Source organism: Janthinobacterium sp. (genome assembly GCF_009923995.1).
In the GTDB taxonomy this organism is placed as follows: Bacteria; Pseudomonadota; Gammaproteobacteria; order Burkholderiales; family Burkholderiaceae_D; genus Janthinobacterium.
The window spans coordinates 57,260-169,652 of record NZ_RFSK01000004.1 but is presented as its reverse complement, the minus strand read 5'-3'; the positions used below and the strand labels follow the sequence as shown (position 1 = coordinate 169,652).

Here is a 112,393-nt window from a genome sequence, read left to right as displayed (position 1 = left end):
AAAGATTCAAAGGACGCGACTGTAACGCCGCCATATGACGCGGCGATGACAGCCGTGCAGGGCGCATGGATGCGTGCTCAGCGGCAGGCCGCGACGGCTGCCTCCAGCCAGACCGCATCCACGGCGCCCAGGCGCCTGGTGCAGGGCTGATGTTGAGAATTCACAATCACTATGTACGGCAAGGCATTGATTTGATTGCCGAATGTGCTGAGCAGGCCGGGTCCTGCCCGGACGTGCGGATAGGCGGCGGGGTGCTGCCGCAGGAATGCCCGTGCCGGCTGCGGCGCATCGATGGCGATGCCGACGACGGGCAGTGCGGGCTGGCGGGCGGCCAGGGCATTGAAGAGCGGCAGTTCGCGCACGCAGGGCAGGCAGTTGCTGGCCCAGAAGTTCAGCACGACGGCGCGGCCCTGGAATTGCGCCAGGCGCAGCCTGCCGCCGCCATCGAGGCGGGGCAGGTCGAATGCCAGCGGCGCGCCCCCCGCCTGGCAGGCGAGCAGGCTTGCCAGCAGGACCGGCCACGCCTTCATGGCGTCACCACGGCGGCGTCCGTCATGCGGTAGTACAGGCCCATGGGATCGCTGGCCAGCACCTTCAGCCTGCCCTGCACGATGAAGGGCGCGTAGCTGAACTTGACGGGCGTCCTGCTGCGGATTTCCACCACGCCTTCCGGCCCCGCCGGCAGGCAGTAGGGGCAGCTGGCCGACGTGACGGTAAGCAGGAAATGCCGGTGCTTCTGGCCTGGCTCGATGGGCATCATGAAGCCTTGCACTTGCACGTCCGTATTGTCGAGCGCGATGATCTGCGGCGTGTATTTCGGCACCATGCGGCCCTTTTTGGCCTGCACCGAGGTGGCCTGGCCCAGGAGTTTCCACGACACGACGCCCGGCAGGTCGGTCAAGGGAGCGAAGAACGACGGCGGTTCGTCGGCGGGCGCGGCGCAGGCAGTGCCGGCGAGCAGCAGCGCGGCGCCGCATGCCAGGATTTTCAACATGGTTTTCCTTTCAGGGACGGGCCAGGGTGGCGGCGATATCGGTGCGGTAGGCGCGCACGGCGGGCAGGGCGGCGGCCAGCAGGCCGACGGCCACGGCGGTCACGGCCAGCCACGCCTCGCCGGCGGCGATGCGCCACGGCTGCAGGTCCAGCGGCTGCAGCCATTCCAGCGCGGCGATGCCGGCATGGCCCAGCAGCCAGCCGATGGCCGCGCCCGCCAGCGACAGCAGCAAGCCCTGCGCCAGCAGCAGGCGCAGCAGCTTGGCGGGCGAGGCGCCCAGGGTGCGCAGGATGGCCATGTCCAGCGCGCGCTGCTGCAGCGCGCCGTAGAGCGCGACGAACAGCGACAGGGTCGCCACCAGCAGCACGCCGGCGGCGATGGCCCGCAGCACGTCGACACCCGCGCCCAGCAGCGTGAACAGGCGCGCCGCCTCGACGGCGGGCTGGGCCGCCTGCAAGCGGGGCTGGGCATTCACCCAGCGGGGCAGGCCGATGGCGGCCAGGGGCGATGCGTACTGCACCAGCACGGCCGTCAGCTCGCGCCCGGGCGCCGTCGCGGGCGCGGCGGGCGGCTCATCCGGGTCCGTCTCGTGCACCTGCCAGACGGAGGCGACGGGCGTGAGGATCAGCCGGTCCAGCACCGTGCCCGTCGGCTGGAGGATGCCCGTCACCGTGTAGGGCGCATGGTCGTGCAGCTCGCCGCCCGCCGCCAGCCCGTGCGCGCCGGCAAAGCGCGCCCCCACCGTGGCGCCCGTTTCGCGGGCGGCGCGGGCGCCGAACACGACTTGCATGGGCTGGGTGAACAGTTTCCCTTGCGCCAGCTGCGCGCCGTAGTGATCGAGCAGAGCCGTCGTGCTGCCGACGATGCGCAAGCCGTGGAAATTGTCGCCCAGGGCCAGGGGAATGGCGGACCGGACCTGCGGCTGCGCGGCCAGGGCCGCCAGGGCGCTGGCTGGAATGTTGCCGGTCGGAATATCGGCGTGGTACACGGACGACAGGATCAGCTGCAGCGGCGAGCCCTTGGCGCCCACCACCAGGTCGATGCCGCGGGCGTCGCGCCCCGCGCGTTCCTCCAGCTGGCTCGATACGGCGAGGATGAAGGTCATCATGGCGATGCCGGCGGCGACGAGCAGCAGGTTCAGGCACGACGCCAGCGGCGTGTGGCGCAGGGCGCGCCAGGCCAGGGTCAGCGCGTTCATGCCGGCACCGCCAGGGCGGGCAGGCGCAGCACGGCCGCGTCCGGCATGGCGGCCAGCAGGCGGGCGTCGTGGCTGGCGACGAGCAGCGAGGCGCCCGCCTGCGCGGCCTGGCTGGCCAGTACCTCGATGACGGCGGCGCAGGCCACGTCATCGAGGCTGGCCGTCGGCTCGTCGGCCAGGATCAGCTGCGGGCGCATGGCGACGGCGCGGGCGATGGCCACCCGCTGCCGCTGGCCGCCGCTCAGCTGGTGCGGATAGGCGTCCAGCCTGGCGCCCAGGCCCAGCTGCTCCAGCAGGCCGGCCGCACGGCCCGGGTCGGGGCGCCGGCCGCTGGCATAGGCGGGCAGCAGGACATTGTCCAGCGCGTTCAGGCTGGCCACGAGGGCCAGTTGCTGGGGCAGCAAGCCCACGGCGCGGCCGCGCCAGCTGTCGCGCTGGCGCGGGGTCAGGCCGGGCAGGGACGTGCCCGCCACTTCGAGGCGGCCGCCTTGCGGCGCCAGGATGCCTGCCAGCAAATGCAGCAGGGTGGATTTGCCGGAGCCGGATGGCCCCAGCAGCAGGGCGTGGCGCCCGGCGGGCACATCGAAGGCGGCGATGTCCAGCACGGGGCGGGCAGGGCCATAGGCATACGTCAGCGAAGCGAGGTGGAGCATGGGTGGTCTTTCTGGCAGCGGAGTCGGGTGGCATAAAAATGCCGCACAAATGCAAGTGAGCTGCATTATAATTTAAAACGCAATCGACTTGCATTTAAAAATACCGCGTCCCTTGCCCCATTTACCGACCCCATCCGAAGGAAGCCCCATGTCCCCCACGTCCGCTATCCCGCGCAAGCTCCCCGTCACCGTCCTGTCCGGCTTTCTCGGCGCCGGCAAGACCACCTTGCTCAACCACATACTGCGCAACCGCGAAGGCAAGCGCGTGGCCGTCATCGTCAACGACATGAGCGAAGTCAATATCGACGCGGCGCTGGTGAAGGACGGCGCCGCCGCGGCCGGCGCGGCCCTGTCGCGCACGGAAGAAAAACTCGTGGAAATGTCCAACGGCTGCATCTGCTGCACCCTGCGCGACGATCTGCTGCAGGAAGTGCGGCGCCTGGCCCTGGAAGACCGCTTCGACTACCTGCTGATCGAATCGACGGGCGTGGGCGAACCGATGCCCGTGGCCGCCACCTTCGACTTCGAGGATGAGCATGGCGACAGCCTGAACGACGTGGCGCGCATCGACTGCATGGTCACCGTCGTCGACTGCGCCAACCTGCTCAACGATTTCCATAGCGAGGACAGCCTGGAGCAGCGCGGCGAGATCGCGGGCGAGGGCGACGACCGCCAGCTGGCCAACCTGCTGACGGAACAGATCGAGTTTGCCAATGTCATCGTCCTCAACAAGGTGGACATGGTGGGCGCGGACGAGCGCCAGCGCGTGCTGGCCATTCTCAAGGCCTTGAATCCCGGCGCCCGCATCATCGAGACGAACCGGTCCGTCGTGCCGCTGGACGCCATCCTCGGCACCCAGCTGTTCGACCTGGAGCAGGCGGCCGGCATGCCGGGCTGGGCCCAGGAACTGGCGGGCGTGCACACGCCGGAAACGGAGGCCTACGGCATCGCCAGCTTCGTCTACCGGGCCAAGGCGCCGTTCCACGCACAGCGCCTGCACGATTACATCGCCCAGCCGATACCCGGCGTGGTGCGCAGCAAGGGATATTTCTGGCTGGCCAGCCGTCCCGAATGGGTGGCCAGCCTGTCCGGCGCAGGCAAGCTGATGAATATCGAACCCGTGGGCCTGTGGTGGGCGTCCGTGCCGCAGGAGCGCTGGCCGACGGATGCGGCGTCGCTGGCGGAAGTGAGGGCGGGCTGGAGCGAGCCATATGGCGACCGCTACCAGGAACTCGTCTTCATCGGCCAAAACATGGACCAGGCCGCCATCGAGGCGGACCTGAGGCAATGCCAGCTGAGCGACGCGGAAATGCGCCGGGGCATGGCTGCCTGGCGCAGCTTGCCGGACCCGTTTCCCCAGTGGCAGCGCATGGAAGAACTCGAAGATTAACCATCGATAGGAAGGCAATATGACAGAACTGATCCCCGTCACCATCATCACGGGTTTTCTCGGCAGCGGGAAGACCACCTTGCTCAAGCGCATATTGCAGGGCGACCACGGCTTGCGCATCGCCGTGATCGAGAATGAATTCGCCGCCGAAAGCATCGACCATGGCTTGCTGGTGCAGGACAGCGGCGAGCAGATCGTGGAAATGAACAATGGCTGCATCTGCTGCAGCGTGCGGGGCGACCTGATCCGCATCCTGGGCGAGCTGCACGCGAAACGCGCGGCAGGAACCATCGCTTTCGACCACGTGGTCATCGAAACGACGGGCCTGGCCGCGCCCGGCCCCGTGGCGCAGACCTTCTTTGCGGAGCCGTCCGTCAGCGAGTTCTACCTGCTCGACGCGATTTTGACGGTGGTCGATGCGCGCCACGCGCAGCAGCAATTGACCCTGCACAAGGAAGCGCAGGAGCAGGTGGGCTTCGCCGACCGCCTCCTGCTGTCGAAGACGGACCTCGTCAGCAAGGACGAACTGGCGGCGCTGCGCCAGCGCCTGGCCGCCATCAACGGCCGCGCCCGCATGCAGAAGCTCAGTTTCGGCAACGTGCCCCTGCGCGAGATCCTGAATATCCGCGGTTTCAACCTGAATGCCATCGTCGAGCTGGAGCCGGATTTCCTCGGCGAACTGGGGCACCGCCATGGCGACGGCGTGCAATCGTTCGTGTATCACCAGGCGCAAGCCCTCGATCTGCTGCAGGTGGAAAACTTCCTCGACGCCGTGGTGCAGCTGTTCGGCACCCAGCTGATGCGCTACAAGGGCATATTGCACGTGGCCGACCTGCCTTGCCGCGCCGTCTTCCAGGGCGTGCACATGCTGATGGGCTCGGAACTGGGCGTGCCGTGGCGCGAGCGGGAAACGCGCGCCAGCACCATGATCTTCATCGGACGGGACCTGCCGCAAGACATGCTGACGCGGGGGCTGGACCGCTGCGTGGCCGGGGCGGCCAGTCCCGCCAGCGTGCTGGCCGACGTGATGGCCGTGGCGGTGGCCGGGGTAGCGGCATGAGCGTGGAAGCGGGCTTGCCCGCCCTGGCGCTGATCTTTCTCCTGGGCATGCGGCACGGCCTGGAGCCGGACCACCTGGCCGCCGTCGATGGCCTGACCCTGCGCAGCCTGCCCGCGCACCCGCGCTGGGCGCCGTGGATGGGCGCGCTGTTCGCGCTGGGGCATGGCCTCAGCGTGCTGGCCATCGTCGCCGTCGCGGCCGTGGCGTCCCGGCAATTTACACCGTCGGAAGCCGTGTTCGGCTGGCTGGAATGGCTGCCCGTCGCCTTGCTGCTGCTGATCGCCGCGCTGAACGCGCGCAGCCTGCTCGCCGGCGGACAGCTGGCCAGCGTGCGCGGCCATTTGCTGCCGGGCTGGCTGGGCCGGGCGTCCGGCCCGCTGGGCGCCATCCTCGTCGGCATGCTGTTCGCCCTCGTCTTCGACACGGCCCTGCAGGCGGCCGCCTGGGGCTATGCGGCCGTGGCGCTGGGCGGCATGGGGCCGGCCCTGCTGACGACACTGGCGTTTGCCGCGGGCATGGGCGTGACGGACAGCTTCGACGGCTGGGTCACGGCAAAAGTCATGCGCACCGGCAAGACCGACATCGTGCGCGCCTTCCGCCGCCGCCTGGGCTGGCCCATCGTCGCCCTCTGCGTGGCCATGGCCGCCTGCGTGGCGGCCGGCAAGCTGGACGCGGCGTGGCGCTTGCCGGAAAGCTGGACGGCGGCCCTGGGCGCGGCCATGCTGCTGCTGATGGCGGCCCTGTACGGCTGGACCCTGTACGGCTTGCGCGGCACGCGTGCCTGAGGCCAGGGCGTGGGTATAATGGAAAAAAACTCCCGAGTCCCGCCATGCCCGCCACCGACATCGCCATCCGCCTGCTGACGCCAGCCGACGCCGCCGCCTTTTGCGCGCTGCGCCTGCGCGCCATCCTCGATTCGCCCAGCTCGTTTTCCTCCTCGCGCGAGGATGAGCTGGCCCGCACGCCGGACGAGCACGCCCAGCGCATCGCGGGCGGCCCGCAGCAGCGGGCCTTCGGCGCCTTCGACGGCGAACGCCTCGTGGGCTTTGCGGGCTTGCGCCGCGAAGCGCTGCGCCAGCTGTCGCACAAGGCCGTGCTGTGGGGCGTCTTCGTCGACGTGCCGCAGCGGGGCAGGGGCGTGGCGCGGCGGCTCGTCAATGCCTGCATCGACCAGGCCGAGCGCGACCCGGCCATCCTGCAAGTGCATTTGAGCGTGAACGCGGAAAACAATTCTGCGCGACAACTATATGAATCGCTGGGCTTTATCCGCTACGGCACGGAGCCGCGCTCCATGCGCGTGGGCGAGCTGTTCTATGACGAGCATCACCTGGCACTGCTGCTCAGGTGATGTCAGGGAGACTTACTTGCAGCGCGGGCACAGGCCCTTGATCAGGTAATCGACTTCGTCGCCGCTGAAGCCTTCCGGCAGGGCCACGGGCGTGGGCAGCTTGACTTCATTGAAGCAGGTGACGTTGGCGCACTTGGTGCACTGGAAATGCGCATGTTCGTGCGCCTGGTGGCCGGCGCCCGCGCTGAAGCGCCACACCTGGTCGGCACCGGCGATGCGGTGCACCAGTTCATTTTCCGTCAGCCATTCCAGCACCCGGTACAGGGTGACGGAATCGATATCGCTGTCCTGCGACAGCGCCTGCTGGATTTCATGGTGGGTCAGCGAGCGGCTTTGCGCCATCAAAAAGTCGAGCACCTTCACGCGCGTCTTGGTGACGCGGGCGTTGGTGTTGCGGATCAGCGATTCGGCGTGCGGTGTAGAAGAAGATGTCAACATAATATGGCCTGCTTACGGATGGACGGGCGGGCGGCGTGATCGCCGTGCCTTCGGCACCCTCATGGCCGTATCTTAGCATGCGTGCTCCGAAGCATGAACCCGCGTCATGGTTTGAACGTCCAGTAGCGGCCCGCCGGCGTGTCGACGGGGTCGAGAAAGCGCTGGTCGGCGCGCGCATTGTTGCGTATCAGATAAAACATGTCGGACAGGGCCGAGCGCTTTTCCGCAAAGTAGGAGTGCTTCATGAAGCTCGTGTCCACCCCGGTGGCGTCGATGGTTTCCACGCCGGCCACGATGAGCATGCCGGCGCCGCTGTCGCCCGCGCGCGGGTAGCCGTGCACGGCCTTCGAGGCGGCCAGGGCCAGGTCCTGCGACGAGGCGTACAGGGTGACGGGATTGCGCCCGCCGGCCAGTTTCGGCGCGATATCGTGCTTGAAGATGGCCGCGTCGATGTCGGGCGCGGACAGGATGACTTCCGTGATCTTTTGCGCCAGCAGCGGCTGCGCGGCCAGCAGGTCGGCCACGGCCCGCGTCAGGCCGCGGCTGCCCATGCTGTGGCCCACCAGGTACACTTGCGCCGCGTCCGTGCTGGCAAGAAAGTCGGCCAGGAAGGCCGTGATGTGCGGCGTGCTCCATTCGATGTTGTTTTCATCGATGGTGTAGCCGGCGATGTCGCCCTGCGACGGCCAGCTGTAGAAGACGGGCGCGCCATCGAAGCCCAGGTCGTAGGCCATCTGTCCCGTGCGCCGCGCCGCATCCTCGAAACTCACGTTGAAGCCGTGCACAAACACGAAGGCGCTCTTGCCGGCCGAGGCGCGCACCTGCGTCTTCAAGGCGGCAAAGAAATTCTCGCGGTCCTGCACGTCGGCGGCCAGCAGCACCACGTGCTTGGCCGGGTCTTCGCGAAATTCCAGGCGCCACAGCGACGGCGATTCCAGCTGGCCCATGCGGTGGTCGCGCGGAATGCTGATGTCGCAGCTGCCATAGCTGAGCGGTCCGTCGCCCCCGCCATTGCCGCTGCTCATGCCCGTGCTGCGCTGGCCGCTGAAGCGCCGGGCCGGCGGCTTGCCCACGTCGCGCTGGCGGTCCGTGGCGAAATACACTTTGACGACGGCGTAATTGGAGACGATGGCGTTCTTGTCGGCCGGGGCGGGCACGGCGACGGCGTCGGGTGCCGGGGGAACGGCCGCTGACGGCCGCTGCAGCGCATCGAACAAGCCTTGCGCGGCGAACAGGGTTTCCATGTCGTCCGGCACCTTCGCCGTGGCCAGGGCGGCGGACAGGGCCAGCTGCAGCGGCACGGAACCGGGGTCCGCTTCCAGGGCGTCGATGGCGGCCAGGACGGCGGCGGCGCCGTCGAACTTGGCGATGGCCGTCCTGATCTGCCGGTAGTGGGCCGCGACGGCCTCGGGCGCATGGCCGGGCGCGCCATGTTCGATGGCCGCGACGACGGCGGAAGTGATCAAGTCCATGCGCCACCTGCCTTTCCGTTCAGTATGGATAGCTTGTCAACCCATATTGCCATAAAAGCACGCGGAAAGCGACTTGTCCAGCACCGCGCGCAGGCAGCGCGGGGCAGATCAATGTTGCTTGCCGCCTTGGAACTGCTGCGCCAGCGATTGCAGCGGGGCGGCCGTCACGCCGCCGCGGCTCGCGTGCTCGGGGATGGCCACGCGCACGGGCTTGCTGTGCATATTCGTCGATGACAGCACGTTCGTGGTGGTCTCCGGCGCCGCGTTCCACACGGGATCGGCGATGCCTTCGAACACGTGTTTCAGCTGTTCGCCCCACGTGTCGCGGATCATGCGGAAATACTGGTTCTTTTCATCGATGGTGACGAAGCGCGTGACGGCCAGGCTGTCCGTCTCGTAGACGAGCAAGTCCAGCGGCAAGCCGACGGAAATGTTCGAGCGCAGGGTGGAATCCATGGAAATGAGCGCGCACTTGGCCGCCTCGTCCAGGCGCGTGTAGGGATTGATGACGCGGTCGATGATGGGCTTGCCGTATTTCGCCTCGCCGATCTGGAAATACGTGTTTTCATCGTGCGATTCGATGAAGTTTCCGGCCGCATACACCTGGAACAGCCGGCAGCGCTCCGCCTGGATCTGCCCGCCCAGGATGATGCTGACGTTGAAATCGATGCCGCACTCGGCCAGGGCCTTCGCTTCGCGCTGGTGCACGGTGCGCACGGCTTCGCCCACGATGCGGGCCGCGTCGTACATGCTGGTCACGTTCCAGATGCTGCGCCCGTCCCCATCCACGTGTTCGGACACGAGCTGGCGGATGGCTTGCGAGATCGACAAGTTTCCTGCTGTCATCAATACCAGCATGCGGTCGCCCGGGTTCTCGAACACGCTCATCTTGCGGAAGGTGCCCACCTGGTCCACGCCGGCGTTGGTGCGGGAGTCGGACAGGAAGACCAGGCCTTCGTTGAGGCGCACGCCTATGCAATAAGTCATCGTAGCAAATTCAGTCAAAGGGGAAGCATTCTACACCAGCCGGGCCTGCTCATCCTGCCGCAAGGCCCGGCCAGCCTCGTTCCTGGCGTGTTTACACGGGCACGATCTGCACGTCGACGCGTAAGGTTTCCGTGCCGCCGCCCTGGCGCACGCCGCGCACGGGCGCGGCTGAATCGTAGTCGCGCCCGATGGCCAGGCGGCAGTAGGCATCCGTCATCAGCCGCGCATGGGTCACGTCGATGCTGACCCAGCCCGCGAAATCCGTGTCTTCCGTCCAGGCATCGACCCAGGCGTGGCTGGCCGCGTGGCCCGTCGTGCCCGGATCGATGTAGCCGGACACGTAGCGGGCCGGGATGCCCCAGGCGTGGCAGCAGGCGAGGAACAGATGGGCGTGGTCCTGGCACACGCCGCGTCCCAGGGCCAGGGCGTCGCCCGCCGTGGTGGTGACCATGGTGGCGCCGCTCTCATAGGCCACCTTGCCGACGATGTGCTCGGCCAGGCGCAGCAAATGCCCCGTGCCCGCCGTCACCCGGCGGTCCGGCAGGCTGGCGGCCGTCAGGTCGAGGATGGCGGGGTTGGCCTGGGTCAGGGGCGTCGGCATGGTAAACAACAGCGGCGACAAGGTATCGACCAGGTTCAGCCGTCCCTTGTGCGGGTAGATGGTTTCCACCACGCCATGCGCCACCAGGCTCAGGGACTGGTGGCTGCCATTGATGGTCAGCATGTGCGACAGGTTGCCGTAGGCATCCGTGTAGGCGTGGCACTGGCCCGGCGTGGCGATGTGCCAGGACAGGGCGCGCTGCTGCGGCTCGCTGCGCGGCGTCAGGTGCAGCTGCTGGATGGTGTAGGCCAGCGGCGCACTGTAGGCGTAATGGGTAGCGTGGCGGATGGTGAGCTGCATCAGGCCGCCAGGGGAACGAGGAAGTCGCGGCTGACCCGGTTGCCCAGGTCATAGATGTTTTCCAAAAATTGCGTCAATGTATGGTGCAAGCCAGCCTTCATGATGTCGTCGATATGGCCGAATTTTAACCCGGCGTGCAGTTTGCCGGCGAAGCGTTCCGTATCGGCCGACACGTCGTTGCGGATATGTTTCAGATTTTCCACCACGTCATCCATGCAGGCGAGCAGGGAACGGGGCATGTCGCCGCGCAGCATCAGCAGTTCCGCCACCCGCGCCGGGGTGATGACGTCGCGGTAGACCTTGCGGTAGATCTCGAAGCCGGAAACGGAGCGCAGCAGGGCCGCCCAGTAGTAGAAATCGCGCTGGGCCACGTCTTTCGACGTGTCGCGCGCGCCGTGGAACTTCACGTCGAGGATGCGCGCCGTGTTGTCGGCCCGCTCCAGGAAGGTGCCCAGGCGGATGAAATGGATGGCTTCGTCCTTCAGCATGGTGCCCAGGGTCACGCCGCGCGACAGGTGCGAGCGGTATTTCACCCATTCGAAGAAGGCGCTGGGGTCCGTTTCCAGCAGATTGCTCTTCAGGCGCTTCTGCATGTCGAGCCAGGTGGCGTTCTGGATTTCCCACACTTCCGTCGTCAGGGTGCCCCGCACGGCGCGGGCGTTTTCGCGCGCGCCCGTCAGGCAGGCGAGGATGGAAGACGGGTTGTTCGGGTCGCGCACCATGAAGTCGAGCACGTCGCGCGTGTGGAAGCGGCCATATTTGTGGTCGTAGGCGCTTTGCAGCTCGGAAATGCCCAGGGTGGCGCGCCAGCCCTGTTCCGCATCCTGCTCGGACTGGGGCAGCATGGAGGTCTGCATGTTGACGTCGAGCATGCGCGCCGTGTTTTCCGCCCGCTCCGTGTAGCGGGCCATCCAGAACAAATGATCGGCGGTACGGCTCAGCATGTTTTTTCTCCTTCTTCCGATGAGGCGGGTTCCAGCACCCACGTGTCCTTGGTGCCGCCGCCCTGCGAGGAATTGACCACCAGCGAGCCTTCGCCCAGGGCCACGCGGGTCAGGCCGCCCGGCACCATGGAAATGGTCTTGCCGGACAGCACGAATGGGCGCAGATCGATGTGGCGCGGCGCGATGCCGGCTTCCACGTAGGTGGGGCAGGCGGACAGGGCGAGGGTGGGCTGGGCGATGTAGCCGCCCGGATTGGCCAGCAGGCGCTGGCGGAAGTCCTCGATCTGCGCCAGGCTGGACGCCGGCCCCACCAGCATGCCGTAGCCGCCCGCGCCGTGCACTTCCTTGACGACCAGTTTCGGCAGGTTTGCCAGCACGTAGGACAGGTCGGCCGGTTTGCGGCACTGGTAGGTGGGCACGTTGTTCAAGATCGGTTCCTGCGACAGGTAGAACCTGATCATGTCGGGAACAAATGGGTAGATGGACTTGTCGTCGGCCACGCCCGTGCCGATGGCGTTCGCCAGCGTGACCCTTCCGGCGCGATAGACGGACAGCAGGCCCGGCACGCCCAGGGACGAGTCGGAGCGGAAGGCCAGCGGGTCGAGGAAATCGTCGTCCACGCGGCGGTAGATGACGTCCACGCGCTTCGGTCCCCGCGTGGTGCGCATGTAGACAGAGTTGTCGTTGACGAACAGATCCTTGCCTTCCACCAGTTCCACGCCCATCTGCTGGGCCAAAAAGGCGTGTTCGAAGTAGGCCGAGTTGTACATGCCGGGCGTCATGACGACCACCGTGGGGTCGTCCACGCCCATGGGCGCGACGGAGCGCAGGTTGTCGAGCAGCATGTCCGGATAGTGGTCGACGGGGGCGATGCGGTTGCGCGCGAACAGTTCCGGGAACAGGCGCATCATCATCTTGCGGTCTTCCAGCATGTAGGACACGCCGGACGGCACACGTAAATTGTCTTCCAGTACATAGAATTCGCCCTGGCCGGCGCGCACGATGTCCACGCCCGCGATGTGGGCGTAAATGTCGGAAGCGACGGCGATGCCCTGCATTTCCGGGCGGTACTGGGCATTCTTGTAGATTTGCTCGGCGGGAATGATGCCCGCCTTGATGATGTTTTGTTCATGATAGATATCATGGATGAACATGTTCAAGGCTTGCACGCGCTGCACGAGACCCGTCTGCATCTGCGCCCACTCGGCGGCGGGGATGATGCGGGGGATGGTGTCGAAGGGAATCAGGCGTTCCGTGCCGGCATCGTCGCCATACACGGCAAAGGTGATGCCGACGCGGCGGAACGTCAGGTCAGCTTCGGCCCGCTTGCGGGCGATGGTCTCCGGGGATTGCTGCGCCAGCCAGCTGTCAAACTCACGATAGTGTTCACGTACCTTGCTGTCCGTCCCCACTTCATCCGCAGTCATTTCATTGAAAAAATTTGCCATGTTGTGATTTCCCTTGAGCCAAGTCTGACTATAGCTCAGCAGAAATCATGCCAGTGCCACGCACGGGAGAATGTGTAAAGATGACCACTTTTGTGGCGGAAAGGCCCCTGTTGCACCGACTTGGTGCATGGATTGTCAGTTATGGGGGCGGGGCCGCAAGCGACGGGCGGGGCGGGCCGGTTCCGGCGCAACAGGCACTCCGGATTTGCCTAAAAGGAAATTATTCGTCATCATGCAGCTGCTTACGTCCGCAAGCGGCCGGGATGCCGGAAGTAAAGGGAGATAGGGAATGACCAGAGGTCAGGAACGCTATGCGATGCCATGGGGGTCTTTGCTGCTGGCGCCATTTGCGAGCGTACCGGCCTTGGCTGTCACGGGATTGGGCAGTTCCGATGCGGGCATGGCGAGCGACCTGGGCAGCGGTCTCGTGTTCGGTTTTCTGCTGGGCGTGCCTGTTTCATTTATCGGCATCGCAGTCGTTGGCTTGCCACTGTATTTTTTGCTGCAGAGATTCGACTCGCTTCGATCATGGATTGCTTGTTCCATCGGCGCACTGGTGCCGTTCCTGGTACTGTTTGATGAAGCGCCGCTGAGAACCACCGTGGGAGGCACCATCACGGGACTCGCCGTAGGTGCGTTCGCGTATGCGCTGCGGCCAAGAGGCGTGCCCGCATCGGGCCAATGAGGTGTCAAGCGGACAGGGGCAGGTTGCCGTTCGCCTTTTCCACACAATAGGCCAACAGCAGCCTTCCCGGCGGCCAGCAAGCCCGAGCGGATTTCTTCATGGCGTCCGGCCGGCAAGCGTCCCGTGCAGGTGTTCGAGCGCTTGCGACCAGGCGCTCAGGGAGAAATTCTGCGGGTCGTCGTGGCCATTCGCGTAGCCCGTGTCGAGCACGGCGTGGAAGGCGGGGATCAGCCACGTGCCCTTGCGCACGCTGGCGGCCACATACAGCAGGGCCAGGCGGTCATATTGCGCTGGGGTAAAGCCCGGCTCGGGCGCCAGGCCGTCGTTGCCCTTGCCGCCGCCCGGCACGGAGTTGCGCGGCTGTACCAGTTCCACGTGCAGGAACAGGCCCGTCAGCGAGGGCTTGTCCTTTTCCAGCTTGCTGGCGTAGCCGGGCGTGCCGAAGTCGCGCACCTGCACGGAATCGCCCAGGCGATTGACGTAGACGTGGCCTTTCGGCCCGCCGCCCGGCGCGGGATGGCGCACCTTGAAGTCATTGAATTCCCAGCCGGCCTCGTTGATGTGGGCGGGAATGGGTTCTAGCAGGAAATTCGGGTAGCTCGTGTCGTGGATGACGAAATAGCGGGCCGCGGGCGCCGCCAGCCGGCCCGTGGCACGCGACAGGGGCGCGTCGACGGCGCCGCCCGCGTCCGCCTCGGCGATGCCCTGCTGCGCCAGCCAGGCGCGCACTGTGGCCGGGGCGATGTCCGTGCGCCGGCCCACGTGGCTGTCGAGAAAGCCGGGCAGGGGCGCGCTGGCGCCCAGGCGCGCATACAACTTGACGGGGCGCAGCAAACACGTGGCTTGCGCCCGCGCATCGCCCTTGAAACCGCTTTTCCAGGCGGCGTAGGGGCAGGCGGCTTGCTGCTGGGCAGCCGCCGGCGCGGCCAGGGCGAGAAGGAACAACAGGGCAGGCAGTCTCATGCGGGCATTGTCGCCCAGGCGGGCCCTGCGGCACAGGTGCGCACGCGAAAAAAAGGCTGCCCGGGAAAGGGCAGCCTGCAACAAGCTCCTGGAACGGCGCTCAGAACGGCACTTAGAACGCGATGCTGGCCGAGACGACGACCGTGCGCGGCGCGGCCAGCACGAGGCTGCCCGCATCGAAGGAAGACACGGCGGAAGCCCAGTAGCTGCGGTCGGCCACGTTGTCGATGCGCGCGCGCAAGGTCACGTCGTGCCCCGCCAGCTGCGTCAGGTAGCGCGCGCCGATGTCCAGGCGCGTCCACGAGGGCAGCTCCTTGGTGTTGGCCAGGTCCGCGTACTGCGTCGCCGTGTAGACGGCGCGGGCGTTCAGGCTCAGGCCGGGCGCGCCGGGCACGTCCCATTCGCCGCCCGCGCTGGCCTGCACCTTCGGCGCGCCGATGGCGTGCTTGCCGTTGTTGAGCGGCTTGTCCGTGTCGCGCTGTTCCGTGTCCAGCCACGTCAGGCCGCCCAGCAGGCGCACGCCCGCCACGGGCGCGCCGAAGACGGACAGTTCCAGGCCCTGGTTGCGCTGCTCGCCCGACAGGGTGGCGCGCGTGCCGACGATGGCTGGCAAGGGCTTGGCCGTGGAGAACAGGGCCGCGCTCATGCCCAGCCGGCCGCCGTCATACTTGATGCCGATTTCCTTTTGCCGGGACTTGTATGGCGCAAACACTTCGCCATGGTTGCTCACCAGCTGGTCCGTCGTGCCGTCGAAATAGGTGCCGCTGGCCACGGGGCCTTTCACCAGCGCCTCGATGTAGTTGGCGTACAGCGACACCTGCCTGCTGGCCTTGTAGACGATGCCGGCCACGGGCGTGGTGGCGCTCTTGTCGTAGGTGGGACCGGACTGCACGGCCGTGCCGTAGGCATAGCCCGTATCCTTGATCTGCTGGTGGCGCGCGCCCACCGTCAGCAGCACGCTGTCGTCGAGGAAGGCCATGGTGTCGGCCACGGCGAAGCTGCTGAGGATGGTGCGCTGCGTGAGGCGGGGATCGCTCATCACGCCGCCCGAGTTCGCCGCCAGGGTGAGCGGCATGGCCACGTCCACGGGACGGTAGATATTCGTCGGCAAGCCCGCATAGTCGCTGATGGCGTAGGCATTCTTCGCCTCATTCCAGTGGCCGGACCAGCTGGCCACCAGCGTATGCTGCACGGCGCCCGTCCAGGCCTTGCCGCGCAGGCCCAGTTCGCCCGTGCGGATTTCCTGTTTGCGCGCATTGTCGAAGCGGTACACGCTGGCGTCGCCATTGACGGAGGTCAAGGCCGGCTCGGCCAGGCTGTTCGATTCCTTCGTCGAGCGGCTGCCGAACGCGGCCCAGGCCACGACGTCCCTGGCCAGGTCGACTTCGGCGCGCGCCGTGCCGAAGACATCGTGTTCCTTCGAGTAGCTCCAGGGCTGGGCGAAATTCTGCGATGCGTCCGGCGCGTCGGGCAGGGTGGCCACGCGGCCGATGTTGACGGACGGGCGCGGCGCCGTCAGGTCGAAGTTCTGGTAGCCGGCGTCGGCCGACAGGCGGACGTTGCGGCCGCGATAGTCGAGGCCGACGGAGAACATGCCCACGTCGTGGTCTTCGCGCCGGATGCTCGTCTCGCCCTGGCGCTTGGCGGCATTCACGCGCACGCCGAACTCCCTGTTTTCGCCGAAGCGGCGCGCCACGTCGATGGCCGCATAGGCGTGGCCGCCCGATTCCACGCCCACCGTCAGCTCCGTCAGGGGCGCGTTGCCGGCCCGCTTGGGCATCAGGTTGATGGCGCCGCCGATGCCGCTGCCGCCCGGCGCCGCGCCGTTCAGGAAGGCGCTGGCGCCACGGAACACTTCCACGCGCTCGAGCAGTTCCGGCGAGACGTACTGGCGCGGCAGCACGCCGTACAGGCCGTTATACGCCACGTCGTCGGAATCGAGGGCGAAGCCGCGGATCACATACACTTCCTGGAAATTGCCGTAGCCGCGCGACATGCGCACGGCCGCGTCGCTTTGCAGCAGGTCGCCCACGCTGCGCGCCTGCTGGTCGGCAATAAATTGCTGCGTATAACTGGTGCTGCCGAATGGCGAGGCCATCATGTCCACGGCACCGAGGATGCCCATGCGTCCGCCGCGCGCCACCTGGCCGCCCGCATACGCTTTCGACAAGCCTTCCGCCGAGGCGTCGGCCGAGGCGCTCACGACCACGGTCGGCATGGTCTGCGCGTCGGCGTCGGCGTCGGCGGTGGTCTGGGCGTGGGCGGCGGCGCTGGCCAGCAGGAAGGCGGCCAGGGCGAACGGGGTGGGGACGAGCTGGAAGGTGCGCATGGTGTTGTTCGATAGTAATGAGAATGATTATCATTATATTCCTCCCGGCCGGAAAGCGCGGGCAATGGCGCGTCCGGCGGTAAAAAAATGACGCGCCGCGCAACAGGGCGGGCGGCAGGCACCGGATTTTGCAGAAAAAAGGCGCGCCAGGCGATACCTTGCGGATTGATTAACACGTTCGCGCCATGATCGTTACACTGTGGCATCGCGCACTGCGCCCACCGGATGTTGTTGCCCATGCCCGACCAAGACCAGCCCGCTTCCCCGCACCGCACCTGGCGCTTCAGCGCGAAAGGCGCGGCCGTCGCGCTGATCCTGGCCATGCACGTGCTGGGCCTGTATTTCCTGCTCTTGCCGGCGCGGCAGCTGAAGCAGTACACGGAAGTGGCCTTCATGACGCTGATGCCGCCCCGGCCGCTGCCGGCGACGCCGCCCATGCCCTTGCCGATGCCCATGCCGCGCGCGCGGGCCGTGGCGCCCGCCGCGCCTCGGGCTGCGCCAGCGCCGGCGCAGCCCGAGGCGGCTCCCGTCACCGCCGAAGCGATCACCGTGCCTGCCGCCGAACTGCCTGCCGTGTCCGGGGAAGACTTGCGCACGCGCGCGCGCCAGGCGGCGGGCGCCGCCGACAAGGCGCTGCGGGCCGAGCTGAAGAAAGACAAGCCGTGGCTGGCCGCGGCGGACCTGGCGAGCGACTCGGCATTCCAGAAGCAGCTGGGCTCGGCCTGGCGCGGCGGTCCCGTGCTGACGGTGGAAGACTATCTGACGGCCGATGGCCGGCCCGCCTCGCGCGTGCGCACGCCGGGCGGTTCGACCTGCTACGCCATGGGCGAGAACCCGGGCGCGGGCGCCGATCCGTTCAAGACGGGCGGCAAGCTGAAACGCGTGCCTTGCCCGGGCTAGTCGCCTGATCCCGCAGGCGGCGGCGCCTGGCGGGACAGGCGGCGGCACGGCGGCGCACGCAAAGACCGTGCCCGGAGCAGGGTTTTCATGGCGATTCCGGGGCGGCCTTCCCCGGCGGGGCGTCAAATATGCTAAGTTGCGTCTGCAACCATGCCTACCCCACCCTGGACGCCCATGCCACCCGATATCCTCATTCTCGCCCCCAGCCCCTCGGCTGCCGTCAACGCGCAGCTGGAAGCACAGTACGCCTGCCATCACGCCTGGCAAGTGGCGCCGGACGCGCGCCATGCCTGGCTGGCCGCGCGGGCGCCGGCCATCCGCGCCGTCGTCACGACGGGCGCGCTGGGCCTGAACGCCGCGGACATGGCCTTGCTGCCCGCCCTGGAAATCATCGCCGTCAACGGCGTCGGCCTCGATGGCGTGGCGCTCGACGAGGCACGGGCGCGCGGCATCGCCGTCACCACCACGCCGAACGTGCTGACGGACGACGTGGCCGACATCGCCCTGGGCCTGCTGCTGGCCAGCGCCCGCCACATCGCCGCGCTCGACCGTTACGTGCGGGACGGCGGCTGGGAACGCCGCGAAGCCATCGCCCCCGCGTCCAGCCTGCGCGGCAAGACGGCCGGCATCTTCGGCTTCGGCCAGATCGGGCAAGCCATCGCGCTGCGCCTGGCCGTCTTTGGCGTCCACGTGCGCTACTTTCAGCCGCGCGCCATTGCCGGCACCGACGTGCCGCGCGCCGAATCCCTGCTGGCCCTGGCGCAGGAAAGCGACTATTTGATCGTCTGCGCACCGGGCACGCCCGCCACGCGCAAGATCATCGACCGCACCGTGCTCGATGCGCTGGGGCCGCAAGGCACCCTGATCAATATCGCCCGCGGCGCCCTCGTCGACGAGGAGGCCCTGATCGCCGCCTTGCAGGACGGCCACCTGGGCGCTGCCGGCCTCGACGTGTTTGCGGACGAGCCCCGCGTGCCCGCCGCCCTGCGCGCCTTGCCCAACGTGGTGCTGACGCCGCACGTGGGCAGCCTGACCGTGGAAACGCGCCATGCGATGGGCCAGCTGGTGGTCGACAACCTGGCGGCGCATTTCGCCGGCCTGCCGCTGCCCACGCCCGTCTGAGACTTGCCACGTCCGCCCATCGCGCCGGGCGCCGGGGAAATGCGTTAGCATCAACTGCATGGCATTTTGATACGATATTCCGGCGAAAGGGATGGCGATGCATACCTTACTGGTGATGGGCGCGGGCTTCGCGCTGCTGGCACTGTGTTTGCTTGTAGGACGGGGCAGGGGCGCGATGGCGCAGGCGGCCCTGGCGTTCATTCCCCTGTGGCTGCTGGGCGCCGGCATCAACCTGGCCGTGGGCGTGCTCGCGGCCGGCTACACCGTGGCCGAGGAACTACCGATTTTTGCAGTAATTTTTGCCGTGCCAGCCTTGCTGGCCGGTTTTTTGTGGTGGCGTTTACAACGCGCCTGAGCCGTCCGCCGAAGGCAGCATCGCCAGTACGGCCAGGATTGAATTGATGAAAGAGTAGCTATGGAATTGACAAAATCGCTGTTGCGCAAGCGCGGCGGGCAGGACAGCGGCAAGGTGGGCATGATCGAGCTGTTCTTCGACCTCGTGTTCGTGTTTGCCGTGACGCAGCTGTCGCACGGCTTGCTGGGCCACCTGAGCGCCATGGGCTGGCTGCAGACGGGCCTGCTGCTGATGGCCGTCTGGTGGGTGTGGATCTTCACCTCATGGATCACCAACTGGCTGGACCCGGAGCGCATCCCCGTGCGCGTCAGCCTGTTCGTGCTGATGCTGGGCGGGCTGCTCATGTCGGCCTCGATCCCCGAAGCGTTCGGCACGCGGGGCCTGGCCTTCGCGCTTGCCTACGTGGCCATGCAGGTGGGGCGCCCCCTGTTCGCCTGGTGGGCCGTGCGCGGCGATACCCTGTCGCGCCGGCGCAACTTCCAGCGCATCAGCCTGTGGGCCGTGCTTTCGGGCATCTTCTGGATCGCCGGCGGCCTGGCCGACCCTGGCCAGCGCCTGTTCTGGTGGGCCGCGGCCCTGGCGATCGACCTGGCCGGCCCGTGGCTGCGCTTCGGCGTGCCGGGCCTGGGCCAGTCGTCGACGGCCGACTGGGACGTGGACGGCGGCCACATGGCCGAACGCTGCGCCCTGTTCGTCATCATCGCCCTGGGCGAATCGCTGCTCGTGACGGGCGCCACGTTCGCCGGCCTCGAATGGACGGCCGGCAACTGGCTGGGTTTCCTGTCGGCCCTCGTCGGCAGCATCGCCATGTGGTGGATCTATTTTGACACGGGCGCCGAGGCGGGCCACCACCGCATCGCCCACGCGAAGGACCCGGGCAGCATCGCGCGCAAGGCCTACACCTACATCCACGTGCTGATCGTGGGCGGCGTGATCGTGTCCGCCGTGGCCGACGAACTGGCCCTCGTGCATCCGGACGAAGCCAGTTTCGCCGGCATCAGCGCCTTGCTGGGCGGTCCGATCCTGTACCTGCTGGGCAATGCCCTGTTCAAATGGGTCAGCAGCGACCGCGCCGCGCCGCCCCTGTCGCACCTGCTGGGCATCTTGATCATCCTGGCGCTGATCCCCATGGCTTACGGACGCCTGTATGCGCCCCTGACCCTGGCCTGCATCACCAGCTGCGTGCTGGTCCTCGTGGCCGTGTGGGAACACATGGCGCTGCGCCGGCCCGCGCCGGAACTGGACCCTTAATCTTCAGGCAGGGCCGCCGCGCGCAATTGCCCGATGAAGGCGCGCGCGGCGGGCGCCTGTTCGTGGCGGCGGAAGGCCGCCGCGATTTCCGATCTGATCTGCGGCCCCGCCAGTTCGCGGAAGACCACGCCAGGCAGTTGCACGCTGGCCATCACGGAGTGGGGCACGATGGCGCAGCCCACGCCCAGCGACACTTCCGTCAGCACGGCCACCAGGCTGCCGGGGCGCGACGCCACCTGCGCCGCAAAGCCGCCGCGCCGGCTCACTTCCAATGTTCCCCATTCCTGTTCCGGCACGATGAAGGCTTGCTGCGCCAGCGCGGCCGGCTGCGCCGCGCCAGGCCGGGCGACATCTAGTTGCGCCAGCGGGCTGTTGGCCTGCACGGCCAGCACGAAGCGGTCGCGCAGCAGCACCACGCTGTCGATGCCGTCCGGGTAGTGCAGGGGCGGGCGCACGAAGGCCAGGTCGACCCGGCCCTGGTCCAGCAGTGCCGGCAGGGCCTCCATGGCGTATTCGCGCGCGCTGATGCGGATGCCGGGGTGGCTGGCGCGGAAGCGGGCAAACTGGCCCTGCAGCACGCCAGAATAGGCGGCCGAGGCCACGTAGCCGATCTCCAGCCGTCCCAGCTCGCCCCGTCCCGCCCGCCGCGCCGCTTCCTGTGCCTGCGCCAGCTGTTCCAGCGCACGCGCCGCTTCCGGCACGAACAGCTCGCCGGCCGCCGTCAGGGCCACGGCGCGCTTGCTGCGCTGGAACAGGCGCGTGCCCAGCAGCTGTTCCGTTTCCTGCACCTGCTTGGTGAGGGCGGGCGGCGAGATGCCCAGTTCCGCGGCGGCCCGCGCAAAGTGCAGGCTGTGCGCGACGGCCAGCACGCAGCGGAAATGCCGCAGTTCCAGGGATTTTTCAGTATTCACCATGAGTGAATTATAAGGCGATCATCTTATAACAGGAAGTAACATCAACCTGCTTACAATCGGCGCATGAAGAAGAACAACTGGACCCTCTACACCTGCTCGGGCGTGTGCGCCCTGATCATGCTCGACACCAACGTGGTGGCCGTCTCGCTGCCTTCGATCGCCCGCAGCCTGAACGCCAGCTTCGTCGACGTGGAATGGGTGGTCAGCGCCTACATGCTGGCGTTCGCCTCGTTCCTGTTGCCGGCTGGCAGCATCGCCGACCGCCTGGGACGCCGCAAGGTGATGCTGTGCGGCCTGGCCGTGTTCGCGCTGGCCTCCCTGCTGTGCGGCCTGGCGTGGACGCCGTTCGTGCTCAACGTGGCGCGCGCCGTCAAGGGCCTGGGCGCGGCGCTGCTGCTGACGTCCGCCCTGGCCGTCATCGGCCACACCTTCCATGCGGAACAGGAGCGGGCGCGGGCCTGGTCCGTGTGGGGCGCGGCCATGGGCGTGGCCATGACGGTGGCGCCGCTGCTGGGCGGTCTCGTCACGAGCGCCATCAACTGGCGCTGGATTTTCTATCTGAACCTGCCCGTCGTCGCCATCTTGATGCTGCTGGTGCGCAAGCACGTGGACGAGTCGCAGGATGCCTCCAACGCCAGTTTCGACCCGGCGGGCGCGCTGCTGTTTTCCGCCGGCCTGTTCTGCATCATCTGGGGCCTGATCGACGCCAGCGTGGCGGGCTGGTCCAGCCGCGCCACCTTGCTGCGCTTTCTGGCCGGCGCCGCGCTGCTGGCCGTGTTCATCGCCGTGGAACGGCGCCAGCGGGCGCCGATGGTCGATCTGTCCCTGTTTAGCCGCCGCGTTTTCGTGGGCGCCGTGCTGGGCATGTTCGGCTACGCCATCGCGGCGCAGGTGATGATGACGTTTTTACCCCTGTACCTGCAGAACGCATTCGGCTTTTCCGCCGTGCTGGCCGGCTGCGCCATGCTGCCCTTTGCCGTCGCCATGGTGGTGCTGTCGCGTCTGGCGCCGCGCGCCATGCGCCACCTGGACGACCGCGGCATCCTCGTGACGGGCTTGCTGATCGTCGCCGTGGGCAACGTGGCCACGGCCCTGGCCGCCGGCAGCCTGTTATATGGCTGGGTGGCGGCCGGCATGGTGGTGACGGGGGCGGGCGCCGGCTTGCTCAACGGCACGACGCAAAAAGCCATCCTCGCCTGCATCCCCCGCGAACGCACGGGCATGGGCTCGGGCATCAGCACCACCACGCGCTTCGTCGGCATCGTGCTGGCCGTGGGCGCCCTGGGCGCCGTGCTGGCCATGCGCACGGCCGCCTCGTTCGACCGGCTGGCGTGGCTGCACGGCCTGAAGGCCTCGCCCGAGATGATAGGGCGCATCGTCGCCGGCAACGCGGCCGACGCCTTCGGCCAGCTGCCGCCCGCCCTGCGGGCCGTGGCGCAGGAAGCGGCGCGCCAGGCCTTCATCGACGGCTTTGCCAGCGTGCTGTACCTTGCTGGCGCGCTGGCGGCCGTGGTGGCGGCGCTGGTGTTCGTGCTGGCGAGACCGGCGCTGCCCGCCCCGCAGGGCGCCAGAAAAGTGTAACTGTTCAACAAGTTCCGCGTGCGCCGCCTGCACTTGTACTATGATGCCATCAGGAAATACATGGTATTCATACAACTACCGCAGGTAACTACATGCGCAGAAAACGCATCATCATCACCAGCGTGCTGGTGGCCGTCGTCGGCGTGGCCGCTCCCCTGAGCCTGGCCTTCTATCTATCGTCCGTGCGCGCCGAGCAGGGCGAGCAGGAACGCCTGCGCCTGCTGGCCGGCTACGCGCTCGAGCGCGCCCACCGCTCCATCGCCTCGGCCAGCACCGCGCTGCGCAGCGCCGATGCGCTGGACCTGGCGCCGTGCTCGGAAGCGCACGTGCAGCAATTGCGCCGCATCACCATCACCACGCGCAGCATCGACGATATCGGCTATGTGGAAAACGGCTTGCTCAAATGCACGTCGACGGGCCTCGAAGAGGAGCGCATCGCCATCACGCCCGCCGACTTCACCCTGGACAATGGCATGGGCCTCGATTTCGACCTGCGCCCCGTCGTCAGCGGCGGCAAGCGCATGGTGGGACTGTCCTACCGCGCCTACAAGGTGCTGATCGATCCCGTGCGTTTTTCCGACGTCATCGTCGATAGCGACATCCAGATGGCCGTCGCCATCGGCAAGCAGGGCGTGCTCGACACCCTGCACCATCCCGACCCCGCGCAGGTGCAGGCCTTGCTCGCCGGCTTGCCCGCGGCGGCCGGGACGGTGCCCGACGGCAGCATCCATGCCATCCTGTACCGCGACGGCTTGACGGCCGTCATGATCGAGCCGCGCAGCAAGCTGAACGACAGGCTGCGGCGCGAACAGCTGCTGCTCTTGCCGCTGGGCCTGCTGATGGCCGCCTTCATCGTCGGCATCGTCGTGTGGCTGTCGCGGCGCCGTTTGTCGCTGATGGGCGAATTGCGCATCGCCATCGACCGGCGCGAATTCTTTGTCCATTATCAACCCATCATCGCCCTCGACACGGGCGTGTGCGTGGGCGCGGAAGCGCTGATACGCTGGCGCCGTCCCGACGGCAGCATGATACGGCCCGACCTGTTCATCCCCGTGGCCGAGGAGGGCGAGCTGATTTTGCCCATCACGGACCAGGTCATCGATTGCGTCATCGCCGACATGCGTGCCGCGCTGCTGGCCGACCGCGACCTGCACATCGCCATCAACCTGTGCGCCAGCGATATCGAGACGGGCCGCGTGCTCGACGTGCTCGAGCGGGCGCTGGACGGCACGGGCATCGAGGCCCAGCAGATCTGGCTGGAAGCGACGGAACGGGGCTTCATCAACGTGGAAGCGGCCCGCGCCACCATCGAGAAGGCGCGCGCGCGCGGCCACGCCGTGGCCATCGACGACTTCGGCACGGGATACTCAAGCCTGTCGAGCCTGCAAAACCTGCCCCTCGACGCCCTGAAGATCGACAAATCCTTCGTCGACACCATCGGCACGGACGCGGCCACCAGCAGCGTCACGCCGCACATCATCGCCATGGCCCGCACCCTGAACATGCTGATCGTCGCCGAAGGCATCGAAACGCAGCGCCAGGCCGATTATCTGCTGGAACGCAAGGTTGAATTCGGCCAGGGCTGGCTGTTCGCCAAAGCGCTGCCGGCCGCCGAATTCCTCGCCTTTTACGCAAGCCGCCGCGCGCCATCCGCCCCATGAGATCACCCCGTTTTCCCTATCCGCTGCAGCCGCTGCGCGTGCCCGGCGGCTGGCACATCACCGTCAACACCCTGTTCGAGGTGGACCCCGGCCCCGACACCATGGAATGGTTCAGCAGCGCGCTGCTGCTGTGGGGGCATTGCCGCGACAGCGGCTACTGCTTCAATTCCCATTTCGAGCCGGAGGACGACCCGCAGGGCGAATTCGTGCTGGAGCTGGGCAAGGTGGCGTACGACCGCCACGGCAAGGCCGTCCACGGCAGCGAGGCCTGCCTGGGCGAATTTCGCACGCGCAGCAGGGCGGCGTTCGTAGCCCGGGTCGAGCGGTTCATGCGCGAGCCGGCGGCTTGACTCTTACTGCTTGCGCGGCAGGACGACGTCCTGTCCGCCCTGCGTGAGCACGGCGCCGGTGATCTTGCCCGCCGCATCGCGCGTAAATGCCAGTTCCGCGTCGATGGCGCGGAAGAAAAACTGGTCTTTCGCGCTGGCAAACAGGGGCGCCGAGCCGACGCCCGTGCCGGCCGCTTCCAGGCCAGCCTTGCCGAGGGTGACGCTGAGCGTGAACTCCGCCCCCGACGGATATTCCCCCACGTATTCGGCCAGCGTTGCGCGCGGCACGGCGATGGCCGCCGGCGGCTTTTTCAGCGGCGGCAGCGGCGTGCCGGGCAGCAAGGCGGACAGGCCCAGGGCGTCGACGCTGCGGGCCGTGTTCGTCAAGACCACCACGCCCCGCTTGCCATCCGTCGTGAACGCCGCGTAACTGGTGTAGCCGCCCGTCTGGCCGCTGTGCCAGGCGTAGGATAGGCCCTGTTGCTGCTGCAGCAGCCATGCCAGGCCGATGTGGATGTCGCTGCCGGGCGCCAGCGGGCGCTGCGGCTTGATGGCCAGCGCATACGGGCGCAGGGGCTTGAACATGTACGCTTGTAAGTAGGCAACCATGTCGCGCGCGCTGGAATACACGCCGCCGGCCGGCGCCACCACGTTCAAGTCCCACGCGGGCGCCGGCTCGCCCGACAGCAGGTGGCCGGGTGCCAGGCGTGCCAGCATGCCGTGCGTGGGCTGGTTCGACGTGGAGCGCATGCCCAGCGGCACGGCGATGCGCGACTGCAGCAGGGCCTCGTAGCTGCTGCCCGCCCGCGCCGCCAGGGCCGTGCCCAGCACGGCGTAGCCGATGTTCGAGTAGTCAAATTTCGTGCCCGGCGCGTACGGCAGGCGGTAGGCGGCGAGGAACTGCCGCTGCTTCGCTTCCGTGTAGTCGGCATACGGATTGGCGGGGTTGGCCGGCGCGAAATTGTCAGGCAGGCGCGGCAGCGAGGAATAATGCGTGGCCAGGTCGAGCAGGCTGATGGCCTTGCCGTCGAAGGCGGGCACCGTATAGCCCTGCAATAGCGTCGCCACCGGTTCGTCGAAGGTGGCCTTGCCTGCGGCGACGGCGTCGGCCAGCAGCAGGCCCGTCATGGTCTTGGTGACGGAACCGATCTGGTAGACGGTGTCGGCATCCGGCTTGGCCTCCGCCTTGGCGGGTTTGCCTGCCTGCGCGCGGCCAAAACCGTAGACGGCGCTGTCCCTGCCGTCGATGACGGCGATGACGATGCTGGCATGCATGCCGTTGCGCGTAAGTTCCTCCGCGCGCTGGCGCACGGCATCGTCCAGCACGGGCGCGGCCAGGGCGGCCGTGCCCAGCAGGCAAAGGGGAAGGAGGGCGAGTGTGGGTGTCATGGGAACCTGTCTAGAGTTGAACGGAACGGCAAGTTCACGCCAGCCCCGGGATAACGTGGCTGGGATGAACGCCGAGCATAGGCCCGCTACATGAAGGTTGCCTGAGTTTTATGCCATGGTTACTGAAAAATCAAGGCTTGCGCGTGGCCGGCATGGCCTGGCCATTCTGGTGCAGGACGAGGCCGGTGATGGCGCCCCGGGCATCGCGCTGGAACACCAGCTGCGCCTCGACCACCTTGTAAAAGAAAGTGTCCTTCGCGCTGGCATACACGGGCGCTTCGGGCTGGCCCGTGGCGCCCACCAGCAAGCCGTCCGGCCCCTGGCGCACGGTGAGGACAAAGGTGGGCAGCAGCGCGTACTGGCCCGTGTACTGGGCCAGGTCGGCGGGCGCGATGGCGATTTCCTTGGGCGCCGCGCCGGCCTGCGGCAGCGGCGGCAGGCTGCCGGGCACCAAGGTGCCCATGCCCAGGGCGTCGACTTCGCGCGCCGTGCTGCTCAGCACCACCACGCCCCGCTTGCCATCCAGGGTGTAGCCGGCAAAGCTGGCATAGCCGCCCGTCTGCCCGTTATGCCAGGCGAGCGGCTGGCCCTTGACCCGGTCCAGCATCCACGCCAGGCCGATCTTTTTCACGCCGTCCCCGTCGCCTTCGCCGGCCAGCGCCAGGCGCGGCTGCACGGCCAGCTGCTGCGCCGGACCGGCGGCCCGCATGTACGATTGCATGTAGGCAATCATGTCGCGCGCGCTGGAGCGCACGGCGCCGGCCCCCGCGATGGCCTGGAAGTCCCAGTTCGCGGCCGGCTTGCCGTCGCCCAGGTGGCCCGGCGCCAGGCGCGCGCGCAGGGCGGGCGGCGTCACCGCCGCGCTGGAAGCCATGCCGAGCGGGCGGAACAGGCGCGCCTGCAGCAAGTCCCCGTAGGACATGCCCGCCTGCGCGGCCAGCGCCGTGCCCAGCAAGCCGTACGCCAGGTTCGAGTATTCATACGCGGCGCCCGGCGCGCGCGCCAGCGCATGGCCGGCCAGAAAGCTGCGCAGCTGCGCGTCGCCATAGTCGGCGTAGGGATTGTTCATGTCCGCCGGCGCCAGGTTGGCGGGCAGGCGCGGCAGGCCGGAAAAGTGCGTCGCCAGCTGCCCCAGCGTGATTTTCTGGCCGGCAAGGGCAGGGATGGCGTAGGCGGGCAGCAGTTCGGCCACGGGCTGGTCCAGGCGCGCCTTGCCCGCCACGACGGCGTCCGCCAGCAGCAGGCCCGTCATGGTTTTCGTCAGGGAGCCGATTTCATACACGGTGTCCGCATCGGGCACGCCCGCGTCGCCTGGCCGCGCGCGGCCAAAGCCGTAGACGGCGCTGTCATTGCCGTCGATCACGGCGATGACGAGGCTCGCGTGCTTGCCGTCACGCACCAGTGTTTCCGCCCGCTCGCGCACGGCGGCATCGAGCGTGGGCGCGGCCAGGGCGGCGGCGCCGGACAGGGACAGGATGGGGAGCAGCAGGGTGCGCAGGCGTGGGGGCATCGTCGGTTCCGTCAAGTTGGTTGTTGATAAAAAGAAAGCATAGCATCTTCGCCGCCAGGATGGCTGTTTTGGCAAGATGGCGTACTTGGCATGGCCGCCGGCGCGTGCAGCAGTGCGGCCAGCTGCGCGCGCATGTCATTCGTCATGCATTGAAGCAATTCACCGCGCCGCCGCGCGTCGGCGCGCTTTTTCGACGGCACCGCGGCCAGGTCGGGCGCCCTGTACGCCGTACAGGGCAGGTAATAATTGCCGTCGCGCATGCGCAAGGCATGCAATTCCTGCCACGCCTGGTCGTAGTCGGCGGCGATATGCCGGCGCCGGCGCGCATTCAGGGCGATGCGGTTGTCGTTGCTGATCAAAAACACATTATTGCAGGCGAAAAAATCGCCCACATCGCGCAGGGCCGTGACCATCAGGTTTTTCGGCCGGCAGCCGTGCAGGGCCCGCGTCGCTTCCCTGACGGCCAGCCTGCCCGCTTCCGAGCGCAAGCCTTGCAGGGCGCCCAGCTGCAGGGACACGCCGTCCGCGCGTGGCAGGAAGAGGAAGCTGGCCAGATACAGGGGCCGGCCGTCGCGCGTCAGGCGCAGGCACAGCTCGCCTTCGCGGTAGCTGTCGTGGATGGCCGTCAGCTGCAGGCGGTACAGCGCCCCATCCTTCCCAGCGAAGGCGGCCAGCACGAGGGGCTGGCGCGCCGCCCGCTCCACCAGCGCGCGGGCGCCGGCCTGCCACAGGAAGCGGTAATGGCCTTCGAGCAAGGCCAGGCGCGCCGCGCAGCCCAGCTGGCGCGAGGCGTAAGGGCGGTAGATCTTGAAGCGCAGGCAAGGATGCAGCTGGGCCAGGGAACCGAGGCCTGGCATGCTGTCCAGGAATGCCTGCCAGCGCGTGCGCTGGCGGGGAAAGAACAGGGCGCCCAGCGCCGCCTTCAGGCGGTGGCCGCTGGCGGGGCGCGGCAGGGCGGCGCCGTGGCGCGCGCGCGAATTGATAGCAATGTCAGTCATGGGTCCACCCGGAAATGGCAGGCGCTGCACAATGAGTGCCTTGCCAGCCTGAATGCTACGCAAGCCAGGTGAAGTTCATATTAAGAACATGGCGATGTAGGGGATGGCAACTCAATGACCATGAAACATTTGCCTTCTGGCAATGCGGACGGGTATGCTCCCCGCACGCTGACCCCATGAAGGATGTTGCCCCATGACACACCGCCCCTTGCTTGCCATTCCCCTGCTCCTTGTCGCGCTGGGCGCCCACGCCCAGGACCGCGCTGCCGACCCTTTGGCGCCGCTGGCCCGGTGCATCCAGCGGGGCCAGTTCCAGGCCCGGACGCAGGACCGCCTGCCGGCCGGCGCGACGACGCGCACCGTCGATCTGGCGGCGGGGGAGCGGCAGGTATCGACGGCCGATGGCTACCGGCTGATGCTGTTTCGCAGCAGCAGCTTGCCCATCGCGAACGTGAAGATCGAGCGCAGCGCCGCTGGCAGCTTTGCCGCCGACCGCGCCACCATCGTCGCGCAGATGGAGGAAATGAGCGCCAAGGCCAGGCTGCCGCAACAGCGGCCGCTGGAAACGGACACGCGCGATGACGTGGAAGTGCTAGGATTGAATCACGCCAGCATCGCGCACTCGCCGGGCGTCATCGGCATGTATACACTGCTGCATGCCGCCAGCGGCACGGTGGCCACCGCCTACCTGCTGAACCAGCCTGCCGATCCCCGCGACTTCGCGACGGATGCCCAGTACGAGGCGCTGCGGAGCGAGTTCATCGACTCGCTTGCTGCCTGCATGGCCGCACCGGGGCGGCAAGGCGAGGGCGCAGTCAAGGAGAGCTAAAGCATGAAAAAAGCAGAAGCGGGCTTGCCGCCCGATGAAGGGGGGCAGGACGCCGTGCCTGCCGCCAGCCAGATCGACGCGAAGATCGCCTCGCTGGCGGACTGGCGGGGGACGACCCTGGCCGCCGTGCGCGCCCTGATCCACCAGGCGGACCCGGACGTGGTCGAGGAAGTCAAATGGCGCGGCGTGCCCGTGTGGTCGCACGCAGGCATCATCTGCACGGGCGAGACCTACAAGCAGGCCGTCAAGCTCACCTTCGCCAAAGGCGCCTCCTTGCCCGATCCGGCCGGCCTGTTCAACGCCAGCCTGGACGGCAACACGCGCCGCGCCATCGACCTGCACGAAGGGGCACGGCTCGACGCCGCGGCATTCAAGGCCCTGATCCGCGCCGCCGTGGCGCTGAATACGGCGCCAAAGCCGAAGCGGTCCGCCCCGTGAGGCAGTATTTGTACATCTGGCACGAGCCGGCCGAGCGCATGCTGGTCGCTTCCGGCCTGGAATTCAGGGATGTCATTCCGGCCCTGGCCGGGTCCGGCGGCATCGTCCTGCGCAGGGGCGGCGCGGGAACGGCCAGGCAAGCTGCCGCCTGGCAGGCCCTGGCGTCGCAGCAATTGCCTGCCCTGGCCCGCGAGGACATGCACGCCTGGGGCAGCCATGCCTGGGCCGACTGGCAGGCGGATTGCCACGGCCGGCGGCCGGCCTGCCTGGATGGGGACGTGGCCGCGATGCTCGACCACCAGGGCGCACGCGCGCCGCTGCCGGCCCTGCGCGGCCGCTTCCTCGCCTTTGCCCACGACGACGGCTGGTACTTGAAACTGCTGTATGCGGCGTGGGACGACGCGGCCCGGCTGCTCGCCGGCGCCATTCCGCCAGCGCTGGGCACGCTGGACATGGATGCCCTGGAACAGGGGAGCGACGGCTACTGGCTGCAGGATGGCACACTTCAGGTGGAACTGAAAACCCACGATATCGACAGCGTGCTGAACCGCCGCCTGTAGCGCGCCGATGGCGCGCCGGCCAGGGCGCGCCCCTGCGCCAGCGCCCGCCATGGGCTTGGCGGCACCAGCCTGGCCACGCTGGGGTGATGGGAAACGTGACACTTCCGGTGGCACCGGGCATTCACTGCTTTTTGTACGCGCGCTGCGTGCCGGCGGGCAGCGGGCCGTGCGCTGAACGCTGCCGCATCGCGGCGTTGCCAGGGCGGCGCCGTCACGCGTCGCGTGGCGGGCATCGCCGATATCGCGTTCCTTGCCGGCTCAGGCGCCGCGCTGTTCCTGCCTGTCCATGAGCAGGGCCAGGCGTGCTGCCATGCCCGCATGTTCGCGCAGCAAGCCGTCGCGCTCCTGCGCCAATGTTTCCATTTTTTGCTGCGACGCCTGCGCATTTTCCGCCAGCAAGTCGAGCTGTTTGTCCTGCGCGGCCAGCGCCACGCGCGCATCGTTGAGCGCCTGCAAGGCCGTATCCAGCTTGGCCAGCAGGGCGTCGGCGGAGGCGGCCGCCTGCAGGTACTGGAATTCGAACTGGTCGCGCTCGGGGCGCACGGTGGCCAGGGCGTCGCGGTCGGCGGCCGCCTCCGTGGACAGGCGCGTCTGCTCCGCCTGCAGCTGGGCCAGGCGCATGTCCTGCTGCACCAGGGTCGCCTGCTGACCCTGCAGGCGCTGCTGCATCTGGGCGTTATCCTGCTCCAGCCCGCTGATCCGCTGCTGCGCCTGGGCCCGTTCCTCGCTGCGCTGGGCGGCCGCCGCTTCCTGGTAATGGTCGAACTGCGAGCGCACCTGCGCCAGCTGGCGGTTCAGGGCGGCGATTTCCTCGCTCCGGTCGGCCAGGCGCTGCGTCAGGCCCGCGTTGTCGCTGTGCAAGGTAGCCAGGGTGACGGCGCGGAAATGGTGTTCTTCCTTCAGCTGCGCCAGCGCGTGCTGCGTGGCGCGCAATTCCTGGGTGAGGGCGGCGCGCGCCTCCGTCAATTTCAGCCGTTCGGCTTCCGTCTTCTTCAATTGCGCCAAGGCCGCGTCGCGTTCCGCGCGGTGCTGCTGCATGCCCGTTTCCAGCTGCTGCGCCACGTCGCGCTGCTGCTTGTCATAGACGCCGCGCATCGCCTCCATCAGTTCAGCCGGCAAGCCCGCCTCCGTTTTCACGGCGCCCGCGCCCTGGAACTCTTCCTTCCAGCGCTTGAGCAGGGGCGCGATGGTGCTCTTGCTGCCCGTGCTGCCCAGCGCTTCGCGCACGCTGTCGACCGTGGGATTGCGCCCATCGGCAGCGACGATTTGGGCTGCTTTCATAACATCAGAGTACAGAATGCCGGTGCGGGCCATGAAATCACCTATGAACGAAATTTAGTAACGTATTACATGATACGTAATATCGCATAATATTACGATATAAATTTTCATGATTATTGAGATATATAAGGTGCGATAAGATCGCTTATCGCGTGTTATGGGGGTGGTTTGCATGGTATTCTGCGTATTTCCCGGTACACCAGCCCGATTTCAGCCATTCCATGCCCGATTTGCCCCTTTCCAAACGCGGCGCCGCCGTGCCGAAAAATGCCGCCATGGCCGTGGCTCCGTTACACGGCGCCCTGATCGATGCCGAGCTGGCCGCGCGCCACCAGGCGTTTCTCGCTGCCGCCACGTCGGACAACACGCGCCGCACCTACCGTTCCTCCATCCGCCACTTCCAGGCGTGGGGCGGGGCGCTGCCCGCCGACGAGTCCGCCGTCATCCGCTACCTGCTAGCGTACGCGGACAGCCTGAACGCCCGCACCCTGGCACTGCGCCTGACGGCCCTGTCGCAGTGGCATGTGTACCAGGGCTTTACCGACCCCGCATCCACGCCCACCGTGCGCAAGACGCTGGCCGGCATCGCGCGCCTGCATGGCAAGCCGAAAAAGAAGGCCAAGGCCCTGCCGCTGGAAGACCTGGAAACCATCGTGGCGAAATTGCACGCGCTGGGCACGACGAAAGCCTTGCGCGACAGCGCCTTGCTGCAGCTGGGCTTTTTTGGCGGTTTCCGGCGCAGCGAACTGGCAGGATTGACGGTGGAAGACGTGCGCTGGGAAAAACAGGGCCTGGTGATCACCTTGCCCCGCTCGAAAACGGACCAGCTGGGGGAGGGCATCGTCAAGGCGATTCCCTTCGGCGACGGCGTGTGCTGCCCAGCCACGGCCCTGCGCGCCTGGCTGGACGCGGCGCACATCCGCACGGGGCCGCTATTGCGCACCGTTAATCAATGGGGCCATGTGAGCATGAAAGCGCTGCATGCGAGCAGCATCAACACCATCCTGGCAAGCTGCGCCCGGCTGGCGGGGCTCGATTACGTGCCGGAATTATCGAGCCACAGCCTGCGCCGCGGCATGGCCACCAGCGCGCACCGGGCCGGCGCCGATTTCCAGGCCATCAAGCGCCAGGGCGGCTGGCGCCACGATGGCACCGTGCATGGCTATATCGAGGAGGCGGGGCGTTTCGAGGAAAATGCGGCGGGCAGCTTGTTGAAGGCGAAGAGCAAGCCGGTGAGGTGAGGCGGCCGCCTGCACCGTGCTGGCATCGCTACGGCGGCGAAAGGGATGGCCAGGCCGATGCTTGCACCATGGCGTTGCATGTCCGCTTAGGCCCCGAAGCGGTCGCTAGTATGCGGCGTAAGCTCGCTGTAGAGTACCTGGATTAGATGGCAGGTACAGCGACTCTACGCTAAAAAACTCTGGATGCAACTCATACCCCAATTAATGCAGTCCGTCGCATTTTTCATCAATCATGCCAAATTTTCCATAAAATTAGTCTGAGCAAATAATGGCGAATAGCCGTGGAAACGTTTCATCCATTTCTAAAAGGACCAACTTATGTGGAAATTTGTATCCGTGCGCCCTTTCCTTGTTCTGGTGTCGGTCGCCGCTCTCGCCGCTTGCTCCACCTCGAATGAAACGACGCATCCGCAATCCTTTTCAAAAGCACCGGAGCAGTTAAAAAAACAAATAGAACACATGGACGAAGCTTTGTTCAGTGCTTTCAATACTTGTGATATAGCTACCTTTACAAATTACCTGACTCCAGATGTCGAGTTCTACCATGATGAAGGTGGCCTCATGCTGTCGGCAGCTTCTCAGGCGGAAGGCTTGAAAATGCGCTGCGCCGAGCAATCGAAGAACGGTGAATTGCGGCGAGAATTGGTAAGGGCTAGTCTTGAAGTCTATCCGATTAAAAACTATGGGGCCGTTGAAATCGGTACGCATAATTTTTATAGAACGCTACCGGGTAAGCCGGAGAAATTGACCACGGTGGCGAAATTCATGCATATTTGGCAGCAGGATGGCAAGCAATGGCGTGTCTCGCGCATCATCAGCTACGCGCATTCGGCAACGGACTAACAACGTGCTCAAGAGACTGGCAGAACCAGACTCTTTCAGAATGCATGCTTCTCGCCGGCTGCTGTCGTTGGCAGACTCCGCCCCAAAGCCGCCGTTGGCGCTAAGCTGCTTATGCTCAGGCCTGCTGACCAAGCGCCCTACGTGACTCAGCACGCCAGGCAACGCCAATTGTCGACATCACGAATACCAAGAACAGCGCTTGTGCAACAAATGATGCGATGTCAATGCCGTATGTCAATCCGACCCAGGAGTTGATGGCGACATCGCACACGATAATCGCGGCTGAGAGGCTCAGGCCGAGTTTGGGCTTAAGCATCAGTAAAATGACAGCGAACGCGTCGACGAATGTCAATCCAGTCCAAAAAAAGCACACGAACACAGGCAAGCCGCCGTAATCCCAATCCAGGCCATGGACGGCAACCGTCCTCGCATGATTATAGAAAGCACCGGCTAAACAAATGGCGTAGATAAGGCGTATCAAAAACGACTGGTGTCGCAATGGCTTCAAATTATTTCCTCATTTTTTCGTGCCGGGCCGCTTCCGGCCGATATCAGTTAAGTAACCCCCAATAAATTCTTGTGATTTCTGACTTCCATAACCGGCGCTCTGCTGTGTTGCCAACTGCTCGCAGTGCTCGCACTGCGTCGCACTTGGCGCCTTGCATAGCATCCGGTTCTGTTCGTCATAACTTCACAATAATTTCCTGACGATTACTTAGCGCTCCTGAACTTAAATATCGCTGCGGGTTGTTCGACCTGAGCGTCAGGATTGCGGAAGTTTTCGTACGACATTGGCCACGCCAGTCTCAATTTTTCACCGTATCGGCCGCGGTGGCGTCATTCGGCATCGCGAACTCAAATTCCACGAGCGTGTCATCCGGCCAGCTTTGATCATGCAGCGGTGGTGCATAACGCGCGCGGTCCTTTGCATCCAGACGCTCTGCCGGAAGCCTTTCGCGGCGCGAACCCGACACCAGCGTCGCACCCGTTATGGGGGCGTCAGACGAATAAAAAACCCGGCTTCTTGATGTATGACAAACTCCGCCTAGAGGGACTAGATAGGCCAGCTTGATCAACGAGGCGTCAAATTTGTCGACGGCCCATCGCACCTCGCATTCCAGGCGCAGATCACCCAGGCGCCTTGTTCCGACAGGGATGCCAGCGGTATGGATGTCAGGCCGCCAACGGAATAATCCCTTTTTGGTGCTGAGCCGGAGATCGGCATCATCTTTTGCTGCCGACTCGTCGCGGGGGACCGAGAAAGTCAGGTCGGCTGCAATCGGAACCTCGATGTTCACTGTATCCCCGACGATGCGAAGTTTGAGATCGGATGCCGTCAGCCGAGGCTGTTGCGGGCGTAAAATAAATTTCAGCTGGGCTTGCGGCGCCAGAGAATGGTAGTGGTCGAACGCATCTATACCATCGAGCATTTTCCGGTACGGTTTCCAGTCCGGATCTCTGCTACCCGCCACAGTCACTTGTTGCGTTGGTACGGGAGGGGGCTGTTCCGTGTCGGATTGCGCCATGACGGAACTGGATACGGACAACAGCAGGATGAGCGGGAGAGTAATATGCATAAAGAGGCAATTATTTTTGTTAGGGGAGGACTCGATTGAGGCAAGGTCCGCTTCTGGCCGTCTTCAGCCTGCCAGCTTCCCGTCTTGCCAGTATTCGTATATTGCCCCCGATGTGTTGACAAAGAAAACAACTCGGTCATCCAGTATTTCTAGCTCCATGTCGGACGGGGCGACACCTCCGACAGAAACCACTTCGCAACTTGAATCCATTGGAAGTCGAAACTCGACAGCCCAAGGCTCAATCACAAGTATAAGCTCGGTCCCAGATGTGTTTTTAAACTTAATTGAATCGCAGGTCGCCATATTCTTTACACCTAAATCTTCCTGTCAATCGCTATTCGAATGTGGTCCGCTAATGGCCGGTTGCCGTCGTTGCCAGGTTCCGCCCCATTGCGGACGTTCACCAGGGTATTCATCCAACCAACCTTTCGCCACATTATTGCCATAAAGTCACTTTCTGCTTTGGATCAGTCTAAATGAACCATGCCGTCCCAACCTGGGGGTGGCGCTGTCCCGGGCCATCGTGAATCGACCTTGGGCTCGTTCGCACACAGGGAGTTCATAACGAATTTACCGCTTGGCACTGCGCGACAGTCCCATCTCATATCGCCTCGATGAGAAATTTCGTCCCATGCCACGCCTGTATCGCTCGGCAAGGGGAGGCGTAAGTTTTCTTCGCCTGGGAATGTGTACTGCGGGGCTTTATTCACATCAGCGGCCCACGGTGCAACATTGGCAAAAGGGACAGGCGCCGCTTCGGGTTGAGAGGCGGAGCATCCGTAGAGCGCACTGGTCACTATGACGGCTAATAGGGTCCCACAATACTGATTCATCGTAATGACGTCCTGTTGTTGAATTCTTGCCCGATCCGGGAGATGCCGCTTTGGGCTGGCTGCAGCCTGATGCGACTGGAAACTTGCAACACTAACAATACCTAACAATACCTAACAAAACCATAGCGAGCGGAAGGGAGAGGTGGCTAAGAAGCGCAACCGTACGAAGGTACGGTGAGCATCGCAGGCCGCCTGTCCCGACGCGCAGCAGGTTTTGACAGGGGTTTTAAGTAACTGATTTTTTGCGTGGAGAAGGCATCAGCATGAGCTCTTCTCCGCGCTGTTGTTCCAGCCGAAGCGGAAACTGCCCGGCAAGCGCGCGGCACTTTACAGCGCCAGGCATGTTAGGCCGCCAGGGAATGACTGCTTCTTGCCGATTGCCTTAAAAAACATAGCTACCTTGACGTTAAGATAGAAATCCTGCCAACCTGGACTGGCCAGTAGCGCCGCTATTGAACGAACAGCGACTGATTGGAGGTCTGCCTCCTCCTGAAAATGTTGCCGTTCGACTTTTTCAACACGATAGACCGTTTTCTGTCGTTGGTGCGTGCCGCCCCACAGCAGAAGTTGGCATGCCACGCAATTAAATTATTGCTTACATAGCCGTGGAATATATTCTTAAACCTCGGCTGGAAGGATTAATTTTCCGGCAATTTCATTCATTTCAAATGGGCCGAAATAACGACTATCTTTGCTGATATCCCGACAGTCACCCAAGACAAACACAAAACCAGTGGGTATGACCGTTGGCCCATAATTTAATGAATATTCAGTCTGCGCAGTATCCTTGTTTAGATAGAATTCAAATACGCTTTCGGAGTTTATGTATAACCCCGCATCGATCAACTCTACCTTGTCCCCTGCAATTCCCACCACTCTGGAAGGAATCAGATCTTTACCGAATTTACTGCTTCGCATCACGACGACTTCACCACGAGCTACAATCTTTTCCTCTTGAAGCGGCAGAAACCGGATCAATTGCCCCGACTTCAAGGTTGGGGACATATTGTTTCCTAAAATTCTGAAACTTTCATAACCTTGGCGGCTAGCCATGATTTTACTGATCCAGCTCTCCAGCTTGGGAAAAACAAAATGGCCATAGATTTTACGTATCATATAATTTCTTAAAATCAAACTCTATAATTGCAAAAGAATTTTCAAAACATTAGTTGCATCGAATATCTGCCCTTGGCCGATAGCGGAAGGCCAGAACGGCTCAGTGTATGGCATTGTTACTCTTTTGAAAAGCGAAAGACGGGAAAATGATTTTACGAGGCGTTCCAGGGGAATGCTTTGATGAAATGAATACGCTCCCTGGCCGGGTCGCCGAAGTGCTCCACCAGCCGGATACGGTATCCATTGCGGATCAGCAAGCGCAGCATGGCGGGATAGCGGTTCATCGATTTGACGGTGATGGCGGGGAAACCGTGCTCATCGGCCCACGCTTCCTGGGCTTCCAGCAGGCGCTGCGCCAGGCCCGTCTTGCGCTGCGCGGGCAACACGCCGCCGAGCCAGCTGTATAAAGAACCATCGGCGGCGGCATACCCCAGCTTGCAGCCCACGGGCTGGCCATCCGCTTCCGCGATGAGCACCAGCGCGCCGGCGGGCAGCCGCTCCCGCAGCTGCGCCAGGCTGCGCCGCTGGTCGAATTCGGGGATGGCTTGCAGCACCTGCCAGGCTTGCGCGATGCTGCCGATGCGTATCATGCGGCCGCTTTTTCCCGCTCGGACGGGCGGATGATCATGCAGGTGGCCGTCGCGTGCGCGTACACTTTGCCGGCTTCGTCGCGGATCGTGCCTTCGGAAATGACCAGGTTGCGGCCTGCATTGATGACCTTGCCTTCGGCGTAGACCGTCACGTTGAAGGGCAGGGGACGGCACATCTTGATGTTCAGGTCCGTCGTGCCGTAGCTTTCGCCGGCCGGCAAGACCGTGTGCGTGGCGCAGCCCGTGACCGTGTCGAGCACGGTGGCGGCGAAACCGCCGTGCACGCCGCCCATGGGATTGGTGTGGTTTTCATTCGCCGTGGCCGTGAAGATGACACGGCCGTGCTCGACCGTCTGCGCATCCATGGGCATGGTTTTTGAAATGCCGGGCCGGGGAAACAGGCCTTGCGCGAAAGCTTGCATCAGTTGCAAGCCGGTCATGTCGTTGGGGTGCATGGATAACTCCTGTGGTGGTGATGTGGGGATGGGTCAGACGTCCTGCGCAAAACGCAGGCGCGAGGCGTGCAGCAGGAAGCGGGCGACGATGGCCAGCTCTTCCTCGCTGAAACCGGCTTTCAACTGCTCGTTGAGGCTGTCGAGCAGGGGCAGGGCGGCGGCCAGCACCTCGGCGCCCCTGGGCGACATGTGCAGGGTGCCGGCGCGCGCATCTTTCGCGGACTGGCCGCGCACGATCAAGCCGTTTTCTTCCATGCGCGCCACGAGGCCCGTGACGGCGGAATTTTTCAGCTGCAATTGCCGTCCCAGATCCTTCAGCTGGCAGCCTTCCTCGCCCTTCAGGGCAAACAGGGCGACGACTTGCGTGCCGGAAAAGCCCAGTTCGCTGCTAAACACGGCATCGGCCGAGCGGAACAGGTTCTGGCGCGCCAGGCTGAGCAGGTTGAACAGGCGCGGCGAACGCTCGCCCAGCGGGCAGGCCGCTGCCGTGTCGGGATGGTCTGGGGAGGGTGAATTGATACGCATGCGGAGTATACTACTACGTATGCGTAATAAATCAAGCGTGGTGTGCTAGTCCCGCTGGTGGCGCCCGATATAGCGGGCGCGTGGCCGTATCAGCGCCGCGCTGGCCGCCTGCTCTGCGGCATGGGCGATCCAGCCTGCCGAGCGGGCCAGGGCAAATACGCTCATGCCCGCGCCCTCGGGCCAGCCGAAGGCCAGCTCCATGGCCGCCAGCGCCAGATCGGCATTCGGTTTTATTTCGAGCAAGTCACTCGCCGTGGCGCATGCGGCCAGGATGGCGTCCAGCTGCGGGTAGCCGGGCGCCATCGCCGACAGGATGGCCAGCAGATGCGCGGCGCGCGGGTCGCCGTGCGGATACAGCGGGTGGCCAAAGCCGGCGCATGCCGGCGCGGTGGCCGTGTAAAAGTTGCCGATGGCATCCCTGGCGTCTGAGGCGGCCAGCGCCGCGCTCAGCATGCGCCGGGCCGCGGCGCTGCCGCCGCCGTGTTTATGGCCGGACAGGGCCGCCAGTCCGGCGCCCAATGCGGCAGGCAGGCTGGCGCCCGTCGAGGCGACGCAGCGCACGGCGAACGTCGAGGCATTCAATTCATGGTCGGCCAGCAGCACCAGCGCGGCGCGCAGCAGCTCGGCCTGGGCCGGGTCGGCTTGCCACGCCTGGGCCAGCTGCCGGTGCAGGGGCAAGACGGACGGTGCCGTTCGCAGCAGGGCGGCGGCCAGCACGCGCATCAGCGTGGGGCCGCAGCGCAGCATGTCCGCCGGCGCGTGCATGGGCATGGACATGCACTGGGGCAGCAGCGGCAGGACGAGCATGGCGCGCGCGAGGGGCGGCGCATCTGGTGCGCAAGCCAGGATGGACTGCAGCCGGCCTTGCGGCAGCGCAAACTGGTCGTGCTGGAAATAGTCGGCGGCGCCATCGTCCCACAGCAGGCCGGCGGCCGCTTCCAGCGTCGCATGCGCGGCCAGTTGCGCCGCATCGCAGCCCCGGTACAGCAACCGGCCATCGAAAATGTGGGAAATCTGCGTTTCCAGCACGGGCAAGCCCCAGTGCATGGCGGCCGTGGCCGCCTGGCCGCCCCGCTTCGCGTCATTTTTCCGCGCTGCCAGGCGCAGCACGTCCTCGCGCGGGTAGCGCTTGCGGCGCGATGCGCCATTGCTGGCGGAGGCCAGCAAGCCCCGGCTGACATAGGAATACAGGGTCGGCAGGCTGACGCCCAGCAGGCGCGCCGCGTCGAGGGCAGAGAGGTCGTTGTGCATGGCGCCATTGTAGCGTTTGCCTCCGTTTGTCCCTCTTCATATGGATTGTCCGAATCAAGATTGACGGACCCGGCCGCACCTCACTAGACTCATGCTTTCTTTACAGGCTGAGCCCGTACATGAGCCACTTGACGATACGTACCCTGCGCCCCGACGACGCCAGCCAGCTATTGACCTTCGAGCAAGCCAACCGCGCCTGGTTCGAACGCCATATCGACCCGCGCCCCGATGATTTCTACAGCCCGGCAGGCATCGCCGCGCACATCGGGCAATTCCTGCAGCAGCATGCGCTGGGCCGCCTGCATCCCTGCGTGCTGCTTGACGAACACGGCGTGCTGCTCGGGCGCGCCAACCTGAAGGATATCGATGTGGCCACAGGCACGGCCGAAGTCGGCTACCGCATCGGGCAGCGGCAGGCGGGCAAGGGCCTCGCCACGGCCGCGCTGCGCCATCTGATCGCCCTGGCGCACGATGCATGGCGGCTGGAACGCCTGTGCGCCTACGCCATCGACGGCAACGGGGCCTCCATCCGCGTGCTGGAGCGCTGCGGCTTCGTGCTGGAAGCGCCCGTACCGCAGCTTGCCATGGTGGCAGGCAAGGCTGTCGATGGCCATGCCTATGCGCTGGACGTGCGCGCGGCTGGCCTGGCGCCGTTTCCCGCGAACGACAGGGTTTCTTCCCATGACGAGTGAGCAGCCCCGCCACATCATCGTCATCGGCGCCGGCATCGTCGGCGCGTCGCTCGCCTATCACCTGGCCGCCAGGGGCGCGCGCGTCTCCGTGGTCGAGGCGGGCGATATCGCGTCCGGCGTGACGGCCACGTCTTTCGCCTGGATTAACACCTCCTGCGCAGGGCCGGACCCGATTGCAGCCCTGCGCGGCGGCGCCATCGCCGCCTACCGGCGGCTGGAAGCGCAGGTGCCCGGCTTGCACGTGCGCTGGCATGGCGCCTTGTCGTATGGCACGCAGGACGGGCGCACGTCGCCGCAGTCCCGGCTGATTGACCGGACGCGCATCGCGCAGCTGGAACCGCAGCTGCGGCAAGCGCCGCAACAGGCCGTCCACGAGCCGGAGCAGGGCGCCCTCGACGCCGTTGCCGCCACGCACGCCTTGCTGGCGGCGGCCCGGGCGCTGGGCGCGACCGTGCTCACGCGCACGCCCGTGCAGGAATTTGCCGTTTCGGGGACGCGGGTGACGGGCGTGGAAACGGCCGCCGGCGTCATCGCGGCGGACGTGGTCGTGCTGGCAGCGGGCACGGGCACGGCCAGCCTGGCCGCGCAGCTGGGCGCCAGCCTGCCCATCCACGCCTCGCCCGCCATCTTCCTGCGCTACCAGGCGCCGCCCGGCCTCGTGCGCGGCATCATTTCCAGCCATGCGATGGAAGTGCGGCAAGCCGAAGACGGGACCCTGCTGGCGGCGGAAGACTATGTGGACGATGCGCCGGACCATCAGCCCGCCGCCATGGCGCGGCGCACGGCCAGCGCCATCCGGGCGGAACTGGAGGGCGCCGAGGCCATCGCGCCGGACTTCGCCGCCATCGGCCTGCGCCCCATGCCCGTTGACGGCGTGCCCGTCATCGGCTTTTTGCCGCAGGTGGAAGGCGTGTATGCGTGCGTCATGCATCCGGGCGTCGTGCTGGCAGCCATCGTGGGCCAGCTGGCCAGCGGGGAAATCGTCGACGGCCAGCCGGCATCAGCCCTGCAGGCGTGCCGGCCCGCGCGTTTCCTCGCGTAAAAGCGCTCCGGCGGGGAGTCAGGCGGGGGATGCCTGCGGCACGGGGAAGACAAACACGGGCAGGATGAACGGCGCTGCCTCCTGCCCATCGGCGTCCTCCGACGGGTCTTGCATGAAATGCGCGTTGCGCCAGTCCCCGTTGACCACGCGCTCGGCGATCAGGGACACGTCCTGCGTTGCACGCACCTCGCGGCGAAACGGCAGCCGCCCGTGCGAGCGCGATACCAGACTGAAGCGCAACTGGCGGCATTGCGCATCGTGCCAGCAATAGAACAGCATCGCCTCGCCAGCGAGCGCGCTGCTGCGTGCCGCGATCACCTGGCCGATGAATTCGACGATATCCGCCGCCGCTACGTGCGGCGTTTCCTCGTCCGTGGGCGAAAAGCGCCACATATTGCTCATGGCTTCGTGATTGATGTCGTCAGGATCGATCACCACGGCATCGTCCTTGGCCATGGCGAGCCAGCTGGCGACGACGGCAGAGTGCATCATGGGCATCTACGCATTCCTCTCTGCGTACCCGTGCGTGGACATGCCACGCCGACGCATCCATTCATCCGCGACATCGCCCATGGTCTTGGCAGCGCCATCGCGTGTCCAGGCCATGAAATCCCGGTCGAACTTGAATTGCGGCCCGCACTGGGCAAGCAGGAAGCGCCTGACGTTCTGCGTGTTTTTATAGTGGGCGTCAACACTGGTTTTCCGGGTGATGACGCCGCCATGCCAATTGAAGTCCATGCCGTATTCCTTCTCGCTGTCATATCGATGTCGCCGTGCCGTGCAGGCTGAATGCCGGCAGCGGCGCCAGGCATTAATAATAGTTGTTCACCATGTGGGGAAGAAAAATAACGCATGGGCGGTTTGTCTTCACTTTTTTCAGGGGCAATATCGACCGGTAACCTTAACATCAATAAACATTTTGCAAGATGCCGTTGCCATGCCATCAACATGCCCGCGCCGGCTTTCCTTCATGTCATTACCCGTAGGGCCGCGGCACGCCTCACCCCCGCGGCCCGTCCGCCAGCAGTTCCGCCAGCCGGGTCGTCAGCCACAAGCTCGTCTCGCTGAGCTTCTTGCCATGAATCGACAGCCGCCGCACGGGCAGCCTGGATAAGGCCAGGGCGGGGCAGGGCACTTCCTGCAGATAGCCCTTGTAATTGTCGTAATTGGCGATGTTCAGGGGCAGGATGGCCCAGCCCAGCTCGTCGGCGACCATTTCCGCGATGCTGTAGAAACTGTCGGAAAACCAGACGGCGGGGCTGAAGGCGTGTTCGCGGTTCAGTTCGGAATCCATGATCAGCTGGCGGTAGCGGGTCAGCTCGTTGCGGCTCACTTCCTGGCCGTGCGCCATCGGGTGCCCCTTGGCGACGAACACGCCTTGCGCCACACTGCCGATGTGCTGCTGTTCCAGCACGGGCGAGATGGGCCCGCGGTCGAAGTGGAAGGCCACGTCGGCCTGCTGCTGCTCCACGTATTGCGCCACCTCGGACGCCGTGGCGTTGAGCATGACCAGTTCCAGCGCCGGGTAGCGCGCCGCCAGTTCCTTCACCAGGGTACTGATGGCCAGGTAGGGCAGGGCTTCGTCCAGCGCCAGGGTCAGCTGCGCCTCGGGCGCGGCGCTCAGGAGCTGGGCGCGCAGTTGCAGGCGCTCGGCCTGGCGCAGCAGTTCGCATGCTTCCAGGTGCATCGCCTTGCCCGCTTCCGTCAGCACGGCGCTGCGGCGCGAGCGGTCGAACAGTTCCACGCCGAATTCCGCTTCCAGCAGGCCGATCGAGGTGCTGACCACCGATTGCGCGCGGCCCAGCCGGCGCGCCGCGCCCGAGAAAGAACCGGCCGCGACGGCCGCCTCGAAGTAGCGCATTTGTTCCAAAGTCCATTGCATGGCATCCACCTATCTGTTTTACAGATGGATTTTAACTTGAATGCCATTCAGGGGCGACATAAAATGCATTTACATTTTCAACAACACGAGATCCGCCATGAAAAACGCTCAAGTCCCTACCCCTGCCATCAGCTTCAGCTGGTGTCACGACGCCACCGCCGAAGATGCGCTGTGCAAGCTCTATCTTGACAACGTCAGCGCCGACTACATTTCCCATTCGGAGCTGCAGGGCGAACGCGCCGATGCGCCCGGCAACTGGCGCGCGGACTTGCCGGAAGTCATACGTGGCGAAATCCGCGCCGCCCTGTCGCATGACTGGGAGCATGGCGATTCGACCCTGCTGGCCGTGGCCACGGCGGGCGAGGCCATCGTCGGCATGGCCCTGGTGTCCATCGACACGCGCCAGCGCGCCTCGAAATCGTTTGCCGCGCTGGACGACCTGGTCCTGCTGCCGTCCGTGCGGGGCAGCGGCATCGGCAGCCTGCTGGTGGAGTGGATCGCCGGCGAATTGCGCAGCCACGGCATCGCCCGGCTGTTCCTCGAATGCGGCGCGCACAACCTGACGGCGCAGGCCTTCTTCCAGGGGCGCGGCTTCAAGCAGGTGTCCGTCGTCATGCTGCGCGAACTCGACGTGCCGGCGGTGACGTCCGCCGTGGATGACCAGGATGGCGACCGTGGCTGACGCCCGCCGCCCCCGCCCAGCCCAGGCCCGTGGCAGCCTGGAACGCAAATATTTGCGCAGCACCAAGTTCATCCATACCGATAGTTGTTAAAAGTTACACTACAATCCATGAGTTGTTTATGCATCCAATGAAAAAATGGCTGACGCTGGCCATCGTCTCCAGCGCCCTGTTCCTGATCGTGGTCGACATGACCGTGCTCTACACCGCCTTGCCCGCGCTGACGCGCGACCTGCAAGCGTCCGCTTCCGAAAAACTGTGGATCATCAACGTCTACGCGCTGGTCGTCTCCGGCCTGCTGCCCGGCCTGGGCACCCTCGGTGACCGCCTGGGCCACAAACCCGTCTTCCTCGCCGGCCTGGCCGTGTTCGGCATCGCCTCGCTGTGCGCCGCGTTTTCGCCCGCGCCGGAATGGCTGATCTTTGCCCGCGTGCTGCTGGCCATCGGCGCCGCCCTGATGATGCCGGCCACCCTGTCCATCATCCGCCTGACCTTTACGGACAACCGCGAGCGCTCGTTCGCCATCGGCGTGTGGGCCGCCATCGCCTCGGGCGGCGCCGCCTTCGGTCCCGTGCTCGGTGGTTTCCTGATGGAACACTACTGGTGGGGTTCCGTCTTCCTGATCAACGTGCCCATCGTCGTGCTGACCCTGGTGCTGGCCACCGTCATCCTGCCGAAACGGGCCGGCAACCGCGACAAGCCGTGGGATTTGAAGGGCTCGCTGCAAATCATGATGGGCCTGCTTGGCGGCGTGTATGCCATCAAGGAGCTGGGCAAGTCGCAGCCTTCGTATGCGCTGGCCGCCGCCTCGTTCGCCGTGGGCGCCGTCTTCATGCTGGCCTTCGTGCGCCGCCAGAAGCGCCAGGCCAGGCCGCTGATCGACTTCGCCCTGTTCCGCGAACTGCCGTTTTCCAGCGCCGTGGCCGCCGCCATGGTGGCCTCCGCCGCCCTGATCGGCATGGAACTGGCGCTGAGCCAGCACATGCAGCTGGTGCGTGAATTGTCGCCGCTGGAAGCGGGCCTGCTGCTGCTGCCGCTGCCGCTGGCGTCCGTGTTTGCGGGTCCGCTGACGGGTTTCATGCTGCCGCGGGCCGACAAGGCCAAGGTCCTGTGGGGTTCCTTGCTGCTGTCGGGCATCGGCATGGCGTCTTATCTGCTGCTGCACAACGCCACCGTCCCGGCGCAGGTAGCCAGCCTGGTGATCCTGGGCCTGGGCCTGGGCGCCGTCATGACGGCCGCCTCCAGCGCCGTGATGCTCAACGTGGCGCCGCAACAGGCCGGCATGGCCGCCTCGATCGAGGAAGTGTCGTACGAACTGGGCGCCGTGATCGGCGTGACGGTGCTGGGCACCATCCTGTCGGCCGTCTACAGCGCCACCCTGGTGATCCCGGAAAGCGCGGGCGTGTTGCCGAACGTGCATGACACCCTGGACGCGGCCCTGCTGGCCGCCGAGCAGCTGCCGGCCGAACTGGGCCTGCAAGTGTCGGAACTGGCCCGTTCGGCCTTCGACAAGGCATTTATTGTCGTGCTGGCAACGGCTTCCGCCATCCTGATGACCGCCGCCGGCGCCATCCGCTACCTGCACCTGCGCGCACGCCGCGCCGCGTGATGCACGGGCTTCGCGCCCCCTCATGCCGCACGACGACCGGCCCGCCGCACACACGGCGGGCCGGTCGCGTTTACAGCCCGGCTCCACATCAGGCATGGCTGGCCCGGGAATCATTCTCCCAAAGCAACTTTCTCGGCCGCCGGCGGCAGTACCTGCCGGATCGCGGCCACGACGACGTCCGGCGACGTCAGGGCCATCTGGTGGCTGGAATCGGCCGCCATGTTGACGGCCTGCGGATACAGCGCCTTGACGGCGTCGCGGCTGGCCTGGTCCATCCTGAACGCGCCGAAGTCCACGGCGATCGCCGTGCTGGAAACGGGCCGGTTTTCCAGGCGCACCACGGGCGTGCCGGCGTCCGGCAAGTCCAGCACCATCTCGCCCGTCGCGTCGATGTGCTCGATTTCGCGCCACACCGTGCGGGAAAAGGCCAGCCGGCCGGCGATGCGCGTGAGCCACGGAAACTCCTGCACGGGCCTGACCATGCGCGGATACAGGGCGTCGACCAGCACCAGCGCCTTGACCTCCCGCGGATAGGCGCGCGCATACAGCTGCAGGTACAGGCCGCCCAGCGAATGGCCGACCAGCACGTAGGGCGGCGCTAGGCCCTTGAAGCGCAGCGCGGCGCGCAGCTCCTCGACGATGGTGCGCCCGTCGCGCGGCGTGGCGGCCGCCTCACTGTGGCCATAGCCGGGCCGGTTGTAGGCGAACACGCTCGCCTGCTGCGCCAGCCGCGCCGGCACCGTGCCCCATTTCTCGATGGTGGCGCGCGAGCCGTTCTCGAACACCACCACGTCGCGCGAGGTGGCGTGGCGCAGGGTCAGCGACTCCAGCTGGCGCCCGCCGATGCTGTCGATGGCGGGGACGGGCAGGGCCGGCGCGGCGGTGGCCGCGCACAGGGAAAGCAGGAAGGGGATGAGCATGGATGTCTCCGGCAGGGAAAACCCCAGCATCGCCGACGGCCAGGCCCGCCGCACGGCACTTGCGACGCATCGACAGCCGGCGCGACGGATGGCAAGCCGGGCGCTACATGGCCCTGAACAGGTGCACGAAGGCGCGGCTCACGGGCAGCTCGTCCGCGTGGCCGCGCATGCGCAGGAACAAGCGGCTCGCTTCGTCGCGGCGCGTGCCGTCCAGCCAGGCCAGGTTGACCACGGTGGAGCGGTGCACCTGCCAGAATTGTTCCGGATCAAGCTGGGCGGCCAGCTCGATGATGGGCGTGCGGATCAGGAATTCGCCCTCCACGCTGGCCACCACCGTGTACTTGTCGTCCGCATGGAAAAAGCGCACCTGGGCCACGTCGAGGTGGTGCGCGCGCTCGCCCCGGGAGGCCAGGATGTAGCGCAGCCGGGGGCGGGCAGGGCCGGGCGCGGGGGCCAGCTGCTGCAAGGCCTGCGCCATGGCCGCGCTGGCGGGCGGCTGGGGCGGCACGGAGTGCAGGCGCACCACGGTGCGGGCCAGCCGCTCTGCCGTGACCGGCTTGAGCAGGTAGTCGAGGGCCGCGTGCTCGAACGCCTGCAGGGCAAATGCGTCGTAGGCCGTGACGAAGACCACGCGCGTCGCGCCCTCGATGCCTTGCGCCACCTCCAGCCCCGTCAGGCCCGGCATCTGGATGTCGAGGAAGGCGATATCGGGCTCCAGCTCGGCGATCCGGGCGGCGGCGTCGATGCCGTTGCGCGCCACGTGGACGACCTGCAAGTCCGGCCACAGGGCCAGCAGCTGGTCGCGCAGGTACAGCGCCAGGTGCGGCTCGTCGTCCGCGATCAGGGCGCGCATCATGCCGCCGCCGGCATGGCGGTGGCGCCGGCGCCAGGCTGGCAGGGCAGCTCCAGCACGGCTTCGGTGCCAGGCCCGCCCTCGCGCTCGCGCAGGCTCAGGCTGGCGTCGGCGCCGAACTGGGCCTGCAGGCGCGAGCGCAGGTTGGCCAGCGCCATGCCGCTGCCCGGGCGCGCCGGCTTGCCGGATGCGGCCAGGCCCGCGCCGTCGTCCAGCACGCGCACTTCCAGGCGTCCCGCGCGCACCACGGCCCGCACGACGATGCTGCCACCGTCCAGGGTGGGCGCCAGTCCGTGCTCGATGGCGTTTTCCACCAGCGGCTGCAGCATCAGCGCGGGCATGCGGGCCAGGCGCGCCTGCGCGCAGGCGTCGATGCGGAAGCGCAGCCGCTCTTCCATGCGTATTTGCAGCAAGGAAAGATACTGCTGCGCCATGTCGAGTTCCGCGTCCACGCTGCTGTCGCCCTGGCGCAGCTGCGCCAGGCTGGCGCGCAGGTAGCCGGAAAACGTTTCCAGCATGCGCTTGGCGCGGGGCGGGTCGTAGTCCATCAGGCTCTGGATGTTGGCCAGGGTGTTGAACAGCAGGTGCGGCTCGATCTGCCCCTGCAGCAGGCGCAGGCGGGCATCCGTCACCTCGGTCTGCAGCTGCTGCTGACGCAGGCGCGCACGCCACCACGCCCAGTTGGCGGCCATGATGAAGAGGATGAAGACGGCAAACTTGGTCAGCGCGGCGGGCAGGGAGACGAACATGCCCCACAGCTTGAAGCCGACGAGGATGGGCACGATGGTAAAGCCGATCGTCATGCCCGCGATGATGGCGGCCAGGGCCAGCGCGCCCAGCGCCATGCCGGCGCGCACGTCGCGCACGTCCGACATGCGCTCGGCCAGCGGCGCGGGCAGCCAGCGCCCGGCCAGGCGCAGGGCGCCGAACAGGGTATGCACGATGCACAGGCAGATGCCGATGTTCGGCAGCAGCGAGGCCCACCACCAGCGCGGCCGGTCGACCCGCCCGAAGATGGCGACGATGGCCATCAGGCCCAGTGCCAGGGCGACGCCGATCAGCGAAATGAGCAGCAGGCGGGTCGGGAGGGGGACGGCATGCCGGGGGCGCAGCTCCCATAGCGAGCGCCAGCCCTGCGACAGGGTTGTTTTTTGCATCATGGGCGTAGTGTAGCGGCCCCTTGCCTGATTGACCAGAACATGGCTTGCCATTCGTCGGCCGTACTGTCGATTCGTCGCATGGGCAGGGCACGGGGCGGGACAGGCTGGCAATCTGGACCTCCACCCACCATGACCAGGAAGCCCATGAACCACCTGAAACACGGCCTGCTTTGCCTCGCCTGCGCGCTCCCGGGCAGCGTCCAGGCCGCACCGGCGGCCCCGCAGCCGCCCATCCTCCCACCCATGGCCAGCATTCCCGCCGGCACGTTCATCATGGGCAGCACGGAGCCGCCCATCGGCGACGGCAGCCACAATCCGGCCGAGGGACCGCCCCGCGCCGTGCGCGTGGCAGCCTTCCGCCTGGCGAAATACGAGACGACGGTGGCGCAGTTCCGGCAATTCGTCGCCGCCACCGGCTACCGGGCGGCTAGTGAATGCTGGGAATTCGAGCGCGGCGACGGCATGGCGCTCAAGCAAGCGGGCTGGGATGCGCCCGCGCACGCGCCGACGGACTACCACCCCGTCATGTGCGTCAGCTGGACCGATGCCCATGCCTACGTGCAATGGCTGGCGCAGCAGACGGGGCGCGCCTTCCGCCTGCCCAGCGAGGCGGAGTGGGAATACGCGGCGCGCGCGGGCACGACGACGAAATACCCGTCCGGCGATGCGCCAGATCAATTATGTACCTACGCCAACATGAAGGACCGGCGCTTCCAGGCCGCCGCCCGGCGCGACTTCGGCCTCGACATGCTCGTCACGGATTGCGACGATGGCGCCGAGTACACGGCCGTCGTCGGCATGTATGCGCCCAACGGCCATGGCTTGCACGACATGATGGGCAACGTGGCCGAGTGGGTGGCCGATTGCCAGCACCCCGATTACCGGGGCGCGCCCGCCGATGGCGCGGCCTGGAGCGAGGGCTGCGAGGCGAAAGGCGATTACTTCATCACGCGGGGCGGCAGCTATTCTGCCTCGCGCCAGGTGCTGCGCAGCGCTGCGCGCGGGCATGGCGGACGCGGCAACGCCAGCAGCCTGGGCGAAGGCTTCCGCATCGCCGAGGACGTGGGCAGCTGCACGGCCAGCGCCTGCGCCGACGGCGACGCCGCCTTCGTCGCGGCGCTGGCAGCGGCCCGGCAGGCGGCGCGCCGGCCGCGGGACTGACGGGCGGGCGGCGCCGCGCGCGCCGGCCTAGTCCGTGACGATGATCTTGCCGCTCATCTCTTCGTGGCCGCTGCCGCAGAAATTGTCGCACAGGAAGGGATATTCACCGGCCTGCGCGGGCGTCAGGCGCACTTGCGTGACCTGGCCCGGCTGCAGGTCCGCGCGGATTTTCATGTCCGGTATGAAAAAACCATGCATGAAATCGATGGCCGTGAAGGCCAGCACCACCGGCTCGCCTGTCTTCAGGGTGATCTCGTTGGGCGTGTAGACGAATTTCTTCGCCTCGATGGCGATAATTCTTTCATTTCCAGCAATATTTTTGAGGTCCCGGGCTTCGATGGCGGCCACCGCCAGCAGCGCACCGAAGCCGCACGCGCTGCGGATGCAGAACTGTCGTCTTGCGCGGTCCATGGTTCAGCTCCCGGCCACGGGAAATTCCGCGAGCTTGTAATCGTTACCCGCTTGCGCTTCCACTTCGCGCCAACCGAGTCCCTTGTTCGGCGCGGCCGGGTCCCATGGCAGGGGCGTGCGCTTTTCCTGCGAGCCGGGCGCGGGCAGGGGGAAAATCAGCGACTTGGCGGCGTGGTGGGCGATGTTCCCCGTCATGTGGTGGTGTTCCTGGTGGATATGGCCGTAGAACACCGTCACATTGCGGTACGGCGCCAGCAGCGCCACGGCCTGGTCGCCGTCGCGCGTGGCCCAGTCCCACTTGGGCACGAGGTCGAACAGGGGCCGGTGGGTGAAGACGACGATGCGCGCATCGCTTGCCTGCCGGTCCAGGTCGTTCTTGAGCCATGCAAGCTGGGCCTCGCCGATGCGCGCGCCGGGGTCGGACACGTTGTCGAGGGCGATGAAGTGCACGCCCTTGTGCTCGAAGGTGTAATTCGACGGGCCGAAGTTTTCCTGGAAGGCGGCGCCGTTGTCGAGCGAGGCGTCATGTTCGCCGGGTATGAAATGCACGGTCTTCACCGTCAGGCCGGCCGCGATGTCCTTGAATTCGGCCATGCGCTGGCGCCGTTCCTTCGGGTCGTCCGTCGTGTGCGTCAAGTCGCCCGTGAAGATGATGAAGTCGGGCTGCACGGCCAGCGCGTTGACGGTGGCGACGGCCTTCCTGAAGGTGTTGCGGGCATCGGGGTTGGCGGCGCCCGTGAAACCCCAGTGTACGTCGGACAGCTGGACGAAATAGAAATCCTCGTAGGGGGCGGCCGTCTTGCCGGCTGCCGCCGCCGGCGCATGTCCGTACAGCCCGGACATGAATACGGCGCCGCCGCCGATGGCGGTCAGTTTCATGAAACTTCTGCGGTCCATCATGATGACTCTCCTTTAAGTGCCTGGCATGGCTGGCAGGCGGTGGTACAACGCTCTCTATCTGGCGGCCTGCGCCGGGCTGGCCCGCGCGGATTCCTGCTGCAGGTAGGCGATCAGGTCGGCGCGGTCCTGCGCGGACGGCACCAGATAGCCCATTTTCTGGCCCGGGATCAGTTTTTCCGGCCCCGCCAGCCACTGGTCCAGCGTTTTTTCGTTCCACACGATGGCGGACGCCTTCACGGCGGGCGAGTAGGCATAGCCGGCGGCGCTGCCCGCCTTGCGGCCGAACACGCCCTTGTGCGCGGGACCGACGCCGTTGTAGTCGATCGAGTGGCAGGACATGCACATGGTTTTGTAGAGCACCTGGCCATGAGCGGCGTCGCCGGCGCTGGCGCCGCCGGCGGCCAGCAGCATGGCGGCGGCCAGGCCAGGGAGGAAACAGGGGTGGTTCATGTCGGCATCCTTTCGTTTTGCAGTTGCCTGGCACCGGCGCGATGCAGCCGGGGCCTGCAAGTGCTATAACTCCAAAGGCGCGGAAAATATTCCCGTTTGCGCCAGTTTTCCTGCCGGCGAGGGCGGCTGGCCGTGAAATACCGGCACGGCGCAAAAAAAGTGGCGGCGGCGGGAATAAACGGCGGGCAAGGCGAGTCTTAGCAAGAGAGACCGAGACGATAGACAGGCTGACGGGTGTTCATTTGAGTGACATCGATAAAACCAGGTACTTTGAAAAAATGGCCTTGCCTCACCTGGACGCCGCCTACAACCTGGCACGGTGGCTCACGCGCAATGACCAGGATGCCCAGGATCTGGTGCAGACGGCGTTCCTGCGGGCCTACCGCTTCATGGATGGCTACCATGGCGATGGCGCACGCGCCTGGCTGCTGACGATCGTGCGCAACACGTATTACACCTCCCTGCGCGACAACCGCGCGGAACAGGGCGACATCGGCTTTGACGAGGAGCTCCATGGCCAGGACGACGGGGCATGCGGCATGGCGCCGGCGGCGGGCGGCAACCCGGAAGACATCCTCGCCCGGGCCGACGTGAAGGACGCCGTCGATCACGCCCTGGAAGCGCTGCCGCGGCATTTCAGGGAAGTGCTGGTCCTGAAGGAGATGGACGACTGCTCGTACAAGGAGATTGCGGACATCGTCGGCATTCCGCTGGGCACCGTGATGTCGCGCCTGGCGCGCGGACGCAAGCTGCTGCTTGACTACCTGAAACAACATACCGATGAGAAATGAAATGGAGTGCAAGGAATCCCGCCGCAAGCTGTCCGCCCTGGCCGATGGCGAACTCGATGCCCAGGCGGCGGCGCAACTGCGCCAGCACCTGGACCGGTGTCCGGACTGCGCCAGGGCCAGCGCGCAGATGCAGGCCTTGCGCGCGGCCGTCGGCACGCATGGCACGCGGCATGCGGCGCCGGCCGCCCTGCGCCAGCGCCTGCAGGAGGCGTTGCGGGACGAGGCGAAAGGGATGAAACAGGAGGCGCAAGAGGAGAAAGAGGCGCGCCGAGGCCGGCATTGGGCGCAACTGCCGTGGGCGTGGATCAACTTCGGCGTGGCCAGCGCCAGCACGGCCGCCCTGGCCGTCACCCTGGCCCTGTACCTGTCCGCGCCTTCCGACACGGAGCGGCTGGAGCAGGAGATCGTCGCCAGCCATTTCCGTTCGCTGCTGCCCAACCACCTGGCCGACGTGGCATCGTCCGACCAGCACACCGTCAAGCCGTGGTTCAGCGGCAAGCTCGACTTTTCACCGCCCGTGGTGGACCTGGCGCAGGAAGGCTATCCCCTGGTAGGCGGGCGCCTCGACTATATCGGGCAGCGTCCCGTCGCCGCCCTCGCGTACCGCCGGCACCAGCACGTGCTGAACCTGTACGTCTGGCCAGACGCGGCAGAGGCGCCGCCCCGCGCCAGCACGCGGCAGGGCTATCACCTGATACGCTGGAGCCGCGCCGGCATGCATTATCAGCTGATATCGGACCTCAACGGGGCGGAACTGCAGGATTTCGAGCGCCGACTGACGGCGCGGATCGACAGGGATGCCATGCCATAGCCATGTAGGGGGCAAAGTGTGCATTACTGCTTGGCTTTGCCGGAAACAATGCATTGGCCGGATCAAAGCAAGTGCGTATTGCCCGCTCCATTCATCCATTCATATGGTGTCCATTTTACGTTATCAGGTTAGCTGTAATAGCTTAAACATACTCTGAAAATAGGGGAGGTACTGACAATCACAGAAACTTTAGTTTTTATCTACTATGTCTGAAACTAATTTCCTTCAGGAAATAAAGAAGGCGGAAAATTTCCGAAGCACTGTTCATGGCGCTAGGGGAATTGACTTGCGATCAAAAGGCATATCTCGCTCAAACGTAATTGTGAGCGATCATTTAATACATAGATTGCGCCTCCAAGTGGTAATAGTGCAAGGACTCCGAAAATTATAAATGTGGCAATTAAAGTAAAATATTGAATATCAGCATTTCTTCTTGCATTACTTATTGGTTTGCTTAATTTTAATGGAAATTTCGATACGTCATACTGAGAGAAAATAACTTCAAAGCTTCCGCGCAAACGACGCACCTGTAACCATTGATTAATCAAAATGCCAATAAAAATTAAAGATACGCAAGCCAAACCGATAAAGCCAATTGCAAATTCTTCGCTTGAATTAGCTTTTCGCAATAGTATAATTGCTGCCAACGATACAGGCAGTGCCAGCAACTTACCAGAGATATCGCCGAGAACTGCGCTGAGTTTTGTGGCATGTTCTATTTCCGTTGTGGCGATTTCCTTGCGAACTTTTTCAAAAGAGTATTGATGGATGAATGCCAAAAAATTATGATGATACTTTGACAGAACATCGCCCCAATTTTTTACCAAATACTGGAATCGCTCTACTTCGCCCACTACTGAATTTAATATATCTGCAATCGCCAATCGCATAATAGTCAGTCGCTCTTCAACATGTACATCATTTTTTCTATTTTTGGAAAGTAATGACTCCAAAAATTTTATATGCGGCAAACAATATTCCAATAATTCTTCTGTCACCTTGATATCTATCAGCAATGTCTTCGCTGGCGACTTCCCATCAGCCGCCACAACAAAAACCAATCTATTATCGCGCGATGTATTTTCTATTTGGAAGCTATTTTGAACAGCTAACTTGGAAATTGCTCTAATAAACCTACATAGTGTCTCAAGTTTACGCATTGCATCAGGAATTGCCACATCTTTGGAGTAGTAGTCGATGTCACATATATAAAATTCCTCTGAAATACTGCCAAAATTCAGTGTGGGTGTAAATAGAAGAAATTCCGCGAAATTTTGATAAAATCTTCCTGATTCGGAAGCTGGCAGATTAAATTCGACATCTAAGTGAAGTTCATAAATTTCCTTATGCGAAAACGACCCAAAATGGCTAGCAAGTTTATCCACTTCCTCAACTAGCGAAGCTATTGATTGGTCAATGGCACCATTAAAGAAGAACTTGTTCCCCTCAACCTTTGGGAAATTTAGTGCTCTATATAGTTCAACGATCTTAGAGAACATTTTTATCTTTGCTTGAGTTCAGATTCAATATCCGAGATCAATTTTTCCCCTAGGTTGGTGAATGTTAGTGTTTTTTTATCTTCATTATATATGATGGCTGCATTTGCGGTTAGTCCTAACATACCCTGCTCAAATTGCATCGTCCAGTTTGCAGTCTCCCCCTTAATCATAGTTTTCTTTCGAAGGGTAGGTGCATGAATTGCAAACTCGGCAGGAATTTTTGTTCGTTCATCATTTAAGAATTCCTTCAGTTGGTCAATTATTGCGCTTTGTCCTTCTGTAAGCGTGGCTATTGCCGCGTAAACCAAGTCATTGAGGACTGCATTTTCTTTCGCATCAAGTTTCTTTTTTAAATAGGCAATAACACCATTGCATGCTGCACTTCGATGTGGTTTCAGTTCTGCGCTAGAAAAAAATGTGCGGACAGCAGATATTACATTTCCAGTTGCTCGTGAAGATGAAATTCCTTTTGTGCATCCCAATGCTTTGACAAAGTAACCCGATGCCAAATTGTGGGTGCCTTGACCGACAAAAGACAAATAGGTTCGTTCTTCCACTACATCTTCATCGTCATCATTAGAAAGTCCTGGTTGCGCCGCAACTTCAACGTATCTCGATAAATTGATACGTGCAGCTTGATGAACCTTAGATAAATCTATTTCTGTAACAGCAATCGGCACGTAATCTTTATCAAGACTAACCCCGCCTCGTTGTTTGATCATGGCAACAAGTATAAATTTCTTATTATCAATCAAATAATATGAAACCAAAATATGTCCGCCGGTAGAAAATGACTCTGACTCGGAAGCGGCTGCTAGTTCATCAACTGCAAGATGACTCATGGAAATAAATGCAGCTGCATCCAATGGTTTTGAAGAATAGCAATCAAATTCAGCAGGGAATTTCCCCTGCCGCATATCATTCGAAAATTGCCCATAACTAAGAATATTGCCGGGTTTTCCTAACAATGCGGAGACCCCCTGCACAAGCGACATCACCGCCGGAAGTTCATTCTTAAGTAGTGCCGTTTTTTTTACTATATTGGTGGCGTAGGACTGTTTTGATTCCTTGGTAAAGCTATGAATGATCGCGTATTTCAGTTCAAATGACATGAGTATCCTTGAGTGAGACATTCTATCTATTGCTCAATATGCATCTCTTCTGCGAAATTATGCATATGGTGATTCCATTGCGGGAACTTTTTCTTCATATATCGAGTTTTTTTACATTTCCGTCCATTATAGGAATAGTAGCACTATCTAATCTCATCCAGGTTGCCAATATTTTTCTCCAGTTACACGGTTCATTATTTGGAGTAAAGAAAATAATCTCAGTAAAATCAACGATGGCAGCAATAGCTCACACAACCGTCTATGAGTGGAAAGCAAGCTCATAGGATGCAATGCTGTGCATCCCATGTACACTGGTGGCTTGCTGAGATAAATCAGTGACCGGTCATCGGCGCCACCTGCTCGCGCAGGACCTTCCATTGCGCGTCGAGCATGGCCTGGTTCGGGTCGTGCCCGGCCCGTTGCACCACGGTAAACCCCTTCGCCGGTGCCGTGATGCTGTCGAAATAGGTGCGCGCGATGGCGGGCGAGGTCAGCAGGTCGGCTTCGCCCATGACGAGAAACACGGGCAAGTCGAAGCGCGTGCCCAGCGCGGGCAGGTCGATGCTGGCGAACATGCCGTCGCCGTGCAGGCCGATGAATTGCAGGTAGGAATAATCGTCGGCCGCCTCGGCGGCGGCCAGGGCTGCCGGCGTGGCGTAGAACGGTGCCGGCTGCCACCAGTGTTTCGGCGGCGCATCCGTAGCCAGCGCTTCATATTTGCGGTCGAAGCGGCGCAGGATGCCGAAGTTGCGCGGGTCGCGCCATGGCGGCGCACCCAGCGCCGCCAGCCTGTCCACCGTGGCCGTATCGCCGGCCGCCTGCGCCAGCGCCAGAACCTCCCGGTACATGCCCGCCTCGTTCTGCCGCGCATTGACCACCTGTGCCGCGCCCACATAGGCGTGGAACAGGTCGGGCCGGGCCCTGGCCATGTGCACGCCCAGGATCGAGCCCCAGGAACTGCCCATCAGGATGACCTTGTCCTGCCCCAGGCGTTGCCGCAGGTATTCGGCCACGGCGATGCCGTCGTCGCGCATCTGCGCCACCGTCAGGGGCACGTCGTCGGACGGGCGCTGCTGCGCGTACGTCATGCCCGCGCCCCGCTGGTCCCACTGCACCAGGGTGTAATCCTGCTGCCAGCCCGCATAGATGGCATCCGCATACGGACTCAAGGCATTGCCGGGACCGCCATGGATGAAGAGGATGACGGGATTGCGGCAGGCCGCGCCCGTGATCGTGACCCATTGCCCGATGCCGTTGATGGGCACGTAGCCCTGTTCGCGCAGGGGCTGGGCGGGCGAGGCGCAGGCGGTGGCAGCGGGGGGAGGCGGGCCTGTGGCGTGCAGGCAGGTCAGCGGCAGCAGCAGGGCGGCCAGCACGGTGAGGCGGAGCAAAGGAGGCATCGGCTACCTTGGGACGGTTGTGGACAGCCCCAAAGTAGCGTTTTTTACATGAATTGTCCAGATGAAACTATTTATGCCTGGGACGAGGCCTGCTTGCTGCCGCGCAGCAGGCGCAAGCCGTTGGCCACCACCAGCAGGCTGGCGCCCACGTCCGCGAACACGGCCATCCACAGGGTCGCCATGCCGGCCAGGGCCAGGCCGAAGAAGACGGCCTTGATGCCGATGGCAAAGCTGATGTTTTGCACGAGGATGGCGCGCGTGCGGCGGCTCAGGCTGATGAACTCGGGCAATTTGCCCAGTTCATCGTCCATCAGGGCCACGTCGGCCGTCTCAATGGCCGTGTCGCTGCCGGCCGCGCCCATGGCGAAGCCGATGTCGGCCTGCGCCAGGGCGGGCGCGTCGTTGACGCCGTCGCCCAGCATGGCTACCACGCCGAAGCGCTGCTGCAGGGCCTTGATTTCATCGAGCTTGTTTTCCGGCAGCAATTCCGCCTTGACGAGGCTCACGCCCACCTCGGCGGCGATGCGCTGCGCCGTCAGCAGGTTGTCGCCCGTCAGCATCACGGTGGCCACGCCCAGGGCATTCAGGCGGGCGATGGCGGACGCGGCCGTCGGACGCAGCACGTCGGCCACGGCGATCACGCCCAGCGGACCCGCTTGCGTTGCCAGTACCATGGCCGTGTAGGCTTGCTGTTCCAGGCCCGCCAGGATGGCTTGCAGTTCCGGCGTGAGGACGTTCAGGTCCGCCATCAGGCGGGCATTGCCCAGGTAATACGTCTGGCCGGCGATGCTGCCGCGCACGCCGCGCCCGTGCAGGGCGGCAAACTGGGTGACGGCCAGGTGGCGGTCGGCGGGCGGACCCGCCTTGACGATGGCGGCGGCCAGGGGGTGGGCCGAGTTGGCGTCCAGGCTGGCGGCCAGCAGGAGGATGGCGTCGCGGCCGCCGCCGTCCATGGCCACCACGTCTGTGACGGCCGGCTTGCCCATGGTCAGGGTGCCCGTCTTGTCGACGGCGATGGCCTTGATGCGGTAGCCCGTTTCCAGGAATTGCCCGCCTTTTACGAGGATGCCGCGCCGCGCGGCCGCCGTCAGGCCGCTGACCACCGTCACGGGCGTGGAAATGACGAGGGCGCAGGGGCAGGCGATGACCAGCATCACCAGCGCCTTGTAGACCCAGGCCATGAACGGCTGGCCCAGCAGCAGGGGCGGCAGCACGGCCACGAGGACGGCGAAGACGACGACGGCGGGCGTGTAGTAGCGGGCGAAGCTGTCGACGAAGCGCTGCGTGGGCGCCTGCTTGCCCTGCGTTTCCTCGATCACCTTGACGATCTTGGCCAGGGTGCTGTTGCCGCTGTTGGCCGTCACGGTGACGTCGAGCACGCCCCGTTCGTTGATGGTGCCCGCATACACGACGTCGCCCACGGTCTTGTCGACCGGCATGCTTTCGCCCGTGATGGGTGCCTGGTTGACGGACGACTCGCCGCTTTGCACAAGGCCGTCGAGGGCCACGCGCTCGCCCGGCTTGACGCGCATCAAGGTGCCGATGGCTACCGAGGCAACCGGTACTTGCTGCCATGCCCCGCCCGCGCCGGCGACGGTCGCCACGTCGGGCGCCAGCTGCATCAGGCTTTGCACGGCGTTGCGGGCGCGGTTCAGGGACAGGCCTTCGATCAGTTCGGCGATGGCGAAAAGGAAGATGACCATGGCCGCTTCCGGCCACTGGCCGATGGCGATGGCGCCGAAAACCGCCAGGCTCATCAGGAAATTGATGTTGAGGGTGAAACTTTTCAGGGCGATCCAGCCCTTTTTCAGGGTCGGCCAGCCGCCCGTCGCGATGGACAGCAGGGCCAGGGCGATGACGAGGGGCGAGCTGTCCGCGTGCGTCGTCCACGCCAGCGCCTCGGCGCCCGCCGCGGCCAGGCCGGAGACGACGAGCAAGCCTTTTTGCAGGCCGGACAGGCTGCCTTCGGCCGGATCGCGCACGATGGCGGCGCCCGTTTCCATGGGCACGGCCTGCATGCCGATGCCGTGCAGGGCCGCTTCCACCGTGGCCAGCGAGGGCAGGGTGTGGTGGACGTCGAGCACGCGGTTCATCAGGTTGAAATCGAGGCCGACGACGCCGGCCATGTTCGCCAGCTTGTTGCGGATCAGCCGCTCTTCCGTGGGGCAATCCATGTTGACGATGCGGTACTGCACCGTCCGCGCGCCGGCGATTGCGGCGCTGGGCAGCACTGGCGCGGCCTGGGCGGCAGGCGTGGACGAGCAGGCGTGCTGGCTGGAACAGCAGCCGGCGGCCTTGGGCGCCGTGGCCGGCTGCGCGCCGTGCGCATGATCGTGGCCCTGCGCAGGCGGGTGCCCGTGGCCGTGGTCTGGGCCGTGGGTGTGGCCGTGCCCGGAAGCATCATTCTGTGCGTGGTTATGGGTATCGTGCGGCATCGCATCATCCTTCAGGATTCGTGTATGCTTGCATTAGAAACCCTGTAGCCGCTACAGGGTCAAGCAGAATTTGCACGAAAGAATGAAAAGGGGATGCCATGCGTATCGGAGAACTGGCCAAACGGACGGATTGTGACGTGGAAACCGTGCGTTACTATGAAAAGGCGGGGCTGCTGCAGGAACCGGGCCGCAACAGCGCCGGCTACCGCGAATACCGGGAAGAGCACCAGGAACGGCTGCAATTCATCCGCCATTGCCGCTCGCTGCAGATCGGCCTGACGGATATCCGTGCCTTGCTGGAGTTCAAGAACAACCCGGCCGAAGGCTGCCAGAGCGTCAACGAGCTGCTGGACCACCACATCCTGCGCATCGCCGAACAGATGGCGAACCTGCAAACCCTGCAGCAGCAGCTGGTGACCCTGCGCCACCAGTGCGACCAGCCGCAGCCGTCGCAAGATTGCGCCATCCTGCAAAACCTGTCCGAAGCAGCCAGCGGCCACGACTGCGCCTGCCATACCGATCTGCCGCATTGATCGCTTGGCTGCCGGAGCTGCGATGCAGTCGGGGTGAGGCGCCGGCGGCGCCTTACCAGGTGGCCGGGTCTTCCGCCGCCGCCCTGGCCAGGTCGTCGCGCCAGTCCTGCTGCGCCAGGGCGTAAATGTCCGCGAAGAAGGCGCGCGGATCGTCCATTTCGTCCCAGCGGGCGGGCAGGGCATGGGTGCTTTCCGGGTCATGCTCGAGGATGGCGGCAAAATCGTAGGCCGGGTCTTGCAGGGCGCGTTCGAGCACCTGCAGCAGCAGGTAGCGGTGGCGGTAGCTGAGTTCCTTGTATTGCGAGGTGATATCGCGGCGTATCAGGGCCGCGCGCTGGGCCGCATCGTTCATGTCCCAGGCATCGAGTTCCACGCCCAGGGTTTCCTCGCGGTCATACACGTCGTAAGGGCCGAGGAAATGGTGCAAGGTGGGAACGTAGAGGGCGTCGCCCCAGGGGCCGCGCAAACCCTTTTGTTTCACTTTTTGCATGCTGACTCCCCGTTCACGCGCACTCGGGCAGGGTCCAGCCCTCGTAGCCCAGGTCGGTGGGGTAGATGGCGCGGTTCTGGCCCCAGCGGGCATGGTCGAGGATGCCATCTTCGTGCATGTCCAGCACCCATTCCGTGCTTTCCAACAAGGTGCCATCCTTGTGATAGACGCGGAAGAAATTCGACGTGCTGAAGGCGCGCACGATATTTTGCGGCACGCCCGTGCCGTAATGGGGCACGAGGGTCTTGATCACGCACGTACCCCGCTCGTTCCATTGCTGCGCATACACGGTAGCGTTGCGGGCGGCGGCCACCTTGATGAACAGCCAGCCTGCCAGCAGGATGAGGAAGAGGATGGCGGCGGCGGTCAGGCCGGTTTTCTTGAGTAGCTGCATGAGGTCATGGCGGCGCCAAAAACGAAGTTGCCGCATTGTATGCCAAGAGGGGAAATACTTGCCGTACAGCACGTACGGCAAGTATCTACCCGCTTATTGCCGTCTATTTCGCCAATGCCGCGTGCAAGGCGTTGGCCATGTCCAGGTGATGTTGCAGCGCTGGCAGGGTTTTGACGGCAAAGGCCTTGATGTCGGGATCGCTGGCCTTCTGGCTGGCATCCGTGAACAGTTTCACGGCATCCTTGTGTGCCGCCACGCCGATGCTGGCCGCATATTCCGTGTCGAACTGCCGGCCTTCCAGGCGGCCCAGCTTGTCGAGCTGCGCCTTGTGGCGGGCGCCCGGCGCGTCGCTCACGGCGATCTGCTTGCTGCCGGCCAGCTGTTTCAGCTCGTCGGCCACTTGCGTATGCTGCGTCACCATGGCATCGGCGAACTGTTTCACGTCGCCATTGCTGCTCTTACTCTGCGCCAATTTGCTGGCGGCGATTTCCGTGCTGCCCGCATCGGCGGCCTTGCTGAGGAATTGCTTGTCGTACGCCCCCGGCGCGGCGGCCGCGATGCTGTTGATGGCGATGCCGCTCAGGAGGGCCACGGCGGCGCCGATGGCGACGCTTTTCAGGGACGGGGTGCGGGAACTGGTGGTGGCTATGCGCATGGGAAATCCTTTCGTGTGTGGTTTTTTCTGCAAGCTGATGACAATGTTAAGCCAGCCGCCTGCGCACACCCATAGGACACACACGAGGATTCCCGTAGGACTAGTCCTGTTCGCTGGCGTACAGTTCGACTTGTTTAAGAGCAAACAAGGCGGCCAGGCCCGCATCGCGGCGCCAGGCGGGCATGCCGATATCGAGCCACTGCGCCATCGCTTCCAGGTGCGACGGGGCCGAGACGCTGTGTTCGAGTTCGTCGAGCACCGTGTCGCGGTCGATGTACAGGCTGTCCAGCCATGCATCGAAGGAGGGCGCCAGCACGATGTAGCCATGGGCGCGCTTGCCCGTCCAGCCCGGCAACTCCTCCACGTAGGCCAGCACGCGGCCGCCCCCGTCGTCCGTCAGGTCGAGGAAGAGCATGGAATTGCCGCCGTCGCGGGCGAAGGGCAGGATTTTCTCGGGCATGGCCAGGTGCTGGCGCGCCGCGCGGATCTCGCCGACCAGGGTTTCATCGCAGAAATCGCCGTCGTCGGCGCTGAAGAAGGTATTGAAGCCCATCGTCTCCACGCCGCCCTCGCCATCGGGCACGTCGCAGGCGTAGTCGCAGCAGGCGCCGTTGGCCACCTGCAGGAAGGCGAGGAAGGCGGGCGGCAGGGGCGCTTCCAGCAGGGCTTCGATGGCGGCGACCTGGCCCGGCGTGGGCGGCGGCTTGGCGCCTTCGATTGCCAGGTGGCGGTAGCGGGTGTAATAGTTATTCATTGCTTATCCTTGTCAGTCTGCCATCCTGTTGCCGGCGCGCCATCCGCACAGCCCGTCTCCACCTTGGCCAGCGCATCGACGAGGCCGGCGCGCAGCACGGCCATCGAGCGGGCCTTGTCGTCGATCTGCGCGATCTTGGTTTCCAGCATGGCCCGCTTGGTGTCGCCATCGAGGGCATTTTCCTGCCACACGGCAATGACCTCGGCGATTTCCTTCAAGGTAAAGCCCAGCGCCTTGGCGTGGCCGATCAGTTCGATGCGGCGCAGGGCTTGCGCCGAGTATTCCTTGTAGTTATTCGTCATGCCCGGCTGCGGCGCCGCATCCAGCAATCCCTGGCGCTCGTAGAAGCGCACCGTGTCCCTGCTGACGCCCGTCAGGCGCGTGATTTCTCCGATGCGCATCGTTTTCCCTTGACCGTGGACCAAAGACCACAGTTTACAGTGAATTCCCTTTCACTACCCACACTTGCCATGACCACCTTCCAATATACCAAGCAAACCGTGCTGATCACGGGTGCCTCGTCCGGCATCGGCCGCGTCTTTGCGGAAACCCTGGCCGCGCGCGGCGCCCATTTGCTGCTGCTGGCCCGTTCCGGCGCCGTGCTCGAGGCGCTGGCCGCCGACCTGGCCCGTCGCCACGGCATCCGCGCCCATGCCCTAGTGGCCGACCTGGGCCAGCCCGGCGCCGCGGAAGCGGCCTACGCGCAGGCTTGCGCGCTGGGCATGGCGCCCGACGTGCTGATCAATAACGCGGGCTTTGCCACGCATGGCAGGTTCGAGACCATTTCCCTGGCGCGCCAGAGGCTGGAGGTGGCCGTCAATTGCACCGCCCTCATGGAGCTGGCGCACTGCGCCTTGCCGCACATGCTGGCGCAGGGGCGGGGCGCCATCATCAACGTGGCGTCCACGGCGGCCCTGCAGCCCGATCCCTACATGGCCGTGTACGGCGCCAGCAAGGCCTTCGTGCTGTCGTTCTCGGAAGCCCTGTGGGCGGAACACCGCCACCGGGGCGTGCGCGTGCTGGCCCTGTGCCCGGGCGCCACGGAGACGGCCTTCTTCGACGTGGTGGCCGCGCCCGAGGCGGCCGTGGGCAAGCGCATGGCGCCGCAAGCCGTCGTCGACGAGGCGCTGCGCGCGCTGGACCGGGGCCGCAGCAGCCACGTGGCGGGGCGGCCCAACCGCCTGCTGGCCTGGCTGCCCCGCCTGCTGCCCCGCGAAACCGTGCTGGGCATCGTGGAAGGCATGCTCAAGCCACGGGGTTGACGGGCATCAGAACGCCATGGCGGCGAACATGGCCAGCACGGCCACGGCCATGACCGCCGTGCACAGCCAGCCCAGCGCCCGCAGCCGGCGCGAGATGGTGAGCGTTCCCATGATGGCGGGGCGGGCGGCCATCCCCATCATCAGGGCCATGATGGGCACGGAGATGACGCCGTTGATGACGGCGCTCCAGTACAGGGCCTGGATGGGGTTGAGCGGCGTAAAGCACAGGGCCACGCCGAGCAGGGTGGCCGTGGCGATGATGCCATAGAATTTCTTCGCCGCCCGCGGTGCCAGTTCCAGGCTGCTTTTCCAGTGGAAGGCGCCCGCCATGGCGTAGGCGGCAGAGCCGGCCAGCACGGGGATGGCCAGCAAGCCCGTGCCGATGATGCCCAGGCTGAACAGGGCGAAGGCGAAGTTGCCGGCGATGGGACGCAGTGCGGAGGCGGCCTGGGCCGAGGTGTCGATGTGCGTGATGCCTTGCGCGCCCAGGGTCACGGCCGTCGTCAGCATGATGAAGAAGGCTACGAGGTTGGAAAAGCCCATGCCGATGGCCGTGTCCAGCTTGATGCGCTGGAATTGCAGCGGCGCCTGCTCGGGCGTGCGGCGCAGGGCTTGCGCGTCCGCGTCCGCCTGCAGGTCTTCCACTTCCTGCGACGCCTGCCAGAAAAACAGATAGGGGCTGATCGTCGTGCCGAACACGGCCACGATCATGGTGACGGAGGCCGCCGTCCAGGCCATCTTCGGCCAGACGGTGCGCAGCGCCACTTCGCCCCAGGGAATCTGCACGGTCAGCACGGTGGCCACGTAGGCCAGCAAGCCCAGGGTCAGCCATTTCAGGATGCGCACGTATTTTTGATACGGGATGAACACTTGCAGCAGCAGGGACAGCAGGCCGAAGCCCAGCGCATACAGGTGGGTGGGGCCGCCGATGATGAGGGTGAGCGCGTCGCCCATGGCGGCCACGTCGGCGGCGATATTGATGACATTGGCCAGCAGCAGCAAGGCGACGATGGCATACAGCAGGGGGCGGGGATAGTGGCGGCGGATATTCGTCGCCAGCCCGTGCCCGCTGACCCGGCCGATCTTGGCGCTGATGACCTGGATGCCCAGCATCAGGGGAAACGTCAGGCACACGGTCCACAGCATGCCGAAGCCGAACTGGGCCCCCGCCTGCGCATACGTGGCGATGCCGCTGGGGTCATCGTCCGCCGCGCCCGTGACGAGGCCCGGCCCCAGCTTGCCCAGCCAGGTGTCGGACGGGGCGGCCTTGTCTTGCGCGGGCGTATCGGCGGGCATGGCGCTCAGCCGGCGGGGAAAGCGGCGAGGTCGCGCGGTTCGCGGGCAATGTTGCCCGTGCGCTCGAAGCGGAAGCGGGCCGACATCGCATATGCGGCCTTGCGCACGCGCATGATGGAGCCGAGGGGGCGGTGTTCCAGCACGCCATGCCAGGGGCTGAAGGCCATGCCGTCGTCCACGGCGCGCGACAGGGCCTCGCTCCAGCCCGCCTGCGGCAGGGCCGTGAGGCGGGCCACGGGCAGATAGGGGCTGTCTTCTTCCGGCCAGGCGACGGAAGAGTCTTCCAGCGGCATGGTGGCGATGTCGCGGCACAGCTGGATGCGCACTTCCCACGTGGCCGCGTGGCGGCCGAAAAAGGCGACGACGGCGTCGCGCAAGCCGTTGGGCTTGCCGTCGAGGTCGACATGCGCGCCCCGCAAGGCCGCCAGTTCCGGCGACACGGGCACCAACGCCACCTTGGCCATGTAGGCGCCATACAAGATGGGCGCCTGGCTGTAGTAGGTTTCGCCCAGCACATGGGTTTCCGGATGGCCGCCCAGGCTTTTCAGGGTGCCGCTTTCGCCGCCCACGGCTTCGAGGGCCTTTTCCGCGCCCTGCAGCACGGTGGACAGGGCCTGCTTCAGGCGCGGCGCCTTGTCCGTGGTGCCAGCCAGCAACTTCAAGCTGCCGAGGAATTTCTTCGCGCTGGGCGCCAGGAAGGCGGGACCGTTGACGAGCACGAAATCCTGCGTGGCGGCCGGCGGCGCGCCGTCGTCCGCATCCAGGCTGGACAGCTGGATGCCCGGCACGCCGATGACCTTGACGGCCATGCCGCGCGGCACGGAAACCTTGTCGTCGAGCATGTCGCCGGGAATGGTGGAGATGCGCATGACGGCGTCGTAGCCGGCCGGCACGGCGAACAGGCCCTGCGCCAGTTCGGGCGCCAGGCCGTCCAGCACCTGCAGGCGGGCGCGCAGCAAGCCGTGGCTTTTCGCGTGCACGCTGCGCGTGGCGTGGCCGGAATCGGCATAGGTGGTGGCGGAAATGCCGTGCAGGGTCTGCAGCAGCTGCGCGCGCGTCTCCTGCTCGCCTTCCTCTTCATATTCGTAGCGTGCTTCGTAGGGCAGGGGCGGACGGGGAATGGCGGACATGGCTTTTCCTTGTGATGGGTGAGTGTGCTCCATCATTGCCGCCAACGCCACATTCTTCTGTTTGCTGGCATACACAGGCCGCAAATACCTGCCTATGCCGCCTTTTGCGCCACGAAGGCAGCCGTCCGGTAGGGCACGCCGATGCGCTCCCGGCCGCGCAGGGCCGGCTCGGACGCGATCAGCGCGCGGATCGCGTCGTCGATGCCTTGCCGTGCCTGCGGCGGCAGGGCGGCGATGAAGCTGGTGGAGCGCACACGGTTGAACAGCACGTCCTCGGGCGTGCCCGTGTGCTCCTGGGAAAATTGTGTTTCCTGCAATGGCGTCAAGCCCGCGTGGGGAAAGACGCGGCGCCAGGCGCCCGTGTAGTAGCGGGGCGTGTCGCCTTCGGCTTCGTTGACGATGGCGTCCAGCCTGGCCACCCAGGGCACGCTGGCGTCGCGCAGATTCCACACCAGGCCCAGCTTGCCGCCGGGTTTCAGCACGCGCAGGATCTCGTCGAGCGCCTCGGGCGTGGCGAACCAGTGAAAGGCTTGCGCGCAGACGACGGCGTCGACGCTGGCATCGGGCAGGGGAATGGCCGTGGCCGTGCCGGCCAGGGCGCGGACTTGCGGCAGGGCGGCGGACAATTTTGCCAGCATGGCCGGCACGGGTTCGACGGCAATCACCGTCGCGCCCGTGTCGACCAGGCGGGGCGTGAACTTGCCCGTGCCGGCGCCCAGGTCCAGCACCGTCTTGCCCGGCCCCAGGCCCAGGGTATCGCGCAGCCAGTCCGAGACGGCGGGCGGATAGTCGGGCCGGCCCTTGACGTAGGTATCGGCGCCGCTGGCGTAGCCGTCGGCGGCCGCGTGATGAATGTTGCTGCTCATGCAAGACTCCCGCAATGGTCGTGGCATGAGCGTAGCAGATTGCGCATTCGGCTGCGCGTCAGTAGCGCGCATCCTTGGGCTTGCCGCCATGCGGCCAGTCCTTGACCTTGTCCGGGAAGTCCGGACGGGGCATGTGGCTGAAGTACTCGGCCACGTCGACGGCATCCTGGTCGGACAGGTTGCCCTGTCCCAGCGGGAATTTCTGGCCGTGGCCCATCACCATATTCGCCTTGACGAAGCCGGCTGCCGTGTAGGTCCTGGCCATGCCAGCGCCGATATTGAAGGAGCGCTCGCCCCACAGCGGCGGGAAGGCCACCGCGCCATCGGCGCCCTTGATGCCTTCGCCATTCGCGCCGTGGCAGACGGAACATTGCTCTGCATACACTTTCTTGCCATTCACTGGATTCGGCAGCAGGCTGCGGTCGATCTTCGCCACGCCCCGTCCCGGCACCTTGTCCTTCGCCTGCGTGGCGCCCTTCATCCACTCGATGTAGGCGACCATGGCCTGCAGGTCGGGGCCGTCCGCCGGCAGGGGCTTGCCATTCATCGAGCGCTTGAAGCAGCCATTGATGCGCTCGCCCAGGTTGATCACCTTGCCCGCGCGCGGCGCCTCGGCCGGGAAGAATGCCGCGATGCCCAGGAAGGGCGAGCCGTTGGCGACCGTGCCCCCGTTCAGGTGGCAGCTGCTGCAATTGAGGTCGTTGCCCACGTTCTTCGGCAGGCGCGCCCGCGTTTCCGTCATCAGCTGCATGCCGTGGATCAACTGCCGGGCATTCGGGTCCGCCTTCAGTGCCGCGTAGCGGGGCGTGTCGAAATCCGTCGCCGGCGGACCTTTCAGCTGCAGGTCCTTGCGCACCCTGGCGATCTGCGCGGGCGTGACGGGCGCGCCCTGGTTGCCCCACTTGCCGCGCACGAAGGTGAGGATCTCCGCCAGTTCATCGTTCGTCAGCTGGTCATAGGCGGGCATGCCGAAGGAACGGGGCGAATGCTGCGTGACGGCCGACTGCCAGCCCGTCAGGGCGATGTGGATGACGGTGGTGGGGTCTTTCGACTGCACGGAATCATTCTGCGCCAGGGTGGGGAAGATGTTGTCCACGCCACGGCCGTCGCGGCGGTGGCAGGTGGCGCAGAACTGCAGGTAGCCCAGGCCGCCGCGCGTGTTGTACAGGGCGTCGTCGCCGGCCGCCACCAGGGGCGCCGGGGCCTTTTGCGTCACGGGCGCGCCCGGCTTGGCCGGCAGGCCGTGCAGGTACTGGGCCAGCGCGTCCAGGTCGCCGTCCGTGAAGTACTGGGTGCTGTGCGTGATGACTTCCGTCATGCTGCCGGCCGCCGTGCCGAAGCTGTTGCGGCCCGTTTTCAGCAGGCGCACGATTTCCGCCGGCGTCCACAGGTTGCGCAAATTCACCGCATGCCAGCCGTCAAACGTGAAGCCGGACAGGTAGTGCTTGCCGCCGCTGCCATCCTGGCCCATGGTTTTTTCCTGGAAGGCCACGCCGCGCGGCGTGTGGCAGGAGCCGCAGTGGCCCAGCCCCTGGGCGATATAGCTGCCGCGGTTCCACACGGCCGACTTGCTGGCGTCCGGCTTGAACGGCGCGTCGTCGAGGAAGACGGCATTCCACAGGGACAGGCCCCAGCGCATGCTGAACGGCCATTTCATGTCCGTGTCGCGGTTCTGCTGTGCCACGGGCGCCACGCCCCGCTGCAGGTAGGCGTACAGGGCCTGCATGTCGTCCGGCGTGATCTTCGCGTAGGACGGGTAGGGCATGGCCGGATACAGGTTGTGGCCGTCGGCCGCCACGCCCTTGCGCATGGCGCGGTCGAATTGCGCGAACGAATACCTGCCCAGGCCCGTCTTCGCGTCCGGCGTGATATTCGTGCTGTAGATGGTGCCGAACGGGGTTTTCAGCTCCAGGCCGCCCGCCATGGCGGCGCCGTTCGGGCTCGTGTGGCATGCCACGCAGTCGCCCAGGCGGGCGACGTATTCGCCACGCTTGATCAGTTCGGCGGACGGCGCCGCCGTCGCCGGCGGTGCGGCGGCCCAAGCCGGCGGGGAGCAGAACAGGATGCTCATCAGGAGCAGCAGTACCAGCATCAGGGCGGGTGGAAAGGAAAGACGGCGGCGCGCGCCGGACGGCAGAATGGAAGTGGAATTGGCGTTCATGGTGACCCTCTATTATCAGGGGCCAGCATACGCATCCGCCGCCGGGGCGGAAATTGGGAGTTTCTATCGGCCGACTAGGTAATCGAGCTTAGTGCATCCGGCCGCCGATTCGTGTATGCAAGGCACGGCTGCCGGACGCGGGCATCAGCGCATGTGCGCATAATCGGGCAGCGCCAGGGCATCGGCCTTGGGTGTCAAGAACCTGGCCAGCAGTGATTTGACGATGGGCACATTACTCATACGCAACAGGGCATGGCCCAGGGCGATCCCCGCGCGGCTGTGGGGCGAGGCGAGCCGGGGCGCGAACAGGGGCACGTCCTGCGCCTGGTCGACATAGGGCCGCATGATGCTTTCATACGCGGCAAAGGCTTGCGCGTGATCGTCGTGGCGTCCCAGTTCGCCCGCCAGCACGTAGGCGCCGCACATGCCCAGGCTGGTGCCCATGCCGCTGATGGGCGAGGCGCAATACGCGGCATCGCCGACGAGCGCTATCCTGCCCTTGGACCAGCGGGCCATCTTTACCTGGGAAATCTGGTCCAGGTACAGGTCGGGCGCGTCGTCCAGGGCGGCCAGGATGCGCGGCGTTTCCCATTTCAGGCCGGCGAACTTTTCCTTCAGCAAGGTCTTCTGCCGGGCCGGCGACAGCTTTTCGTAGCCATTGGCCGCTTCCTGGAAGGACAGCAGGGCGCGGCTGGTGCCCAGGTTGTCGGGACGCACGCACACGCTCAGGCCGCCAGGGGCATTGAACCAGCGCATCTGGCGCGCATCGCCCGGCGCGCGGGGGATGGTGAAATACGCCGTGTACAGCTTGAAGGAGCGGCGCCGCACTTCGTCGCCGAAGACGAGCTTGCGCGTGGGCGAGCCGACGCCCTCGGCGGCAATGACGAGATCGAACATTTCCTCGCCGCCCTGCGCGAAGCGCACCTTGACGCCGTGCGGCAAGTCCTCGAGCGCGGCGATGCTGTCGCCGAAGCGGTACTCCACCGTGCTGCGGCCATGCTCGATCAGCAGCCTGGCCAGCTCTCCGCGCAGGATTTCCAGTTCCGCCACGGGGCCGTTGCCGTCGAACGCGCCGATGCCGATCTCCGCCCGGGTGCGGTCTTGCTCGTCGACAAACCGGATGCCGTCTTCGTGCGTGCTCCTGGCGCGGATGGCGCTCTCGAGCCCCATGCGCTGCGCCACCACCTTGCCGGCGCCGCGCACGTCGATGGTCTGGCCGCCGTCGCGGAACTCGGGCGCCCGTTCGACGACCGTCACGGCCATGCCCTGGCGCGCCAGCCAGTATGCCAGGGTGGGACCGGCGACGCTGGCGCCCGTGACGAGGATGCTTCTTTGCTTTTTCATGGCTTCTTCTTTCCTGATGTGCCAGGCAAGGTGGTCTGGTATACCGTAATGACTTGCTGGAGAAATTGTTCGATCGTCGCGCGCTCGTGCGCGGACAGGGCGCCCAGCACCGCGTCCAGGCCGTCGAGCATCGGCGCGATGTGGCGGTAGGTCTGCGCCACGGAGGCTGGCACGGGATGCACGAGCACGCGGCGCTTGTCGTCCTGCTGGCGCACGCGCGTCACGTGGCCGGCCCGTTCCAGGCGGTCGATGACGAGCGTCACCCCCGCCGTCGTGACGGACAGGCGCGCGGCCAGTTCATTGGGCGACAGGGGGCCATGGGTGATGAGCTGCTCCATCAGGGCCATGTCCGTCTGGTTGATGCCCAGGGCATTGCTCAGGCGCAGCGCCGTTTCCCGCGTGAGGATGGCGATATCCTGCAGCTGGCGGCCGATGACGTCGCCGGCGATATGCATGCCGCGCGGGTCTTCGGGTGGGTATGCGTCGATGGGTGCTTTCTGGTCATGCATGATTTACCTCAAGTTCAGAGTGTGTTGCAGTGGGGAAAAATAAGGTCACGCCCGCAAAGGCGACGAGTATGCAGGCCTGGATGGCCAGCGCGGCACGGAAGGCCAGGTCCGGCGTCAGCGCGGGTTGGGCGGCAAAAAAGGCTCCGCTGAACACGGCCACGCCGATCGACGCGGCGATCGATTGCACGGCAGTCAGGACGCCGGAACCGGAGCCGATCTGCGGCGCATCGAGGGCCGCCAGGATGATGCTGAAGAGCGCGGCAATCACCAGGCCGGCCCCGATGCCGCACACCAGCAAGCCAGGCGCCACCTGCCAGGCGGAAAATGCCGCCGTCTTGCCCAGTTCAAAGTGCAGCAGCGCCAGGCCGGCAAGCTGGACAGCGGCCCCCAGCTGCAGTACCTTGCGTCCGAACCGCGCCGCCAGCACGGCGCCGCTCAAGGTGGCGCCGCAGGCCGTGCCGATGGCGAAGGGCAGGTTGGCGATGCTTGCCGCGCCGGCCGTCAAGCCATGGCCGATCTGCAAGAAGAGGGTGACGACCAGCTGCATGCCGATGAGCGAACAGAAGAACAGGGCGATGCCCGCCAGCCCCGCCGTATAGGCGGGCCGCCGGAAAATCGACGGCATCACGAGCGGCGTGCGCCCGGTCCGCGCGAGGACCGACTGGCGCAGGGCAAACAGGCCGAAGCCCGGCACGGCGACGGCGATGCTGGCCCAGCCCCAGCCCGGCCACGCGCCCGCCTCGCCCAGCGGCAAGACCAGCAGCACGGACGACAGCACCAGCAAGCCGCTGCCGGCCAGGTCGATGTGGATAGACGGATCGCCTGGGCGGCGCGGCAGGTAGCGCCATGCCACGAGGAAGCACGCGGCGCCGACGGGAAGGTTGATCAGGAACACGGCCCGCCAGCCCAGGCCGAACGGCGCCGTTTCCAGCAGCAGCCCGCCCAGCACGGGGCCGAGTATGCCCGCCAGGCCCAGGATGGGACCGAAGATGCCGAAGACCCTGGCCAGGTCCGGACCGCTGTAGTTTTCACGCAGCAAGCCCAGTCCCTGCGGCAGCAGCATGGCGCCGGCCAGTCCCTGCAGCAGGCGGAAGGCAATCAGCGCGGCAATGGTCGGCGCCATGGCACAGCACAGCGAGGCGAGGGTAAAGGCGCCCAGGCCGTACAGGAACATGGCGCGCCGTCCGTAGCGGTCGCCGAGCCGCCCGCCGAGCACGAGTCCCGCGCCCAGGGCCAGCGCATAGCCGCCGATGACCCATTGCATCTGGGCGGCGCTGGCGCCGAGCGAGCCGATCAGGGCAGGACCGCCGACGTTGACGATGGTGGAGGCGGCAAGGTCCATGATTTCGGCAACGATCATGACCACTAAAATCGGCCAGCGCGGCAGCGGGACAGTCTTCATCACAATAAATAGCTAACTTAGTTAGTAATAAAACGAAACAGTATACGGACCCGATCCCTTTGTCAAGGGCCGCAGGGCGCCCCGGCGGGCGTCCCGCTACGCCACGCTTGCCGCGATGCGCTCGCGCAGCCAGCGGTGGCCCGGCTCCAGGTGCATGCGCTCGTGCCACACCATGGCCATCTCGTAGTCGGGCAGGGCGACGGGCGGCTCGCACGTGCGCAGGGTGCCCAGCGCATTCTTCAGCAGGCGCGACGGCAGCAGGGCCACCATGTCGGAAGCGGCCAGCAGGGGCGGGACGATGAGGAAGTGGGGCACGGACAGCACCACCTTGCGCGTGCGTCCCAGCTGTTGCAGGGCCGTATCGACGGCCGTGCGGAAGCCGCCGCCATTGGGCGAGACGACGATGAATTCCAGCGCGCAGAATTGATCGAGGTCGGGCGGCGACTGCAGCAGCGGGTGGTCGTGGCGGCCCGCCAGCACGTAGTGCTCCGTAAACAGGGTGCGGTGGCGCAGGCCGGGCGGCGCTTCTTCCTGCGCCAGGAAGCCCAGGTCGACCTGGCCCGTCTCCAGTGCCTGCGCCATGCGCGCCGGCACGGCCTCGAAGACGGCCATGCGCGACAGGGGCGCCTGGGCGCGCAGGGCGGGCAGCATGGGCAGCAGGATCGCGTACTCGGTGGCGTCGGCCGCCGCCAGGTTCCAGCGCACCTGGGCCGTGACGGGGTCGAACGCCGGTGCCGGCTGCAGGACCTGCTCCAGCTGGGCCAGCACGGCTTGCAGGGGCGCCAGCAGGGCCAGGGCGCGCGCCGTGGGCAGCATGCCGCGCGGGCCGGGCAGGAGCAGCGGATCGCCGAAGGCGGCGCGCAGCTTGCCCAGCTGTACGCTGACGGACGGCTGGCTCAGGTGCAGGCGCTCTGCCGCCCGCGTGACGTTGCGTTCGATCAGGAGTGCGTTCAGGGTCAGCAGCAGATTCAAGTCCAGCCTGTGCAAGTCCAGCTTATGTAAATTGTTCATGGCTATACCTAGTATTTACCTTATTCATTTCCACTATAATAGCGCAAGCCCTAGAGTGGTTCCTGTCACTTCTATTCTTCACCTTTTACAGGAACTAACGAATGCAACTCCATGAATATACAAGCTTTGATGGGCTGGGGCTGGCCCAGCTGCTGCGCGCCGGCCACGTCAGCGCGGCCGAACTGCACGACGCGGCCGTGCGCGCCTGCGCCGCCGTCAACCCGCACATCAACGCCGTGGTCGAGCTATGGCAGGCCGATTGCTCCCCCATCGACAGCGCGGCACCCTTCGCCGGCGTACCCTTTTTGATCAAGGACGTGGCCATCACGATGGCGGGCCGCCGCAGCGAATACGGCAGCCGCCTGGGCGCCGGCCACGTGGCCGCCGCCGACTCGCATCTGATGACGCAGCTGCGCCAGGCGGGATTGCGCACCTTTGGCCGCACGAGCACGCCGGAAATGGCCTTTGCCACCACCACGGAACCCGTGCTGTACGGCGCCACGCGCAATCCGTGGAACCTGGCGCTGAGCGCGGGCGGCTCCAGCGGCGGCGCGGCGGCGGCCGTGGCGGCCGGCATCGTGCCCCTGGCCCATGCGACGGACGCAGCCGGTTCCATCCGCGTGCCGGCCGCCTCCACGGGCCTGTTCGGCCTGAAACCGAGCCGGGGCAGGGTCTCGAACGGTCCCGCCATGGACGAGATCTTCAGCGGCCTGGGCGTGCAGCTGGGCGTGAGCCGCAGCGTGCGCGACAGCGCCGCCTTGCTCGATTGCGTGCAGGGCGCGATGCGGGGCGAGCCGTATGTGACGGCCGCGCCCCGCGCCACCTGGCTGTCGCAGGTGGACGTGGCGCCGGGCCGGCTGCGCATCGGCGTGCAGCGCGATGCCTGCAATGGCGCCCGTCCCGTGCCTGCCGTGCGCGCCGCGCTGGACGCCAGCGTGCGCCTGCTGGAGGAACTTGGCCACCACGTGGAAGAGGTTGCGCCTGACTTGGGCGTGCCGTGGGACGTCTTCGTGCAAGCCAACGCCAGCATCTGGTGCGCCAACCTGGTGCCGTGGATGGACGGCGTGGCGCAGGAAAGCGGGCGCGCCGTGTCGCCGGACACGCTGGAAGCCGCCACCCTGGCCTGCTACCGTTACGGGCAGAGCGTGTCGGCGGTGGACTTTGTCGCCGCCCTCGACGTGCGCAACACGGTGACGCGCCAGGCGGGCGCCCTGTTCGGCCGGTACGACGTGCTGCTCACGCCCACCTTGCCGGACCTGCCGTGGCCGCTGGGACGCTATGGGGAGAACGAGGCGGCGCTGGACGGCCTGGGCTGGACGGCGCGCCTGTTCGAGCACTCGCCGTACACGCCGCTGGCGAACGTGGCGGGCTTGCCGGCCATGTCCGTGCCGCTGGTGCAGTCGGCCGATGGCTTGCCGATCGGCATGCAGTTCATGGCGGCGTATGGCAACGATGGCACCTTGCTGCGCCTGGCGGGGCAGCTGGAGCGGGCGGCGCCATGGGGGCAACGGCGGCCGCCCGTGTGGGCGGGGAATACGGAAAACTGATTACAGGGCCGCGAGGCGGGCCGCGCCGCGGCTTTCCATGCGGGAACGGATGCGTTCCCACAGGCGGTCATGGAAGGGCAGGACGATCACGTTGCAGATCGGCTCGACCACGGCCAGCAAGCCGCCGAAGGCCATCGATCCCGTGGCCCAGTACATCACGCCGAAGGCCACGCCCATGTGCAGGCAGGTCTGGCTGATCTTTTCGCCGGCCCGCGCGGCCAGGCCCAGAGGGCTGTCCGCGTGGCGGCGGCGCAGCGCGTGCCAGGCCTTTTCATGCCAGGGCAGCAGGGCCACGTTGATGACGGGTTCGATAATTGCCGCCAAGCCACCGAGCGCCAGGGACCCCGTCAGCAAATAGGCGAGGCCGAAGGCGATCGACATATGCGTGCAGACCTGGCTGAATGTTTTGATGGCTGTAAACAAGGGATGCTCCTTTCTGTAGAATTCGCTTATCCTTGAGTTAGATAGTAACGATTCTCATTTACAAAAGGAAGTAAAATATTTCAACCGAATCAATAGATGCAGACTATGAATAGCCTGCATCTCATTGCCAATATCCCCGGCACCGCCGCAGGCCACGCCCCCAGCTGTCCCATCAGCCAGCGGCAGGCCGTGGCGCCAGGCCCCGCAGCAGCAGCCACAGGCCCGTGAGCGGGTACACGAGCCCCAGGGGGAGCAGCAGGGCGTGCATCACGTCCAGGCCGAACAGTTCGCGCGCGACGGCGATCCACTGCAGCACGCCGGCCAGCATGCCGGTCACGGCCAGGGGGCGCGGGATGGCCGCGGCGCGGTACAGCAGCAGATACATCAGGGTCACGCCGAGACCGCCCAGCAGCTTGTCCGGGAAGTGCACGCCGTTGCGCAGCCCGGCCAGCAGGGCGCGCGCCGGCTCGTACGCGAGGGCGTCGGCGCCGGCGGCGAGGTAGGCGGCGCTCAGGCTGCGCATGGCCAGCACCAACGTGCCCTCGAACAGGCTGGTGGCCAGGGCCGCCGCCACGAGCGCCACGTAGCAGCGGCTCAGCAGGGGCTGCTGCGCTCCATACCAGCCGCGCAGGGCCGCCGCCATGGCCACGCCGACGAGGGCCGTGAATAGTCCCAGCAGGACGATCAGGCCGACCTGCAGCGGCATGCCGGCGGCCCGCGACAGGAAGCCCGGCGCGGCGAACACCTGCGGCTGCAGCTGGAAATTCGAGCAGATGCCCAGGCCGAAAGTCAGCAGCAGGCCCGCGCCCAGCCAGCGTCCCGGCGCGGCAGCGTCGTGCGAGGCGGCCGGGCGGGGCAGGGGAGCGTCATGCAGGGGGGCTGCGGCGGAAAATTGTGGTTTCATCGGTACACCTTTATCGGATTGGCAAGTGGCGGTCCGTGCAGGACCCGTGGGCGCAGTGTCGGCAAGCGGGGCCGCCGCCGCAAGGCCGATCCGACGCGGCACGCGCGCGGGGTGCCGAAGCGCGCCAGGACGCGATGGGCAGCGCGGCACCGTTCGGCGAAAGGAGGCCCGCGCCGGCCAGGCCGCGCCGGCGGCTATTCCGCCTTGAAGAGGTGCAGGAAGGTGCGGCTGACCGGCAGCACTTCCGGCCGGTGCTTCAGGGTCAGTTCCGCCGTTTCATGGGCGCCGCGCACGACCTGGCGCACGGCATGCAGGTTGACCACCACGGCCCGGTGGATCTGCTGGAACTGCTGCGCATCGAGCTGCGGCAGCAGTTCCTTGAGCGTGTTGCGCAGCAGCGCCTCGGCAGGCTTGCCGCCGTCGCGCCAGGCCACCAGCGTGTACTTGTCGTCGGACTTCAGGTAATCGACGTCGTCGACGGGGATCAGGCGCACGGCCGGCCCCACGGAGGCGCGCAGCCAGCGCAGGGGCGGCGGTGCCGCTGCGCGCGCGGGCGCGGCCTGCAGGCAGGCGGCCAGCTCCCGCAGCAGCGCCTCGCCGGCCAGGCCGGGCCGGGATTGCGCCAGGCGTTCGCGCACGCGCGTCACGGTGCCGGCCAGGCGCGCCAGCTGCACCGGCTTGACCAGGTAGTCGAGCGCGCCCTGTTCGAAGGCGCGCACCGCATACTGGTCGTAGGCGGTGACGAAGACCAGGTGGGCGCGGCGGCCGATCTGGCTGGCCACCTCGACGCCGGACAGGCCCGGCATGTGTACGTCGAGGAAGCACACGGCCGGCTGGTGCCGCTCGAACAGGGCGAGCGCTTCCGGGCCGTTGCGCGCCTCGGCCACGACCTGCAGCTCCGGCCAGCACTCGGCCAGCTGGCGCCGCAGGCTGGCGCGCAGCAGCGGTTCATCTTCGGCGATCAGGGCGGTGATGGTCATGGCCATGCGGGACACTCGATGGAAACACGGAAACCGTGGGGCGCATTTTCGCTGATGCGCAAGGCCGCCGCGGCGCCGAACATCAGCGCCAGGCGCTCGCGCAGGCTGCCCAGGCCCGTGCCGAGACCGGGGCTGCCCGCCTGCAGGCCCACGCCGGTGTCGCTCACCTCGATATGGCAGCGACCGTTCGCTTCGCTGATGCGCACGTCGATGCGCCCGCCGTCCAGGCCGGGGTCGATGCCATGGCGCACGGCATTCTCGACCAGGGTCATCAGGGTCATGGGCGGGCATTGCAGCCGCGCGCAGCCGGGCGCGACGTCGATCGCGAACCGCAGGCGGTCCGGCATGCGCAGCTGCATCAGCACCAGATAGGCGCCCACCATCTCCAGTTCCTGCTCCAGGCGGGTGGCCGATTCGTTCAGGCGCGGCACGGCGGCCCGCAGGTACGTCACCAGGTGGGCCAGGACGGGCGCCGCATGGCTGGAGCCGGCATCGAGCAGCGCCTGCAGGCTGGCCAGCGTATTGAACAGGAAATGCGGCTGGACCTGGGCCTGCAGCAGCGAGGCGCGCGCATCGCGGGCCTGGCGTTCCAGTTCGCCGCGCCTGCGCTCGGCCTCGCGCACGCGGGCGTCGCGCTGGCGCAGCAGGGCGGCCATGGCCATCCACGGCCCCAGCAGCAGTCCCAGGAACGCCAGCGCGACAAAGCTTTGCAGCCGCACCGGCACCTGCCAGAACGGCGGCGCGCCGGCCCCGGTATTGAGGAGATAAAGTCCGGCCAGGGTCAGCACGATCGCCAGCGCCACGCCAAGCACCTGCAGCACCCAATGGGCCAGCGTGCCCGGCAGCCGGCGCGGCCAGCGCTCGAACAGGCCGTACGCCAGCAGTGCCGCCAGCGCCGGCAGGAACACCGCCATGGCCAGATACCAGAGCGGGTCTTCCCAGGACAGGGAAAACAGGGCGAATTCGGCCAGTGCGGCCAGTCCCGCCACGCACAGGCGCGGCAGGGACAGGCAGGCGCGCAAGCCATCGAGGACGCGGCGGAGTGTCAGCATGAAGTGGGCGGCCCCGGAAATTGCCATAAGAGCAGCAGAATATGGCAAAGCCACGCTGGCCGCAATAGCGGCGGGCATGAAGCACGGATTCCGGGGCGCCGGCTGCGCCCTGCGGGGCCGGGCCGCGATGGCGCCAGACGCGGCGCGGTGGCGCGGGCCAGGCGCGCAACCGGCATGCGACCGGCACGGGGACACGGGCGGGGTTCGGGGAAAGGCCGGCCGTCGCGGCGCGCCCGCCGGCCTGGCCGCCCCGTCATGCCGCGCAACGCCGGCCAGGCTTGCCGCGGCTGAAGGGCGCCCCGCTTGAGCGGCTCAGCGTATCGCCGTCGCCTGCGACCAGACGGCTTGCCAGCGCCCGTCGCGCCATTCGTAGCTGTCCGTATGCCAGTAGCGTGCGCGCGGCACGGCGTGGCCGGCGAAGACGATTTCCAGGTGCGCCTGGTAGCGCAGGACGGCGGCCGCGCCGTACAGGCGCACGCTGATCGCTTCCGGCTCCCAGCTGACATAGCGCATGTGGCCCGAGGCGATGGCCCCCAGGTAGTCGTCCCGCGACAGCATGCTGCCGATGGGCGTGATCAGCTGGAAGTCATCGGCGTGCAGGAGGCGGGCCGCTGCCACATCGGCCGCCACCAGGGCGCGCACACGGCTGCGTTCCGCGTGGCGCAGCCATTCCATTTGCTGGTCGGCGTTCATTGCTGCGTTGAAATCGTTCATGACAGTCCTGTTCGAGACGGTGATTGACACTTTGACGGTTTTTGTCAAAAAGTCATGTTGACACTATATACTCAGAGTGTCAACATGTCCGCATGACGAACGATGCCCTGAAACGAAAGCACATCCTCGATGCGGCGCTGGCCGTGTTTTGCCGTTACGGCTACCGCAAGACGTCCATGCTCGACATCGCGCAGGCGGCGGGCATGTCGCGCGCCGCGCTGTACCTGCATTTCAGGAACAAGGAAGACGTGTTCCGCGCCGGTTCCGAACGGGCCCATGCCACGGTCCTGGCGCAGGTGGCAGCGGCGCTGGCCGAACCCGGCCCCGTTTTCGCGCGCATGGAAACGGCCTTGTTGGCATTCCAGCAAGGCTTGCTGGCGGAGATTTCGGCCAGTCCCCATGGAGAGGAACTGTTTGACGCCAACATGACGCTGGCCGCCGGCATCACGCTGGCGGCACGGGCCAGGCTGGTCCACGCCCTGGCCGGCGCGCTGGAACAGGCCGAAGCCGCCGGCGACATCGCCCTGCGCCGGGTCGATGCGAACGCCGCGCAGGTGGCGCAGCTGATGCTGGCGACCATCGATGGCCTCAAGCACGCGCAGGGCGGCGGAGAGACGCAGCGCGAGGGCATCGCGCTGCACATGCGCGTGCTGGGCGCGGCCTTGCTGCGCATGTGAGCCGGTGGCCCCCATGCGCGGGCGGGCCTGGCCGCTTACGGCAGGGTTTTCAGCACGGCCTTCGTCGGCACGGAGAAGTTATAGCCGTCGTGGCGGTCCCAGTTGATCGACCACGTCATCACGCCGCGGAAGTCCGGATACGCCTGCAGCGGCTTGATGGTGCCGCAGTTGAGCAGGCGCGTCAGGCAGTTCAGGGCATTGCTGACGTCGGCATTCGTCGTGAAGCCGGAGCCGGCCGAGCTGCGGCCGGACGGCACGCCAAAGCCCACCTGGTCCGGACGCAGGCCCGCGAAGGTATTACCGCCATAGTTGAATCCTTCGATCAGCATGCGCGCCGTGGCCACCAGCTGGTCCGCCGAGCCGGCCTTGATGGCGCCCGTCGCGTACGGCGTGTAGATGTCGCCATTGTTGTAGTACTGCGGATGCAGCACCGTCAGCTCGGAGCGCAAGGCATTGATGATGGGAATGTAGGCGCCCCAGATGCTGCCATAGCTCGTGTAGCCCCCTTCCACGTACACCCATTCCGGCGCCATCGACAGGTAGAAGCTGCTGCCGACCTTGGCTTTCAGGTTTTTCACGGCAATCGGCAGATAGGTCTGGATGGCCGCGCCCTGCGCCACGCCGTTTTCCAGGTCCAGGTCGATGCCGTCGAAACCGTATTTGGTGATGATGGCGTACAGGCTGTTGGTGAAATTCGTCGCTTCGGCCGTGGAACCGACGGAAACGGAGCCGTTCTGCCCGCCCAGCGACAGGATGACTTTCTTGCCCTTGGCCCGCTTGGCGGCCACGTCGGCGATGAACTGCGCTTCCGTGCCGGCGCCCGGATCGATGGTCAGGCTGACATTGCCGCCGCCCGCATTGTCGCCGAACGAGACGACGATCACGTCCCAGTCATCGCTGACCTGGCTGATCGGATAGGTGGCGCCGCTGGGGTTGGTGAAGTTGTGCCAGTAGCCGATCAGCGCGTGCTTGGCCAGGCCGGTGGGCGTCGGTGTCGGAGTTGGTGTTGGTGTTGGTGTTGGCGTCGGAGTAGGGGTAGGGGTAGGGGTAGGCGTTGGCGTCGGAGTTGGCGTAGGTGTAGGAGTTGGAGTCGGCGTAGGAGTCGGGGTGGGCGTGCCGCAGTCTCCCACCACCGTCCATGGCTGGCCGCTGCCGGCGCCGCCGCTGCTCGTCGATGGATTATTCCCCTGCGTCCACCAGTTGGCCGTGTAATTGACGTTGTTGTAGCTGGCCTTGCCGCCGCCGTTGTAGGCGGTGCCGCTGTTCCACGGCGTATAGCAGGCGACCGCTTCGGTGCCGCCGGCCAGCAGCTGGCTCGCGCCACCGCTGGCGCCGTCGCTGCCACCGCCGCAGGCGGCCAGCGTCCCGCCAAAGAGGGTAATGATGAGGGTATTCATGACTGTCCGGTTCACTTGCATCTCCTTATGTATTTTTTCATGGCCGGCCGGCTGCACACCGTCCGATTTTTCAGAGTGCAAGCATTGCAGGTGGTAGTCAACTGGTTTTATCCTTTGCGCAAGATCACAATACCAGTTGCCAATCTTCCCCAGTAGACGGCCGATGCGGGCCATACCAGTGCCCGATTTCCCGCGGGCTGGTATGGTGCCAGGAAGGCGCCGGGAGCAGGGCGGGGAAGGGAGGAAGACGCCAGCGACGGCCACGGCGCAGTTTCCAGCCGCAGATCGCCTGCGTCCGCCCGGTCGCTTCGGCCGCATCTGCAGTATCTGCCGTATCTGCATTCAAGCCGCGATGTGAGCAGCGACCGGCCATCAGCCACCCAGCCGGGTCGCGCTGCCGCCGCCGGGATTGCCGGGCATCGGGCGCACTTGCCTCAGCATGGTCCAGGACGCCTCCGATGCAAAAGATGGCGAAAACACATCAAGGCTGGCAAAAATGCGCTGCGTGGCCGACCCATGGAAAATATGATGTTTTACATTCAAAACTATCAGTAGCTCATTGATTTCAATACGATATTTCCCTGTGATCATGCCCGACGAGACCCGGGTATGGCCGCATGCAGCATGTAAGGCAGGCAATCTTGCACCCGCAAGCACCAGCATGATTTTGCCATTTAAAGTATGCGAGGCGCCCGGATCATGGCGATGGGAGGCCCCGCATCCCGGCAGCTGGCTTTGCCCCCAGGCCCCGGGACTGCGTGTGGCGCGTCCCGAACGGACCAGCGCGGCCATGAGCGCGGCGCACTGGCCACGGCACCGAGCCGGAACGGTCCGTGTCCGTGTTCACCACGCCTGGCTGGTAAAAACGTCGTGCAGCCAGCAGCGCGACGCGGACCATGCGCTAGCGCAGCCTGATGGCGCAGCGCCGCAGCCGAATGCGCAGGAATGCGCAGAACAACAGTTTCCTGGCAATCCCGCTACGCCAGCTGCCGCAGCCACGTAGCGGCGCAAGCAGGAAACCAGGCGCGTGACGGCTCCAGACAGGCCGCGCTGCAAGGCACGAGCAACCGTAGCGGCACGGCAGGACAGTCCGCGCGACATCGAACCGCCATCATTGCACCGGCAGCCGGGCGCCACACGGAACAGGCGGCATCCATGGCCACGGATGCTGCGCGTTTCGCTCAAGGGCCAGCTTCGCGGCGAGAGTCCAGGCCAGACAGAATGCGCAGCGCAGAAATCCTGGGAGCACGCGTGTCCAAGACGCTAAAATCGCATTTGCGATTGTCCAACTTGCAAAAAGGGGGATTTGACGAATTGCTCCACAACTTCGCATAATTTATATTATGTCAAATAAGAAGTCGGAGTGGAAGATACTTGTGGTTGCTCCATGCTTGGGTCTACATGCTTTCGGGGCTTGATCTGAACCACTCCTCTTCAATAAAGATCTATTCCCGATTTAACTTCTTCTAGTGTTGCCATAAAGTCCTTATTCTCTTTGAGATATCTCGCCCCATGAACGTCTAAAAATTGAATGGCCATCAATACAAGTCTGAATTGTGCGTAGTCCGTAAAATTAATCAGTGTCAATAAATGCTCCCTTCTATCGTTGGCTGTAAAATCATTTTCATCACTTAGTTTCTCAGTAACCATTTTTACAGTGATATAAAAAGCGCGAAGAATCCCATAGATTTGATCTGTTGAATCCAATGCCGTCAGAAAATTAGTAATTGCAGTATCTTTTGCCCCTACTTGCCGAAGAAGATGAACTCCATCCTCAATGTGCATTATTGCTGCCGCACCACGTTTCTCAGGCATCACCCCATTGGGAAAATCAAACGAAAAATTATCCAGTAATAACTTCTGCGAATTTATCATATTAAAAAATAGAAGTCCTAATGACCTCAACTTTTCATTTCGCTTGTTCTCCCTTAATTCATTTCGCAAATCCAAATTTGTTTCATTCTGCAGATTAAGCGATTTTATAAGTAGCATAATAGATATGAAGCTTAATATGGGATTCAACGATCCCCCCATATAGTCGCCAAACTGCCCCCATATCGCAAAATCTTCAGCAGTGGATGCCCCAAAGCCGCAGAATTTGACTATATAAGTCAATCCCACCAGGACCATAGCAGTTATGGCGAAAAATCTATACCAATTAACTTTCATAACCCTCCACAATGTATTTCACTATTTTTTGACTGTGAATCCGAACCGGGGAAACCTTCAGCTTCATATGCAAATGATATTCAGGCTTTATGCCATTGTTTTCATTTAAATTTATAGAAAACTTCTTCTTCCCTATCATCGAAATACTCTCATACTCGGTAGAAAATCCGAAGGCCACGGTTTCATTCGACCCTTTTATTTGAAGCCGACCATTTCCTGTCTTAGTATTAAATCGAGTTATCGCAGCTAGTATTTCAATTTCCTCGTTAGAACGCTCCAAATCAAGAGTTCTTACTGACTCGTCATTGAATTCCACTAAAAGCTTTATGCCATCACGTTGTCGATATTGAACTCTTACATCGTGGCCGAAATTTTTTGTAACTGCATGAATATTCGTTACTGCAGTAATACGTAATCGATCAGTAAGTTCTTGCGATAAATTTCCAAGAGAATCTATTACCTCTTGCGCCTTGTCCGACAAATCTTTTATCTCAATATATATAGATTCATTTAAATAGAAAGAAATAATTTCAGAAAATGCAGATTGTCCAATAGCGGTAAGTTTGGCTTGGAGAATATCATCAAATACATCAATGCTAAATTTTTGACCGTAGGACCCTTCAAACGTGCGTTTCATTACGGTTCGCACTGGTGCGTGTGCCGTTTTCCTTACAGGAACTTTACGTTCAAGCACAGTCTGGGCAATACAGCGTGTAGCATCAGAAACACCTTTCAATGTATCCAATCCAGATTTCATGTCTACTGCATATTGTTGGGTATCTATTACAACCTCAAATTCCATTGACATATATTCCTTTTTAAGGCGTCAAATGTGTGTTTTCACTTGGCCTTACTTTAAGATTAAAATGGCCACAGCTACTTAAAAAGGCACAATAGACATGTGCTTTAAGGAAATTCTGCGGTACTTCTCGCATTCTAACCGCAAAAATTGCTTAAAAGCCACTTCAAATGTTGCAAACCCGCAAAAAAAGTTGTGAAAATCTCCTTTTTCAATTCTAGTTTTGGCTATCGAAGTCTCCCCGCATCGCACGATCACAGATTCCATGACAGCGAATCTCGTCCTTAAAGCAACGCTCACATACACGTAAACGCAAACAATATCGGGCCTGTTGCACTGCCCATTTAGGCACCCCAAGCATGTACATAAAATCGCCCAACATTCTCGTGCGGTTGACCGCCCTCCAGTTCGTTCGTCTGGAATTTCGAATAATCCAGTACTGATTGCGAAATTCATCCTCAATTTGCTCAAGTATCCGCAGTGAATTAGCATCAAAATTTGCCATGTCACGTCCCTCCTCCCCGTCAATCAAGGTGGAGAACTGTCAGAACGGGCCATCGTCCACCACTTGTGGCATTCCCGGTGCCGTTGCCAGGTACACGACGCCGAGATTGTTGTTGCACCAGGTCTGCAAACCGTCCCTGCAATGGCCGGAAAGCGCCTGAAATGCGACCTGCGCAGCGCGCAGCATGTTTGCACAAAACGGCACCCGCCATACATCGACTTCCGGTACCACGATGCCCCTGGAGCGGAAGTTGCGTTTCTGGTCAAGCGCCCTGCACTGCATTTCCTTGGCGCAGTATTTCGCCATGTAGCTGGCGATCTAATGTGCCCCGGCCACGCGAAAGTCGAAACGGTGCGGGTCGCGGACGTGGACTTGGCCCATCTGTTCGCCGTTCGGGGCGCGTACGGGGAATGCGGGCCAGTCACCTGCACCGGCCCGCACGGCGTCTTAATTGACGGCAGCGGCTCCCCCTGACGGCGCCGGATAAAGTAACACTTTCGCGGCGATCGCTGCCAGTGACAGGAGGCAGAAGATCAGGCCGCACCAGACGATGCCCTGCACGCCGTAGGCGTTGATGAAGCTGCCACCCAGCGCGGAGCCCAGCACGACGCCGCCGTTACCGGCGGACACAAACAGGCTGGTCGCGAACTCGGGTGCCTCGGACGCTTCGGAAGTCAGCCACACCTGGCTTATCAGCATGCCGCTCGTGTGGGTTGCGCCCCACAGCACGGCGATGATGGTCATGCTGGCAAGGTTTGCGCTGCCGCACACTTGCAGCACCCCATAGGCCAAGGCCAGCGCGACGGGATGCAGCAGCGTGGTGGCGACCATATTGCGGCCGAGCAGCCGCCCTGCCAGCAAATTGCCCGACACGCCGCCGATGCCGAAGACCAGCAGAACCAGGCTGGTCGTGGTGGCATCCATGCCCGTGGCGCTCCTTAAATATTCCGCCGCGTAGCTGTACACGGAGAACATGGCAGTAAATACCAGCACCGTGGCGACGATGTTGAGCCACAGCGCGGGCTTGCGCAGCACCGCCAGCTGGCGTCCGAAACTCAGCGCCACCGGACGTCCCTGCCCCGGCAGCATCAGCATCAGGCCGATGCCGGCGATGACCGTCGCGGCAGAACAGAACAGGAAGGACGCCTCGTAGGAGACATGCGCCGCCACCCAGGTCGTCGCCGGCACGCCCAGCACCAGGCCGAAACTGGTGCCGACAAAGGCTTGTGCCATGGCATGCGCCGCCCGCTCCCTGGGATAGAGCGAGGCCGCTGCTGCAAATGCGGCCGAGAAGAATACCGGGTGCAGCAGCGCCGGCACGATGCGCAGGGCCATCAGGCTGGAGAAGTTCGGCGCATAGGCAGACAAGGCGCTGCAGACGGAAAAGCCCAGCAGCGCTGCCACCAGGACCTTCTTGCGGTCATGGCGGGACGATATCAGCACCAGAAACGGCCCCAGGATGGCGATGATGAGGGCAAATATGCCCATCAGCATGCCGGCTTGCGCCACCGTGACACCGAAGCGCTCCACAATGTCGGGCAGGATGCCGACGATGCCAAACTCCAGCGTGTACAGGCCAAACAGTCCCAGCATGATGGCCGGCATCGCCGCAGACGAGGGAATCCGCCTAGTCATCGGCGCACTCCCGCCCGCCGAACGGCCGGGGCAGCCTGCCGCCTGTCCCGCCGCCCGCGGTGGCACGCCCGCGCTGTCGTACGATACATGGCGCGGCCCTCATTCTTGGCCAACCTGCACCACAATCTTGCCGAACGCGCCCCGCTGGAGATGGGCAAACGCGGCGGGCACCTGGGAAAACGGATAGGTGGCGTCGATCACGGGCTCGATGCCCAGCAGGTCGATGGCGCGCACCAGGTCTTCCAGCGCGCGGCGCGGACCGACGGCGATGCCGACGATCGTGGCGCGGCTGCCCAGCACCGGCAGGATGGGCAAGGTGAAGCTGTCGGCGTCCAGCAGGCCGATGATGGAAATGCGGCCGCCCTGCACCACCGCGGCCAGCGAGCGCGCGACGTTCTCGCCGCCCGTCATTTCCAGGATGTGGTCCGCGCCGCGGCCGCCGGTCAGGGCCAGCACTTCCTGCTGCCAGTCCGGCGTGGCATTGCGGTTGATGCCGTGCTGGGCGCCCAGGGCGATGGCGCGCGCGATCTTCGCATCGCTGCCGCTGGTGACGATGACGCGGGCGCCGTGGGCGGCGGCCAGCTGCACGGCAAACAGGGACACGCCGCCCGTCCCCTGCACCACCACCGTCTGTCCGGCGTGCAGCTTGCCCAGTTCGACCAGGGCCATCCAGGCGGTCAGCGCCGCCACCGGCAGCGTGCTGGCCTGCGCGGCGCTCAAGGTGCGCGGCGCATGCACATACCATTCGGCCGAATCGACCACATACTGCGACAGCACGCCGGACAGCGGGCCGCCGCGGGTCGGCGCCTCCGACCATGACAGCGGCACGCCGTCGATCCAGCCGGGCATGTAGGCAGACAGCACGCGGTCGCCGACCGCGAAGCGCGTCACGCCGGCACCCACCGCGACGACGCGGCCCGCCATGTCGGACGCCGGCGTGAACGGGAACGCCAGCGCATTGCCCATGCCGTTGTCGACCACTTCGGCGTCGCGATAGTTCAGCGACACGGCCTCGGTCGCGATGACGATTTCGCCTGCCTCGGGCGCCGGCAGCGGCAGTTCGCGCAATGCGAGCCGGTCCAGCCCCAGGGAGGGAATTTCCCAGCGTTGATGGGTAGCGGGAAGCGTGGTATTCATGATGAGCCTATTCAAGTGGAGGAAGAAGGCTATATCGTAGGAGCTGCGCCGATCCGGAGTAAGTGGGGTATAGTGCCGTTATTTACGGAGTTAATCCTCCGCAATAAGGAAACATCATGGAAAGCATCAGCGCCCTCAATGTATTCGTGCAAGTGGCGGAAACCCGCAGCCTCGTCGCTGCCGGCCGGATACTCGGCGTGTCCGCTTCCGCCATCGGCAAGCGCGTCGGCGCGCTGGAAGAGCAGTTGGGCGTGCGGCTGTTTCACCGCAGCACCCGCAGCATCACGCTGACGGCGGAGGGAACGATGTTCCTCGAACGCAGCCGCCGCATCCTGGCCGAAATCGAGGCGGCGCAGACCGAGCTGTCGCAGGTCCACATGAGCCCGCGCGGCCGCCTGCGCGTCAGCCTGCCGCAAGTGGGCGAGCCCTTCCTGTCGGTGCTGGCGCAATTCAAGCAGGCCTATCCGGACGTCGACCTGGACCTCGATTTCACCGACCGCCGCGTCGACGTGATCGAGGAAGGATTCGATGCCGTCATCCGCAGCGGCAACGTGCCCGATTCGCGCCTGACGGCGCGCCGGCTGGGATCGTACCGCATGCTGCTGGCGGGGGCGCCGGCGTATTTCGCCCGGCACGGCATACCGGACAGCTGTGCCGACCTGGCCGGCCACGCCTGCATCCAGTTCCGCTATCCGAATACGGGCAAGCTGCAGGTCTGGCCCCTCTGCCCCGACGAAATCGCCGCCGACTTCCAGCTGCCGACTTCCGTCGTGTGCAACAACCTAGAGGCGCGCATCCTGTTCGCCCTGCAGGGCCTGGGCATCGCCTACCTGCCGGATTTCGCCATCGGCCCGCACCTGGCGGCTGGCAGGCTGGTCCACGTCTTGCCGCGCTGCGCAGAAAATCCGGCACCGTTCCACATCATGTGGCCGTCAGGCAAGCATCTTGCGCCCAGGTTCCGCGTGTTTATCGACTTTCTGCATGCGCACCTGTTCCCGCCTGCCTGAGGGCCGTGCTTAAAAGTTATGCCGCAGGCCAAGATTGAAGGCGCTGTTGCCCGAACCGGCCTCGTTGCCGTTGCCTACGGTGTAGGCGGCGCCGTTGCGGTTGCGGATCTTCGCCCACGCCAGGTAGGTGCTGGTGCGCGGCGACAGGGCGTAGGTGTAGCCGAGCGCCCACTGGCTGGCGTCCTGCTGGAACGGCGTCCTGTCGTGCTTGCGGATGAACGAGGTCATCACCCTGCCCTGTGTGCCGGCAGGAATGCTGGCCCCCAGCAGCAGGTCGGTGCTGTCCGTGGAAGGCACGACGCTGCCGGGCGCACCGTAGGCGCCGGGGTTGGGCACGGGTGAGCTGTTGGCCCCCTTGTCCACGCCGCAGGCCAGGTAGGCGGTGAGGAAAGCGTAGCGGTAGTTCATGGCCAGCACGCTGTTGCGGGCATTTCCCTGCGACACGGCGGCGGCGAGGGGCGCCGCGCCGGCGGCCACGTCCTGGTTCAGCACGCTGTGTGCGAGGCGCACGGTGAGCGGCCCCGCCGCATAGCCGATGGCCATGACCAGCTGGCGCCCCGCATGGCTGTCTGCCGCCTGTTCGCCCAGGCTGGCCGCTGCCTCGGCCGTCCAGCCCCGGCGCGCGGGCGACGTATAGCTGATGGTGTTGCTGGTGCGGACCACGTTTTTTACGGGAAAAAGATTCTTCGCCGTCCCCGCGTAGCCCAGGCTGAACGGATCGGCCACCTGCACCAGCGTGTAATACAGGAAGGTGTGCTGGCGACCCAGGCGCACGCTGCCCCAGTCGCGGCTTTCCAGGCCGATATACGCCTGGCGGTTGAAGAGCTGGCCGTTCGTGTTATCCAGGCTGCCATCGTCGATGCGCATGCCCAGTTCCAGCAGGAACACGGCGGACAGGCCGCCCCCCAGCGCTTCCTTGCCGCGAAAACCGAGACGGGAATACGCGCTGGCGCCGCTGGTGAGCTTGTTCACCTTGCCCGCGGCGCCGCCGCGCTCGCCGACCAGGGCCGCATCGACGATGCCGTACATGCCGTCATCGGACTGCGCCTGGGCGCCGGCGGCCAGCACGCCGCCGGCCAGCAGCGCGCCGTAAACACAGGCCGCTTTCACGGGCGGCCCCTAGCCGCGCACGTGGAACTGCCTGGCGAAGGCGTCCGGCGTGAAGCCGGCGGCCTTGAACAGGTGGGCTTGCGACTCTTGCGTAGCGGCATGCAGGGCCGCCATGTCGAGGTCCAGCAGCTTGCCGTGCTGCTTGCGGATGCGTCCGCCGATGATGACGGTTTCCACATTGCTGCGCTCGGCCGCGCCGACGACGGTGCCCAGCGCATTATTCGACGGATACAGATTGATGTCGTTGGTATTGATCAGCACGATATCGGCCTGCTTGCCTTCGCGCAAGCTGCCCGTCTGCCGGCCCAGCCCGGCGACGGCGGAACCGTCGATGGTGGCCGCCGACAGCAGCGCCCGCATGTCCACCGGCGCGCTGGCGTGGCTGGCGGACTTGCGCGCCAGCGCCGAACTGCGCTGCAGGTACAGCGCCGCGCGCATCTCGGCAAACATGTCGCCGCCGTAGGCGCTTTCGTTGTCCACGCTGAAACCGGGGCGCATGCCATGGTCGATGGCGGCCTGGTAGCCGAAGATGCCGCTGCCCAGCGCCCAGTGCGTGTCCGAACGGGGGCAGACGTTGACCTGCACGCCCGTGGCCTTCAGGATTTGCCACGCTTCCTCGCTCAGGTCGGTGCAATGGTTGAAGATATTGTCGGGGCCCAGCAAGCCGGCGCGGTGCAGCTCCGGCAGCTGGGCCGACATGTCCTGGCCGAAGAATTCCGTCACCAGGGGGATGCCCAGGCGGCGGCCGACGGCCCACTGTTCCCGGTCCACGGAAGTCATCATGGCCAGGGTCAGCAGGCCGCCGCCCTGGCTGAAGCGCTCCTGCTGCAAGGTGGCCAGGTCGGCGTACCAGCTGGCACTGTCCCATTTGCCGACCAGCGGCGCGCCCGGCGCATGCACGGCGCGGATGCCCGCATCGTGCAGCGCATCGACGGCGTGCAGGGCATGCTGCAGCGAGCGGCTGTTGTGGGAGTTGTCGATCAGGGTGGTGATGCCCGCGTCGATGGCGCCCAGCGCCGTCAGCAGGTTGCCGACATACATGTCGCGCGGCCGGTAATGCGGCGCGAACGCCTGGTGGGTGCCGGCGATGTAGTTGCCCAGGTCGGCGGAATTCGGATTGATGCGGCGCAACTGGCCTTCCCACGCGTGGCGGTGTGTGTCGACGAAGCCGGGGATGACGATGCGGCCGCGCGCGTCGATGACTTCCGCGTCGCCGGCCTCGATATGCCCGGCGATGCGGGCAATGGTGCTGCCGCGTATCAGGATGTCGCCCTGCGGCAGGTCCGGCTGCTGCGGGTCCATCGACAGGATGGTGCCGCCCTTGAGCAGCAGGGGCCGGGTCCGCTCGGCAGCCGCCCTGCCCGTCACGCGGGGAGCGGGCGAGGCGGCGGCGGCCAGGGCGGATGGACCTGCCGCCAGTGCGGCGGCGGCGGAAACGGCATGGGCCAGGAACTGGCGGCGGTTCGATTGCATGGTGTTTTCCCTCTTCTGTGTGTCGCCCTGCGTGTGATGCAAGAGATCACGCTCGTCGCAATGGCTATGCGGCGATGATGTCAGAAGGGGAAACGGGGAAAAAGGGGCGCCCGGCGTTTTCACTATGCGGCGCGGGCGAAGAATCGCCGGCGCCCGCCTGCCGGGCCGCGCCGCTCAGCCCAGCTCGGCGCAGATGTCCACCAGCCAGTCGGTAAACACGCGCACGGCCGGCGACAGGTGGCGGTTGTGCGGATACACGAGCGACACGGGCACGGGCGCGCGCCGCGCCCCGGCCAGCACTTCGCGCAGCCGGCCCGACGCCAGTTCCTCGCGCACGAGGTGGCTGGCCAGCTGGATGAGGCCGTGGCCGTGCAGGCAGCAGCGGATATAGGAATCCGTGTCGTTGACGGCCACCTGCCCCGTCAGCGGCACGGCGACTTCCTTGCCGTCTTGCAAGAAATGAAATTCCGCGATGCGTCCCGTGCTGCCGGAAAAATACTGTACCGCCTGGTGCGCGTGCAGCTCGCCGACGCCTTGCGGCACGCCATGCCGCTCGAAATACGCGGGCGCGCCGCAGGTAATCCATTGAAACGCGCCCAGGCGCCGCGCCACCAGGCCCGAATCGCGCAATTGCCCCGTGCGCAGCACGCAGTCGATGCCTTCCTGCACCAGGTCCATGGGCCGGTCGTTCATGCCCAGCATGAGCTGGATGTCCGGGTACAGGGCAAAGAATTCCTGCAGGCGCGGCAGCACCAGCGCGCGCGCCACGGCGCCCGGCATGTCCACCCGCAGCCGCCCCCTGGGCCGGCTGCTGCGGTGCTGCAAGTCCGATTCCGTGTCGTCGATGGCTTGCAGGATGTCGCGGCTGCGCTGGTAGTAGCGTTCGCCCTCGGGCGTCAGGCTCAGGCTGCGCGTGGTGCGGTGCAGGAGCCGCACCTGCAGGTGGCTTTCCAGGCTCTTGATGATGCTGGTGACGGAGGACGGCGCCATCGACAGCGTTTCGGCCGCCTTGTTGAAGCTGTTCGCTTCCACGACGCGCAGAAACACCTGCATAGCTTGAATTCGATCCATGGCTGCCGGAAAACAAAGTGGACGGGCGCCGCGCCGCGCGACTATTCGCGTTCAGCGAAGAATGCAGGCGCGACGGGCTCTTTTTCTCATTCTACCCGATGCCCGTACCGGCCCCATGCCCGGCCCCATGCCCGGCGCAAGGGCCGCCGGGCAATGCGGTGCCGCCCCGCAGCGGCGGCACCTCCCGTGCACGCACCGTCTCGCGCTGCGGGCGCCTTGCGCTTGCCTAATGCACAAGCTGCGCGGACGACTGCTGGGCCATCGCCGCACGCATTGCCTTGCGGCGTATCAACAAGTACACGGCCGGTACGACGAACATCGACAGCAGCGGCGCCGTGAGCATGCCGCCCACCATGGGCGCAGCGATGCGCTGCATCACTTCCGATCCTGTGCCCTCCCCCAGCATCACCGGCACCAAACCGGCCATGATGACGGCCACCGTCATGGCTTTGGGCCGCACGCGCAGCACGGCCCCTTCGCGGATGGCGTCCAGCAAGGCCGCCTCGCCCTGCGCGCCCTGCGCCAGTTTCGCTTCCCAGGCCTGCTTCAGGTACAGCAGCATGATGACGCCAAACTCCGCCGAGACGCCCGCCAGGGCGATGAAACCCACGCCGCTGGCCACCGACAGGTGGTAGCCCAGCAGCCACAGCAGCCAGATGCCGCCCGCCAGCGCGAACGGCAAGGTGGCCATGATCAGCGCCGCCTCATCGGCGCGGCGGAAGGTCAGGTACAGCAGCACGAAGATGATCAGCAAGGTGGCGGGCACGACGGTTTTCAGCCTGGCCGTGGCCCGTTCCAGGTACTCGAACTGCCCCGACCACGACACGGCATAGCCGGCCGGCAGCTTGACCTGCGCGCCGACGGCCCGCTGCATGTCGCGCACGGCGGAACTCAAGTCGCGCCCGCGGATATCCACGTACACCCAGCCCGACAGGCGCGCGTTCTCGCTTTTCAGCATGGGCGGGCCGTCATCGATGCGGATGGCGGCCACGTCGCCCAGGCGGATCTGCGCGCCCCGCTCCGTCAGCACGGGCAGGTCGCGCAGTTTCTCGACGGAATCGCGCAGTTCGCGCGGATAGCGCACATTGATGGGAAAGCGCTGCAAGCCTTCCACCGTTTCGCCCACATTCTCGCCGCCGATGGCGCTGGCGACGATGCCTTGCACGTCGGCGATATTCAGGCCGTAGCGGGCCGCCGCGTCGCGGTCGATGCGGATATCGACGTAGCGCCCGCCGTTCAGGCGCTCGGCCAGCGCGGACGACACGCCGGGCACCGTCCTGACGACGCGCTCGATCTGTGCCGTGATGCCGTCGATGTCCTGCAGGCTGGCGCCCGCCACCTTGATGCCGACGGGACTCTTGATGCCCGTGGCCAGCATGTCGATGCGGTTACGGATGGGCGGCACCCAGATATTCGTCAGGCCCGGCACCTGCACGGCGCGGTCCAGTTCCGCCACCAGCTTGTCCGGCGTCATGCCGGCCCGCCACTGCGCGCGCGGCTTGAACTGGATCGTCGTCTCGAACATTTCCAGCGGCGCCGGGTCCGTCGCCGTCTCGGCGCGGCCCGCCTTGCCGAACACCGTCTGCACTTCTGGCACGGTCCTGATCAGGCGGTCCGTCTGCTGCAGCAGCTCGGCCACCTTGCCCGCGCCTATGCCCGGCAAGGCCGACGGCATATATAAGAGGTCGCCCTCGTCCAGCGGCGGCATGAATTCGCCGCCCAGGCGCGACAGCGGCCACGCCGTCAGCAGCACGGCCAGGCCCGCCACCAGCAAGGTGGTCTTCGGACGGCGCAGCACCTTCTCCAGCAGGGGCCGGTACGTGGCGATCAGCCAGCGGTTGAGCGGGTTGCTGTGCTCGGCCGGTATGCGGCCACGGATCAGATAGCCCATCAGCACGGGGATCAGGGTGACGGCCAGGCCCGCCGCGGCGGCCATGGCATAGGTCTTGGTGAACGCCAGCGGGGCGAACAGCCGCCCTTCCTGCGCTTCCAGGCTGAACACGGGAATGAAGGACAGCACGATGATCAGGAGGGAAAAGAAGAGGGCCGGCCCCACTTCGGCGGCCGCGTCGCCGATCACCTGCCAGTGCGTGTCGCCCTGCAGCCGCTGGTCCGGGTGCGCGTGCTGCCACGCCTCGATATGCTTGTGGGCATTCTCGATCATGACGACGGCCGCGTCGACCATGGCGCCGATGGCGATGGCAATGCCGCCCAGCGACATGATGTTGGCGTTGACGCCCTGGTAATGCATGATGATGTAGGCGATCAGGATGCCCAGCGGCAACGAGACGATGGCCACCAGCGCCGAGCGCAGGTGGAACAGGAATATGGCGCAAACCACCGCCACGACGATGAATTCCTCGATCAGCTTGTGCTGCAGGTTGCCCACGGCGCGCTGGATCAGGCTGGAGCGGTCGTACACGGGCACGATTTCCACGCCGGGCGGCAAGCCCCCTTTCAGCACGGCCAGCCTGGCTTTCACGGCGGCGATGGTCTCCAGCGCATTCTTGCCCGAACGCATGATGATCACGCCGCCCGCCACCTCGCCCTCCCCGTTCAGTTCGGCAATGCCGCGCCGCATTTCCGGCCCCAGCCGCACCGTGGCCACGTCGCCCAGGCGCACGGCCACGCCCGCGTCCGTCGTCGCCAGGGGAATCTGGCGGAAATCCTCGAGCGACTGCAGGTAGCCCGAGGCCCGCACCATGTATTCCGCCTCGCCCAGTTCCAGCACGGCGCCGCCCGTTTCCTGATTGGCGCGTTGCACGGCGGCAATCACCTTTCCGTGCGGAATACCGTAGGCGCGCAGCTTGTCCGGGTCCAGCACGATCTGGTACTGGCGCACCATGCCGCCGATGCTGGCCACTTCCGCCACGTTGGGCAGGGCCTTGAGCTCGAACTTGAGGAACCAGTCCTGCAGGGCGCGCAGCTGCGCCAGGTCCTGCCTGCCGCTGCGGTCGACCAGCGCATACTCGTAGATCCAGCCCACGCCCGTGGCGTCAGGCCCCAGCGCCGTCTTCGCCTGCGCGGGCAGGCGCGATTGCACCTGGCTCAGGTATTCCAGCACGCGCGACCTGGCCCAGTACGGGTCCGTGCCATCCTCGAACAGGATGTAGACGAAGGAATCGCCGAAAAAGGAATAGCCGCGCACGCTCTTCGCGCCCGGCACGGACAGCATGGTGGTCGTCAGCGGGTAGGTGACCTGGTTTTCCACGATCTGCGGCGCCTGCCCCGGATAGCTGGTACGCACGATGACCTGCGTGTCCGACAGGTCGGGAATCGCGTCGAGCGGCGTGTGCGCCAGGGACCAGATGCCCCAGGCCGCCAGGAACACGGTGGCCAGCAGGACGAGGAAGCGGTTGCCGATGGACCAGCGTATGAGTTTGGCGATCATGGCTTGCCTCCCTGCATCGCCGGCATCGCCATGCCGTCCATGGCGGCGGGCCGGATGGCCGTGATGGCGAAGCCGCCCGCCGCGCTCTTGCTGAAGTCAAAGTCCACCTTGCTGCCCACACGGATCTGTGCCGGCAGGCCGCCCGGCGGCAAGGCAAAGGCCATGGTCATCGGTCCCCAGTGCAGCGAGGCGACGGGGCCGTGCGAAATGGTGATGTCGTGCGGGCCGACCTGTTCCACCGTGCCGGCAGCGTGATGCCGCGCCGCGGCGGCAGGCGCGGCGGCGGCCGGCATGCCGCCCATGCGCGTGATCGTACCCTTCAGGCTGGCTTCCGAATCGACGAGGAACTGGCCCGACACCACCACTTTCTGCCCGGCAACCAGACCCTTGCGGATTTCCGTCATGCCATTGCCTTCCGCGCCCGTCTGCACCTCGACGGGCGTGAAGCGGCCGGCGTCGCTTGCCAGCATGACGAGCTGGCGCGTGCCCGTGGCGATCACGGCTTCCGATGGCAGCAGCAGGACGTCGGCTGCCGCCCCCGGGGCGAAAGTGAGCGTGGTAAACATACCGGGCAGCAGCAAGGCGCCGGGATTGGCCAGCTCGATGCGGGCCGTCACGGTGCGCGTGGCCGCGTTAACTTCCGGCAAGATCACGCTGACCTTGCCGTGGAACACCTTGCCGGGCAGCGCCTGCGCGCGCACCTCGACGGCCGTGCCGGGACGCACCCTGGCCGCCGCGCTCTCGGGCAGCGCGGCATTGACCCATACGCTGGACAGGCCATTGATGCGGAACAGGGGCGCGCCGGCGGCCACCGTCATGCCTTCGCGGGCGTCCAGCCCGGCGATGACGCCGGCGATGGGCGCCGCCACCGTCAGCCGCGCATGCACGCTGCCGCTGTTTTCCACCAGGCGTATCTGCGCCTCGTCCATGCCGGCCAGGCGCATGCGCTGGCGGGCCGCGTCGGCCAGGCCGGCCGCGCCGTCGCCCCGCATGCGGCGGGCGGCGAGGAATTCCTCCTGCGCGGCGATCCAGTCCGGCACGTACAGCTCGGCCAGGGCCTGCCCCTTGCGCACGGGATCGAAGGGGGCGCGCACGACCAGGCGCTCGAGGTAGCCGCCGCTGCGCGCCTGCACGAGGGCCACGTCGCGCTCGTTGTAGGCCACGCTGCCGACGGCCGCCAGCGGCGCGGCCAGCGGGCCGGACGTAACGCGGGCCGTGCGCACGCCCAGGTTTTGCTGGACGCGGGGATCGATGCGGATGCCGCTGCCGTCCCCGGCCGCATCGCTGTCCGCATACACGGGCACCAGCTGCATGTCCATGAACGGTGACTTGCCCGGTTTGTCGAACTTCTGGCCCGGCACCATGGGGTCGTGCCAGTACAGGGGTTTTTTAGTGCTGGCCTGCGCCGGTGCGGTGCGGCTGCCGTTGGCGGCGCCGACCTGGTAGCCCGCATAGCTTGCCGCCAGCACGGCGGCGACGGCGATGGCGAGTGTTGTTGGATGGTTCATGGCTGCTGCTCCAGGTCGTGCGGGGTGTCGGGAAAGAGGAAACGCAGCTGCGCCCAGCGCTGGGCGGTGTCCATCTGCACTTGCAGCCAGGCGAGGCGCGCGTCGAGTGCGCCGCGCCGCGCGGCCAGCACGTCGGCCAGGGTGGCCTTGCCGCCCCGGTAGGCGGCCAAGGCCGCCGCGCTGCGCTGTTCCAGCACGGGCAGCAGCTGGCGGGCGTAGCGCGCGCCCCGTTCGCGGCCGCTCTGCCAGGCGATGAGCAAGGCGCGCGTGGCGACGGCATCGTCGCGCAAGGCTTCCTCGCGCGCGTCCTTCGCCTGTTCGGCCAGGGCCAGTTTCGCCGCCAGTTCGCGGTCCTGGCGCTGCGGCCGGTCCCACTGCAGGGGCAGCGACAGGCCCACGGACAGCATGTTGGCGTAGGCGCTGCCGCGCTGCTGGAAGGCCACTTCGACGCTCCAGTCCGCATGGCGGTTCGCCTGCGCCAGCCGCACGTCCGCTTGCGCCGCTTCTTCCTGCAGCGCCAGCACCGCTAGCTGTGGCCGGCGCGTGATGCTGGTCTCCAGGATGGCCGGATCGAGGCCGATGTTGTCCAGGTCAGGCAAGCCGGACCCGTCCAGCTCGCCCGGGCCGCCCGTCCAGCGCGCCAGGGCATTGACTGCCACGTCGAGGTCGCGGCGGGCCTGGCTGGCGCGGTCTTCCAGCGCAAACAGGGCGGCGCGCGCGGCCAGCAGCGCCGTCTGGCTGCCGGGTCCGCCCCGATAGGCTGCCTCGGCCGCGTCGATTTCCTGTCCCGCCAGCGCCAGCTGCGTGGCCAGCACGGTGACCATTTCCCGGTTGTAATACACGCTCAGCCAGGCGATGGCCGTGTCGCGCTCGATGGCGGCCAGGGCCGCCTGCTGTTGCGCCTGCGCCCTGCCCGCCTCGCGCTGCTGGCGGACGGCGCGCCAGTGCAATTTATCGGCGCTCGTCAATTCCTGCGCGATGCCGATGCGCCGCATGGTCATGGCATCGTTGTTCAAATTAAAGCGGTCGCGGCCGCCCAGGGGCAGATTATCGATGCCTGCCTTGAGGACAGGATCGGGCCGCTGGCCCGCCGCGACGGCCATCTGCTGCGCGGCGATGGCCGCCTGGTCTTGCGCGGGCAGCTGGCGCGAGCGGGCAACGGCTAGCCGCAGCGCCTCGTTGAAGGTCAGTGGCGGCGGCGCGGCCGCGGCAAACAAGGGGAATGCGAGGGCGAATGCAAGCGCCGTCCTGCGCCAGGGGCGAAGACGCGCTGCGCGTGCGTGCGGCTGCACGCCATGCGAAAGTGACATGGGGACTCCAGAATGCGATGGACAATAGCGCCGCGCCAAAAATGGCGAGACGACAAGGTTCTAGGCAATCTGCGGTGTCAAATGCGGAAACAGCAATGGCGGATGGCGATGGGCGGCGCGGTGGAGCGCGCCAGGGTCACGTCCGGGGGCGGACGGCCGTGCTGCAGGATGGGAGCGTCGGGCACCAGCCACAGCAGGGGCACGACGATGGCGATGAAAGGCGGCAGGTCGGCGCCATGCACCTTGTCCAGTGTTTGCCTGGCGGCATCGCCATGCGCATACACATGGCACAAGGTCGATTGATCCGTATCCATGCCGGTACAGCCGGGCATGTCCGGCATGGCCGTCATCGCCCCGTGCATGCTGGCCGCCGGACTGCTCCCCACCAGCGGCGCGCCCGGACACAGGTATGCCGCAGCAGCGTGCTGCATGAACAGCATGCTGAGTATGGCGACGAATGCCGTCAATAAACGCGTGGCGCGACTTATCTTCATCAACGTTCTATAAGGGTGCTGCCAGGCTGGCTGGACAGGGGCCGACTATACGGGACGGCAAAATGGCCAAACAATGCGCATTACTTGCCGATATGCGCACTGTAAGCGTTCCAATGGCGGGAAGGTCAAGCATTTTCCATGCGTTGCCCTGTCAACCCTGCAACATGACGGCGCACGATAATGCCGGGCGTCGCATGCGGGGCTTGTGGGACAATGCCGCCGGGCCGGCCGCCCTCCCGCAAACGCGTGGGCATCGCCCATGGCTGCTTCCCCCTTCCCGCATCGCGGGGAGCGGGCTGCGGCAGGCGCACGACGGGGATTTCCCCGATGCATATCGGGTTCATACAATCAGACGACATGAAGAAATGAAAATATCAGTTATCGCTACGCTGGGAATGTTATCCCTCATGCAAACGCCGCCTTCCTATGCGGAGAATGCCAACGGCAAGAAGCTGTTCCTGCAGCGTTGCGCCATGTGCCACGGCGCGGATATCAAGGGTACGGGCGCGCTGGCGCATAAAAGCAATCCGCCCACGCCGGATCTCACGACGGCCGCCTTCAAGAAAAGGCTGCGCGATTACCCCGGTGTCATCGTGTCATCGGTCATACTGCGCCCGAATGGCGATCTGATTCCCAAGACCCTGCGCGAAAATGGCGTCAAGGTGGCGCCGTACGCCTGGAAAGTCAGCGATTTTCGCGATTTGCATCAATATATGAGCGAGGTGATTGCGGCAAGCCGGTGACAGGCCCATGCCAGGCGGCTGCGGTGCCCCGGGCGCCAATGTCGGGATGGCTGCGGCGTGATGCGCAGCACGCATCTACTCCTTGCCGGTCATTCCCATGCTGTGCATGACCCTGGCAGCATTCTCCTTGCAATCCACATCCTCCGGCCTGGCGTCTATCAGTTGAATCAGCGACAGGAGCTGGGCCTTGTTCTGCGCCAGGCGCGCTTCCAGCGCGGCGATATCCGCCACCTTCCTGTTGAGTGCCGCCAGCAGCTCGTCATGTTTCCATGAAGACATATCCTCCGGCAAGACTTGCCTGATTTCCTCCAGGGAAAAGCCCGCCTGCTGGGCGCCGCTGATAATGGACAGTACGGCCACGGCTTCCAGCGGATAGTCGCGGTAGCCGTTCGACTGCCGGCTCACGGCTTTGAGCAAGCCCTTCGATTCGTAGAAGCGGATCGTGGAGGCGGCCAAGCCGCTGCGCCTGGCCAATTCGCCAATTTTCATGGTGTTTCCTAAATTAGTGCAATTTGTTGTCCCAAGGGGCTTACGGCGGTGCCTGTGCCACTGTTGAAACCAGACACGGAATCGTCCTGCGCCTTTGCCCAATCCCCGCCCAGTGCGCGAACACCGCGTCACCGACTATAAGCTTGAAGCCCGCTTGCATGTCAAGCGGGCGCAGGAGCTTTGTGGCTCAAAGGCTGCGGACTTCGTCAACCCAGTGTCCCGAACGCGACATGGAACTTTTTCGTTTTAGGGCTTGACCTTCAAGTTAGCTTAAAGCTTATCGTGAGGCTATCGCAACCTTGGAGATCAACATGAAACCCTTTACCCCACTGACACTGCCCAATGGGACTGTCATTCCGAACCGCCTCGCCAAAGCCGCCATGGAAGAGAACATGGCAGACCAGGACCACGCGCCGTCGGAGGCGCTGATACGCCTGTACCAGACATGGGCCGACGGCGGTGTCGGCCTGATGATCACCGGCAACGTGATGATCGACCGCCGCGCCATGACGGGCCCCGGCGGCGTGGTGCTCGAGTCGGCGCAATTTGGCGCCCGCTTCGAGCAGTGGTCCCGTGCGGCCCGTTCACGGGGGGCGCACATCTGGATGCAGATCAACCATCCGGGCCGCCAGATGCCTGCCGCCATGGGACAGGAAACCATGGCCCCGTCCGCCGTGTCCATGGATCTGGGCAATTTCTCGAAGCAATTTGCGGCGCCGCGCGAGATGACGGAGGCCGATATTGCCGACGTGAAACAGCGCTTTGTCCGCGCCGCGCAGCTGGCGCAGCAGTTTGGCTTTACGGGCGTGCAGATCCATGCGGCACACGGTTACCTGATCAGCCAGTTCCTCTCCCCGATCACCAACAAGCGCAACGACCGCTGGGGCGGATCGATAGCAAACCGGGCCCGGCTGCTGGTGGATGTCGTCAGCGCGGTGCGGCAGGCTGTCGGCGCAGGCTTTGCCGTCGCCGTGAAGCTCAACTCGGCGGATTTCCAGAAGGGCGGATTCAGCGCGGCAGACGCCAAACAGGTCGTATCCATGCTCAACACGCTGGGCGTGGACTTGATTGAGTTGTCTGGCGGCAGTTATGAAGCACCGGCCATGCATGGCCAGACCCGCGACGGCCGCACGCTGGCCCGCGAAGCCTATTTCCTCGAGTTCGCCAAGGACATCGCCACGGTGGCCCGCATGCCGCTCATGGTGACGGGTGGCATCCGCCGCTACCAGGTGGTCGAGCAAGTGCTCGACAGCGGCATCGCCATGGCCGGCATGGGGACGGCGCTGGCACTCGATCCCCGGCTGCCGCAGGCCTGGCTGTCCGATCAGGCAGCCAGCCCCGCGCTGCGCGCCATCACCTGGAAAAACAAGGTGCTGTCGTCCATCGCCTATATGGCGATGGTGAAGTACCAGCTGCGGCGCTTGAGCCAGGGCAAGCCGGCCAGGCCGCATGTGGCCCCTGCCCTCGCCCTGCTGGTTCAGCAGTTCGAAACCGTCGTCAGGAATCGGCAGTATCGCCGCCGGATGAACAGGCATGCGCCTGCCGCATGATGGCCGCAGCGGGTCTTGACTGAACTTTTCCGTATCAACCATTGCAGGAGCGAGAAATGAAGATGAACATAGCCGCGGCAGCCACTGGATGTCTCTTGGGTACGGCAGCAATCTTATCCTGGGCCGACACCGCCGTGGATGACACCCGGGTCGTCGTGAACATCGCGGGCCATGACGTTCCCGTGCAGGCTGGCGGCCTGTATGAGCGCTTTCGCTCGAATCCGCCTTTGTCGGTCATTGCGGCGGAAGCGCCGGACGTCGACCTGAGCTGGTTCAAGGGAATCAAGAAAGAAAAGGTGGACATCGGCTTTACCTCGTATTCGCCGAACTTTTATTACAAGAACCGCAAGATCACAGCCGTCTTTACGGCGGACCTGGCACGACTGAAGGAGCTGGTGCCGGAAGACATGCGCCAGCAGGTGCAGCCGCTGCAAGTGTGGCCAGGCCGGGGCGCCGTGGCATTGACGGCCTACGCCTATGACTACTGCGACAACGACAGCTACAATGAAATTTCACTGGCGATCGTGACCAATCAACCCGGCGCAAGCAGTTTTGGCCCCTTTACCTTGCTGGGCCAATCGCTGTCCAAGGATTTCTGGGGCTATGTGCTCAAGCTGCCCGTGAACACGGAACTGGCCAGGGTGCGCGGCGTCGTCGGCTACAACTTGCCCAAATGGCTGACGGCCATCGATCTGAAGGAGACGGCATCGAGCATTTCCTTCGAGGTCAGGGACAGCGCAACGGGAAAGCTTGATTTTGTCTTTGAAGGGAAAAAACTGGGCGACTTGTCGCACGAGGCCGATTTGGTGAGCAACAGCTTCACCAACAGGGATGGCGCCGGCAAGCTGACGTATGGCCGTGCCGTTTCCCGCCTGCTGAGCCACGCATCGAGCACGCGCGCGGAATCGGTCGAGCTGCAACTGGGCGACGGCAGCTTCTCCCGGTACATCAAGTCATTGAAGCTGGGGAAGATGATGAAATATGAATACGTGCCCGCCTTCCAGAATGCCCTGTATGCCCCGCAGCCGCTGCAAGCCCTCGGTGTTGGCAAGTAAGCTGCGGAGCAGCCTCCAGCAAACCAGCAGTGAAGAGCACCGTGCCAGGTGCTTCTTTATCCCTTGGCCTCCCCGTATAAGTTGATGTAGATCAATCATTTTTCCTATTGTGTGCAGCAGAATATGACCATTGCAAGTCTCTGTTGCACAGACCGTGACAGAGCGCCTGCGTCCTGCATTACGCATTTGCCACTACACAAGGAATACCATGACACCCACTACCATGAAAGCCGCCGTCGTCGAGCAACTGGGCCAGCCCCTGGTGCTTCGCGAGGTGCCCGTGCCCGTGCCCGGCCCCGGCCAGATCCTCGTCAGGACGGAAGCCTGCGGCGTCTGCCACACGGACTTGCATGCGGCGCGCGGGGACTGGCCCGTCAAGCCCACGCCACCCTTCATCCCCGGCCACGAAGGCATCGGCCTGGTGGTGGCCGTGGGCGCGGGCGTGACGGAAGTGCAGCTGGGCGAGCGGGTCGGCGTGCCCTGGCTGTATTCCGCCTGCGGCCACTGCGAGCATTGCCTGGCGGCCTGGGAAACCGTGTGCGCCGAGGCGCAGTTCGGCGGCTACACGAAGAATGGCGGCTTCGCCGAATACATCCTGGCCGACCCGCGCTACGTCGCGCATATTCCGGCGGGCCTGTCGGCCGTGCAGGCGGCGCCCATCATCTGCGCCGGCGTGACCAGTTACAAGGGCATCAAGGAAACGGGAGCGCGGCCGGGCGAATGGCTGGCCGTGTCCGGCATCGGCGGCCTGGGCCACCTGGCCATCGAGTATGCGCTGGCCATGGGCTTGCGCGTGGCGGCCGTCGACATCGATGAAGGCAAGCTGGAACACGCGCGCACCCTGGGCGCCGAAGTGACCATCAATGCGCGCCAGGGCGACCCGGTGGCGGCCCTGCGCGAAGCGACCGGCGGCGGCGCCCACGGCGTGCTGATCACGGCGCCATCGCTCGATGCCTTCCAGCAAGGCGTGGCCATGACGCGCAAGCGGGGCACCTGCGTGCTGGTGGGCCTGCCGCCGGGCGACTTCCCCACGCCCCTGTTCGACGTCGTCGCCAATTGCGTGACGATACGCGGCTCGTTTGTGGGCACGCGCCAGGACATGGCCGAGGCGCTGGCGTTTGCCGCCAATGGCAAGGTCAGGGCCGACGTGGAATTGCAGCCCCTGTCGGCCATCAACGACGTCTTCCACCGCCTGGAGCACGGCAAGGTGGCCGCGCGCGTCGTGCTCGACTTCAGCCAAAGCTGACCGGTCCGCCGGCGCCGCAGGGACCTCCCTGCCGCCGGCAAGCGCACGGGGCCGCGACGCGCAGCACGCGCGCGGCCAGCCTCCCATCTTTCCTTTCTCCCGCCGCCCGCTGCGCGGCGCTTCCCCGACACTGCCTGCGCCCTCCCCCTGCCAGCCCGGCAAGAAATATGCGCGAGGGCGCCGCCTTTTGCGCCCGCGCACGCCCGTGCGCCGTTGACACCCGCGAGTAGCTGTCCTATAGTCGCCGGGTTAACAAGAAATGAGAATGAGAATCATGTTCATTAAAATGAAGAAATGGCTCGCCTGCTATCCCCTCGTGGCCGCCGCCCTGCTGCTGGCCGCTGGCGCGCAGGCGCAGGAGACTGCGCCAGACACGGGCGCCAAGCAGTTGTGGCAGCTGATCGACTACGTGGCCGTCGATTACGGTGGCGCCGTCGAGCACGGCAAGGTGGTCAGCGAAGCGGAATACGCGGAAATGCTGGACTTCACGGACAACGCGGCGACGCAGATCGCCGCCCTGCCCGCGCACGCGTCGAAGGCAGCCATCGCCGCCGCCATCGCCGAGCTGCGCGCCGCCGTCGTCGCCAAGGCGGACGGCGCGCAGGTCAAGCGCCTGGCGCACCAGGCGAACGGCTTGCTCATCGCCGCCTATCCGATTCCCGTGGCGCCCAAGGCGCTGCCCAACCTGGCGCGCGGCGCGGCCCTGTATGCGGCCCAGTGCGCATCGTGCCACGGCGTGGCCGGCGGCGGCGACGGCCCGCTGGCGGCCAGCCTGGAGCCGAAGCCCATCGCCTTCACGGATGGCGAGCGGGCGCAGTCGCGCAGCCTGATGGCCCTGTACCAGGTCATTTCGCAGGGCGTGGCCGGCACCTCGATGGCCAGTTTCGGCCAGTTGTCCGACGGCGAACGGTGGGACCTGGCCTTCTTTATCGGCGGCATGTCGCACGACGCGGCGGCGCGCGCGCACGGTGAAAAACTGTGGCAGGACGATCCCCGGGCCAAACAGCTGTACGCGGACCTGGCCGCCGTGACGACCCTGACGCAGGAAGCGGCGGCCGCCAAGCTGGGCGCGGACGAAGCCCGGGCGCTGACGGCCTACCTGCGCAGCGCGCCCGGCAAGGCCGAGGCGCACAAGCCGGCCGGCCTGGCCCTGTCGCGCCTGCGCCTGGCCGAAAGCCTGGATGCCATGCGGGCGGGCGACCGCGCCGCCGCCACGCGCCTGGGTCTGTCGGCCTACCTGGACGGCTTCGAGCCGATCGAGCCGATGGTCGGCGCGCGCAACAAATCCCTGCTGCTGGCCGTGGAAAACGCCATGCTGGCCTACCGTTCGGCCGTAGCCAAGGGCACGCTGGCCGATGCCGAGGCGGCCGGCGACAAGCTGCAGCAATTGTTTACCCACGTGGAGGCGGAGCTGGGCGACGCCCAGGCGGACCCGATGACGACCTTTGTCGGCGCGCTGACGATTTTATTGCGCGAAGGCGTGGAAGCGCTGCTGATCGTCATCGGCATCATCGCCTTTCTGCGCAAGGCCAAGCGCCACGATGTATTACCCTACGTGCATGCGGGCTGGATCAGCGCCCTGGGCGCGGGCGGCCTGACGTGGGTGGCGGCCACCTACCTGGTGACCATCAGCGGCGCCAGCCGCGAAGTGAGCGAAGGACTCGGCTCCGTCTTCGCGGCCCTGGTCCTGCTCAGCGTGGGCCTGTGGATGCACCAGAAGAGCAGCGCCGGGCGCTGGCAGGAATACCTGCACGAGAAACTCACGGCGGCCATGTCGCGGCGCTCGGCCTGGGGCCTGTTCGCCCTGGCCTTCATCGCCGTCTACCGGGAAGTGTTTGAAACCGTGCTGTTCTATTCCGCCCTGGCGGCGGACGGCAATGGCGGCGCCCTGCTGGGCGGCTTCCTCGTGGCCATCGTGCTGCTGGCCGTCATCGCCTGGGCCTTGCTGCGCAGCAGCGCTCGCATGCCGATCGGCAAGTTCTTCTCGTGGACGTCCGCCTTCGTGGCCGTGCTGGCCGTGATCCTGATGGGCAAGGGCGTGGCCGCGCTGCAGGAAGCGGGCTGGGTGGGCGTGACCCCCGTCGATTTCGCCCGCATCGACCTGCTGGGCATCCTGCCGACGGCGGAAACCCTGCTGGCGCAGGCGGCCATCCTGGCCATCATCGTTGCCGGCTACGGCTGGAACCGCATCTCGGCCGGCAAGCGCAAGCCGGCCTGATCTGCATCGCGCCGGCCCGGGCACGCTGTGCCCGCCGGCGCGCTCCCCCCCACACGCATTCCTGCGGCCCTGCCGCCCCTTGCCAGCGCCGCAGGGCCGGCGCTTCGGCGCCCGGGCACGCCGTCCATGCCTATTTCCTTTTGGAGAATTTTTTCTTGTGGTCTTGCTGCCACATGCTCAAGTCCTCGTCCAGCACATTCCCGGGCGGATGCGCTTTCTCTGCCTTGGCGATTTCATCGACGGCACGCTGTTTCCTTTGATCATTTTTTCTCTGCCTGTAGTAGCCGACCAGGGAGCCGCCCAGCGCCCCAGTCATGGCTCCGGCAGCCAGCAGGCCGGCCCCCGCCACGACGGGAGCAGCGGCGATGCCCAGCAAAGCGGCCACCGGAGGCAAGGCCCAGTTGGCCAGGCCAGCCAGGCCGCCCGCGACGGCGCCCCAGCGCGCGCCGGACTCTACGCCCTCGCGTACATGGGTGTCTTTGAACTCGCCGCCGTCAAGCGCCCGGTCCGCGCGCGCCAGGTGCGCCGAGCGTGGCGTCATGGCGCCGCCCGCGTCGAAATTGGCATCGAAGCCGTCGCCCGGGTCTTCGCTGCGCAGGCTGGAGTTGGGACCGAGGGTGATATTGGAGCGCAGGCTCAGCAAGTCTTTCTCGCCTTTGACGCCCAGCGTTGCCTTGTCATCGTCCGTCAGCGACGGGTAGAGTTTCTTCAATTTACTTTTTGCAAGCTTGTGGTGGCCGCTATCGGCCGTTTCGGCAGTATGGCCCACGGTCAGGTGTCCGCTGGCGCTTTTCAATTCTCCGTCGATGGCAGCGTTGCGCCACTTCTCCTTTTTCTTGCCCAACTGAATCACAGCCTGCGGGGCGGCCTGCAATTGCACCACGGCCTGCGCCTGCGCGCCGTGATTCGCCATGGCTTGCCAAGATTTCAACTGCAGGGCCTGCTGGCTATTTTCCGCCAGCGCCTGCAAGGTCCCGGCGCCTGGCGCCAAGGGGACGGCTGCCTGCCCACCCCGCGGCTTTGCGGCGTGGGCCTGGCCGGCCGCCGTGCCGCCGGTGCGTGCCGCTTCAACATGGGCCATTGCGCTATCCTCCTGATGTCCTGCATTGCCAACCAAATCCCCAGGCCGCCGGCGGGTAGCCTAGAAGTCCTTGAACTGTTCGCCCAGCGTCCGGTCGTAGGCCCCGCCTATCATGCGCACGAGGATGTCGCGCGGCGTCATCGAAGGGGAACTGAGCTTGACCGCCACGATCTGCTTGTTGGCCTCGTCGAAAATCAGCAAGGGCTCGCCTGCGTGTGCGCCAGCATAGGAAATCTGATAATCCACGTCCTCTCCCAGGATGTACTGCGCGTGCGAGATGAACATCTGCACTTTCGGGATGGCGCTGGTGACGAGGTTTTTTTCCATGTCGATGCCGGGGTCTTCCACGCGGATGCCGCCCGTCCTGGCCGCCGACAGGCGCTTTTCCTTGATCGTCTGGCGCTCGATCAGCAGGCGGAACTGCGTTTGCGGCAATAAATGATGGTAGTCGCTGATGGTTTTCAGCAAGGTATTGACGGAGGAGCCGGAAATGGCCGTTTCCGTCAGGGCGATGGTGATCATGGGGGGACGATGCAGCAGACGCGGATTGCGCGCCAGCATGGAAAACATCCGGCCCTCCTCCAGGTTCATCATGGCCATGGCCAGGTTTTTGTGCTGCGTGGTGCGCTTCGCCGTTTTCGCGATCTTGACGTTCAGGAGGTCGTGCCTGACGGCAAGCAGATGGTCGGCGACGAGCGAACCGCCCCGTTCCAGGCTGAAGACCGCCGTGGCGTCGCCCAGCATATGCACCAGGTCGAGCAGCGCGCGGCGATTGTCGCGGATGAAGGGCGCCAGTATCGCCCCCTTGATGTACGGGCCGAATGTCTCTGCCGTCTTGCCCGTCTGCTGCAGGAATTCCTCGTTGTCCGTGCCGCGGATGACGCCGATGGCCTTGTGCCGCTCGTCCAGGTTCGCGTCAGACAGGCGGGCCCGAATGCCGTGCAGGTGGCCGAGCTCTGCATGCTCGACCGGTTCGAAGACCTCGTCGCCCCCCATGGACAGGGATGGCTCCTTGCGCTCAGCCTGCTCAACGGGCCCCAGCTCGTGCAGCCGGGCTGCATTTTCAAGCACTTGCACCAGCGCCGCATATTGATCCCCGAACGTGACCACCCACTGGCGCTGGTACTGCCTATCATTATTCATGGACAACAAAAAGGTCAGGCGATTCTGTACGCCGTCGAGGATGTCGGGGGAAATGCGGCTACGGCTGGAGTGATAGTTGTCCAGTATGTTGTCAAATTCAATTTTGCTTCCGAGCAACTTATTCGATATCGCCACGATTTTATCGTGCATGTCGACCAGGTCGTTGATGGCAGCCTGCCACGTGTCATAGGTATGGGCAATGCCATCGTTCGCCCAGGCAAGCAGGACGGTGTTCAGTTTCCTGTCCGCTATCGGTCCCCGGTGGTACTCCTCCGGTATCGCCGTGGTGCGCCCTGCGCCGCCTATTTTGAAATAGCCCTGCACCACCCCGGGCGATGCGGACGCCTGCCTGCGGGACGCGGCCAGGCCAGCGTGCCATTGCGCCGCCCGGCTGCCCATCACGTCGGCCTCTTGCTCGAGCGCCCGGTCGTCATTGACGGGCACGCCCCCTTTCATCTGCAGCGTCGGCCTGACCCGGCCCTGTTTCTGCTGCACCACATGCCAGGCTTCATGCGGCAAGTGCCTTTCCTGGCCCGGCGCCAGGTGGATGGCCGTGCCCTGCGCATAGGCGTGCGCGTGCAGCTGGGCCGGCCTGGGCGAGTTGTAATGGACGGTCACATCGTCGAGGCGATAGCCGGACAGGCCTTGCAGGCCCGCCTGCAGGCCGGCGGGCAAGCCGCCAGGCGTGGAAGGGGCAGCTGCCGCCGTGCCGCCCGTGCGCTGCACGGGCAGCCTGGCCAGGGCAGCGCCATTGGCCATCTCCGCCTGGGCCTGCAACTGGCGCAAACGGGGATGCCCGTGCATGCCCTGCGCCTGCAGCGTGCGGCCCTGGACCGGCGGCCCGGCCGCCTTGCCTTGGCGCGTATCGCGCGTGGTATCGGCGTGTGCCTGCATGGTTCAGTTCCCCGGCGGCGTGAACGTCACCTCCGCTGCCCTGGCTGGTCACCGTGACCGCCGTCACGGCGCCGTGCGCGACCGTGGCGACGGCCTGCGCCGTCATGCCGCCATTGCCAGGCGCGCCGATGGTGACCAAGGGCGCCGACAGGTAGCCGCTGCCAGGACTGCTGATGAGTACCTGCAGCACCACGCCGCCTTCCATCACGGCAATCGCTTGAGCCGCCTCGTAGGCGGCGCCGATTTTTTCATATGCCGCATGCAGGGCCTGGACATAGGGCGTGCGCGGGCTCAGGATGTCGGGTTCCGTGGGCGACGGCGCATACGGCGCGCGTCCCTCGGCGACGGCGATGCCATACAGGCCCCAGCTTTCTTCCGGCCAGGCGGGTGCCTGCCCGCCATCGTGGGTAAACGGGTAGGCCGGATACACGCTGCCGCCGCCGAGCATGGCGACCTTGCCCTGTGCGTCCGTCCGGTACATCTGCGTGGCGGGATCGAGCGGCGACTTGGCCTTGTCGACGTGCTTCGGGTCGAAGGAGGCGTTTTTCCACCATTCATCGGTGAATTCAAAGTAAAAGGCGCCCGCCACGAAAGCGAGGTAATTCTGCATCATCGCCACCGCGCTGCCGATGGTGGCCGCGCCCGCCGCCAGTCCCGCGGCATCGAGTTCCTGGGCCTTGGCATTGCCGACGGTAGGACCGGGCATGCCGGCTGGCGTATTCTGGCCCGCCGGCGTGCCCCACTCGGTCACGAACAGCGGACGGGCATCGGCGCCCTGGTTCGCCTCGACCACGTTGGCCTGGTAAATGGGGAAGTCGCCATCGATGCCGGCATAGATATTCAGCCCCCAGACGTCGACCACCTGCCCGATGACGCTCTCGATGGGCATGCCGTTGAACGCGGTTGGCGGCTGCTGCCCCGCCTGGTCCGTGACCGTCACGCTGCCGTTGTACAGCGTCTGGTCGTCCTGGAAGGCGATCAGCGCCAGCTTGTCCGGCGCGGCGGCCTTGATCGCCTGGTACATCGACTGGTAGTACAGCCAGGTGCGCGAATCGGTATTCACCACGGCATTGTTTTGCTCGTTACCCATGCAAAAGCCCAGCACGGCCGGGTGCTTGCCATACAGCGTCGCCAGCTTTTGCGCGGTCTGCAGGTAAAAGTTCTGATACGCGCTGCTGACGCTGGCGACCGCGTAATTGAAGCAGTTGCCTCCTTCGACGGCGATGCCCAGCACCACGTAGATGCCATTGGCGTAGCAGGCGTCGAGGAAAGGCGTGTGGTCGAACGACACGGTATAGGGGTACTGCGCAGGCGTGTACACCGACATCGGCGTGCTTTGCGTGATGCCCTGCAAGTAGTCCAGGTCGCTATTCTTGTACCAGTACCATGAAAAATACGTGCGCACGGCGTTCGCACCGGCCGCCTTCAGCAAGGGAATGTCACGGCTGCCGAGATCGCCGCCGGCGCCCGTCCACCATGGCGGCACGAACCAGTCGCCGACGCCCGGCAGGAAGGTGGCGCCGCCGACCGGCGTGGGCGAGTAATTCACGCCGCGGGCGAAGAAGGGCTGGCCGTTCCGGAAAATGCGCGTGCCCTGCACCGAAAACCTGTTCTCCGGCAGCAGGGCAAAGTCGGCCGCGATTGTCAGGATGAGCTGGTAGGCCCCCCCTTGCGGCGTGCGGGACAAGGCGGGTGGCTGCGCCGCCGACAGCGGCCAGGTGGCCGGCAAGGCATAGCCGACGGGCACGATGCTGTCGCCGTTCACGCCGAAAGTTTGCACCAGGGAAAACGCCGTCCCGCCGATGCTGCCATCGAGTTCCAGCGTGACGGTCACGGGCAGGCCCGCGGCCGGTGCCATGCTCACCGTAACGCTGGCATCGCTGCCGGCGGCGGGAACGGGCACGGGCACCGGCCCGGCGTGCAGGGTGGCAGTGCCATTGCCTGCCGGGGTGATGCAGGTGATTTGCGGCGTGAATGACAGCGCGCACGAGGACTGGTTGCGCAGCACCAGTTCGATGGTGGTCGCGGGACTGGAGGCGGAAGCGGCGGCGGGCATCAGATGGATCTCCTGTGTAGGACTCTTTGTAAGGGCTACGACCGGATGCTGGCCGCGTGCGGCCGGCGTGGCTCGCCTGCCGCCGCGTAGGCCATGGCGCGCCAGCCGCGGTACGGGAGCGGTACGTCGGAAAGCGGAGGCGGATCTTGCCCGGAGCCGCCCGTTTTCGGCCTCGGCGTTCGGATTGTACTTGCTTGAATAGTAAAAAAACACGCACATTGTCACGCCGCGATCCGGCCTCGCGGCGTCCCCGAATGGCGGCCTGAACAAATAAATTTATCGTGACAATAGGATAGTTTTATTACTTTTTTTGCATGCTACCATCGCTGCGGTTACATGATTCCAGGCAGCGACAATTACCATGGAACAGCATATGTCCTACCTGAAATCCCCGTCCCTTTCCTCGCCGCGCCCACGCTTTCCGGCGCGCGGTCCCATAGCTGCAGCGCCGTTTCCCGGGTACTGAACCATGTCGGACATACGCAATGTGCTGGAAGTGATTTGCCGGCAAGCCAACGAGTACTTGCTCAACATTCACAGTCGCAATGACGACTGGGTCGTGCTGTCGAGCATCGTCGACCACAATGGCCGCGTGAATGAGTTCATCAAGGACAAGGTGGTCATGACCGTGTACAACATCA

107 protein-coding genes and 1 pseudogene (1 of these 108 only partly in view) are annotated in these 112,393 nt (G+C 65.3%); 35 read left to right on the top strand and 73 right to left on the bottom strand.

The genetic code is table 11. The features are described from left to right. Positions 1-77: 77 nt before the first annotated feature. Genes EBS11_RS03660 through EBS11_RS03645 form a run of 4 tightly spaced genes read right to left on the bottom strand, consistent with a single transcriptional unit; the run spans position 78 to position 2,845 of the window. Positions 78-530 carry a TlpA disulfide reductase family protein gene (locus tag EBS11_RS03660; RefSeq protein WP_290600628.1) on the bottom strand — a complete coding sequence of 151 codons (453 nt, stop codon included), beginning with the start codon at positions 528-530 and terminating at the stop codon, positions 78-80. Next, complete coding sequence (locus tag EBS11_RS03655; protein ID WP_290600627.1) at positions 527-994, bottom strand: DUF3299 domain-containing protein; 468 nt, start codon at positions 992-994, stop codon at positions 527-529. The genes EBS11_RS03660 and EBS11_RS03655 overlap by 4 nt, the downstream gene beginning before the upstream one ends. A 10-nt stretch (positions 995-1,004) precedes the next feature. Next, positions 1,005-2,192 carry an FtsX-like permease family protein gene (locus EBS11_RS03650; RefSeq protein WP_290600626.1) on the bottom strand — a complete coding sequence of 396 codons (1,188 nt, stop codon included), beginning with the start codon at positions 2,190-2,192 and terminating at the stop codon, positions 1,005-1,007. Further along, complete coding sequence (locus tag EBS11_RS03645) at positions 2,189-2,845, bottom strand: ATP-binding cassette domain-containing protein (protein ID WP_290600625.1); 657 nt, start codon at positions 2,843-2,845, stop codon at positions 2,189-2,191. Before EBS11_RS03645 ends, EBS11_RS03650 begins: the two co-directional genes overlap by 4 nt. Before the next feature lie 148 nt (positions 2,846-2,993). Between EBS11_RS03645 and zigA the strand changes: the two genes are divergently transcribed. Genes zigA through EBS11_RS03625 form a run of 4 tightly spaced genes read left to right on the top strand, consistent with a single transcriptional unit; the run spans position 2,994 to position 6,643 of the window. Next, positions 2,994-4,235, top strand: coding sequence for a zinc metallochaperone GTPase ZigA (gene zigA / locus EBS11_RS03640; RefSeq protein ID WP_290600623.1), 1,242 nt, complete (start codon positions 2,994-2,996; stop codon positions 4,233-4,235). 19 nt (positions 4,236-4,254) lie between these two features. After that, on the top strand, positions 4,255-5,295 hold the full coding sequence (locus EBS11_RS03635; protein ID WP_290600622.1) for a GTP-binding protein: 1,041 nt from the start codon (positions 4,255-4,257) through the stop codon (positions 5,293-5,295). Beyond that, the gene (locus EBS11_RS03630) at positions 5,292-6,080 is read left to right on the top strand and encodes a hypothetical protein (RefSeq protein WP_290600621.1); all 789 of its coding nucleotides are present in this window, start codon (positions 5,292-5,294) and stop codon (positions 6,078-6,080) included. Before EBS11_RS03635 ends, EBS11_RS03630 begins: the two co-directional genes overlap by 4 nt. Before the next feature lie 44 nt (positions 6,081-6,124). Continuing rightward, positions 6,125-6,643 (top strand): GNAT family N-acetyltransferase, encoded by a 519-nt coding sequence (locus EBS11_RS03625; RefSeq protein ID WP_290600619.1) that lies wholly within the window; start codon positions 6,125-6,127, stop codon positions 6,641-6,643. 12 nt (positions 6,644-6,655) lie between these two features. Here the strand turns inward: EBS11_RS03625 and EBS11_RS03620 are convergent, their stop codons facing one another. The 6 genes from EBS11_RS03620 to EBS11_RS03595 all read right to left on the bottom strand — a co-directional run bounded on the left by EBS11_RS03620 (position 6,656) and on the right by EBS11_RS03595 (position 12,833). Further along, on the bottom strand, positions 6,656-7,081 hold the full coding sequence (locus EBS11_RS03620; RefSeq protein ID WP_290600617.1) for a transcriptional repressor: 426 nt from the start codon (positions 7,079-7,081) through the stop codon (positions 6,656-6,658). 104 nt (positions 7,082-7,185) lie between these two features. Continuing rightward, complete coding sequence (locus EBS11_RS03615) at positions 7,186-8,553, bottom strand: alpha/beta fold hydrolase (protein WP_290600616.1); 1,368 nt, start codon at positions 8,551-8,553, stop codon at positions 7,186-7,188. A 108-nt stretch (positions 8,554-8,661) separates the two neighbouring features. After that, positions 8,662-9,540, bottom strand: coding sequence for a peptidase (locus EBS11_RS03610; RefSeq protein WP_290600614.1), 879 nt, complete (start codon positions 9,538-9,540; stop codon positions 8,662-8,664). A gap of 91 nt (positions 9,541-9,631) precedes the next feature. Continuing rightward, on the bottom strand, positions 9,632-10,441 hold the full coding sequence (locus EBS11_RS03605; RefSeq protein WP_290600613.1) for a transglutaminase family protein: 810 nt from the start codon (positions 10,439-10,441) through the stop codon (positions 9,632-9,634). Then, a complete protein-coding gene (locus tag EBS11_RS03600) occupies positions 10,441-11,385 on the bottom strand; it encodes an alpha-E domain-containing protein (protein WP_290600612.1) in 945 nt (314 codons plus the stop codon). Before EBS11_RS03600 ends, EBS11_RS03605 begins: the two co-directional genes overlap by 1 nt. After that, on the bottom strand, positions 11,379-12,833 hold the full coding sequence (locus tag EBS11_RS03595) for a circularly permuted type 2 ATP-grasp protein (RefSeq protein WP_290600611.1): 1,455 nt from the start codon (positions 12,831-12,833) through the stop codon (positions 11,379-11,381). Before EBS11_RS03595 ends, EBS11_RS03600 begins: the two co-directional genes overlap by 7 nt. A 289-nt stretch (positions 12,834-13,122) precedes the next feature. Here EBS11_RS03595 and EBS11_RS03590 point away from each other — a divergent pair, with 289 nt between their 5' ends. Further along, a complete protein-coding gene (locus EBS11_RS03590; protein ID WP_290600610.1) occupies positions 13,123-13,518 on the top strand; it encodes a hypothetical protein in 396 nt (131 codons plus the stop codon). A gap of 96 nt (positions 13,519-13,614) precedes the next feature. Here the strand turns inward: EBS11_RS03590 and EBS11_RS03585 are convergent, their stop codons facing one another. Then, a complete protein-coding gene (locus EBS11_RS03585) occupies positions 13,615-14,481 on the bottom strand; it encodes a hypothetical protein (RefSeq protein ID WP_290600608.1) in 867 nt (288 codons plus the stop codon). Between the two features lie 112 nt (positions 14,482-14,593). Further along, positions 14,594-16,810 carry a TonB-dependent receptor gene (locus EBS11_RS03580; protein ID WP_290600606.1) on the bottom strand — a complete coding sequence of 739 codons (2,217 nt, stop codon included), beginning with the start codon at positions 16,808-16,810 and terminating at the stop codon, positions 14,594-14,596. 237 nt (positions 16,811-17,047) lie between these two features. Between EBS11_RS03580 and EBS11_RS03575 the strand changes: the two genes are divergently transcribed. The 4 genes from EBS11_RS03575 (at position 17,048) to EBS11_RS03560 (ending at position 20,438) form a co-directional block, all read left to right on the top strand. Continuing rightward, the gene (locus EBS11_RS03575; RefSeq protein ID WP_290600604.1) at positions 17,048-17,710 is read left to right on the top strand and encodes a hypothetical protein; all 663 of its coding nucleotides are present in this window, start codon (positions 17,048-17,050) and stop codon (positions 17,708-17,710) included. A 174-nt stretch (positions 17,711-17,884) separates the two neighbouring features. Continuing rightward, entirely contained in the window at positions 17,885-18,832 is a 948-nt protein-coding gene (locus tag EBS11_RS03570; RefSeq protein WP_290600650.1) for a 2-hydroxyacid dehydrogenase, read from the top strand. A 97-nt stretch (positions 18,833-18,929) separates the two neighbouring features. Beyond that, on the top strand, positions 18,930-19,187 hold the full coding sequence (locus tag EBS11_RS03565) for a hypothetical protein (RefSeq protein ID WP_290600602.1): 258 nt from the start codon (positions 18,930-18,932) through the stop codon (positions 19,185-19,187). Between the two features lie 60 nt (positions 19,188-19,247). Beyond that, positions 19,248-20,438 (top strand): low temperature requirement protein A, encoded by a 1,191-nt coding sequence (locus EBS11_RS03560; protein WP_290600600.1) that lies wholly within the window; start codon positions 19,248-19,250, stop codon positions 20,436-20,438. Here EBS11_RS03560 and EBS11_RS03555 read toward each other — a convergent pair. Next, positions 20,435-21,352, bottom strand: coding sequence for a LysR family transcriptional regulator (locus EBS11_RS03555; RefSeq protein WP_290600598.1), 918 nt, complete (start codon positions 21,350-21,352; stop codon positions 20,435-20,437). The genes EBS11_RS03560 and EBS11_RS03555 overlap by 4 nt on opposite strands. 63 nt (positions 21,353-21,415) lie before the next feature. On the opposite strand from EBS11_RS03555, the gene EBS11_RS03550 reads away from it, so the two are divergent. The 3 genes from EBS11_RS03550 to EBS11_RS03540 all read left to right on the top strand — a co-directional run bounded on the left by EBS11_RS03550 (position 21,416) and on the right by EBS11_RS03540 (position 24,944). Further along, the gene (locus EBS11_RS03550) at positions 21,416-22,933 is read left to right on the top strand and encodes an MFS transporter (protein ID WP_290600596.1); all 1,518 of its coding nucleotides are present in this window, start codon (positions 21,416-21,418) and stop codon (positions 22,931-22,933) included. 92 nt (positions 22,934-23,025) lie between these two features. Continuing rightward, positions 23,026-24,594 (top strand): EAL domain-containing protein, encoded by a 1,569-nt coding sequence (locus EBS11_RS03545; protein WP_290600595.1) that lies wholly within the window; start codon positions 23,026-23,028, stop codon positions 24,592-24,594. Further along, positions 24,591-24,944, top strand: a complete 354-nt coding sequence (locus tag EBS11_RS03540) for a hypothetical protein (RefSeq protein ID WP_290600594.1) — start codon at positions 24,591-24,593, stop codon at positions 24,942-24,944. The genes EBS11_RS03545 and EBS11_RS03540 overlap by 4 nt, the downstream gene beginning before the upstream one ends. 3 nt (positions 24,945-24,947) lie before the next feature. Here EBS11_RS03540 and EBS11_RS03535 read toward each other — a convergent pair whose 3' ends face one another. The 3 genes from EBS11_RS03535 to EBS11_RS03525 all read right to left on the bottom strand — a co-directional run bounded on the left by EBS11_RS03535 (position 24,948) and on the right by EBS11_RS03525 (position 28,820). After that, positions 24,948-26,312, bottom strand: a complete 1,365-nt coding sequence (locus tag EBS11_RS03535; protein WP_290600592.1) for a serine hydrolase — start codon at positions 26,310-26,312, stop codon at positions 24,948-24,950. 130 nt (positions 26,313-26,442) lie between these two features. Continuing rightward, positions 26,443-27,822 carry a serine hydrolase gene (locus EBS11_RS03530; RefSeq protein WP_290600590.1) on the bottom strand — a complete coding sequence of 460 codons (1,380 nt, stop codon included), beginning with the start codon at positions 27,820-27,822 and terminating at the stop codon, positions 26,443-26,445. An 11-nt stretch (positions 27,823-27,833) separates the two neighbouring features. Further along, positions 27,834-28,820 (bottom strand): DUF535 family protein, encoded by a 987-nt coding sequence (locus tag EBS11_RS03525; RefSeq protein ID WP_290600588.1) that lies wholly within the window; start codon positions 28,818-28,820, stop codon positions 27,834-27,836. 193 nt (positions 28,821-29,013) lie between these two features. Between EBS11_RS03525 and EBS11_RS03520 the strand changes: the two genes are divergently transcribed. From EBS11_RS03520 to EBS11_RS03510, 3 genes are read left to right on the top strand one after another with little or no spacing between them, the layout of a single operon-like run. Next, positions 29,014-29,649 carry a hypothetical protein gene (locus EBS11_RS03520; protein ID WP_290600586.1) on the top strand — a complete coding sequence of 212 codons (636 nt, stop codon included), beginning with the start codon at positions 29,014-29,016 and terminating at the stop codon, positions 29,647-29,649. 3 nt (positions 29,650-29,652) lie between these two features. Continuing rightward, positions 29,653-30,087, top strand: coding sequence for a DUF1801 domain-containing protein (locus EBS11_RS03515; RefSeq protein ID WP_290600584.1), 435 nt, complete (start codon positions 29,653-29,655; stop codon positions 30,085-30,087). Positions 30,088-30,095: 8 nt separating this feature from the next. Then, entirely contained in the window at positions 30,096-30,647 is a 552-nt protein-coding gene (locus EBS11_RS03510; protein ID WP_290600582.1) for a hypothetical protein, read from the top strand. Positions 30,648-30,905: 258 nt separating this feature from the next. Here EBS11_RS03510 and EBS11_RS03505 read toward each other — a convergent pair whose 3' ends face one another. Then, positions 30,906-31,928 (bottom strand): DNA-binding protein, encoded by a 1,023-nt coding sequence (locus EBS11_RS03505; RefSeq protein ID WP_290600580.1) that lies wholly within the window; start codon positions 31,926-31,928, stop codon positions 30,906-30,908. Between the two features lie 221 nt (positions 31,929-32,149). On the opposite strand from EBS11_RS03505, the gene EBS11_RS03500 reads away from it, so the two are divergent. Then, positions 32,150-33,169, top strand: a complete 1,020-nt coding sequence (locus tag EBS11_RS03500; protein WP_290600578.1) for a tyrosine-type recombinase/integrase — start codon at positions 32,150-32,152, stop codon at positions 33,167-33,169. Positions 33,170-33,487: 318 nt separating this feature from the next. Continuing rightward, entirely contained in the window at positions 33,488-34,012 is a 525-nt protein-coding gene (locus tag EBS11_RS03495) for a nuclear transport factor 2 family protein (RefSeq protein WP_290600577.1), read from the top strand. Positions 34,013-34,127: 115 nt separating this feature from the next. Here the strand turns inward: EBS11_RS03495 and EBS11_RS03490 are convergent, their stop codons facing one another. The 7 genes from EBS11_RS03490 to EBS11_RS03460 form a co-directional block, all read right to left on the bottom strand. Continuing rightward, positions 34,128-34,520, bottom strand: coding sequence for a hypothetical protein (locus EBS11_RS03490; protein WP_290600576.1), 393 nt, complete (start codon positions 34,518-34,520; stop codon positions 34,128-34,130). Positions 34,521-34,818: 298 nt separating this feature from the next. Next, positions 34,819-35,589: a hypothetical protein gene (locus tag EBS11_RS03485; protein ID WP_290600575.1), complete on the bottom strand. Its 771-nt coding sequence runs from the start codon at positions 35,587-35,589 to the stop codon at positions 34,819-34,821. Positions 35,590-37,040: 1,451 nt separating this feature from the next. After that, on the bottom strand, positions 37,041-37,538 hold the full coding sequence (lepB, locus tag EBS11_RS03480; protein WP_290600574.1) for a signal peptidase I: 498 nt from the start codon (positions 37,536-37,538) through the stop codon (positions 37,041-37,043). A 152-nt stretch (positions 37,539-37,690) separates the two neighbouring features. Continuing rightward, on the bottom strand, positions 37,691-38,128 hold the full coding sequence (locus tag EBS11_RS03475; RefSeq protein WP_290600573.1) for a GNAT family N-acetyltransferase: 438 nt from the start codon (positions 38,126-38,128) through the stop codon (positions 37,691-37,693). Beyond that, positions 38,125-38,583: a PaaI family thioesterase gene (locus tag EBS11_RS03470; RefSeq protein WP_290600572.1), complete on the bottom strand. Its 459-nt coding sequence runs from the start codon at positions 38,581-38,583 to the stop codon at positions 38,125-38,127. Before EBS11_RS03470 ends, EBS11_RS03475 begins: the two co-directional genes overlap by 4 nt. Before the next feature lie 33 nt (positions 38,584-38,616). Next, positions 38,617-39,108: a MarR family transcriptional regulator gene (locus tag EBS11_RS03465; RefSeq protein ID WP_290600571.1), complete on the bottom strand. Its 492-nt coding sequence runs from the start codon at positions 39,106-39,108 to the stop codon at positions 38,617-38,619. A gap of 45 nt (positions 39,109-39,153) precedes the next feature. Beyond that, on the bottom strand, positions 39,154-40,359 hold the full coding sequence (locus tag EBS11_RS03460) for a citrate synthase (protein WP_290600570.1): 1,206 nt from the start codon (positions 40,357-40,359) through the stop codon (positions 39,154-39,156). Between the two features lie 119 nt (positions 40,360-40,478). Here EBS11_RS03460 and EBS11_RS03455 point away from each other — a divergent pair, with 119 nt between their 5' ends. Continuing rightward, a complete protein-coding gene (locus tag EBS11_RS03455) occupies positions 40,479-41,051 on the top strand; it encodes a GNAT family protein (RefSeq protein ID WP_290600569.1) in 573 nt (190 codons plus the stop codon). Then, positions 41,041-42,093 (top strand): FAD-binding oxidoreductase, encoded by a 1,053-nt coding sequence (locus EBS11_RS03450; RefSeq protein ID WP_290600568.1) that lies wholly within the window; start codon positions 41,041-41,043, stop codon positions 42,091-42,093. The genes EBS11_RS03455 and EBS11_RS03450 overlap by 11 nt, the downstream gene beginning before the upstream one ends. Positions 42,094-42,111: 18 nt before the next feature. Here the strand turns inward: EBS11_RS03450 and EBS11_RS03445 are convergent, their stop codons facing one another. The 3 genes from EBS11_RS03445 to EBS11_RS03435 form a co-directional block, all read right to left on the bottom strand. Continuing rightward, entirely contained in the window at positions 42,112-42,585 is a 474-nt protein-coding gene (locus tag EBS11_RS03445) for a hypothetical protein (RefSeq protein ID WP_290600566.1), read from the bottom strand. Positions 42,586-42,591: 6 nt separating this feature from the next. Then, entirely contained in the window at positions 42,592-42,831 is a 240-nt protein-coding gene (locus EBS11_RS03440; protein ID WP_290600564.1) for a DUF6434 domain-containing protein, read from the bottom strand. A 262-nt stretch (positions 42,832-43,093) separates the two neighbouring features. Further along, the gene (locus EBS11_RS03435; RefSeq protein WP_290600563.1) at positions 43,094-43,975 is read right to left on the bottom strand and encodes a LysR family transcriptional regulator; all 882 of its coding nucleotides are present in this window, start codon (positions 43,973-43,975) and stop codon (positions 43,094-43,096) included. A 97-nt stretch (positions 43,976-44,072) separates the two neighbouring features. Between EBS11_RS03435 and EBS11_RS03430 the strand changes: the two genes are divergently transcribed. Both EBS11_RS03430 and EBS11_RS03425 read left to right on the top strand, forming a co-directional pair. Next, the gene (locus EBS11_RS03430) at positions 44,073-44,657 is read left to right on the top strand and encodes a GNAT family N-acetyltransferase (RefSeq protein ID WP_290600561.1); all 585 of its coding nucleotides are present in this window, start codon (positions 44,073-44,075) and stop codon (positions 44,655-44,657) included. Between the two features lie 128 nt (positions 44,658-44,785). Next, positions 44,786-46,264 (top strand): MFS transporter, encoded by a 1,479-nt coding sequence (locus EBS11_RS03425; protein WP_290600649.1) that lies wholly within the window; start codon positions 44,786-44,788, stop codon positions 46,262-46,264. A gap of 110 nt (positions 46,265-46,374) precedes the next feature. Here EBS11_RS03425 and EBS11_RS03420 read toward each other — a convergent pair whose 3' ends face one another. The 3 genes from EBS11_RS03420 to EBS11_RS03410 form a co-directional block, all read right to left on the bottom strand. Then, positions 46,375-47,184, bottom strand: a complete 810-nt coding sequence (locus EBS11_RS03420) for an alpha/beta hydrolase family protein (RefSeq protein WP_290600560.1) — start codon at positions 47,182-47,184, stop codon at positions 46,375-46,377. Between the two features lie 103 nt (positions 47,185-47,287). Next, the gene (locus EBS11_RS03415) at positions 47,288-48,040 is read right to left on the bottom strand and encodes a LytTR family DNA-binding domain-containing protein (protein WP_290600558.1); all 753 of its coding nucleotides are present in this window, start codon (positions 48,038-48,040) and stop codon (positions 47,288-47,290) included. Then, a complete protein-coding gene (locus EBS11_RS03410; RefSeq protein WP_290600557.1) occupies positions 48,037-49,197 on the bottom strand; it encodes a histidine kinase in 1,161 nt (386 codons plus the stop codon). Before EBS11_RS03410 ends, EBS11_RS03415 begins: the two co-directional genes overlap by 4 nt. Positions 49,198-49,341: 144 nt before the next feature. On the opposite strand from EBS11_RS03410, the gene EBS11_RS03405 reads away from it, so the two are divergent. After that, positions 49,342-50,358, top strand: coding sequence for a formylglycine-generating enzyme family protein (locus tag EBS11_RS03405; RefSeq protein ID WP_290600556.1), 1,017 nt, complete (start codon positions 49,342-49,344; stop codon positions 50,356-50,358). A gap of 27 nt (positions 50,359-50,385) precedes the next feature. On the opposite strand, the gene EBS11_RS03400 is transcribed toward EBS11_RS03405, so the two are convergent. From EBS11_RS03400 to EBS11_RS03390, 3 genes are read right to left on the bottom strand one after another with little or no spacing between them, the layout of a single operon-like run. Then, entirely contained in the window at positions 50,386-50,769 is a 384-nt protein-coding gene (locus tag EBS11_RS03400; protein ID WP_290600555.1) for a cupredoxin domain-containing protein, read from the bottom strand. A 3-nt stretch (positions 50,770-50,772) separates the two neighbouring features. Then, positions 50,773-51,666, bottom strand: coding sequence for a metallophosphoesterase (locus EBS11_RS03395; protein WP_290600647.1), 894 nt, complete (start codon positions 51,664-51,666; stop codon positions 50,773-50,775). A gap of 57 nt (positions 51,667-51,723) precedes the next feature. Further along, the gene (locus EBS11_RS03390) at positions 51,724-52,119 is read right to left on the bottom strand and encodes a c-type cytochrome (protein WP_290600553.1); all 396 of its coding nucleotides are present in this window, start codon (positions 52,117-52,119) and stop codon (positions 51,724-51,726) included. A 278-nt stretch (positions 52,120-52,397) separates the two neighbouring features. Here EBS11_RS03390 and EBS11_RS03385 point away from each other — a divergent pair, with 278 nt between their 5' ends. Both EBS11_RS03385 and EBS11_RS03380 read left to right on the top strand, forming a co-directional pair. Next, positions 52,398-52,910, top strand: a complete 513-nt coding sequence (locus tag EBS11_RS03385) for a sigma-70 family RNA polymerase sigma factor (RefSeq protein WP_290600551.1) — start codon at positions 52,398-52,400, stop codon at positions 52,908-52,910. 1 nt (position 52,911) lies between these two features. Continuing rightward, a complete protein-coding gene (locus EBS11_RS03380) occupies positions 52,912-53,721 on the top strand; it encodes an anti-sigma factor (RefSeq protein ID WP_290600549.1) in 810 nt (269 codons plus the stop codon). A 272-nt stretch (positions 53,722-53,993) separates the two neighbouring features. On the opposite strand, the gene EBS11_RS03375 is transcribed toward EBS11_RS03380, so the two are convergent. The 4 genes from EBS11_RS03375 to EBS11_RS03360 form a co-directional block, all read right to left on the bottom strand. Further along, on the bottom strand, positions 53,994-55,220 hold the full coding sequence (locus tag EBS11_RS03375) for a hypothetical protein (protein WP_290600547.1): 1,227 nt from the start codon (positions 55,218-55,220) through the stop codon (positions 53,994-53,996). 2 nt (positions 55,221-55,222) lie between these two features. Beyond that, positions 55,223-56,332, bottom strand: a complete 1,110-nt coding sequence (locus EBS11_RS03370) for a nucleoid-associated protein (protein ID WP_290600546.1) — start codon at positions 56,330-56,332, stop codon at positions 55,223-55,225. A gap of 332 nt (positions 56,333-56,664) precedes the next feature. After that, positions 56,665-57,732, bottom strand: coding sequence for an alpha/beta hydrolase (locus EBS11_RS03365; protein WP_290600544.1), 1,068 nt, complete (start codon positions 57,730-57,732; stop codon positions 56,665-56,667). 71 nt (positions 57,733-57,803) lie between these two features. Then, positions 57,804-60,167, bottom strand: a complete 2,364-nt coding sequence (locus tag EBS11_RS03360; protein ID WP_290600543.1) for a heavy metal translocating P-type ATPase — start codon at positions 60,165-60,167, stop codon at positions 57,804-57,806. A 98-nt stretch (positions 60,168-60,265) separates the two neighbouring features. On the opposite strand from EBS11_RS03360, the gene cadR reads away from it, so the two are divergent. After that, a complete protein-coding gene (gene cadR / locus EBS11_RS03355; protein WP_131369443.1) occupies positions 60,266-60,700 on the top strand; it encodes a Cd(II)/Pb(II)-responsive transcriptional regulator in 435 nt (144 codons plus the stop codon). A gap of 52 nt (positions 60,701-60,752) precedes the next feature. Here the strand turns inward: cadR and EBS11_RS03350 are convergent, their stop codons facing one another. From EBS11_RS03350 to EBS11_RS03330, 5 genes are all read right to left on the bottom strand, one after another. Then, a complete protein-coding gene (locus EBS11_RS03350) occupies positions 60,753-61,190 on the bottom strand; it encodes a hypothetical protein (RefSeq protein ID WP_290600541.1) in 438 nt (145 codons plus the stop codon). Between the two features lie 13 nt (positions 61,191-61,203). After that, positions 61,204-61,584: a hypothetical protein gene (locus tag EBS11_RS03345; protein WP_290600540.1), complete on the bottom strand. Its 381-nt coding sequence runs from the start codon at positions 61,582-61,584 to the stop codon at positions 61,204-61,206. Between the two features lie 103 nt (positions 61,585-61,687). Further along, the gene (locus EBS11_RS03340; protein ID WP_290600539.1) at positions 61,688-62,239 is read right to left on the bottom strand and encodes a DUF4142 domain-containing protein; all 552 of its coding nucleotides are present in this window, start codon (positions 62,237-62,239) and stop codon (positions 61,688-61,690) included. A gap of 100 nt (positions 62,240-62,339) precedes the next feature. Continuing rightward, positions 62,340-62,993 carry an SMI1/KNR4 family protein gene (locus tag EBS11_RS03335; protein WP_290600538.1) on the bottom strand — a complete coding sequence of 218 codons (654 nt, stop codon included), beginning with the start codon at positions 62,991-62,993 and terminating at the stop codon, positions 62,340-62,342. Continuing rightward, a complete protein-coding gene (locus EBS11_RS03330) occupies positions 62,990-63,394 on the bottom strand; it encodes a MerR family transcriptional regulator (protein WP_290600537.1) in 405 nt (134 codons plus the stop codon). The genes EBS11_RS03335 and EBS11_RS03330 overlap by 4 nt, the downstream gene beginning before the upstream one ends. 69 nt (positions 63,395-63,463) lie before the next feature. Here EBS11_RS03330 and EBS11_RS03325 point away from each other — a divergent pair, with 69 nt between their 5' ends. After that, positions 63,464-64,255: an SDR family oxidoreductase gene (locus tag EBS11_RS03325; RefSeq protein ID WP_290600535.1), complete on the top strand. Its 792-nt coding sequence runs from the start codon at positions 63,464-63,466 to the stop codon at positions 64,253-64,255. Between the two features lie 6 nt (positions 64,256-64,261). On the opposite strand, the gene EBS11_RS03320 is transcribed toward EBS11_RS03325, so the two are convergent. The 8 genes from EBS11_RS03320 to EBS11_RS03285 form a co-directional block, all read right to left on the bottom strand. After that, on the bottom strand, positions 64,262-65,551 hold the full coding sequence (locus EBS11_RS03320) for a divalent metal cation transporter (protein ID WP_290600533.1): 1,290 nt from the start codon (positions 65,549-65,551) through the stop codon (positions 64,262-64,264). 5 nt (positions 65,552-65,556) lie between these two features. Next, entirely contained in the window at positions 65,557-66,681 is a 1,125-nt protein-coding gene (locus EBS11_RS03315; RefSeq protein WP_290600532.1) for a catalase family protein, read from the bottom strand. A gap of 92 nt (positions 66,682-66,773) precedes the next feature. Beyond that, the gene (locus EBS11_RS03310; protein WP_290600530.1) at positions 66,774-67,547 is read right to left on the bottom strand and encodes a class I SAM-dependent methyltransferase; all 774 of its coding nucleotides are present in this window, start codon (positions 67,545-67,547) and stop codon (positions 66,774-66,776) included. Positions 67,548-67,605: 58 nt separating this feature from the next. Further along, positions 67,606-69,708 (bottom strand): c-type cytochrome, encoded by a 2,103-nt coding sequence (locus EBS11_RS03305; protein WP_290600529.1) that lies wholly within the window; start codon positions 69,706-69,708, stop codon positions 67,606-67,608. Between the two features lie 144 nt (positions 69,709-69,852). Further along, positions 69,853-71,052 carry an FAD-dependent monooxygenase gene (locus EBS11_RS03300; RefSeq protein WP_290600528.1) on the bottom strand — a complete coding sequence of 400 codons (1,200 nt, stop codon included), beginning with the start codon at positions 71,050-71,052 and terminating at the stop codon, positions 69,853-69,855. Further along, positions 71,049-71,561, bottom strand: a complete 513-nt coding sequence (locus EBS11_RS03295; RefSeq protein ID WP_290600526.1) for a MarR family transcriptional regulator — start codon at positions 71,559-71,561, stop codon at positions 71,049-71,051. Before EBS11_RS03295 ends, EBS11_RS03300 begins: the two co-directional genes overlap by 4 nt. After that, positions 71,554-72,921, bottom strand: coding sequence for an MFS transporter (locus EBS11_RS03290; RefSeq protein WP_290600524.1), 1,368 nt, complete (start codon positions 72,919-72,921; stop codon positions 71,554-71,556). Before EBS11_RS03290 ends, EBS11_RS03295 begins: the two co-directional genes overlap by 8 nt. A 138-nt stretch (positions 72,922-73,059) precedes the next feature. After that, entirely contained in the window at positions 73,060-73,974 is a 915-nt protein-coding gene (locus EBS11_RS03285) for a LysR family transcriptional regulator (protein ID WP_290600523.1), read from the bottom strand. 101 nt (positions 73,975-74,075) lie between these two features. On the opposite strand from EBS11_RS03285, the gene EBS11_RS03280 reads away from it, so the two are divergent. Next, positions 74,076-75,521, top strand: a complete 1,446-nt coding sequence (locus tag EBS11_RS03280) for an amidase (RefSeq protein WP_290600522.1) — start codon at positions 74,076-74,078, stop codon at positions 75,519-75,521. Here the strand turns inward: EBS11_RS03280 and EBS11_RS03275 are convergent, their stop codons facing one another. The 5 genes from EBS11_RS03275 to EBS11_RS03255 form a co-directional block, all read right to left on the bottom strand. Then, positions 75,522-75,944: a DUF2061 domain-containing protein gene (locus tag EBS11_RS03275; RefSeq protein ID WP_290600520.1), complete on the bottom strand. Its 423-nt coding sequence runs from the start codon at positions 75,942-75,944 to the stop codon at positions 75,522-75,524. A gap of 172 nt (positions 75,945-76,116) precedes the next feature. Further along, positions 76,117-76,848, bottom strand: coding sequence for a DUF4386 family protein (locus EBS11_RS03270; RefSeq protein WP_290600518.1), 732 nt, complete (start codon positions 76,846-76,848; stop codon positions 76,117-76,119). A 194-nt stretch (positions 76,849-77,042) separates the two neighbouring features. Then, on the bottom strand, positions 77,043-77,828 hold the full coding sequence (locus tag EBS11_RS03265; RefSeq protein WP_290600516.1) for a LytTR family DNA-binding domain-containing protein: 786 nt from the start codon (positions 77,826-77,828) through the stop codon (positions 77,043-77,045). Beyond that, entirely contained in the window at positions 77,825-78,880 is a 1,056-nt protein-coding gene (locus tag EBS11_RS03260) for a histidine kinase (RefSeq protein WP_290600514.1), read from the bottom strand. The genes EBS11_RS03265 and EBS11_RS03260 overlap by 4 nt, the downstream gene beginning before the upstream one ends. 312 nt (positions 78,881-79,192) lie before the next feature. Then, entirely contained in the window at positions 79,193-79,594 is a 402-nt protein-coding gene (locus EBS11_RS03255; RefSeq protein ID WP_290600513.1) for a nuclear transport factor 2 family protein, read from the bottom strand. Positions 79,595-79,686: 92 nt separating this feature from the next. On the opposite strand from EBS11_RS03255, the gene EBS11_RS03250 reads away from it, so the two are divergent. Then, positions 79,687-80,271 carry a TetR family transcriptional regulator gene (locus EBS11_RS03250; RefSeq protein WP_290600512.1) on the top strand — a complete coding sequence of 195 codons (585 nt, stop codon included), beginning with the start codon at positions 79,687-79,689 and terminating at the stop codon, positions 80,269-80,271. A gap of 35 nt (positions 80,272-80,306) precedes the next feature. On the opposite strand, the gene EBS11_RS03245 is transcribed toward EBS11_RS03250, so the two are convergent. The 7 genes from EBS11_RS03245 to EBS11_RS03215 all read right to left on the bottom strand — a co-directional run bounded on the left by EBS11_RS03245 (position 80,307) and on the right by EBS11_RS03215 (position 87,913). Further along, on the bottom strand, positions 80,307-81,668 hold the full coding sequence (locus tag EBS11_RS03245; protein WP_290600510.1) for a glycosyl hydrolase family 18 protein: 1,362 nt from the start codon (positions 81,666-81,668) through the stop codon (positions 80,307-80,309). A gap of 372 nt (positions 81,669-82,040) precedes the next feature. Further along, the gene (locus EBS11_RS03240; RefSeq protein ID WP_290600509.1) at positions 82,041-82,331 is read right to left on the bottom strand and encodes a hypothetical protein; all 291 of its coding nucleotides are present in this window, start codon (positions 82,329-82,331) and stop codon (positions 82,041-82,043) included. 771 nt (positions 82,332-83,102) lie between these two features. Beyond that, a complete protein-coding gene (locus EBS11_RS03235; RefSeq protein ID WP_290600508.1) occupies positions 83,103-83,837 on the bottom strand; it encodes a hypothetical protein in 735 nt (244 codons plus the stop codon). After that, positions 83,827-84,639 (bottom strand): hypothetical protein, encoded by an 813-nt coding sequence (locus EBS11_RS03230; RefSeq protein ID WP_290600507.1) that lies wholly within the window; start codon positions 84,637-84,639, stop codon positions 83,827-83,829. Before EBS11_RS03230 ends, EBS11_RS03235 begins: the two co-directional genes overlap by 11 nt. Positions 84,640-85,180: 541 nt before the next feature. Then, positions 85,181-85,447, bottom strand: a complete 267-nt coding sequence (locus tag EBS11_RS03225) for a hypothetical protein (protein ID WP_290600506.1) — start codon at positions 85,445-85,447, stop codon at positions 85,181-85,183. A gap of 141 nt (positions 85,448-85,588) precedes the next feature. After that, positions 85,589-86,776 (bottom strand): MFS transporter, encoded by a 1,188-nt coding sequence (locus EBS11_RS03220; RefSeq protein WP_290600505.1) that lies wholly within the window; start codon positions 86,774-86,776, stop codon positions 85,589-85,591. Between the two features lie 99 nt (positions 86,777-86,875). Continuing rightward, positions 86,876-87,913 (bottom strand): NAD(P)-dependent alcohol dehydrogenase, encoded by a 1,038-nt coding sequence (locus EBS11_RS03215; protein WP_290600504.1) that lies wholly within the window; start codon positions 87,911-87,913, stop codon positions 86,876-86,878. A 116-nt stretch (positions 87,914-88,029) separates the two neighbouring features. Here EBS11_RS03215 and EBS11_RS03210 point away from each other — a divergent pair, with 116 nt between their 5' ends. After that, positions 88,030-88,920, top strand: a complete 891-nt coding sequence (locus tag EBS11_RS03210) for a LysR family transcriptional regulator (protein ID WP_290600503.1) — start codon at positions 88,030-88,032, stop codon at positions 88,918-88,920. A 9-nt stretch (positions 88,921-88,929) separates the two neighbouring features. Here the strand turns inward: EBS11_RS03210 and EBS11_RS03205 are convergent, their stop codons facing one another. The 7 genes from EBS11_RS03205 to EBS11_RS03175 all read right to left on the bottom strand — a co-directional run bounded on the left by EBS11_RS03205 (position 88,930) and on the right by EBS11_RS03175 (position 99,277). Continuing rightward, the gene (locus EBS11_RS03205) at positions 88,930-90,030 is read right to left on the bottom strand and encodes a porin (protein WP_290600502.1); all 1,101 of its coding nucleotides are present in this window, start codon (positions 90,028-90,030) and stop codon (positions 88,930-88,932) included. 9 nt (positions 90,031-90,039) lie between these two features. Next, a complete protein-coding gene (locus EBS11_RS03200; protein ID WP_290600500.1) occupies positions 90,040-91,503 on the bottom strand; it encodes an amidohydrolase family protein in 1,464 nt (487 codons plus the stop codon). A gap of 174 nt (positions 91,504-91,677) precedes the next feature. Beyond that, entirely contained in the window at positions 91,678-92,556 is an 879-nt protein-coding gene (locus tag EBS11_RS03195; RefSeq protein WP_290600499.1) for a LysR family transcriptional regulator, read from the bottom strand. Positions 92,557-92,800: 244 nt separating this feature from the next. Further along, positions 92,801-95,965 (bottom strand): efflux RND transporter permease subunit, encoded by a 3,165-nt coding sequence (locus tag EBS11_RS03190; protein WP_290600497.1) that lies wholly within the window; start codon positions 95,963-95,965, stop codon positions 92,801-92,803. Then, entirely contained in the window at positions 95,962-97,473 is a 1,512-nt protein-coding gene (locus EBS11_RS03185) for an efflux RND transporter periplasmic adaptor subunit (protein WP_290600495.1), read from the bottom strand. The genes EBS11_RS03190 and EBS11_RS03185 overlap by 4 nt, the downstream gene beginning before the upstream one ends. After that, positions 97,470-98,690, bottom strand: a complete 1,221-nt coding sequence (locus tag EBS11_RS03180; RefSeq protein ID WP_290600494.1) for a TolC family protein — start codon at positions 98,688-98,690, stop codon at positions 97,470-97,472. Before EBS11_RS03180 ends, EBS11_RS03185 begins: the two co-directional genes overlap by 4 nt. Positions 98,691-98,860: 170 nt before the next feature. Continuing rightward, the gene (locus tag EBS11_RS03175) at positions 98,861-99,277 is read right to left on the bottom strand and encodes a hypothetical protein (protein WP_290600493.1); all 417 of its coding nucleotides are present in this window, start codon (positions 99,275-99,277) and stop codon (positions 98,861-98,863) included. A 365-nt stretch (positions 99,278-99,642) separates the two neighbouring features. Here EBS11_RS03175 and EBS11_RS03170 point away from each other — a divergent pair, with 365 nt between their 5' ends. Next, positions 99,643-100,020 carry a cytochrome c gene (locus EBS11_RS03170; protein WP_290600645.1) on the top strand — a complete coding sequence of 126 codons (378 nt, stop codon included), beginning with the start codon at positions 99,643-99,645 and terminating at the stop codon, positions 100,018-100,020. Between the two features lie 75 nt (positions 100,021-100,095). On the opposite strand, the gene EBS11_RS03165 is transcribed toward EBS11_RS03170, so the two are convergent. Further along, positions 100,096-100,509: a MerR family transcriptional regulator gene (locus tag EBS11_RS03165; RefSeq protein WP_290600492.1), complete on the bottom strand. Its 414-nt coding sequence runs from the start codon at positions 100,507-100,509 to the stop codon at positions 100,096-100,098. A gap of 311 nt (positions 100,510-100,820) precedes the next feature. Here EBS11_RS03165 and EBS11_RS03160 point away from each other — a divergent pair, with 311 nt between their 5' ends. From EBS11_RS03160 to EBS11_RS03145, 4 genes are all read left to right on the top strand, one after another. After that, on the top strand, positions 100,821-102,059 hold the full coding sequence (locus EBS11_RS03160) for an NADH:flavin oxidoreductase/NADH oxidase family protein (RefSeq protein ID WP_290600491.1): 1,239 nt from the start codon (positions 100,821-100,823) through the stop codon (positions 102,057-102,059). A gap of 134 nt (positions 102,060-102,193) precedes the next feature. Beyond that, complete coding sequence (locus EBS11_RS03155) at positions 102,194-103,114, top strand: acetoacetate decarboxylase (ADC) (RefSeq protein ID WP_290600489.1); 921 nt, start codon at positions 102,194-102,196, stop codon at positions 103,112-103,114. Positions 103,115-103,322: 208 nt separating this feature from the next. After that, entirely contained in the window at positions 103,323-104,360 is a 1,038-nt protein-coding gene (locus EBS11_RS03150) for a zinc-dependent alcohol dehydrogenase (protein ID WP_290600488.1), read from the top strand. A 265-nt stretch (positions 104,361-104,625) separates the two neighbouring features. Beyond that, positions 104,626-106,578 carry a cytochrome c/FTR1 family iron permease gene (locus EBS11_RS03145; protein ID WP_290600486.1) on the top strand — a complete coding sequence of 651 codons (1,953 nt, stop codon included), beginning with the start codon at positions 104,626-104,628 and terminating at the stop codon, positions 106,576-106,578. Positions 106,579-106,708: 130 nt separating this feature from the next. Here the strand turns inward: EBS11_RS03145 and EBS11_RS03140 are convergent, their stop codons facing one another. From EBS11_RS03140 to EBS11_RS03130, 3 genes and pseudogenes are all read right to left on the bottom strand, one after another. Then, entirely contained in the window at positions 106,709-107,659 is a 951-nt protein-coding gene (locus tag EBS11_RS03140; protein WP_290600485.1) for a hypothetical protein, read from the bottom strand. Positions 107,660-107,719: 60 nt separating this feature from the next. Continuing rightward, positions 107,720-109,561, bottom strand: a complete 1,842-nt coding sequence (locus tag EBS11_RS03135) for a DUF4157 domain-containing protein (protein ID WP_290600484.1) — start codon at positions 109,559-109,561, stop codon at positions 107,720-107,722. A gap of 1,096 nt (positions 109,562-110,657) precedes the next feature. Further along, positions 110,658-111,554: pseudogene (locus EBS11_RS03130) on the bottom strand (cellulase family glycosylhydrolase); the annotation flags it as partial. A 667-nt stretch (positions 111,555-112,221) separates the two neighbouring features. On the opposite strand from EBS11_RS03130, the gene EBS11_RS03125 reads away from it, so the two are divergent. After that, a protein-coding gene (locus EBS11_RS03125) for a DUF4255 domain-containing protein (protein WP_290600482.1) crosses the window boundary here: on the top strand, positions 112,222-112,393 show its start. Its footprint extends 413 nt past the window's final position; the window shows 172 of its 585 coding nt (coding positions 1-172); the start codon lies at positions 112,222-112,224; its stop codon lies off the right edge, out of view.

Coding starts and splice junctions, on each gene's coding strand:
- EBS11_RS03660 (WP_290600628.1), bottom strand. CDS start 530: ATGAAGGCGTGGCCGGTCCTGCTGGCAAGCCTGCTCGCCTGCCAGGCG.
- EBS11_RS03655 (WP_290600627.1), bottom strand. CDS start 994: ATGTTGAAAATCCTGGCATGCGGCGCCGCGCTGCTGCTCGCCGGCACT.
- EBS11_RS03650 (WP_290600626.1), bottom strand. CDS start 2,192: ATGAACGCGCTGACCCTGGCCTGGCGCGCCCTGCGCCACACGCCGCTG.
- EBS11_RS03645 (WP_290600625.1), bottom strand. CDS start 2,845: ATGCTCCACCTCGCTTCGCTGACGTATGCCTATGGCCCTGCCCGCCCC.
- zigA (WP_290600623.1), top strand. CDS start 2,994: ATGTCCCCCACGTCCGCTATCCCGCGCAAGCTCCCCGTCACCGTCCTG.
- EBS11_RS03635 (WP_290600622.1), top strand. CDS start 4,255: ATGACAGAACTGATCCCCGTCACCATCATCACGGGTTTTCTCGGCAGC.
- EBS11_RS03630 (WP_290600621.1), top strand. CDS start 5,292: ATGAGCGTGGAAGCGGGCTTGCCCGCCCTGGCGCTGATCTTTCTCCTG.
- EBS11_RS03625 (WP_290600619.1), top strand. CDS start 6,125: ATGCCCGCCACCGACATCGCCATCCGCCTGCTGACGCCAGCCGACGCC.
- EBS11_RS03620 (WP_290600617.1), bottom strand. CDS start 7,081: ATGTTGACATCTTCTTCTACACCGCACGCCGAATCGCTGATCCGCAAC.
- EBS11_RS03615 (WP_290600616.1), bottom strand. CDS start 8,553: ATGGACTTGATCACTTCCGCCGTCGTCGCGGCCATCGAACATGGCGCG.
- EBS11_RS03610 (WP_290600614.1), bottom strand. CDS start 9,540: ATGACTTATTGCATAGGCGTGCGCCTCAACGAAGGCCTGGTCTTCCTG.
- EBS11_RS03605 (WP_290600613.1), bottom strand. CDS start 10,441: ATGCAGCTCACCATCCGCCACGCTACCCATTACGCCTACAGTGCGCCG.
- EBS11_RS03600 (WP_290600612.1), bottom strand. CDS start 11,385: ATGCTGAGCCGTACCGCCGATCATTTGTTCTGGATGGCCCGCTACACG.
- EBS11_RS03595 (WP_290600611.1), bottom strand. CDS start 12,833: ATGGCAAATTTTTTCAATGAAATGACTGCGGATGAAGTGGGGACGGAC.
- EBS11_RS03590 (WP_290600610.1), top strand. CDS start 13,123: ATGACCAGAGGTCAGGAACGCTATGCGATGCCATGGGGGTCTTTGCTG.
- EBS11_RS03585 (WP_290600608.1), bottom strand. CDS start 14,481: ATGAGACTGCCTGCCCTGTTGTTCCTTCTCGCCCTGGCCGCGCCGGCG.
- EBS11_RS03580 (WP_290600606.1), bottom strand. CDS start 16,810: ATGCGCACCTTCCAGCTCGTCCCCACCCCGTTCGCCCTGGCCGCCTTC.
- EBS11_RS03575 (WP_290600604.1), top strand. CDS start 17,048: ATGCCCGACCAAGACCAGCCCGCTTCCCCGCACCGCACCTGGCGCTTC.
- EBS11_RS03570 (WP_290600650.1), top strand. CDS start 17,885: ATGCCACCCGATATCCTCATTCTCGCCCCCAGCCCCTCGGCTGCCGTC.
- EBS11_RS03565 (WP_290600602.1), top strand. CDS start 18,930: ATGCATACCTTACTGGTGATGGGCGCGGGCTTCGCGCTGCTGGCACTG.
- EBS11_RS03560 (WP_290600600.1), top strand. CDS start 19,248: ATGGAATTGACAAAATCGCTGTTGCGCAAGCGCGGCGGGCAGGACAGC.
- EBS11_RS03555 (WP_290600598.1), bottom strand. CDS start 21,352: ATGGTGAATACTGAAAAATCCCTGGAACTGCGGCATTTCCGCTGCGTG.
- EBS11_RS03550 (WP_290600596.1), top strand. CDS start 21,416: ATGAAGAAGAACAACTGGACCCTCTACACCTGCTCGGGCGTGTGCGCC.
- EBS11_RS03545 (WP_290600595.1), top strand. CDS start 23,026: ATGCGCAGAAAACGCATCATCATCACCAGCGTGCTGGTGGCCGTCGTC.
- EBS11_RS03540 (WP_290600594.1), top strand. CDS start 24,591: ATGAGATCACCCCGTTTTCCCTATCCGCTGCAGCCGCTGCGCGTGCCC.
- EBS11_RS03535 (WP_290600592.1), bottom strand. CDS start 26,312: ATGACACCCACACTCGCCCTCCTTCCCCTTTGCCTGCTGGGCACGGCC.
- EBS11_RS03530 (WP_290600590.1), bottom strand. CDS start 27,822: ATGCCCCCACGCCTGCGCACCCTGCTGCTCCCCATCCTGTCCCTGTCC.
- EBS11_RS03525 (WP_290600588.1), bottom strand. CDS start 28,820: ATGACTGACATTGCTATCAATTCGCGCGCGCGCCACGGCGCCGCCCTG.
- EBS11_RS03520 (WP_290600586.1), top strand. CDS start 29,014: ATGACACACCGCCCCTTGCTTGCCATTCCCCTGCTCCTTGTCGCGCTG.
- EBS11_RS03515 (WP_290600584.1), top strand. CDS start 29,653: ATGAAAAAAGCAGAAGCGGGCTTGCCGCCCGATGAAGGGGGGCAGGAC.
- EBS11_RS03505 (WP_290600580.1), bottom strand. CDS start 31,928: ATGAAAGCAGCCCAAATCGTCGCTGCCGATGGGCGCAATCCCACGGTC.
- EBS11_RS03500 (WP_290600578.1), top strand. CDS start 32,150: ATGCCCGATTTGCCCCTTTCCAAACGCGGCGCCGCCGTGCCGAAAAAT.
- EBS11_RS03495 (WP_290600577.1), top strand. CDS start 33,488: ATGTGGAAATTTGTATCCGTGCGCCCTTTCCTTGTTCTGGTGTCGGTC.
- EBS11_RS03485 (WP_290600575.1), bottom strand. CDS start 35,589: ATGCATATTACTCTCCCGCTCATCCTGCTGTTGTCCGTATCCAGTTCC.
- lepB (WP_290600574.1), bottom strand. CDS start 37,538: ATGATACGTAAAATCTATGGCCATTTTGTTTTTCCCAAGCTGGAGAGC.
- EBS11_RS03475 (WP_290600573.1), bottom strand. CDS start 38,128: ATGATACGCATCGGCAGCATCGCGCAAGCCTGGCAGGTGCTGCAAGCC.
- EBS11_RS03470 (WP_290600572.1), bottom strand. CDS start 38,583: ATGCACCCCAACGACATGACCGGCTTGCAACTGATGCAAGCTTTCGCG.
- EBS11_RS03465 (WP_290600571.1), bottom strand. CDS start 39,108: ATGCGTATCAATTCACCCTCCCCAGACCATCCCGACACGGCAGCGGCC.
- EBS11_RS03460 (WP_290600570.1), bottom strand. CDS start 40,359: ATGCACAACGACCTCTCTGCCCTCGACGCGGCGCGCCTGCTGGGCGTC.
- EBS11_RS03455 (WP_290600569.1), top strand. CDS start 40,479: ATGAGCCACTTGACGATACGTACCCTGCGCCCCGACGACGCCAGCCAG.
- EBS11_RS03450 (WP_290600568.1), top strand. CDS start 41,041: ATGACGAGTGAGCAGCCCCGCCACATCATCGTCATCGGCGCCGGCATC.
- EBS11_RS03445 (WP_290600566.1), bottom strand. CDS start 42,585: ATGATGCACTCTGCCGTCGTCGCCAGCTGGCTCGCCATGGCCAAGGAC.
- EBS11_RS03440 (WP_290600564.1), bottom strand. CDS start 42,831: ATGGACTTCAATTGGCATGGCGGCGTCATCACCCGGAAAACCAGTGTT.
- EBS11_RS03435 (WP_290600563.1), bottom strand. CDS start 43,975: ATGCAATGGACTTTGGAACAAATGCGCTACTTCGAGGCGGCCGTCGCG.
- EBS11_RS03430 (WP_290600561.1), top strand. CDS start 44,073: ATGAAAAACGCTCAAGTCCCTACCCCTGCCATCAGCTTCAGCTGGTGT.
- EBS11_RS03425 (WP_290600649.1), top strand. CDS start 44,786: ATGAAAAAATGGCTGACGCTGGCCATCGTCTCCAGCGCCCTGTTCCTG.
- EBS11_RS03420 (WP_290600560.1), bottom strand. CDS start 47,184: ATGCTCATCCCCTTCCTGCTTTCCCTGTGCGCGGCCACCGCCGCGCCG.
- EBS11_RS03415 (WP_290600558.1), bottom strand. CDS start 48,040: ATGATGCGCGCCCTGATCGCGGACGACGAGCCGCACCTGGCGCTGTAC.
- EBS11_RS03410 (WP_290600557.1), bottom strand. CDS start 49,197: ATGATGCAAAAAACAACCCTGTCGCAGGGCTGGCGCTCGCTATGGGAG.
- EBS11_RS03405 (WP_290600556.1), top strand. CDS start 49,342: ATGAACCACCTGAAACACGGCCTGCTTTGCCTCGCCTGCGCGCTCCCG.
- EBS11_RS03400 (WP_290600555.1), bottom strand. CDS start 50,769: ATGGACCGCGCAAGACGACAGTTCTGCATCCGCAGCGCGTGCGGCTTC.
- EBS11_RS03395 (WP_290600647.1), bottom strand. CDS start 51,666: ATGGACCGCAGAAGTTTCATGAAACTGACCGCCATCGGCGGCGGCGCC.
- EBS11_RS03390 (WP_290600553.1), bottom strand. CDS start 52,119: ATGAACCACCCCTGTTTCCTCCCTGGCCTGGCCGCCGCCATGCTGCTG.
- EBS11_RS03385 (WP_290600551.1), top strand. CDS start 52,398: ATGGCCTTGCCTCACCTGGACGCCGCCTACAACCTGGCACGGTGGCTC.
- EBS11_RS03380 (WP_290600549.1), top strand. CDS start 52,912: ATGGAGTGCAAGGAATCCCGCCGCAAGCTGTCCGCCCTGGCCGATGGC.
- EBS11_RS03375 (WP_290600547.1), bottom strand. CDS start 55,220: ATGTTCTCTAAGATCGTTGAACTATATAGAGCACTAAATTTCCCAAAG.
- EBS11_RS03370 (WP_290600546.1), bottom strand. CDS start 56,332: ATGTCATTTGAACTGAAATACGCGATCATTCATAGCTTTACCAAGGAA.
- EBS11_RS03365 (WP_290600544.1), bottom strand. CDS start 57,732: ATGCCTCCTTTGCTCCGCCTCACCGTGCTGGCCGCCCTGCTGCTGCCG.
- EBS11_RS03360 (WP_290600543.1), bottom strand. CDS start 60,167: ATGCCGCACGATACCCATAACCACGCACAGAATGATGCTTCCGGGCAC.
- cadR (WP_131369443.1), top strand. CDS start 60,266: ATGCGTATCGGAGAACTGGCCAAACGGACGGATTGTGACGTGGAAACC.
- EBS11_RS03350 (WP_290600541.1), bottom strand. CDS start 61,190: ATGCAAAAAGTGAAACAAAAGGGTTTGCGCGGCCCCTGGGGCGACGCC.
- EBS11_RS03345 (WP_290600540.1), bottom strand. CDS start 61,584: ATGCAGCTACTCAAGAAAACCGGCCTGACCGCCGCCGCCATCCTCTTC.
- EBS11_RS03340 (WP_290600539.1), bottom strand. CDS start 62,239: ATGCGCATAGCCACCACCAGTTCCCGCACCCCGTCCCTGAAAAGCGTC.
- EBS11_RS03335 (WP_290600538.1), bottom strand. CDS start 62,993: ATGAATAACTATTACACCCGCTACCGCCACCTGGCAATCGAAGGCGCC.
- EBS11_RS03330 (WP_290600537.1), bottom strand. CDS start 63,394: ATGCGCATCGGAGAAATCACGCGCCTGACGGGCGTCAGCAGGGACACG.
- EBS11_RS03325 (WP_290600535.1), top strand. CDS start 63,464: ATGACCACCTTCCAATATACCAAGCAAACCGTGCTGATCACGGGTGCC.
- EBS11_RS03320 (WP_290600533.1), bottom strand. CDS start 65,551: ATGCCCGCCGATACGCCCGCGCAAGACAAGGCCGCCCCGTCCGACACC.
- EBS11_RS03315 (WP_290600532.1), bottom strand. CDS start 66,681: ATGTCCGCCATTCCCCGTCCGCCCCTGCCCTACGAAGCACGCTACGAA.
- EBS11_RS03310 (WP_290600530.1), bottom strand. CDS start 67,547: ATGAGCAGCAACATTCATCACGCGGCCGCCGACGGCTACGCCAGCGGC.
- EBS11_RS03305 (WP_290600529.1), bottom strand. CDS start 69,708: ATGAACGCCAATTCCACTTCCATTCTGCCGTCCGGCGCGCGCCGCCGT.
- EBS11_RS03300 (WP_290600528.1), bottom strand. CDS start 71,052: ATGAAAAAGCAAAGAAGCATCCTCGTCACGGGCGCCAGCGTCGCCGGT.
- EBS11_RS03295 (WP_290600526.1), bottom strand. CDS start 71,561: ATGCATGACCAGAAAGCACCCATCGACGCATACCCACCCGAAGACCCG.
- EBS11_RS03290 (WP_290600524.1), bottom strand. CDS start 72,921: ATGATCGTTGCCGAAATCATGGACCTTGCCGCCTCCACCATCGTCAAC.
- EBS11_RS03285 (WP_290600523.1), bottom strand. CDS start 73,974: ATGAACAATTTACATAAGCTGGACTTGCACAGGCTGGACTTGAATCTG.
- EBS11_RS03280 (WP_290600522.1), top strand. CDS start 74,076: ATGCAACTCCATGAATATACAAGCTTTGATGGGCTGGGGCTGGCCCAG.
- EBS11_RS03270 (WP_290600518.1), bottom strand. CDS start 76,848: ATGAAACCACAATTTTCCGCCGCAGCCCCCCTGCATGACGCTCCCCTG.
- EBS11_RS03265 (WP_290600516.1), bottom strand. CDS start 77,828: ATGACCATCACCGCCCTGATCGCCGAAGATGAACCGCTGCTGCGCGCC.
- EBS11_RS03260 (WP_290600514.1), bottom strand. CDS start 78,880: ATGCTGACACTCCGCCGCGTCCTCGATGGCTTGCGCGCCTGCCTGTCC.
- EBS11_RS03255 (WP_290600513.1), bottom strand. CDS start 79,594: ATGAACGATTTCAACGCAGCAATGAACGCCGACCAGCAAATGGAATGG.
- EBS11_RS03250 (WP_290600512.1), top strand. CDS start 79,687: ATGACGAACGATGCCCTGAAACGAAAGCACATCCTCGATGCGGCGCTG.
- EBS11_RS03245 (WP_290600510.1), bottom strand. CDS start 81,668: ATGAATACCCTCATCATTACCCTCTTTGGCGGGACGCTGGCCGCCTGC.
- EBS11_RS03240 (WP_290600509.1), bottom strand. CDS start 82,331: ATGCTGGTGCTTGCGGGTGCAAGATTGCCTGCCTTACATGCTGCATGC.
- EBS11_RS03235 (WP_290600508.1), bottom strand. CDS start 83,837: ATGAAAGTTAATTGGTATAGATTTTTCGCCATAACTGCTATGGTCCTG.
- EBS11_RS03230 (WP_290600507.1), bottom strand. CDS start 84,639: ATGGAATTTGAGGTTGTAATAGATACCCAACAATATGCAGTAGACATG.
- EBS11_RS03225 (WP_290600506.1), bottom strand. CDS start 85,447: ATGGCGAAATACTGCGCCAAGGAAATGCAGTGCAGGGCGCTTGACCAG.
- EBS11_RS03220 (WP_290600505.1), bottom strand. CDS start 86,776: ATGACTAGGCGGATTCCCTCGTCTGCGGCGATGCCGGCCATCATGCTG.
- EBS11_RS03215 (WP_290600504.1), bottom strand. CDS start 87,913: ATGAATACCACGCTTCCCGCTACCCATCAACGCTGGGAAATTCCCTCC.
- EBS11_RS03210 (WP_290600503.1), top strand. CDS start 88,030: ATGGAAAGCATCAGCGCCCTCAATGTATTCGTGCAAGTGGCGGAAACC.
- EBS11_RS03200 (WP_290600500.1), bottom strand. CDS start 91,503: ATGCAATCGAACCGCCGCCAGTTCCTGGCCCATGCCGTTTCCGCCGCC.
- EBS11_RS03195 (WP_290600499.1), bottom strand. CDS start 92,556: ATGCAGGTGTTTCTGCGCGTCGTGGAAGCGAACAGCTTCAACAAGGCG.
- EBS11_RS03190 (WP_290600497.1), bottom strand. CDS start 95,965: ATGATCGCCAAACTCATACGCTGGTCCATCGGCAACCGCTTCCTCGTC.
- EBS11_RS03185 (WP_290600495.1), bottom strand. CDS start 97,473: ATGAACCATCCAACAACACTCGCCATCGCCGTCGCCGCCGTGCTGGCG.
- EBS11_RS03175 (WP_290600493.1), bottom strand. CDS start 99,277: ATGAAGATAAGTCGCGCCACGCGTTTATTGACGGCATTCGTCGCCATA.
- EBS11_RS03170 (WP_290600645.1), top strand. CDS start 99,643: ATGAAAATATCAGTTATCGCTACGCTGGGAATGTTATCCCTCATGCAA.
- EBS11_RS03165 (WP_290600492.1), bottom strand. CDS start 100,509: ATGAAAATTGGCGAATTGGCCAGGCGCAGCGGCTTGGCCGCCTCCACG.
- EBS11_RS03160 (WP_290600491.1), top strand. CDS start 100,821: ATGAAACCCTTTACCCCACTGACACTGCCCAATGGGACTGTCATTCCG.
- EBS11_RS03150 (WP_290600488.1), top strand. CDS start 103,323: ATGACACCCACTACCATGAAAGCCGCCGTCGTCGAGCAACTGGGCCAG.
- EBS11_RS03145 (WP_290600486.1), top strand. CDS start 104,626: ATGAGAATCATGTTCATTAAAATGAAGAAATGGCTCGCCTGCTATCCC.
- EBS11_RS03140 (WP_290600485.1), bottom strand. CDS start 107,659: ATGGCCCATGTTGAAGCGGCACGCACCGGCGGCACGGCGGCCGGCCAG.
- EBS11_RS03135 (WP_290600484.1), bottom strand. CDS start 109,561: ATGGCCAATGGCGCTGCCCTGGCCAGGCTGCCCGTGCAGCGCACGGGC.